The 115343-nt window shown below is 47.4% G+C and carries 92 protein-coding genes, 1 tRNA gene and 5 pseudogenes (1 of these 98 running past the window's edge); 54 read left to right on the top strand and 44 right to left on the bottom strand.

Annotation, left to right across the window (positions count from 1 at the left end):
- Window positions 1-325, top strand: the end of a protein-coding gene (gene yihG / locus J7438_RS09735) for a 1-acylglycerol-3-phosphate O-acyltransferase, YihG family (RefSeq protein WP_209276382.1). 599 nt of this gene lie to the left of the window's left edge; 325 of the gene's 924 nt are visible here — the last part of the coding sequence; the start codon falls outside the window, past its left edge; the stop codon is at window positions 323-325.
- A 448-nt stretch (window positions 326-773) separates the two neighbouring features.
- Window positions 774-1535, top strand: coding sequence for a DeoR/GlpR family DNA-binding transcription regulator (locus J7438_RS09730; protein ID WP_101748183.1), 762 nt, complete (start codon window positions 774-776; stop codon window positions 1533-1535).
- 160 nt (window positions 1536-1695) lie between these two features.
- On the opposite strand, the gene J7438_RS09725 is transcribed toward J7438_RS09730, so the two are convergent.
- The gene (locus tag J7438_RS09725; RefSeq protein WP_209276381.1) at window positions 1696-2400 is read right to left on the bottom strand and encodes a hypothetical protein; all 705 of its coding nucleotides are present in this window, start codon (window positions 2398-2400) and stop codon (window positions 1696-1698) included.
- 749 nt (window positions 2401-3149) lie between these two features.
- Window positions 3150-4277: a hypothetical protein gene (locus J7438_RS09720; protein ID WP_209276380.1), complete on the bottom strand. Its 1128-nt coding sequence runs from the start codon at window positions 4275-4277 to the stop codon at window positions 3150-3152.
- Window positions 4278-4511: 234 nt separating this feature from the next.
- Between J7438_RS09720 and J7438_RS09715 the strand changes: the two genes are divergently transcribed.
- The 3 genes from J7438_RS09715 to J7438_RS09705 all read left to right on the top strand — a co-directional run bounded on the left by J7438_RS09715 (window position 4512) and on the right by J7438_RS09705 (window position 13951).
- The gene (locus J7438_RS09715) at window positions 4512-7790 is read left to right on the top strand and encodes a DUF1601 domain-containing protein (RefSeq protein WP_209276379.1); all 3279 of its coding nucleotides are present in this window, start codon (window positions 4512-4514) and stop codon (window positions 7788-7790) included.
- Window positions 7791-8025: 235 nt separating this feature from the next.
- Entirely contained in the window at window positions 8026-11304 is a 3279-nt protein-coding gene (locus J7438_RS09710) for an RAP domain-containing protein (protein ID WP_209276378.1), read from the top strand.
- Window positions 11305-11455: 151 nt separating this feature from the next.
- Window positions 11456-13951 (top strand): DUF1601 domain-containing protein, encoded by a 2496-nt coding sequence (locus tag J7438_RS09705; RefSeq protein WP_209276377.1) that lies wholly within the window; start codon window positions 11456-11458, stop codon window positions 13949-13951.
- Between the two features lie 21 nt (window positions 13952-13972).
- Here J7438_RS09705 and J7438_RS09700 read toward each other — a convergent pair whose 3' ends face one another.
- From J7438_RS09700 to J7438_RS09690, 3 genes are all read right to left on the bottom strand, one after another.
- Window positions 13973-16759, bottom strand: a complete 2787-nt coding sequence (locus J7438_RS09700) for an RAP domain-containing protein (protein WP_209276376.1) — start codon at window positions 16757-16759, stop codon at window positions 13973-13975.
- 271 nt (window positions 16760-17030) lie between these two features.
- Window positions 17031-19817: an RAP domain-containing protein gene (locus tag J7438_RS09695; protein WP_209276375.1), complete on the bottom strand. Its 2787-nt coding sequence runs from the start codon at window positions 19815-19817 to the stop codon at window positions 17031-17033.
- Between the two features lie 76 nt (window positions 19818-19893).
- Window positions 19894-20409, bottom strand: coding sequence for an RAP domain-containing protein (locus J7438_RS09690; protein WP_209276374.1), 516 nt, complete (start codon window positions 20407-20409; stop codon window positions 19894-19896).
- A 167-nt stretch (window positions 20410-20576) separates the two neighbouring features.
- Between J7438_RS09690 and J7438_RS09685 the strand changes: the two genes are divergently transcribed.
- The 6 genes from J7438_RS09685 to pdxA all read left to right on the top strand — a co-directional run bounded on the left by J7438_RS09685 (window position 20577) and on the right by pdxA (window position 25951).
- On the top strand, window positions 20577-22001 hold the full coding sequence (locus J7438_RS09685) for a hypothetical protein (protein WP_209276373.1): 1425 nt from the start codon (window positions 20577-20579) through the stop codon (window positions 21999-22001).
- A gap of 11 nt (window positions 22002-22012) precedes the next feature.
- Window positions 22013-22414: a hypothetical protein gene (locus tag J7438_RS09680; protein ID WP_209276372.1), complete on the top strand. Its 402-nt coding sequence runs from the start codon at window positions 22013-22015 to the stop codon at window positions 22412-22414.
- A complete protein-coding gene (locus J7438_RS28645; protein WP_503003899.1) occupies window positions 22411-22890 on the top strand; it encodes a DUF1016 N-terminal domain-containing protein in 480 nt (159 codons plus the stop codon). Before J7438_RS09680 ends, J7438_RS28645 begins: the two co-directional genes overlap by 4 nt.
- The gene (locus tag J7438_RS28640) at window positions 22845-23450 is read left to right on the top strand and encodes a PDDEXK nuclease domain-containing protein (protein ID WP_503003897.1); all 606 of its coding nucleotides are present in this window, start codon (window positions 22845-22847) and stop codon (window positions 23448-23450) included. The genes J7438_RS28645 and J7438_RS28640 overlap by 46 nt, the downstream gene beginning before the upstream one ends.
- Window positions 23451-23544: 94 nt before the next feature.
- Window positions 23545-24675: an HsdM family class I SAM-dependent methyltransferase gene (locus tag J7438_RS09670; protein ID WP_286196499.1), complete on the top strand. Its 1131-nt coding sequence runs from the start codon at window positions 23545-23547 to the stop codon at window positions 24673-24675.
- A 298-nt stretch (window positions 24676-24973) separates the two neighbouring features.
- Window positions 24974-25951 (top strand): 4-hydroxythreonine-4-phosphate dehydrogenase PdxA, encoded by a 978-nt coding sequence (gene pdxA, locus J7438_RS09665; protein ID WP_209276371.1) that lies wholly within the window; start codon window positions 24974-24976, stop codon window positions 25949-25951.
- On the opposite strand, the gene hslR is transcribed toward pdxA, so the two are convergent.
- Together hslR and yrfG are read right to left on the bottom strand one after the other, a co-directional pair.
- Complete coding sequence (gene hslR, locus J7438_RS09660; RefSeq protein ID WP_209202199.1) at window positions 25945-26334, bottom strand: ribosome-associated heat shock protein Hsp15; 390 nt, start codon at window positions 26332-26334, stop codon at window positions 25945-25947. The two genes, pdxA and hslR, sit on opposite strands and share 7 nt — an antisense overlap.
- A 90-nt stretch (window positions 26335-26424) precedes the next feature.
- Complete coding sequence (gene yrfG, locus J7438_RS09655) at window positions 26425-27078, bottom strand: GMP/IMP nucleotidase (RefSeq protein ID WP_209202198.1); 654 nt, start codon at window positions 27076-27078, stop codon at window positions 26425-26427.
- A gap of 201 nt (window positions 27079-27279) precedes the next feature.
- Here yrfG and nudE point away from each other — a divergent pair, with 201 nt between their 5' ends.
- Window positions 27280-27858 carry an ADP compounds hydrolase NudE gene (gene nudE / locus J7438_RS09650; RefSeq protein ID WP_209276370.1) on the top strand — a complete coding sequence of 193 codons (579 nt, stop codon included), beginning with the start codon at window positions 27280-27282 and terminating at the stop codon, window positions 27856-27858.
- A 59-nt stretch (window positions 27859-27917) separates the two neighbouring features.
- Window positions 27918-28742 (top strand): 3'(2'),5'-bisphosphate nucleotidase CysQ, encoded by an 825-nt coding sequence (cysQ, locus tag J7438_RS09645; protein WP_209276369.1) that lies wholly within the window; start codon window positions 27918-27920, stop codon window positions 28740-28742.
- Between the two features lie 26 nt (window positions 28743-28768).
- Here the strand turns inward: cysQ and J7438_RS09640 are convergent, their stop codons facing one another.
- Window positions 28769-29146 carry a NirD/YgiW/YdeI family stress tolerance protein gene (locus tag J7438_RS09640; RefSeq protein WP_209202195.1) on the bottom strand — a complete coding sequence of 126 codons (378 nt, stop codon included), beginning with the start codon at window positions 29144-29146 and terminating at the stop codon, window positions 28769-28771.
- A gap of 402 nt (window positions 29147-29548) precedes the next feature.
- Complete coding sequence (locus tag J7438_RS09635) at window positions 29549-30985, bottom strand: hypothetical protein (protein WP_209276368.1); 1437 nt, start codon at window positions 30983-30985, stop codon at window positions 29549-29551.
- A 655-nt stretch (window positions 30986-31640) separates the two neighbouring features.
- On the opposite strand from J7438_RS09635, the gene J7438_RS09630 reads away from it, so the two are divergent.
- The 3 genes from J7438_RS09630 to J7438_RS09620 all read left to right on the top strand — a co-directional run bounded on the left by J7438_RS09630 (window position 31641) and on the right by J7438_RS09620 (window position 38935).
- Window positions 31641-32822: a metallophosphoesterase gene (locus J7438_RS09630; RefSeq protein ID WP_209276367.1), complete on the top strand. Its 1182-nt coding sequence runs from the start codon at window positions 31641-31643 to the stop codon at window positions 32820-32822.
- Window positions 32823-33077: 255 nt separating this feature from the next.
- The gene (locus tag J7438_RS09625; RefSeq protein ID WP_209276366.1) at window positions 33078-38018 is read left to right on the top strand and encodes a hypothetical protein; all 4941 of its coding nucleotides are present in this window, start codon (window positions 33078-33080) and stop codon (window positions 38016-38018) included.
- A gap of 272 nt (window positions 38019-38290) precedes the next feature.
- Window positions 38291-38935, top strand: a complete 645-nt coding sequence (locus tag J7438_RS09620; protein WP_101748170.1) for a TetR/AcrR family transcriptional regulator — start codon at window positions 38291-38293, stop codon at window positions 38933-38935.
- Between the two features lie 2 nt (window positions 38936-38937).
- On the opposite strand, the gene J7438_RS09615 is transcribed toward J7438_RS09620, so the two are convergent.
- On the bottom strand, window positions 38938-39273 hold the full coding sequence (locus J7438_RS09615; RefSeq protein ID WP_209276365.1) for a hypothetical protein: 336 nt from the start codon (window positions 39271-39273) through the stop codon (window positions 38938-38940).
- A 124-nt stretch (window positions 39274-39397) separates the two neighbouring features.
- Between J7438_RS09615 and J7438_RS09610 the strand changes: the two genes are divergently transcribed.
- The 3 genes from J7438_RS09610 (at window position 39398) to J7438_RS09600 (ending at window position 46585) form a co-directional block, all read left to right on the top strand.
- Window positions 39398-44170, top strand: a complete 4773-nt coding sequence (locus J7438_RS09610; protein WP_209276364.1) for a hypothetical protein — start codon at window positions 39398-39400, stop codon at window positions 44168-44170.
- Between the two features lie 130 nt (window positions 44171-44300).
- Window positions 44301-45860: a hypothetical protein gene (locus tag J7438_RS09605; protein ID WP_209276363.1), complete on the top strand. Its 1560-nt coding sequence runs from the start codon at window positions 44301-44303 to the stop codon at window positions 45858-45860.
- Window positions 45861-46207: 347 nt separating this feature from the next.
- The gene (locus J7438_RS09600) at window positions 46208-46585 is read left to right on the top strand and encodes a basic helix-loop-helix domain-containing protein (protein ID WP_209276362.1); all 378 of its coding nucleotides are present in this window, start codon (window positions 46208-46210) and stop codon (window positions 46583-46585) included.
- A 46-nt stretch (window positions 46586-46631) separates the two neighbouring features.
- Here the strand turns inward: J7438_RS09600 and J7438_RS09595 are convergent, their stop codons facing one another.
- From J7438_RS09595 to J7438_RS09565, 7 genes are all read right to left on the bottom strand, one after another.
- Window positions 46632-47372 (bottom strand): hypothetical protein, encoded by a 741-nt coding sequence (locus J7438_RS09595; protein WP_209276361.1) that lies wholly within the window; start codon window positions 47370-47372, stop codon window positions 46632-46634.
- A 262-nt stretch (window positions 47373-47634) separates the two neighbouring features.
- Window positions 47635-48495 (bottom strand): hypothetical protein, encoded by an 861-nt coding sequence (locus tag J7438_RS09590; RefSeq protein WP_209276360.1) that lies wholly within the window; start codon window positions 48493-48495, stop codon window positions 47635-47637.
- A gap of 498 nt (window positions 48496-48993) precedes the next feature.
- Complete coding sequence (locus tag J7438_RS09585; RefSeq protein WP_209276359.1) at window positions 48994-49761, bottom strand: hypothetical protein; 768 nt, start codon at window positions 49759-49761, stop codon at window positions 48994-48996.
- A gap of 351 nt (window positions 49762-50112) precedes the next feature.
- On the bottom strand, window positions 50113-50958 hold the full coding sequence (locus tag J7438_RS09580; protein ID WP_209276358.1) for a hypothetical protein: 846 nt from the start codon (window positions 50956-50958) through the stop codon (window positions 50113-50115).
- Window positions 50959-51087: 129 nt separating this feature from the next.
- Window positions 51088-51408, bottom strand: a complete 321-nt coding sequence (locus J7438_RS09575; RefSeq protein WP_209276357.1) for a hypothetical protein — start codon at window positions 51406-51408, stop codon at window positions 51088-51090.
- Window positions 51409-51891: 483 nt separating this feature from the next.
- Complete coding sequence (locus tag J7438_RS09570; protein ID WP_209276356.1) at window positions 51892-52158, bottom strand: hypothetical protein; 267 nt, start codon at window positions 52156-52158, stop codon at window positions 51892-51894.
- A gap of 384 nt (window positions 52159-52542) precedes the next feature.
- A complete protein-coding gene (locus tag J7438_RS09565) occupies window positions 52543-53475 on the bottom strand; it encodes a hypothetical protein (protein WP_209202181.1) in 933 nt (310 codons plus the stop codon).
- Between the two features lie 550 nt (window positions 53476-54025).
- Here J7438_RS09565 and J7438_RS09560 point away from each other — a divergent pair.
- The 20 genes and pseudogenes from J7438_RS09560 to J7438_RS09475 all read left to right on the top strand — a co-directional run bounded on the left by J7438_RS09560 (window position 54026) and on the right by J7438_RS09475 (window position 75005).
- Window positions 54026-54157, top strand: coding sequence for an N-6 DNA methylase (locus J7438_RS09560; protein WP_286196498.1), 132 nt, complete (start codon window positions 54026-54028; stop codon window positions 54155-54157).
- A 57-nt stretch (window positions 54158-54214) separates the two neighbouring features.
- Complete coding sequence (locus J7438_RS09555) at window positions 54215-54622, top strand: hypothetical protein (protein ID WP_209202180.1); 408 nt, start codon at window positions 54215-54217, stop codon at window positions 54620-54622.
- Window positions 54623-54678: 56 nt separating this feature from the next.
- Window positions 54679-55368: pseudogene (locus tag J7438_RS28635) on the top strand (DUF1186 domain-containing protein); the annotation flags it as partial.
- Between the two features lie 297 nt (window positions 55369-55665).
- A pseudogene (locus tag J7438_RS28630) lies at window positions 55666-55761 on the top strand (SEC-C metal-binding domain-containing protein); the annotation flags it as partial.
- An 88-nt stretch (window positions 55762-55849) separates the two neighbouring features.
- Window positions 55850-56206, top strand: coding sequence for a hypothetical protein (locus J7438_RS09545; RefSeq protein ID WP_209202179.1), 357 nt, complete (start codon window positions 55850-55852; stop codon window positions 56204-56206).
- Between the two features lie 13 nt (window positions 56207-56219).
- Entirely contained in the window at window positions 56220-58187 is a 1968-nt protein-coding gene (locus tag J7438_RS09540; protein WP_286196497.1) for a type I restriction-modification enzyme R subunit C-terminal domain-containing protein, read from the top strand.
- Between the two features lie 39 nt (window positions 58188-58226).
- Window positions 58227-59522 (top strand): annotated as a pseudogene (locus J7438_RS09535) (type I restriction-modification system subunit M); the annotation flags it as partial.
- Between the two features lie 78 nt (window positions 59523-59600).
- Window positions 59601-59939, top strand: coding sequence for a hypothetical protein (locus J7438_RS09530; RefSeq protein ID WP_209276353.1), 339 nt, complete (start codon window positions 59601-59603; stop codon window positions 59937-59939).
- Entirely contained in the window at window positions 59936-60643 is a 708-nt protein-coding gene (locus J7438_RS09525; RefSeq protein WP_209202175.1) for a restriction endonuclease subunit S, read from the top strand. The genes J7438_RS09530 and J7438_RS09525 overlap by 4 nt, the downstream gene beginning before the upstream one ends.
- Window positions 60637-61122: pseudogene (locus tag J7438_RS09520) on the top strand (N-6 DNA methylase); the annotation flags it as partial. The gene J7438_RS09525 and the pseudogene J7438_RS09520, both read left to right, overlap by 7 nt.
- Window position 61123: 1 nt before the next feature.
- On the top strand, window positions 61124-62122 hold the full coding sequence (locus J7438_RS09515; RefSeq protein ID WP_353620114.1) for a virulence RhuM family protein/type II toxin-antitoxin system death-on-curing family toxin: 999 nt from the start codon (window positions 61124-61126) through the stop codon (window positions 62120-62122).
- Window positions 62119-63243, top strand: a complete 1125-nt coding sequence (locus J7438_RS09510) for a restriction endonuclease subunit S (RefSeq protein ID WP_209276352.1) — start codon at window positions 62119-62121, stop codon at window positions 63241-63243. The genes J7438_RS09515 and J7438_RS09510 overlap by 4 nt, the downstream gene beginning before the upstream one ends.
- Window positions 63244-63322: 79 nt before the next feature.
- Complete coding sequence (locus tag J7438_RS27660; protein WP_286196506.1) at window positions 63323-63895, top strand: restriction endonuclease subunit S; 573 nt, start codon at window positions 63323-63325, stop codon at window positions 63893-63895.
- A complete protein-coding gene (locus J7438_RS09505; RefSeq protein WP_209202171.1) occupies window positions 63892-64806 on the top strand; it encodes a DUF1186 domain-containing protein in 915 nt (304 codons plus the stop codon). The genes J7438_RS27660 and J7438_RS09505 overlap by 4 nt, the downstream gene beginning before the upstream one ends.
- 47 nt (window positions 64807-64853) lie before the next feature.
- Window positions 64854-65540 (top strand): RNA ligase family protein, encoded by a 687-nt coding sequence (locus tag J7438_RS09500; RefSeq protein WP_209276351.1) that lies wholly within the window; start codon window positions 64854-64856, stop codon window positions 65538-65540.
- Window positions 65541-66206: 666 nt separating this feature from the next.
- The gene (locus tag J7438_RS09495; RefSeq protein WP_209276350.1) at window positions 66207-67613 is read left to right on the top strand and encodes a tyrosine-type recombinase/integrase; all 1407 of its coding nucleotides are present in this window, start codon (window positions 66207-66209) and stop codon (window positions 67611-67613) included.
- Between the two features lie 267 nt (window positions 67614-67880).
- Window positions 67881-69176 carry an AAA family ATPase gene (locus J7438_RS09490; RefSeq protein WP_209276349.1) on the top strand — a complete coding sequence of 432 codons (1296 nt, stop codon included), beginning with the start codon at window positions 67881-67883 and terminating at the stop codon, window positions 69174-69176.
- A gap of 2 nt (window positions 69177-69178) precedes the next feature.
- On the top strand, window positions 69179-69877 hold the full coding sequence (locus J7438_RS09485) for an RloB family protein (protein WP_209276348.1): 699 nt from the start codon (window positions 69179-69181) through the stop codon (window positions 69875-69877).
- 295 nt (window positions 69878-70172) lie between these two features.
- Window positions 70173-70643 carry a restriction endonuclease gene (locus J7438_RS09480; protein WP_209276347.1) on the top strand — a complete coding sequence of 157 codons (471 nt, stop codon included), beginning with the start codon at window positions 70173-70175 and terminating at the stop codon, window positions 70641-70643.
- A gap of 15 nt (window positions 70644-70658) precedes the next feature.
- Window positions 70659-75005 carry a type ISP restriction/modification enzyme gene (locus tag J7438_RS09475; protein ID WP_353620116.1) on the top strand — a complete coding sequence of 1449 codons (4347 nt, stop codon included), beginning with the start codon at window positions 70659-70661 and terminating at the stop codon, window positions 75003-75005.
- Between the two features lie 2 nt (window positions 75006-75007).
- On the opposite strand, the gene J7438_RS09470 is transcribed toward J7438_RS09475, so the two are convergent.
- Window positions 75008-75250, bottom strand: coding sequence for a hypothetical protein (locus J7438_RS09470; protein WP_209276345.1), 243 nt, complete (start codon window positions 75248-75250; stop codon window positions 75008-75010).
- A gap of 146 nt (window positions 75251-75396) precedes the next feature.
- Here J7438_RS09470 and J7438_RS09465 point away from each other — a divergent pair, with 146 nt between their 5' ends.
- The 5 genes from J7438_RS09465 (at window position 75397) to J7438_RS28235 (ending at window position 78492) form a co-directional block, all read left to right on the top strand.
- Window positions 75397-75984: a helicase-related protein gene (locus tag J7438_RS09465; RefSeq protein ID WP_209276344.1), complete on the top strand. Its 588-nt coding sequence runs from the start codon at window positions 75397-75399 to the stop codon at window positions 75982-75984.
- 20 nt (window positions 75985-76004) lie between these two features.
- Window positions 76005-76160, top strand: a complete 156-nt coding sequence (locus J7438_RS28240; RefSeq protein ID WP_353620113.1) for an SEC-C metal-binding domain-containing protein — start codon at window positions 76005-76007, stop codon at window positions 76158-76160.
- A 63-nt stretch (window positions 76161-76223) separates the two neighbouring features.
- A complete protein-coding gene (locus J7438_RS09455) occupies window positions 76224-77258 on the top strand; it encodes an Abi family protein (protein ID WP_286196496.1) in 1035 nt (344 codons plus the stop codon).
- A 393-nt stretch (window positions 77259-77651) separates the two neighbouring features.
- Window positions 77652-78209, top strand: coding sequence for a recombinase family protein (locus J7438_RS09450; protein ID WP_209276342.1), 558 nt, complete (start codon window positions 77652-77654; stop codon window positions 78207-78209).
- Between the two features lie 130 nt (window positions 78210-78339).
- Entirely contained in the window at window positions 78340-78492 is a 153-nt protein-coding gene (locus J7438_RS28235; RefSeq protein WP_353620112.1) for a DUF4124 domain-containing protein, read from the top strand.
- A 29-nt stretch (window positions 78493-78521) separates the two neighbouring features.
- On the opposite strand, the gene J7438_RS09440 is transcribed toward J7438_RS28235, so the two are convergent.
- The 10 genes from J7438_RS09440 to J7438_RS09395 form a co-directional block, all read right to left on the bottom strand.
- Window positions 78522-79118 carry a hypothetical protein gene (locus J7438_RS09440; protein ID WP_209276340.1) on the bottom strand — a complete coding sequence of 199 codons (597 nt, stop codon included), beginning with the start codon at window positions 79116-79118 and terminating at the stop codon, window positions 78522-78524.
- 161 nt (window positions 79119-79279) lie between these two features.
- Window positions 79280-80614 carry a helicase RepA family protein gene (locus tag J7438_RS09435; protein WP_209276339.1) on the bottom strand — a complete coding sequence of 445 codons (1335 nt, stop codon included), beginning with the start codon at window positions 80612-80614 and terminating at the stop codon, window positions 79280-79282.
- On the bottom strand, window positions 80607-80957 hold the full coding sequence (locus J7438_RS09430; RefSeq protein ID WP_209276338.1) for a hypothetical protein: 351 nt from the start codon (window positions 80955-80957) through the stop codon (window positions 80607-80609). Before J7438_RS09430 ends, J7438_RS09435 begins: the two co-directional genes overlap by 8 nt.
- A gap of 109 nt (window positions 80958-81066) precedes the next feature.
- A complete protein-coding gene (locus tag J7438_RS09425) occupies window positions 81067-81381 on the bottom strand; it encodes a helix-turn-helix transcriptional regulator (protein ID WP_286196495.1) in 315 nt (104 codons plus the stop codon).
- A gap of 649 nt (window positions 81382-82030) precedes the next feature.
- The gene (locus J7438_RS09420; protein WP_209276337.1) at window positions 82031-82756 is read right to left on the bottom strand and encodes a hypothetical protein; all 726 of its coding nucleotides are present in this window, start codon (window positions 82754-82756) and stop codon (window positions 82031-82033) included.
- Between the two features lie 25 nt (window positions 82757-82781).
- On the bottom strand, window positions 82782-82973 hold the full coding sequence (locus J7438_RS09415; protein ID WP_209276336.1) for a type II toxin-antitoxin system RelE family toxin: 192 nt from the start codon (window positions 82971-82973) through the stop codon (window positions 82782-82784).
- Between the two features lie 67 nt (window positions 82974-83040).
- On the bottom strand, window positions 83041-83235 hold the full coding sequence (locus J7438_RS09410; protein WP_209276335.1) for a RelB antitoxin-like protein: 195 nt from the start codon (window positions 83233-83235) through the stop codon (window positions 83041-83043).
- Between the two features lie 21 nt (window positions 83236-83256).
- Window positions 83257-83415 (bottom strand): hypothetical protein, encoded by a 159-nt coding sequence (locus tag J7438_RS09405; protein ID WP_209276334.1) that lies wholly within the window; start codon window positions 83413-83415, stop codon window positions 83257-83259.
- A gap of 573 nt (window positions 83416-83988) precedes the next feature.
- Window positions 83989-84064, bottom strand: a tRNA-Thr gene (locus J7438_RS09400).
- Between the two features lie 186 nt (window positions 84065-84250).
- On the bottom strand, window positions 84251-87142 hold the full coding sequence (locus J7438_RS09395) for an ankyrin repeat domain-containing protein (protein WP_209276333.1): 2892 nt from the start codon (window positions 87140-87142) through the stop codon (window positions 84251-84253).
- A 382-nt stretch (window positions 87143-87524) separates the two neighbouring features.
- Here J7438_RS09395 and J7438_RS09390 point away from each other — a divergent pair, with 382 nt between their 5' ends.
- A complete protein-coding gene (locus J7438_RS09390; protein WP_209276332.1) occupies window positions 87525-87698 on the top strand; it encodes a hypothetical protein in 174 nt (57 codons plus the stop codon).
- A gap of 105 nt (window positions 87699-87803) precedes the next feature.
- Here the strand turns inward: J7438_RS09390 and J7438_RS09385 are convergent, their stop codons facing one another.
- Entirely contained in the window at window positions 87804-88649 is an 846-nt protein-coding gene (locus tag J7438_RS09385) for a c-type cytochrome (protein ID WP_209276331.1), read from the bottom strand.
- The gene (locus tag J7438_RS09380) at window positions 88546-89211 is read right to left on the bottom strand and encodes a hypothetical protein (protein WP_209276330.1); all 666 of its coding nucleotides are present in this window, start codon (window positions 89209-89211) and stop codon (window positions 88546-88548) included. Before J7438_RS09380 ends, J7438_RS09385 begins: the two co-directional genes overlap by 104 nt.
- Before the next feature lie 354 nt (window positions 89212-89565).
- On the opposite strand from J7438_RS09380, the gene J7438_RS09375 reads away from it, so the two are divergent.
- Window positions 89566-90714: a hypothetical protein gene (locus J7438_RS09375; protein WP_209276329.1), complete on the top strand. Its 1149-nt coding sequence runs from the start codon at window positions 89566-89568 to the stop codon at window positions 90712-90714.
- Window positions 90715-91643: 929 nt separating this feature from the next.
- On the opposite strand, the gene J7438_RS09370 is transcribed toward J7438_RS09375, so the two are convergent.
- From J7438_RS09370 to J7438_RS09355, 4 genes are all read right to left on the bottom strand, one after another.
- Entirely contained in the window at window positions 91644-93716 is a 2073-nt protein-coding gene (locus J7438_RS09370) for an ankyrin repeat domain-containing protein (protein ID WP_209276328.1), read from the bottom strand.
- A 170-nt stretch (window positions 93717-93886) separates the two neighbouring features.
- Window positions 93887-95617, bottom strand: coding sequence for an ankyrin repeat domain-containing protein (locus J7438_RS09365; RefSeq protein WP_209276327.1), 1731 nt, complete (start codon window positions 95615-95617; stop codon window positions 93887-93889).
- 405 nt (window positions 95618-96022) lie between these two features.
- Entirely contained in the window at window positions 96023-96289 is a 267-nt protein-coding gene (locus J7438_RS09360) for a hypothetical protein (RefSeq protein ID WP_209276326.1), read from the bottom strand.
- Between the two features lie 433 nt (window positions 96290-96722).
- Window positions 96723-98492 carry a TNF receptor-associated factor family protein gene (locus J7438_RS09355; protein WP_209276325.1) on the bottom strand — a complete coding sequence of 590 codons (1770 nt, stop codon included), beginning with the start codon at window positions 98490-98492 and terminating at the stop codon, window positions 96723-96725.
- A gap of 219 nt (window positions 98493-98711) precedes the next feature.
- Here J7438_RS09355 and J7438_RS09350 point away from each other — a divergent pair, with 219 nt between their 5' ends.
- Window positions 98712-99773 carry a transposase gene (locus J7438_RS09350; protein WP_209276324.1) on the top strand — a complete coding sequence of 354 codons (1062 nt, stop codon included), beginning with the start codon at window positions 98712-98714 and terminating at the stop codon, window positions 99771-99773.
- Window positions 99774-100146: 373 nt separating this feature from the next.
- Here J7438_RS09350 and J7438_RS09345 read toward each other — a convergent pair whose 3' ends face one another.
- Entirely contained in the window at window positions 100147-101502 is a 1356-nt protein-coding gene (locus J7438_RS09345) for a protein kinase family protein (RefSeq protein ID WP_209276323.1), read from the bottom strand.
- Window positions 101503-101707: 205 nt separating this feature from the next.
- On the opposite strand from J7438_RS09345, the gene J7438_RS09340 reads away from it, so the two are divergent.
- Complete coding sequence (locus J7438_RS09340; RefSeq protein ID WP_209202146.1) at window positions 101708-101941, top strand: phage integrase N-terminal SAM-like domain-containing protein; 234 nt, start codon at window positions 101708-101710, stop codon at window positions 101939-101941.
- Window positions 101938-102036, top strand: a pseudogene (locus J7438_RS09335) (transposase); the annotation flags it as partial. The gene J7438_RS09340 and the pseudogene J7438_RS09335, both read left to right, overlap by 4 nt.
- 68 nt (window positions 102037-102104) lie before the next feature.
- Here the strand turns inward: J7438_RS09335 and J7438_RS09330 are convergent.
- The 6 genes from J7438_RS09330 to vapB form a co-directional block, all read right to left on the bottom strand.
- Window positions 102105-102314, bottom strand: coding sequence for a hypothetical protein (locus tag J7438_RS09330; protein WP_209276321.1), 210 nt, complete (start codon window positions 102312-102314; stop codon window positions 102105-102107).
- Between the two features lie 153 nt (window positions 102315-102467).
- Window positions 102468-103574, bottom strand: a complete 1107-nt coding sequence (locus J7438_RS09325) for a protein kinase family protein (RefSeq protein WP_209276320.1) — start codon at window positions 103572-103574, stop codon at window positions 102468-102470.
- A 51-nt stretch (window positions 103575-103625) separates the two neighbouring features.
- On the bottom strand, window positions 103626-104393 hold the full coding sequence (locus J7438_RS09320; RefSeq protein WP_209276319.1) for a hypothetical protein: 768 nt from the start codon (window positions 104391-104393) through the stop codon (window positions 103626-103628).
- A gap of 285 nt (window positions 104394-104678) precedes the next feature.
- Window positions 104679-105080 carry an NINE protein gene (locus tag J7438_RS09315; RefSeq protein WP_286196494.1) on the bottom strand — a complete coding sequence of 134 codons (402 nt, stop codon included), beginning with the start codon at window positions 105078-105080 and terminating at the stop codon, window positions 104679-104681.
- A 198-nt stretch (window positions 105081-105278) separates the two neighbouring features.
- The gene (locus tag J7438_RS09310; RefSeq protein ID WP_209276318.1) at window positions 105279-105680 is read right to left on the bottom strand and encodes a PIN domain-containing protein; all 402 of its coding nucleotides are present in this window, start codon (window positions 105678-105680) and stop codon (window positions 105279-105281) included.
- On the bottom strand, window positions 105680-105901 hold the full coding sequence (gene vapB / locus J7438_RS09305; RefSeq protein WP_209276317.1) for a type II toxin-antitoxin system VapB family antitoxin: 222 nt from the start codon (window positions 105899-105901) through the stop codon (window positions 105680-105682). The genes J7438_RS09310 and vapB overlap by 1 nt, the downstream gene beginning before the upstream one ends.
- 675 nt (window positions 105902-106576) lie before the next feature.
- Here vapB and J7438_RS09300 point away from each other — a divergent pair.
- Entirely contained in the window at window positions 106577-107557 is a 981-nt protein-coding gene (locus J7438_RS09300; protein ID WP_209276316.1) for a transposase, read from the top strand.
- A gap of 187 nt (window positions 107558-107744) precedes the next feature.
- Here J7438_RS09300 and J7438_RS09295 read toward each other — a convergent pair whose 3' ends face one another.
- The gene (locus J7438_RS09295; RefSeq protein WP_209276315.1) at window positions 107745-108848 is read right to left on the bottom strand and encodes a hypothetical protein; all 1104 of its coding nucleotides are present in this window, start codon (window positions 108846-108848) and stop codon (window positions 107745-107747) included.
- Between the two features lie 1298 nt (window positions 108849-110146).
- Between J7438_RS09295 and J7438_RS09290 the strand changes: the two genes are divergently transcribed.
- Window positions 110147-111343 carry an IS1096 element passenger TnpR family protein gene (locus J7438_RS09290; protein ID WP_209276314.1) on the top strand — a complete coding sequence of 399 codons (1197 nt, stop codon included), beginning with the start codon at window positions 110147-110149 and terminating at the stop codon, window positions 111341-111343.
- 660 nt (window positions 111344-112003) lie between these two features.
- Here J7438_RS09290 and J7438_RS09285 read toward each other — a convergent pair.
- Both J7438_RS09285 and J7438_RS09280 read right to left on the bottom strand, forming a co-directional pair.
- Window positions 112004-112384 (bottom strand): hypothetical protein, encoded by a 381-nt coding sequence (locus J7438_RS09285; protein WP_209276313.1) that lies wholly within the window; start codon window positions 112382-112384, stop codon window positions 112004-112006.
- A 216-nt stretch (window positions 112385-112600) separates the two neighbouring features.
- Window positions 112601-113236: an FMN-binding negative transcriptional regulator gene (locus J7438_RS09280; RefSeq protein ID WP_209204697.1), complete on the bottom strand. Its 636-nt coding sequence runs from the start codon at window positions 113234-113236 to the stop codon at window positions 112601-112603.
- 933 nt (window positions 113237-114169) lie between these two features.
- Here J7438_RS09280 and J7438_RS09275 point away from each other — a divergent pair.
- Genes J7438_RS09275 through J7438_RS28230 form a run of 3 tightly spaced genes read left to right on the top strand, consistent with a single transcriptional unit; the run spans window position 114170 to window position 115149 of the window.
- Complete coding sequence (locus tag J7438_RS09275) at window positions 114170-114517, top strand: reverse transcriptase domain-containing protein (protein ID WP_209276312.1); 348 nt, start codon at window positions 114170-114172, stop codon at window positions 114515-114517.
- A 13-nt stretch (window positions 114518-114530) separates the two neighbouring features.
- A complete protein-coding gene (locus J7438_RS09270) occupies window positions 114531-114863 on the top strand; it encodes a reverse transcriptase domain-containing protein (RefSeq protein ID WP_209276311.1) in 333 nt (110 codons plus the stop codon).
- Window positions 114864-114873: 10 nt separating this feature from the next.
- Window positions 114874-115149, top strand: a complete 276-nt coding sequence (locus tag J7438_RS28230; protein WP_209276310.1) for a group II intron maturase-specific domain-containing protein — start codon at window positions 114874-114876, stop codon at window positions 115147-115149.
- Window positions 115150-115343 lie beyond the last annotated feature (194 nt).

Raw genomic sequence — 115343 nt, 5'->3', positions numbered from 1 at the left:
TCTGCTGAAACCACGGGCCGGCGGTGTTGGTTTTGTGCTTGGAGCCATGGATCAACAGCTGCGCACTTTGATTAATATCACCATTGTTTACCAGGACGGAGTGCCATCGTTCTGGGATTTCCTCTGCGGCCGGGGCGGTGCCATCAACGTCAGGGTTGAAAAACAGACAATTTCTGACGCTTATCTTGGTCGGGATTACAGTAATGATGAGGTATTTCGGGAACAGTGTCAGAACTGGGTGAATGAACTGTGGACTGAAAAGGACCAGCTGATTCTGTCAGTCAAGGAAAACCACGCCAGAGCAGTGGCTGTTGAGCATGAGTAAGGAATGGTCCTTAATTAACTTCCCGGTTTATACGTTGAACAAGTTATAAAAGCCTTGAACCACAAAGACACGAAAGCACAAAGGAAGCTTTTTTTGTTTGCTGAGCGTAGCTCAGGCAAGCCCGGAAAAAACCTTCGTGTCTTTGTGCCTTTGTAGTGCCCTTCTGTTAAGGCCTTTCACACTCCCCGGGACTGCGCGAGTCCATGAAAAATTAGCAATAGTTCATCATTCTGGTGATATAATCCCGCGCCAAATGCCCATTGATCGGTCTTCTGCATTCGAGTGCCATCAGTTCATTACCGCACGGTAACGCCCTTCTTACGGGACATTACTTTTCTGAATACTCATCGGAAGCAAGCATCATTACCGTTGGTCGAGTCCTGCGAACCTGATGTGCCAGTTGATCAACAGGGCAAACTGATCATGCTCCATTTAATGAGGAACAACTATGCTTCCGGTTGAACGTCGCGAACATATTCTTGCTTTTGTTGAAGAAAAAGGCTGTGCCAACATCGAAGAAATGGCCGAACGTTTTGATGTCTCCCAAATGACCATCCGTCGTGATATTCGTACCCTGGAGCAAGAAGACAAGCTGCGCGTGACCTATGGCGGAGCTGTGTCCAAAAGCTTCCTGATGGAAGATATCCCTTACGAGAAGAAAAACGCGGTGAATATCGAAGAGAAAAAATCCATCGCCCATGAAGCCCTGAAGCAGATTCGTGAAGGGCAGATCGTTCTGCTGGACTCTGGTACCAGTACAATGGCGCTGGCCAAACTGATGATGCGCATGAAGGTCACCGTAATCACCACTGACCTGAAAATTGCCCTGCAGCTGTCAGACTCTTCAACGGTTAAGGTGTTCACCACCGGTGGTAATGTCAGCGCCATCACCAAGGCGCACACGGATGTTGCTGCCCTGTCATTCCTGGACAGCATTAATGCGGATATCGCCTTCCTGGCCACCAACAGCTGGAGCCTGAACAATGGCGTGACCACGGCATCCAACGATCATTACTACATTCGTCGTAAAATGATGGAACGGGCCAATAAAACTGTTCTGCTGGCGGATTCCAGTAAATTTGGTGCCTCCAGCATGAAAACCATTGCCCGTCTGGAAGAGCTGGATTGCATTATCACCGACAGCAAGTTTGATGAAGAGAATCTGGCCGCGATCCGCGAAGCCGGTGGCAATATCATTCTGCCGTCCTGACCAGAGATCATCTTCCGGGAGCCCTGTGGCTCCCTTTATCCTCAATTTTCTACCATCCTCGCTACGGGCGCTATTCTCGGTCAGCCTCCTGGTGCAGGACAGCGCTAATACCCATTCTGCCATGAATTCCTTAATGTCTACCCTGAGAGCACTCCCTTATTCACCCTGCTTTAGCGGGGTCTTTGCGAGACTCTCTAAGGCGGCGCTTTCTTTGGTATTCCCTATGGTAATCCCTTTTGTGTTCAACGTAGGCTGGATCTTTGCGAAGTTCCCTTTGGCGCTCCCTTTCGCGCTCCCTTTCATAGTGTACGTAAGCAGGGTCTTTACGACGCGCCTTGATTTTTTCCCTTCGGCGCTCCTTTTCGCGCTTGGCGTAAGCGGGATCATTATGGTAGCGCGCCCTTTGACGAGCCTTGATACGTTCTGCGTAAGCGGGATCATTCTTGTAGCGCTCCCTTTGGCGATCCTTTTCACGTTGTCTGTAAGCAGGGTCTTTGCGAAGCGCCTTTTTGTTCTTCCTTGAGCGCTCCCTTTCGCGCTGTGCGAAAGCGGGATCATTCTGGTAGCGCTCCCTTTGACGACTCTTTTTGCGTTCTGCGTAAGCGGGATTATTCTTATGGTGTTCCCTCTGGTACGCCCTTGGGTGTTCACCGTTTGCGGGATCTTTGCGAAGCTCTTTTTTGCGCTCCCTTTCGCGCTGTGCGTATACGGGATCATCCTGGTAGCACTTCCCTTGACGTGGCCTTTGGCGTTTTACGTAAACGGGGTCATTCTGGTACCGATTACTTTGACGTTCAATTAGTAATGAGCAACTTTCGTCAGGCTTCTTACCACTTAACCCGGCTATATTGTCTGATGGCTCCATTTCATACTCTGCGGTGGTCTGAGTTTGGTTTTCGTTATGATGAAAAGAGTGCGCCGATAAGCCTGGCAGGGATGATTGACCTAAACCTAAAATTGACTGGATCGAAAAACGTTCATTATCCGGAATATATCCAGGAGCAGGTGTATCATTCTGGGCGTCTGTCCTGGCTGGTAAGTGAACCGGATGATCTTTTGTAGCATGGCTGACAACGATTACTACCGACCTTTTTTTAAAATGGGGATTAAGAAATGGATTATGAAAAGGCACCGTTGGCGGCTGAAAGTGATTTTCAGTCATCTCATCAGTACACATGGGACATAGAAAAGAGTCTGCTTCTGCAACACCACGGAAGAAGGCATGCCCTGATGCAGCAGATTCAGAAAAAGTGACATCCCGGACAGAAGAAAATCGATCAGAATCTGCCTGTAATTGAACATAAGAAATAGGACTATGCATTAAATTATTGAATTTGGGTAATTGACCTTTAGCTTAAGATCAATTCCTCTTGTAAAAGTTCCTCCTTTAACGCAACCCATTCAATATTTTGTGTAATCTGACCACTGTACACGACAATTCTCAGTCTATTCCTCAATCTCTGCCATATTGAGTCGAACCTGAAGTAACCTGCTTCTAGAATACTACCTGCCGGCAGACAGGTTGTACTAAAACCCTTATTGTTAACAACTTGCATAAAATCCAGACAAAAAGAAGCCGCAGCTTCTTCAGAACCATTCGTAAGGGTGAAAGTCTCATACTGACAAGTACCATGGATCTACTTTATTAGGAAATGGGAAGACATGGGCCTTGATGACTTTATCAATTCCGCCAGTTTCTTCTTTCAGAATATGCCGGTACGTTTTGAACTTCTCTTTAGCCTTTGGACTATTTTCACCGTACGACAGATCAAAGGCTTTCTTCAGGTGCTCTGCCGCATGGTAAAAGTCGATAATTTCATGACCTTCAGGTAAATCGCTGGAGAGATATGTCCAGTTGTCTTTGGCTCCATCTGCGACTTTCACCAATGTCAGACCCGGCTTTTGTTCAAGGACCTTATTCAGGTGATTCTTGATGGACTGTTTCAATGTCTCCTTTTTGCTCTCGGGCATTCGCCCCATCCTTATGGTGGATAGACGATTACCCAGATCATCATAAAACGACAGCGTCCCACAACTGGCTTCCTGACAACCCGCAGGGCCTCTGATACGCTTGCCTTCAGCTGCTCCCTTGTCCCGTTTTTCCTGACGCTTTCCGTCCTTCATAGGCAGCATTACACCATCAAGAGAGGCCGCTACCGTCACAGCATTGGCTGGAACCGGAAAGTTGTCTGCCAGAATATACTCAAAAGGTTCAAGATACTGTTCCCACCGTTCACTGAGTTTTGCAGGAAGACGAGCCAAAGTACTGGCCGACGGTTTCATATTTCCCAGCAACTCAAGAAGGCTTGCAACTTCGGTTGGTGGCAACTGAGCTACCATCCATGCCGCTTGCTTTGCCGCCCTGGGTAACCAGAACCCTTCAACAATCCCTGCCTGGAGTTCCAGGGGGACTATACATTTGCTTCCTGAGCCGGATCGATACAGGGTTCGCTTTACTCGGACAGGGCCAGCAGCAGATTGGTATGTCTGATGATTTTGAGCCACCCTGCGATAAACGGTGCCCTTGACCTCAATAGAAGGTTCATTGACGTCCAGTTTTTGGAGGTCTTCAGAGAGAATCTCCTGTTCTGCAAGAGCCATGAGGTTATGCAGTTCATTTTCGTAATCCTCCCAGTGGAGCTCATGGCATGACTGGCGAAGAAGAGATAACCGATGTTGCAGCATCTCGATTGCAGGGCAGTGATTACTAGCGGGAATGGTCAGTGGGTGACATACTTTCATGGAGGGCGGCCTCTCGCAGATGATTCTTTTGTCACATGAAAATCATAGCTGCGTTTGGTCGCCTTTCTTGTTCGGGTATTTTGGCTCTGGGACGTAAATTCTATGCTCCAGGGTCTGTAGTTGTGTTCAGTATGAGACTTTCACCCTTACATTTATCAACATTCCACCGAAATGAACTTCTGAACAGAACAGCAGTCTGCTTTTTATATTCTCATGAATTAATGAAATATAATTATGGATAGAAGCTCTGCTGGTATTAGTGGTCAATACGCAAGATCAGGCAATGATGACAACCAACCGGATTACCAGGCCACTTCTTCACGGCGTGGACGATATAGATATACCACAGTCAGACAATGGGATACCCCCTCCCGCACTGCCCCGGGGCGTCATGAGTTTTACCATGCTTCTTTCAAACGCTCTTCTCAACATCTAAAGAACCGTTCAGTAAACCCTGCTCAGGATTTTAATGCTCTCACCAGACAGAAAATAATGGATCGCCTGGTGAATAAATCTTATCGTTTTGGTGATCGCTATAATGGGAGACATCACGGTCAATATGCCAGCTTAATTAAAAAATACACGTCAGCTGCTAAAAGACCGTTGAATCGTGCGGAACAAAGCCAGCTGATGCGTTTGTTGGAAAATTTTACCGCAACACGGAGCTGGAATTGGCTAAGCCTGACGACAACATTTCATTCATTGACTTCAGCGGGTGTTTTTACCCCTCATAACCCCATGGATGGGCGTGTTAAGCGCACTCAAGCTGCCTTAATGACAACGCTACTGGATGCAATCATATTCAAGTGCAACCAAAAACCTGAAGCCGTGGATATTGATGCCCAGGGAATCGCCAACCTGCTGTGGGCCATGGCAAAACTGGTAGACAGCGGGCAGGAGCGAACACCAGGGCTCAACGAGGCTGTGACCGCACTGTTGCCCCACATGAACGCACAGAAAAACCAATTTATTCCTCAGCATATTGCCAACCTGCTGTGGGCCATGGCGAAACTGGTGGACAACGGGCAGGAACAGACGCCAGAACTCAATGAGGCCGTGGCCAGTTTATTGGCCGATGTGAACGAACATAAAGCTAACTTTAATCCACAGGAAATCGCCAACCTGCTGTGGGCCATGGCGAAACTGGTGAACAATGGGCAGAAGCGAATACTAGAATTCAACGAGGCCATGGCATCCTTGTTGCCCCTCGTGAACGCACAGAAAGACCAATTTATTCCTCAACATATCGCCAACCTGCTATGGGCCATGGCGAAACTGGTGGACAACGGGCCAAAGCAGACACCAGGGTTCAAAGGGGCCGTAGCCACGCTGTTGCCCCTCGTGAACGCACAGAAAGACCAATTTAATGCCCAGGGCATTGCCAACCTACTGTGGGCCATGGCAAAACTGGTGGACAACGGGTACGAACAGACACCAGATCTCAACAAGGCCGTGGCCGCGTTGTTGTCCCACGTGAAAGCACAGAAAGACCAATTTAATAGCCAGGGCATTACCAACCTGCTGTGGGCCATGGCGAAACTGGAGGACAACGGGTACGAACAGACACCAGATCTCAACAAGGCCGTGGCCGCGCTGTTGCCCCACGTGAACGCAAAAAAAACGCAATTTATTCCTCAGCATATCGCCAACCTGCTGTGGGCCATGGCAAAACTGGTGGACCACGGGCAGGAGCGCACACCAGGGCTCAACAAGGCCGTGGCCATGTTGCTGCCCTACGTGAACGCACAGAAAGCTAACTTTAAACGACAGGAAATCGCCAACATGCTGTGGGCTATGGCGAAACTGGTGGACAACAGGCAAAAGCGAACACCAGGGCTCAACGAGGCGGTGGCCGCTCTATTGCCTCACTTGAACGCACAGAAAGGTAACTTTAAACCACAGGATATCGCCAACCTGCTGTGGGCCATGGCAAAACTGGTGGACAAGGGGCAGGAGCAAACACCAGTGCTCAAAGAGGCTGTGGCCACACTGTTGCCCCACGTGAACGCAAAAAAAAACCAATTTATTCCTCAGCATATCGCCAACCTGCTGTGGGCCATGGCAAAACTGGTGAGCAAGGGGCAAGAGCGAACACGAGGGCTCAACAAGGCCGTGGCCGCGCTGTTGCCCTACGTAAACGCACATAAAGACCAGTTTACTCCTCCGCATATCGCCAACCTGCTGTGGGCGATGGCGAAATTGCTGGACAACGGGCAAGATAGGACTCCAGAGCTTACAGAGGCCGTGGCCGCACTGTTGCCCCACGTGAACGCACAGAAAGATAACTTTAAACCACAGGGTATCGCCAACCTGCTGTGTGCCATGGCGAAACTGGTGAATAGCGGGCAGGAGCGGACATCAGACTTTAACGAAGCCGTGGCTGCGCTGTTGCCTCACCTGAACGCAGGGAAGCACCAATTTAATGCCCAGGGAATCGCCATCCTGCTGTGGGCCATGGCGAAGCTGGTGGACAAAGGGCAGGAGCGAACACCAGAGCTTAACGGGGCCGTAGCCGCGCTGTTGCCACAGGTCAACAAAGAGAAAGCTAACTTTAAACCACAGGAAATCGCCAACCTGCTGTGGGCCATGGCGAAACTGGTGGACAGCGGGGAGTGGACATCGGCGCTCAACGAGGCCGTGGCCGCACTATTGCGCCACGTGAACACACAGAAAGCTGACTTTAAGCCAAAGGAAATCGCCAATCTGCTGTGGGCCCCGGCGAAACTGGGTGAGTTCGTTGAGCTGAACGTGGTGACCTCTACGTTTGCATCGCTTGTTTACCGAATCAGTGAAAACCCTCAGCTCTCACAGCAAGACCTATTGATTTCTCTCTGGGGAGTCATGGTTTGCTGTGCCAGGTTGTCTCTGAACTCTAAAAACAATAACTGGCTTGAAAAGCACATGGATGACCTGTTTACTCGTGTGGAAAATACATTCCTGCACAATGAAGAGGATCAACGCATCATTGCCATGGCCGCCAGTTGGCTTGGGAGAGCGTGCCCGGTCGTCCCCCGTTACCCGACTGCCAGGTCAAAACCTCAATCCGAGGTCCGCCATCTACTCCAATCATACTTTCCCTCTTTGCGGATTGAAGAAGAAAAGAGTCTGAATTCATTACCTCCGGTTGACCTGCTCTTGCCAGATCACAACATAGTAATTGAAGTTCAGGGACCGTCCCATTACGTGGGTGGTGATTTCAACACCAGGAATGGTTCGACGCTGCTGAAAATCGCACTGTTGCAAAAAGCAGGATTTGAGGTCATTGACATTCCGGTTAACAGGCTTTTGAATCAGGATTTAATGAAACCATACATTGATCAAATAAAAACCAGGACAGGGATCCCGCCACAGGGGCATGGCTCTGTATCACTTAAAAGAAGGTGGGCAGATTCGGCATACGTTACTGCTGATAAAGGCAGGCAGCCGACAGATCACGGTTACATAACCGCCGAAAAACAGTTAGAAGAACCAACCGGCAAACCAGCCAAGAGGAAGAGAAAAAACAACCAGTAATTCCCTCCTTCTGACGACCCGGGAACAGTTTTCTTATTCCAGGAAAGTTCTACCAGCGTTGAAGACCTGTTACCCCTGAATTTTGCCCCGGATGTTTTGAAGATAACGAATTGGTGGCATCAGGAGCAGATGCGTTTCTCCAACTGCTTACATTTATCAACATTCCAACAAAATGAACTTCTGAACAGAACAGCAGTCTGCTTTTTATATTCTCATGAATTAATGAAATATAGTCATGGATAGAAGCTCTGCCGGTATCAGTGGTCAATACGCAAGATCAGGCAATGATGACAACCAACCGGATTACCAGGCCGCTTCTTCACGGCGTGGACGTTATAGATATGCCATAGTCAGACAATGGGATAACCCCCACCCTACTGCTTCGGTGCGTCATGAATTTTACCATTCTTCTGTCACACGCTCTTCTCAACATCTACAGTACCGTTCAGTAAACCCTGCTCAAGATTTTAATGCGCTCATCAAACAGGAAATAATGGATGATCTGGTGAGTAAATCTTATCGTTTCGGTCATCGCTATGATGGGAGGCATCATGGTCGATATGCCAGTTCAATTAAAAAATACACGTCATCTGCTAAAAGACCGTTAAATCGAGCGGAACAAAGCCAGCTGATGCGTTTGCTGCAAAATTTCACAGCAACGCGGAACTGGAATTGGCGAAGCCTGACGACAACACTTCATTCATTGACTTCAGCGGGTGTTTTTACCCCTCTTAAACCCTTGGATGATCGTGCCAAACTTACTCAAACTGCCTTATTGTCAACACTGCTTGATGCAATAATATTCAAGTGCAACCAAAAACCTGAAGCCAGGGATATTGATGCCTTGGGAATCGCCAACCTGCTGTGGGCCATGGCAAAACTGGTAGACAGCGGGCAGGAGCGAACACCAGGGCTCAACGAGGCTGTGGCCGCACTGTTGCCCCACATAAACGCACAAAAGGACCAATTTACTCCTCAGCATATTGCCAACCTGCTGTGGGCCATGGCGAAACTGGTGGACAACGGGCGGAAGCAGACACCAGGGCTCAAAGGGGCCGTAGCCGTGCTGTTGCCCCTCGTGAACGCACAGAAAGACCAATTTAATGCCCAGGGTATTACCAATCTGCTGTGGGCCATGGCAAAACTGGTGGACAACAGACAGGAGCGGACACCAGGGCTCAAAGAGGCCGTGGCTGAGCTGTTGCCTCACGTGAACGCAGGGAAGGACCAATTTAATGCCCAGGGAATCGTCAACCTGCTGTGGGCCATGGCCAAACTGGTAGACAATGGGCAGGAGCGAACACCAGAGTTCAATGAGGCCGTGGCCGCGCTTTTGCCCCACGTGATCGCACAGAAAGCTAACTGTAAACCACAGGAAATCGCCAACCTTCTGTGGGCCATGGCAAAACTGGTGGACAACGGGCAGGAACAAACACCAGAACTCAACGAGGCCGTGGCCGCGCTGTTGCCCCGCGTGAACGCACAGAAAGCTAACTTTAAACCACAGGAAATCGCCAACTTGCTCTGGGCCACAGCGAAACTGGTGGAAAAAGGGAAGGAGTGGACACCACAGCTCAAAGAGGCCGTGGCCACGCTGTTGCCGTTCGTGAACGCACAGAAAGCTAACTTTAAACCACAGGAAATCGCCAACTTGCTCTGGGCCACAGCGAAACTGGTGGAAAAAGGGAAGGAGTGGACACCGCAGCTCAAAGAGGCCGTGGCCGTGCTGTTGCCACAAGTGAACCCGGAGAAAGCTAACTTTAAACCACAGGAAATCGCCAACCTGCTGTGGGCCATGGCGAAACTACTGGACAACGGGCAGGTTAGGACACCAGAGCTTAAAGAGGCCGTGGCCGCGCTGTTGCCACACGTGAACGCACAGAAAGATAACTTTACACCACAGGCTATCGCCAACCTGCTGTGGGCCATGGCGAAACTGGTGGATAGCGGGCAGGAGCGGACACCAGAGTTTAACGAGGCCGTGGCTGCGCTGCTGCAACATGTGAACGTACAGAAAGACCTGTTTAATGCCCAGCATATCGCCAACCTGCTGTGGGCCATGGCGAAACTGGTGGACAACGGGCAGGAGCGGACACCAGAGTTTAACGAGTCCGTGGCTGCGCTGTTGCCTCAGGTTAACGCAGCGAAGGACCAATTTAATGCCCAGGGAGTCGCCAACCTGCTGTGGGCCATGGCGAAACTGGTGGACAACGGTGAGCGGACATCAGAGCTCAACGAGGCCGTGACCGCGCTATTGCGCCACGTGAACACACAGAAAGCTAACTTTAAACCTCAGGGTATCACCAACCTGCTGTGGGCCATGGCAAAACTGCTGGACAATGGCGAGGAGCGGACAACAGAGTTCAATGAGGCCGTGGCCGAGCTGTTACCCCACGTGAACGCACAGAAAGCTAATTTTACAACACAGGGTATCGCCAACCTGCTGTGGTCCATGGGAAAACTGGTGGACAACGGGCAAGAGCGGACAACAGAGTTCAATGAGGCCGTGGTCGGGCTGCTGCCCTACGTGAACCCACAGAAAGCTAACTTTAAACCACAGGAAATCGTCAATCTGCTCTGGGCCATGGCAAAACTGGTGGACAGCGGGCAGGAGCAGACACCAGAACTCAATGAGGCCGTGGCCGCACTGTTACCCCACGTGAACGCACAGAAAGCTAACTTTAAACCACAGGAAATCGGCAATCTGCTGTGGGCCACTGCGAAACTGGGTGAGTTCGTTGAGCTGAACGTGATGACCCCTATGTTCGAATCGCTTGTTTACCGAATCAGTAAAAACCCTCAGCTCTCACAGCAAGAAATATTGATGTCTCTCTGGGGAGTAATGGTTTGCTGTGCCAGATTGTCTCTGGACTCCAATAACAATAACTGGCTTGAAAAGCACATGGATGACCTGTTTACTCGCCTGGAAAATCCATTCCCAAACAATGAAGAGGAACAATCCGTTATTACCATGGCCGCAAGTTGGCTTGGGAGATCATGCCCGTTCGTCCCCCATTACCAGACAGTCAGGTCAAAATCTCAAGCCGACTTCCGCGATCAACTCCAATTATGCTTTCCCTCTTTGCGGATTGAAGAAGAAAAGAGTCTGAATTCATTACCTCCGGTTGACCTGCTCCTGCCAGATCACAACATAGTGATTGAAGTTCAGGGACCGTCTCATTACGTGGGTGGTGATTTCAACACCAGGAATGGTTCGACTCTGCTGAAAATCGCACTGTTGCAAAAAGCAGGTTTTGAGGTCATTGAAATCCCAATTAACATGCTTTGGAACCGGAATTCAATGAAACGATGTATTGATCAAATAAAGGCCAGGGTAGACATCTCGTCACAACGTCATGGCTCTGTATCACTTAAAAGAAGGTGGGCAGATGAGGCATACGTTACAGCTGATAAAGGCAGGCAACCCTCAGATCATGGTTACTTAACCGCCGAAGAACATTCAAAAGAGCAAACCGGCAAACCAGGAAAGAGGAAGAAAACAACCAGCCAGTAATCCTCTCCCTTCGACCCAGGAACCGTTTTCACATTCCAGGAAAGTTCTACCAATGTTGAAGACCTGTTGTCCCTGAATTTAGCCCCAAATGAACTTCTGAACAGAACAGCAGTCTGCTTTTTATATTATCATGAATTAATGAAATATAGTTATGGATAGAAGCTCTGCTGGTATCAGTGGTCAATACGCAAGATCAGGCAATAATTACAACCAATCGAATGGCCAGGCCACTTCTTCACGGCGTGGACGATATAGATATGCCACAGTCAGACAATGGGATAGCCCATCCCGCACTGCCCCCGGGTGTAATGAATTTCACCATTCTTCTTTCACACGCTCTTCTCAACATTTACAGTACCGTTCAGTAAACCCTGCTCAAGATTTTAATGCTCTCATCAAACAGGAAATAATGGATGGTCTGGTGAGTAAATCTTATCGTTTCGGTCATCGCTATGATGGGAGAGATCACGGCGTGTATGCCAGTTCAATTAAAAAATACACGTCAGCGTCTAAAAGACCGTTAAATCGAGCGGAACAAAGCCAGCTGATGCGTTTGCTGCAAAATTTTACTGCAACACGGAGCTGGAATTGGCGAAGCCTGACGACCACACTTCACTCATTGACTTCAGCGGGTGTTTTTACCGCCCATAACCCCATAGATAAGCGTGTCAAGCATACTCAAGTTGCCTTATTGTCAACACTACTTGATGCAATAATATTCAAGTGCAACCAAAAACCTGAAGCCACCTATGTTAGAGCCCAGGAAATCGCCAACCTGCTGTGGGCCATGGCGAAACTGGTAGACAGCGGGCAGGAGCGGATACCAGGGCTCAACGAGGCTGTGGCCGCACTGTTGCCCCACATGAACACACAGAAGGACCAATTTATTCCTCAGCATATCGCCAACCTGTTGTGGGCCATGGCGAAACTGGTGGACAACGGGCAGGAACAGACGCCAGAACTCAATGAGGCCGTGGCCAGGTTATTGGCCAATGTGAACGCACAGAAAGGTAACTTTAAACCACAGGAAATTACCAACCTGCTCTGGGCCATGGCGAAACTGGTGGACAACGGGCAGGAGCAAACACCGATACTAAGCAGAGCCGAGGCCGTACTGTTGCCCCATGTGAGCGCACAGAAGGCTAACTTTATACCACAGGGTATCGCCAACCTGCTTTGGGCCATGGCGAAACTGGTGGACAACGGACCGGAGCGAACACCAGAGTTTAACGAGGCCGTGGCCAGCCTATTGCCCCACGTGAACGCACAGAAAGCGCACTTTAAACCACAGGAAATCGCCAACCTACTGTGGGCCATAGCGAAACTGGTGGACAATGGGCAGGAGCGGACACCAGAACTCAACGAAGCCGTGGCCGCGCTGTTACCCCACGTGAGTGCACAGAAAGATCAATTTATCCCTCAGCATATCGCCAACCTGCTGTGGGCCATGGCGAAACTGGTGGACAATGGGCAGGAGCGGACACCAGAACTCAACGAAGCCGTGGCCGCGCTGTTACCCCACGTGAGTGCACAGAAAGATCAATTTATTCCTCAGCATATCGCCAACCTGCTGTGGGCCATGGGGAAACTGGTGGACACCGGGCAGGAGCGGACAACAGAATTCAATGAGGCCGTGGTCGGGCTGCTGCCCCATGTGAACGCACAGAAAGCTAACTTTAAACCACAGGAAATCGTCAATCTGCTCTGGGCCATGGCAAAACTGGTGGACAGCGGGCAGGAGCAGACACCAGAACTCAACGAGGCCGTGGCCGCGCTGTTGCACCATGTGAACGCACAGAAAGACCAATTTAATTCCCAGGGCATCGCCAACCTGCTGTGGGCCATGGCGAAAATGGGGGAACTCATTGAGCTGAACGTGGTGACATCCACGTTCGAATCGCTTGTCTACCGAATCAGTAACAACCCTCAGCTCTCTCAACCAGACATATCGATGTCTCTCTGGGGAGTCATGGTATACTGTGCCAGATTGTCTCTGGCCTCCAATACCAACAACATTAACGTGCTTGAAAAGCACATGAATGACCTGTTTACTCGCCTGGAAAATACATTCCCGGACAATGAAGATGATCAATCCATCCTTGCCCAGGCCGCCGTTTGGCTTGGCAGAACGTGTACTGTCGTACCCCATTACCCGACAAACATTTCAAAAACCCAGGTCGACTTCCGCGATCTACTCCAATCATGCATTCCATCTTTGCGGATTGAAGAAGAAAAGAGTCTGAACTCATTACCTCCTGTTGACCTGCTTCTGCCAGATCACAAGCTGGTGATTGAAGTTCAGGGACCGTTTCATTACGTAGGTGGTGATTTCAAAACCAGGAGCGGTACGACTCTGCTTAAAATAGCACTGCTGCAAAAATCAGGATTTGAGGTCATTGAAATTCCGGTCAACAGGTTTTTGAATCAGGATTTAATGAAACCATACATTGATCAAATAAAGACCAGGACAGGCTTCCCGCCACAGGGTCATGGCTCTGTATCACTTAAAAGAAGGTGGCCAGATGCGGCATACGTTACTGCTGATAACGGCAGGCAACCCTCTGATCACGGTTACTTGACTGCCGAAGAACATTCAGGGGAGCAAACAGGCAAATCAGGTAGAAAAAGGAAAAAACACAACCAGTAAGCTCTTCCCTAACGTCATGACTCAAGCACCATTTTCACATTCAAGTAAAGTTCTACCAGCGTTGAAGACCTGTTGCCCCTGAATTTCGCCCGGATGATTTGAAGATAACGAATGGTTGGCATCAAGAGCAGATGCGTTTCTCCAACGGCTTACATTTCTAACGTTTGCCTCATATGCCCACCCGATTTTATAGGATACAGAACCATGGGCCTGTGGCGGGATGTCCAGCCTGGTCTTTATTTCATCAATACATCGTTTTATTGAATCCGGGTTCAAAAAGGTGTTAGTGGGGATTTCAATGACCTCAAATCCTGCTTTTTGCAGCAGTGCGATTTTCAGCAGAGTCGAACCATTCCTGGTTTTGAAATCACCACACACGTAATGAAAGGGTCCCTGAATTTCAATAATAATATTGTGGTCAGGCAGTAGCAGATCAACCGGAGGTAATGAGTTCAGACTCCTTTCTGCTTCAATTTTTAAAGAGGGAATAGATGATTGAAGTTGATCGCGGAAGTCGGTTTGATGTTTTGAAATGCTGGTCTGGTAATGGGGGACGATGGGACACGCCCTGCCAAGCCAGCTTGCGGCCATGGCAATGAGGGATTGTTCCTCTACATCGTTTGGGGATGCATTTTCGAGGCGAGTAAACAGGGCGTCCATGTGCTTTTCAAGCAAGCTGTTTTTATTGGTATTGGCATCTGGACAGAGCCTGGCACAGCATACCAATACTCCCCAGAGAGACATCGATATATCTTGCTTAGATAACTGAGGGCATTGACTGATTTGGTAGAGAAGAAGTTCAGACGTGGATTTAACCACGTTCAGCTCAACGAGCTCACCCAGTTTCGCCATGGCCCACAGCAGGCTGGCGATATCCCGGGCATTGAGTTGGTCTTTCTTTGCGTTCTCGTGGGGCAACAGCGCGGCCACGACCTCTTTGAGACCTGGTGCCTGCTCCTGCCCGTTGTCCACCAGTTTTGCCATGGCCCACAGCAGGTTGGCGATACCCTGAGGAATAAATTGGTCTTTTTGTGCGTTCACGTGGGGCAGCAATGCGGCCACAGCCTCTTTGAGTTCTGGTGTCTGCGCCTGCCCGTTGTCTACCAGTTTCGCCATGGCCCACAGCAGGTTGGCGATTTCCTGGGGTTTAAAGTTAGCTTTCAGTGCCTTCACATGGGACAGCAGCGTGGCTACGGCCGCTTTGAGCTCTGGTGTCTGCGCCTGCCCGTTGTCCACCAGTTTTGCCATGGCCCACAGCAGGTTGGCGATTTCCTGGGGGTTAAAGTTAGCTTGCAGTGCTTTCACGTGGGGCAGTAGCATGGCTATGGCCGCTTTGAGCCCTGGTGTCTGCTCCTGCCCGTTGTCCACCAGTTTCGCCATGGCCCACAGCAGGTTGACGATACCTTGTGGTATAAAGTTAGCGTTCTGTGTATTCACGTGGGGCAACAATGCGCCTGAGGCCTCTTTGAGCCCTGGTATCTGCTCCAGCCCGTTGTCCACCAGTTTCGCCATGGCCCACAGCAGGTTGGCGATATCCTGGGCATTAAATTGGACTTTCTGTGCGTTCATGTGGGGTAACAACACGGCTAAGGCCTCTTTGAGCCCTGGTGTCTGCTCCAGCCCGTTGTCCACCAGTTTCGCCATGGCCCACAGCAGGTTGGCAGTTTCCTGTGGCTTAAAGTTAGCTTTTTGTGTGTTCACAAGGGTCAACAGCACGGCCACGGCCTCTTTGAGGCCTGGTATCTGCTCCAGCCTGTTGTCCACCAGTTTCGCCATGGCCCATAGCATGTTGGCGATATGCTGGGCATCAAATTGGTCTTTCTTTGCGTTCACGTTGGGCAACAGCGCGACTAAGGCCTCTTTGAGCCCTGGTGTATGCTCCAGCCCGTTGTCCACCAGTTTTGCCATGGCCCACAGCAGGTTGGCATTTTCCTGTGGCTTAAAGTTAGCTTTCTGTGCGTTCAAGTGGGACAAAAGTATGGCCAAGGTCTCGTTGAGCTCTGGTGTCAGCTTCTGCCCGTTGACTACCAGTTTCGCCATGGCCCACAGCATGTTGGCGATCTGCTGAGGAATAAATTGGACTTTCTGTGCGTTCACGTGGGGCAACAGCGCGGCCACTGTCGCTTTGAACCCTGGTGTCCACTTCTGCCCGTTGTCTACCAGTTTCGCCATTGCCCACAGCTGGTTGGAGATTCCCCAGGCATCAATGTCCCTGGCTTGAGGTTTTTGGTTGCACTTGAATATGATGGCATCAAGTTGTGTTGACAATAAGTAAGCTTGAGTTAGCTTGACACGCTCATCCATGGGGTTATGAGGGGTAAAAAACCCCGCTGAAGTCAATGAATGGAGTGTTGTTGTAAGGCTTCGCCAGTCCCAACGCCGTGTTATGGTAAAATTTTGCAGCAAACATATCAGCTGGCTTTGTTCTGCTCGATTTAACGGTCTTTTAGCAGCTGATGTGTATCTTTTAATTGAATCAGCATACAGACCGTGATGTCTCCCATCATAGCGATCACCGAAACGATAAGATTTACTCACCAGATCAGCCATTATTTCTGGTTTGATGAGCGCCTTAAAATCTTGAGCAGGGTTAACTGAACGGCGCTGTAGATGTTGAGAAGGGCGTGCGTCAGAAGAACGGTAAAATGTAGTACGCCCCGGGTTTGTTCGTGGGGTATCATCCCACTGCCTGACCGTGGCCTGTCGGTATCGTCCACGCCTCGAAGCAGCAGCACGGCCACCCGGTCGGTTATGATTATTATCGGATCTTGCGTATTGACCACTGATACCGGCAGAGCTTCCGTCCATAATTATATTTCATTAATTCATGGAAACATAAAAAGCAGACTGCTGTGCGGTTCAGAAGTTCATTTTGCTGAAATGTTTATCACCGGAATATGAACACGGTTCCAGGAGGCTGACCGAGAATAGCGCCCGTAGCGAGGATGGCAGAAAATTGAGGATAAAAAGTCCGAAATTTTTAGTGAATAGTGGTTCTATTTGCTAAAAATTTCCGACTTTTTAGACCAATTTGCTGCCACCGCAGTAGGGCAGTCTATTCTCGGTCAGCCTCCTAGAGTCATGGTGAAAGGGCAGAGGTTATTGGCTTTTTTTTCCTCTTCCTTGTTCTTTTTTTGGGTTTGCCTGTTTGCTTTTCTGAATGCTCTTCGCCGGTTAAGTAACAGTGATGTGAGGATTGCCCTCCTTTATCGGCGGTAACGTTTGCCTTATCTGTCCACCCGATTTTATAGGATACAGAGCCATAGGCCTGTGGTGGGATGTCGATCCTGGTCTTTATTTGATCAATACATCGTTTTATTGAATCCGGGTTCAAAAAGGTGTTAGTCGGGATTTCAATGACCTCAAATCCTGCTTTTTGCAGCAGTGCGATTTTCAGCAGAGTCGAACCATTCCTGGTTTGGAAATCACCACTCACGTAATGAGAGGGTCCCTGAATTTCAATAATAATATTGTGGGCTGGCAGTAGCAGATCAACCGGAGGTAATGAGTTCAGACTCCTTTCTACTTCAATCTTTAAAGAGGGAATAGATGATTGAAGTTGATCGCGGAAGTCGGTTTGATGTTTTGAAATGCTGGTCTGGTAATGGGGGACGATCGGACACGCTCTGCCAAGCCAGCTTGCGGCCATGGCAATGATGGATTGTTCCTCTTCATTGTTAGGGAGTGCATTTTCCAGGCGAGTAAACAGGGCATCCATGTGCTTTTCAAGCAAGCTGTTTTTATTGGTATTGAATTCGGGAGACAGCCTGGCACAGCATACCAATACTCCCCAGAGAGACATCGATATATCTTGCTGAGATAACTGAGGGCATTGACTGATTTGGTAGACAAGAAGTTCAGACGTGGATTTAACCACATTCAGCTCAACGAGCTCCCCCAGTTTCGCCATGGCCCACAGCAGGTTGGTGATACCCTGGGCATTAAATGGGTCTTTCTGTGCGTTCACTTGGGGCAACAGCGCAGCCACGGCCTCTTTGAGCCCTGGTGTTCGCTCCTGCCCGTTGATCACCAGTTTCGCCATGGCCCACAGCAGGTTAACGATTTCCTGTGGTTTAAAGTTCGCTATTTGTGTGTTTACGTGGGGTAACAGCGCGGCCACAGCTTCGTTGAGCCCTTGTGTTCGCTCCTGCCCGTTGTCCACCAGTTTCGCCATGGCCCACAGCAGATTGGTGATACCCTGTGGTTTAAAGCTAGCTTTCTGTACGTTGACGCAGGACAACAGCGTGGCCAAGGCCTCGTTGAGCTCTGATGTCTGATCCTGCCCGTTGTCCACCAGTTTCGCCATGGCCCAAAGCAGGTTGGCGATATCCTGGGCATTGAATTGGTCTTTCTTTGCGTTCACGTGGGGCAACAGCGCGGCCACGGCCTCTTTGAGACCTGGTGTCTGCTCCTGCCCGTTGTCCACCAGTTTTGCCATGGCCCACAGAAGGTTGGCGTTACCTTGGGCATTAAATTGGTCTTTCTTAGCGTTCACGTGGGGCAACAGAGCGGCCACGGCCTCTTTGAGCCCTGGTGTCTGCTCCTGCCCGTTGTCCACCAGTTTTGCCATGGCCCACAGCAGGTTGACGATATGCTGAGGAATAAATTGGTCTTTCTGAGTGTCCACGTGGGGCAACAGCGCGGCCACGGCCTCGTTGAGCACTGGCATCTGCTCCAGCCCGTTGTCCACCAGTTTCGCCATGGCCCACAGCAGGTTGGCGATATGCTGAGGAATAAATTGGTCTTTCTGTGTGTTCACGTGGGGCAACAGCGCGACCACGGCCTCGTTGAACTCTGGTGTTTGCTCCTGGCCGTTGTCCACCAATTTCGCCATGGCCCACAGCAGGTTGGCGATTTCCTGGGCATTAAATTGGTCTTTCTGTGCGTTCACGTGGGGCAACAGCGCGGCCACAGCCTCTTTGAACTCTGGTATCCGCTCCTGGCCGTTGTCCACCAGTTTCGCCATGGCCCACAGCAGGTTGGTGATTTCCTGTGGTTTAAAGTTCGCTTTCTGAGTGTTCACGTTGGTCAATAACGTGGCCACGGCCTTGTTGAGCTCTGGTGTCTGCTCCTGCCCGTTGACCACCAGTTTCGCCATTGCCCACAGCAGGTTGGCGATATGCTGAGGAATAAATTGGTCTTTCTGTGCATTCACGTGGGGCATCAGCGCGGCCACTGTCGCTTTGAGCCCTGGTGTCCACTCCTGCTCGTTGTCTACCAGTTTCGCCATGGCCCACAGCAGGTTGGCGATTCCCCGTGCATCAATGTCCCAGGCTTGAGGTTTTTGGTTGCACTTGAATATGATTACATCAAGTAGCGTTGACAATAAGGCAGCTTGAGTGCTCTTAACACCCTCATCCACGGGTTTATGAGGGGTAAAAACACCCGCTGAAGTCAATGAATGAAGTGTGGCCGTAAGGCTTCGCCAGTCCCAACGCCGTGTTATGGTAAAATTTTGCATCAAACGCACCAGCTGGCTTTGTTCCGCTCGATTTAACGGTCGTTTAGCAGCTGATGTGTATTTTTTAATTGAACTGGCATACCAGCCGTGATTTCTCCCATTATAGCGACACCCGAAACGATTCGATTGACTCACCAGATCATCCATTATTTCCTGTTTGATGAGCGCATTAAAATCTTGAGGAGGGGTTACTGAACGGCGCTGTAGATGTTGAGAAGGGCGTTCGTCAGAAGAACGGTAAAATGTAGTACGCCCCGGATTATTGCGTGGGCTATCATCCCACTGCCTGACTGTGGCATGTCTGTATCGTCCACGCCTCGAAGCAGCAGCACGACCACCCGGTCGGTTATGATTATTATCGGATCTTGCGTATTGACTACTGATACCGACAGAGCTTCTGTCCATAATTATATTTCATTAATTCATGCAAATATAAAAAGCAGACTGCTGTGCAGTTCAGAAGTTCATTTTGCTGAAATAATTATATATAAGCAGTGCCGTATTTCTCATCGGCCGCCCCGCTTTTCAGTAATACAGAGCCATGACCCTGTGGCGGGATGTCTACCCTGGTCTTTATTTGATCAATATATAGTTTTATTGAATCCCGGCTCCTGAGCTGGTTAACCGGGATTTCAATGACCTCAAATCCTGCTTTTTGCAGCAGTGCGATTTTAAGTAGAGTCGAACCATTCCTGGTGTTGAAATCACCACTCACGTAATGAGACGGTCCCTGAATTTCAATCACCATGTTGTGGTCTGGCAGGAGCAGGTCAACCGGAGGTAATGAGTTCAGACTCTTTTCTTCTTCAATATTCAAAGAGGGAAGGCATGACTGGAGTTGATCGCGGAAGTCGGTTTGAGGTTTTGAAATGTTTGTCTGGTAATGGGGGATGACCGGACACGTTCTCCCAAGCCAACTTGCGGCCATGGAAATGATGTGTTGATCCTCTTCATTATCCGGGGATGTATTTTCCAGGCGAGTCAACAGGTCATCCATTTGTTTTTCAAGCAAATTATTGGGTGAAAGTCTCATACTGAGCACAACTACAGACCCTGGAGCATAGAATTTATGTCCCGGAGCCAAAATTCCCGAACAAGAAAGGCGACCAAACGCAGCTATGATTTTCATGTGACAAAAGAATCATCTGCGAGAGGCCGCCCCCCATGGAAGTATGTCAGCCACTGACCATTCCCGCTAGTAGTTACTGCCCTGCAATCGAGACGCTGCAACATCGGTTATCTCTTCTTCGCCAGTCATGCCAAGGGCTCCACTGGGAGGATTACGAAAATGAACTGCATAACCTCATGACTCTTGCAGAGCAGGAGATTCTCTCTGAAGACCTTCAAAAACTGGACGTCAATGAACCTTCTATTGAGGTCAAGGGCACCGTTTATCGCAGGGTGGCTCAAAATCATCAAACATACCAATCTGCCGCTGGCCCTGTCCGGGTAAAGCGAACCCTGTATCGATCCGGCTCAGGAAGCAAATGTATAGTCCCCCTGGAACTCCGGGCAGGGATTGTTGAAGGGTTCTGGTTACCCAGGGCGGCAAAACAAGCGGCGTGGATGGTGGCTCAGTTGCCACCAACCGAAGTTTCAAGCCTTCTTGAGTTGTTGGGAAATATGAAGCCGTCGGCCAGTACTTTGGCTCGTCTTCCTGCAAAACTCAGTGAACGGTGGGAGCAGTATCTTGAACCTTTTGAGTATATTCTGGCAGACAACTTTCAGGTTCCAGCCAATGCAGTAACGGTAGCGACCTCTCTTGATGGTGCAATGCTGCCTATGAAAGATGGAAAGCGTCAGGAAAAACGAGACAAGGGAGCTGCTGAAGGCAAGCGTACCCGAGGCCCTGCGGGTTGTCAGGAAGCCAGTTGTGGAACGCTGTCGTTTTATGATGATCTGGGTAATCGGCTATCCACCATAAGAATGGGGCGAATGCCCGAGAGCAAAAAGGAGACGTTGAAACAGACCATCAAGAATCACCTGAATAAGGTCCTTGAACAAAAGCCGGGTCTGACATTGGTGAAAGTCGCAGATGGAGCCAAAGACAACTGGACATATCTCTCCAGCGAGTTACCTGAAGGTCATGAAATTATCGACTTTTACCATGCGGCAGAGCACCTGAAGAAAGCCTTTGATCTGTCGTACGGTGAAAATAGTCCAAAGGCTAAAGAGACGTTCAAAACGTATCGGCATATTCTGAAAGAAGAAACTGGCGGAATTGATAAAGTCATCAAGGCCCTGGCTTACCAACACAAAAAACACCCGCGCCGATCCAAGCTTAAGACCGAACTGGAATACTTCAGAAAAAATAGCCCACGGATGAAGTACGCAGAGCATTTGTCAAAAAGTCTTCCCATCGGCTCCGGAGTGATTGAAGCGGCATGCAAAACACTGGTTACTCAGCGCATGAAGTGTTCGGGAATGCGGTGGAGAAATCCGGGAGGCCAAGGGATTCTAACACTCAGGTCTTTAATCCAGAGCGACTGGTTTGATAAGGGCTGGCGGCTTTTGTCGGTCACCTATCGAGCCAAGATCAGCGGTCATAATGACAATGTCATCCCATTTCCTAATAAAGTAGATCCATAGTACTTGTCAGTATGAGACTTTCACCCAATCCTTTCGGTAGAGATGATATGAGCCCTGTCTGGGAAATTAGTTTTCTCCCAGATGATGAAGAGGTTCAAACATGGAATCAAATTTTCTCCATCCGAGACCGGTTAACAAAAAGTGTGTTATCCCCAAGTTACGATTTAGTGCTTGGTGATCTTCTTGATTGGCTCGTTATCCAAGAAATCACCTACGATAGCTCTAATCACGATATTGTGCACTCCATAAACTCCTATGTTTCTTATAAGACCAGAAATAGAAGCGGAGGAATTAGCTTTTTAAATCACAAGATTTCTATGATGATTGCACATCATTTTAGCTCGGGTAATCAAACGATGATTGATTACATAAGGTCTGGCCTAGCTACTCAAAGGCAAGGTGAAGCAGCGTGAAAGAGCTTGACAACATCGAAAGCGGTTTGTTCAAAGAATTAAAGCAGCTCATCACCAACTCCCGCCAAAAAGCCTCAGCCGCCGTCAACGCCTCCCTGACCTTTATGTACTGGCAGATCGGCCATCGCATCAATCAGGAGGTTCTGGGCGGTGAACGAGCCAAGTACGGCAAGCAGATAGTGGTTTCCCTGGCCAAACAGCTCACTCAGGAATTTGGCCGAGGCTTCTCCGATAAACAGCTGCGCCGGATGATGCAATTTGCCGAGGTTTTCTCAGACCGGGAAATTGTCGTATCGCTGATGCGACAATTGAGCTGGACCCATTTTATCGCCCTGATTCCCATGAAAGACCCGCTGCAGCGGGAGTTCTACGCCCAGATGTGCCGTATCGAAGGCTGGAGCGTAGGGAACTGGGGGAGCGGATCGACTCCATGCTCTATCAACGCACGGCCCTTTCCAAAAAGCCGGAAGCCCTGATTCAGAAAGAGCTGCAGACCCTGGCCGAGAAAAACCGTCTGGAACCCAGCCTGATATTGAAAGACCCTTATGTCCTGGATTTCTTGCAGCTGAATGATCACTACCTTGAAAGAGATCTTGAAGACGCTATTCTGCGCGAGCTTGAGAACTTCCTGCTGGAGCTTGGCGCTGGTTTCTCATTTATTGCCCGCCAAAAGCGCATCCAGATCGATGGTGAAGATTTCTATATTGACCTGCTGTTCTACAACCGTCAGTTAAAGCAACTGGTCGCGGTGGATTTGAAGATTGGTCGCTTCAAGGCCCACTACAAAGGGCAAATGGAGCTTTACCTGCGCTGGCTGGATAAGCATGAACGCCAGCCAGGAGAAAAGCCGCCACTGGGCATTATTCTCTGTGCCGAAAACCGTAAAGAACAGATTGAACTGCTGCAGCTGGATGATGCCGGTATCCATGTCGCAGAATATTTAACCGTTTTACCTGAGCGTGAAGTGCTGCATCACCGTTTGCAGCGCGCTATTGATGAAGCACAAAAGAAGTATGTGCTTAAGGACTCTGATTAATGAACGCATCTTCACTGGTGCAAAAGGTCTGGAACTATTGCCATACACTGCGTGATGATGGTGTGGGCTATGGTGACTACCCCGTATTATTAAAATGATCGATGGTGAACAGTGGCTGGGTATGGACTCCGACACCAAAGGTGATCTGTACGAAGGCCTTCTCCAGAGAAACGCGGAAGACACCAAAAGCGGTGTCGGGCAATACTTTACGCCCCGGGCCATTATCGAAGCCATGGTTGAATGCGTACAGCCTAAACCCATGAAAACCATCGCCGACCCAGCCTGTGGAACCGGTGGTTTCTTTCTGAGTGCTTATCACTGGATTGCCAAGCAGCAGCTCAACCCTAAGCAGAAAAAGTTCCTGCGCGACGAGACCTTTTACGGGAATGAAATTGTTCCTTCTACCCGTCGTCTCTGTTTGATGAACCTGTTCCTGCACAATATTGGTGATATCGAAGGCGACCCCTGCGTTGCCCGTGCCGATGCTCTTACCCAGCCTCCAGCCCAGAAAGTGGACTATGTGCTGGCCAACCCTCCGTTTGGTAAAAAGAGCAGCCTCACCATTACCAACAAGCAAGGGGAAGAAGACAAAGACGCAATTACCTATGAGCGTCAGGATTTCTGGGCCACTATCACCAATAAACAGCTGAACTTCCTTCAGCATGTTGTTGCCATGCTCAAGTCTGATGGTCAGGCTGCGGTGGTACTGCCGGATAACGTACTGTTTGAAGGGGGCGTTGGGGAGCGTATCCGCAAGAAGTGGCTGCAAACCTGCGATGTACATACCATATTGCGTCTGCCCACGGGCATTTTCTACGCCAATGGTGTTAAAGCCAATGTGGTCTTTTTTGATAATGCCCCCAGAGATGGAAAGGTGCATACCAAAGGCATCTGGTTCTATGATTTACGGACGAACAAACACTTCACTCTGAAGCAGCGGCCATTAACGCTGAGTGACCTTCAGGAGTTTATTCAGTGTTACAACCCGACGGATCGGCTGAATCGTACTGAAACCGAACGTTTCAGGTTTTTCAAATATGATCAGTTGATCGCGCGGGATAAAGCCAGTCTGGATATTTTCTGGCTCAAAGATGACAGCCTGGATAATCTCGACAACCTGCCTCCTCCTGCCATTTTGCAGCAGGAGATTATTGATCATCTGGAAGCTGCTTTGGCCTTGTTCCGCGATGTGGCAGAAGGTTTGCCAGAGCCAGAACAGCTCTAACATCACTTTAACTTAACTCTCAACTCTCCGTGCCAGAGGAGAGCCGCTTAAGTGTATACCCTGAATGACTGCTAATACCGTTGTGGTACAGAAACTTGACGTAACATAGTTCACTCCACACGGTTGCTGCAGTCATGATAACCAAGAAACGGTTTGATTACCTCCACAACCCTATTTACTACTCAGAAATGAAGTCTTGTGGCACTCAACATTACTGCTAAGCTGATATGAGTCTCCAGCCTTGCAGGCGGTCCCGGTGTGACCGATAGCCGAAATGCCTCCCCTGATCTGTATCCCCATGGGTGACCCAGCCGGTATCGGCGCAGAAATCATTATCAAGTCACTATGTGCCCCGGAGCTTGCCAGCACCTGTCGGCCAGTGGTGATGGGGGATGTTCGATGGTTGGAACAGGCAGCCAGCCTGTGCAGGGAGAAGGTCAGCTTCCGTTTGATTCAACACACGACTCCTGACTTGCATCAGCCCGGACAAATCAGCCTGATTGACTGTCCAATCGTAAATATCGACAACATTATTTTCGGGAAAGTCTCTGCAGAAACCGGAACGGCAGCATACCAGTTTATTGAGCAGGCGGTTCACTATGTTCAACAGCAGAAAAAAAGCGCCATCGTTACCCCACCTATCAATAAGCTGTCGCTCAAAGCGGCAAAGATTCCTCATATCGGCCATACGGAAATACTGGCATCACTGACTCACACCCATGACCCTATTACGCTCTTCCAGGTTGCCGGGCTCAGGGTTTTCTTTCTTACCCGCCATCTGTCGCTCAGGCAGGCCTGTGATGCCATTATTGAAGAGCGGGTTTTCAAGGGCATTGTCAAGTCTTACCAGATTCTCAAGTCCCTGGGCATCCATTCGCCATCGCTGGCCGTGGCCGGTTTGAACCCCCACTGTGGCGAGAACGGACTGTTTGGCGATGAAGAAGTCTGCGCCATTGAGCCTGCGGTGATGCGGGCCAGGAAGGAAGGGTGGAATATCACTGGCCCCGTTCCCGCTGACTCCGTGTTTCATCAGGCGCTTAACGGCGCTTATGATGGGGTGCTGTCCATGTATCATGACCAGGGCCATATCGCCACCAAGATGGTGGACTTTCAACGTACGGTTTCCATTACCTGTGGCCTGCCATTTCTGAGAACCTCGGTGGATCACGGAACCGCCTATGATATCGCCGGTACCGGTCAGGCCAGCGAAGTCAGCCTGACGGAAGCGATCAAAGTCGCCATACAATATACCGATGGAACCAACCGAAATCAGTAATCCGCTTTATGCTTCAGGATCTCACGACGCTGCTTTTTATCCGGACGGTGATCGGGTCTGGGCATGGCACCTCGCAAGGCTTTTCGATTCGCGGCAGCCTCTTCCCGGGCCTGAAGGCTCTCAGGCGTTTCTTCATAAAGCTGCTGGGCCAGCTCAGCCTTCTGCCGCTTATCACTGAGCTGCTTAACGATAACAATGCGCTCATCCCAGCCAGCACGAAGTTTTATCACATCACCCACCCGGGGCTCTTTGCCTGGCTTGCACCGCTGACCATTCAAGTGCACTTTGCCACCGTCTATGGCTTCTTTGGCAATGCTGCGGGTCTTATAAAAGCGTGCTGCCCATAACCATTTATCAAGTCTGATCTTTTCACTATTACTCATTCGGTCCCCCTGACTGCTTTTTATCGTGAAAAGGCTGCGGCAGGTCGAGACTCACATCTCGGACGGACAGTCTTTTCAGGAAAAAATACGCTAAGAAATAAACAGTTCCCGGAAATCCTCAACAGCATTGTAGGTGCCAGTGTCCCAGGGCCCTTTTTGACTGTCGGGATAACGGATGGCCAGCAGCTCGGCAATACCATAGGTTTTTGCTGAATCAAGAATGCCGATATTGTCATCAATAAACAGTGCATGTTTCTTATCGAGGGCAATATCGTCTTCCAGTGCCCGCCAGAAACTCTGTTCCTCCTTGGGATAGCCATAGTCATGGGAACTGATTAACTTATCAAAGTAGTGCGCCATGGGCAGACGTTCCAGTTTCAGAGAGAGGCTGTCACGATGGGCATTGGTGATCATAATCACCTGCTTGCCATGATCCCGGATATTTTGCAGAAACCCATCGGCGTAAGGCCTGAACGAGATAAGATGGGTAATCTCATGTTTCATGGCGATAATGTCCAGATCCAGCTCCACGGCCCAGTAATCCAGACAGTACCACTGCAGCTTGCCATAGATTTGCTCAAACCGGGGATTAAGCTCCTCTTTTGCCTTGGCCAGAGAAATACCGTGTTTCTCTGCATATTTGTACGGCACGTACTCTTGCCAGAAATAGTTGTCAAAATGGAGGTCTAATAACGTGCCATCCATATCCAGCAACACTGTGCTGATCTTGGTCCAGTCAATCATAAGGGCATCTCAGCTAGTTGAGGAATTCAGGGGTTATCCGGCTACAGGTCATATCTGAACGTTTCCAGCCATTTTATCAGTGCCATAATGTGAATGAAATTCCGTGCTTTCAAGGCCAGAAGTGACCCGACATCAATGGCTACCAGGAGCCTGTACCCACTATAATGACCGGATATTTCCAGCCAGTACCATCAGGAAACCATGACGGAACACATTCCACAGAAAAATAAGCCAGAGATTCGCGCATGCCGGGAAATCGCCCGAACCCGCCTGTTCCGGGTCGAAGAGCTGGATATCCGGTTTTCAAACGGTGAAGAACGTATTTATGAACGTCTCGGTGAGTTTGAGACAGGACACCGGGGCGTGATGGTTGTACCACTGGTCGATCACCAGCATTTTATGATGATCAGGGAGTACGCTGCCGGAACGGAAGATTACCAGCTCACCCTCCCGAAAGGCCTTGCCGAACCCGGCGAAACCCTGCAAGAAGGGGGCAACAGAGAGCTGAAGGAAGAGATCGGTTTTGGCGCTCACCGCTGGCATCACCTGGCCGACTTCAGCCTTTCACCCAACTACATGAAACGCAGTATTCATATTATGGTGGCCCGGGACCTTTATGAAGAGACGCTGGAGGGCGATGAACCAGAACCCCTGGAAGTCGAGACGTTTTCATTTGATCAGTTAATGACGCTGTGTGCCCGGCCGGACTTTACGGAAGCAAGAGTGATCGCAGCCCTGTTTATGGTGCGCGAGCAACTTCAAGCCGGGTTACTGGGTTGATACTTAACCGGCCAGCTCAGGCCAACAGGGCCTGATCCACCTTTGCCAGAGTGCGAGATATGAGCAATCCTGAGTCTTTAATTCCTGAGTTAGTACACATTGCCCGAGAGGCAGGAAAAGGCATTCTCGCCGTCTATCAGCAGGATGATCTTGGGGTACAAACCAAGGCGGATACTACGCCTGTCACCAAGGCGGACCTGGCGGCCAATACAGTCATCGTTCATGGTCTGGAAGGTTTACCGGTAACATACCCTCTGCTTTCTGAGGAGTCGGATCATCCCTCTTGGCAGGAAAGAAAAAACTGGCAGCGTTACTGGCTGATTGACCCTCTGGATGGCACCAAAGAGTTTATTAACCGCAATGGTGAATTCTCCGTCAATATTGCCCTGATTGAGAATAACTATCCGCTCCTTGGCATCGTGCATCTGCCCGCGACGGATACCACTTACTGGGGAGGTAAAAGTCTGGGCGCGTGGAAACAGGTTAACGATGGTGTTGCTTATGAAATCCGGCCCCGAAAGTTCGCTCCGGAGAAGGAAGTCATCGTTCTTGGCAGCCGCAGTTATGGCACAGAACAGGCCAGTCACTACCTTAACACACTGAAAGCGGTGTATCCGGGCCTGATATCCAGAAAAGTTGGCAGTGCATTAAAAAGCTGCCTGATAGCTGAGGGTCAGGCTGATATCTATCCCAGACTTGGCCCTACATCGGAATGGGATACCGGGGCTGTTCAGGCGGTTGTTGAAGGGGCAGGCGGATTGTTTCTTAATGCGGATGGCCAGCGTTTCAGTTATAACCTGAAAGAAAGCCTGATTAATCCCGACTTTCTCGTACTGGCTGATAAAACGATTCAATGGAATAATTTCTGGCCGCCGCGTTCCTGAGGGACTGTATGAGCGGCAGATAGCTATCAAAAGACATAATGAATATCATCCACCTCAACCCTGGGGGCTCTGTCAGGTGGATTATCCACCTCACCTTTAATAATGCTGGGAGAGTTCAGCTTAACCTCCTGATCGGGCAGGGCTGAATCATCAATAAGCACGTTAATCTCACCGGTTTCACCACGAAACAGATATATTTTCCCTTTGATTTTCTTAACAATTTCACCGGAAATCCGAACCAGTTCTTCATCGTCTGAGGTGTTCAGAATTTCTTCAACACTTTGCTTGTGATACGTGGGCTTTTCTGACATATCGCTCTGGTCAAGATTAAAGCGTGTTTCCTGAGAGCAGGCCGAGGCAATAAAACCTGACAGAATTATTCCTGCTAACTTTCCTTTCGTCATAAGTCTTATCTCTATTCAATCCTTATATGATTATTCGGCAGTGCCGGATTATGATGCAATATCCATTTAACCCTGTTAAAAACGCTATTTATTTTCTTAGCTATTTATTTTTGTAGCTATTTTTTCTGTAGCTAATCATAAATAATATCCATGCTAATCAGGACCCAATTCAGAATAGCAAATGCTTTCCGGGTTTGTTCAAAGCCAACAATTATCTATCGAAACAGTTAACCAAACGAAGACGGGACCGTTCACGAAGAGCACAAAGAAAAGATTTCTTTTCTCCCTGCTCTTTTTGACCTTCGTGGTTATCCAATTCCAAAACCCATTAAAAATATTGGGGTACCATTACAGTAAATTCGATCCTTTTTTGTGCAGGTCTTTCTGAACGCAACGGGATAATTATGCTAACTTGGGGACCTTGTTGCTGAAAAAAGCATCAAGCACCTTTTGAGTTTCCTCCAGGGGACCTAAATTCCCCAGGTCTTTTGCAATGATGGGTTTCAGTAGCTGCCTGGTATCTGCATCGAAGTAGTCTCTGTCATTCCATTCGAAACTATTCGAAACCGAACGAGGACCACCCCTTAAATCCTCACGTGGCTGATTAATATAGTTGATAATATCTTGCAGAAAGTGCAAGGTTTTGATGGTCTTCGGAATAAACAGTGACTCTGCCCAATGACTGACCTTCATTTGCTGAACGGGACCCTCCGTCCATTGGTCATAACATCTCATTAGCTCGCTTTCCTCACTTGAAAGTTCAAGGCTGATCAACTGCTGGAAAATATCTTTATAGTTTTCCTCCCATTTATCAGGGGCCGTAGCCAGCTGAAAGGCTAAAACTAACAAATCCTCATATCCCAATTTATGAGCATGGGCGCTACTTAACTGGTCATCCAGAGAGTCGTGGTGTTTGGGTTTGGAACGATATTCAGACATTTTGTGTAAGACCTTCGTATACGACACCATCAAATGACTGACCCTTTCCATGGTTCCGGTATTATTAGTCGATAATGCGTCAAGCCAGATATCCTTGACCAGACGGAAAAAGACCGGATACTCCAGGAATGAACATTCATCGATTTTGGGAAAATCTGGCGGAGGGTTATTAACCAACTCCTGAACTTGTTGGGCAAACTCACCAAAACGGCGTTGATAGACCTCTGGAGAATAATTCTTATAGTACTTTGGATCAAAACTATGATAATGAAGATTTGCAAGACCAGGAAATATCCGCGGATGGGCACCCGGGTATGATTCACAGTAGTGAGTGCAGACTTCTGTGGCAGACCCGAAGTCACATAAGAACTGTTGATCATCACCAATAGCCAGAACTGGCCAGCCATAACGGATGTAGGTTGCCGACTCCTTGAGGAACTCTGGCCAATTGCTGACAATCTCGGCCACTTTTTGCTGCTCCGGCCACGCAGAGGTAAGGTGTTCGTCAATTTTTTTGTCCAGACTTTTTTTCAGCGACTCGGCAAACCTGGCGACATCTTTGACCATTTGAGATTGATTACGGAAGCCGAGAGTCTTGTCCATCGCCTCTTTGATGATGTGAAATGCGGAGGTTATATCAACGCGTTTGCCGGCAAGCTCCTGGATAATATCAGCCGGAGTTGGTTTAATTGCCCGTTCATATAGCGCCGTCTCCCCAGTAATAATATCCTTCTCAGAATACCCCAGCATCTTCAGTTGAAGGCGCTCAGATGAGGTGGTGGTGGTGTGCCGGGAATCAAACGTCCCGGCTACAGCAGGTGTAGTGCCGAACGATAATTGATCAGCACCGTCGACGGCAGTGCGCCGGATAGATGTTTGTGACTGGATGGAATTCGCCATGTAAACTCCAGAACGTAGAATGAAAACGAAATTCTTGTGATTGACCAGATTAAAAGCCGATATGTTGACTGACTGATCAGTTTTATGGACAACCGGATTAGAATTTTGTTCCCAAACTCGCCCGGTTGGCCAGCAGTTCAGTTATAACCTGAAAGAAAGCCTGATAAATCCAGACTTTCTCGTACTGGCTGATAAGTAGCTAACCATATGAAATCATATATTTCTGACTCCTTGTGCTGGCACTCTGCTTCGTTACAACTCCGGTCACATAGCTACGGCTATGCTCCCTCCGTTGTGCCTCGCATAGTACCAGCCCAAGTAGCCAGAAATATTCGATTCCATATGGCCAGCTACTTAAGACGATTCAATGGAATACTTTCTGGCCACCGCGTTCATGAAGGACTGTTTGACGGGCAGATGACCATCAAAAAACATAATGGATATCATCCACCTCACCTTTCTCTCTTCAATGTTTGTTCAAATCCAACCATCATCTGTCGATATATTTTTAACCTTTTCATAGTGTTAGTTAATTAAAATTGATTTGGACATCATAACGCAGTCACTTCGCAATAATATGAGGCCCATTATGCCCCACCTTACCATCCGGAATGCATCCAAGAGCCTAACCTCTCTCGTCCTGGGCATAGTGTTCATGAATCAATGCCTGGCTACAGAACAAGACTGCACGAATCTGCATGAACTCCAACACTACTCTGAACAGCTATTGCCTCTGTGTGAAGCCGATGATTCGGCCACACCCATCCAGCTGACCTCCGATCAGGCACTGGAGGTCTGTGATGAACCGGATGGAAGTGGCATTTGCAGAACCTATTTCAACGCTAGCGGCAATGTGGCAGAAGCGCTGGCAGACAATTTTTCCTATGCGCGGTTGATTCCGTTCAACCATCACGATTTTTATATGGCATTTATGTCAGACCCTCAGTACCCATGGTCATGTAAATCATCAAAGGAAAATTGTGATGACCAGGACAAAGCCTGGCAGGAAAATATGAATTATGTGCAAAGCCTGAATGCATTAATGGATGACCTGGGTAAAGAGCAACTGGCCGGCGTTGTCATCAATGGCGACCTGACCGCTTTTGGTTATGACTGGCAGTTCGATGCCTACTACCAGCTATACCATAACGAATTAAAAATGAACGTCTATCCGGGCCTGGGTAATCATGATATTTCCAACAATGTTGATGGCTGCTTTGTGAATAACTGTGCTTCCAGAATGATGCTGTATTTACGAGATCATGTGCGTACGTTGAATGTCCGCAGTTTTGACTATGACAGCACGGGGACTTATTTCGAGTTTCCATCACTGAAAAAAAAATTCAGTAAAAGCTTTGCTTATTCCTGGGATATTGGTGATATCCATTTCGTTCAACTCAATAATTACCCAACCTATACGGCACAATGGGATGGCTGGAACTTTGCCAAGACCCGAAGGGATTATTTTGATATCCAATCCGCCAGAGAGTGGCTGGTCAATGACCTGGAACAGGCCAGCAGTGAAGGCAAACATATTATCCTGAACTACCACATTTCCGGTTTTACCAATGAGATAAGAGATATCCTGCGTCGATATAAAATTTCTGCCATTTTTGCCGGTCACCTGCACTCTTTTGTAGGCCAGGTTGATTTTCACACCCTGTGGGATTTCTACGGACCAGGTGAGCACCTCCCTGTGTTTCTGGGAGGTGCAACGGTGTTCCAGAAATACATGCTGGTTCGATTTGAGGAAGATCAATTTGAGGTCAGTATTGTGAAAAGTGATCAGGGCGCAAGTTACGAGTTAGAGAGTGAGGGTGTATACCCTCTTTACTAGTACATCCTTTCGATGAGCCTGATGTGCAGGCCAAACCGGGCACAGGGAACTTTCTGCCATTTTGGAGTTCTAAGGTCTGGCGTAAACAAAGATAATTCGGTCTGCTCTTTTATAAATGCCATCATCGCTGATTAACACACCAAAAGCAGCAACCATCTAATTTAAGAAAGTTCTAAGCAAGTTAAGTGCAATCACTACATCTCTTATTTACACTAAGCGATGTACATGCAGTCATTCAGAGAAAAGCAGGGACTTATGGATATATCCGCAGCAAAGCAGGATTTTTTCACTCCACAAGCCTCTCAGAAAAAAAAGCCTGGGGGGCGACAGGGGGGAAAAAAAACCACAATGGGTTATGCACTAGAGTGCCATAATTCCACCAATCCAAGAAAACGTCACAACACCTCGCAGGGCTCAGATCAACTCCCCCACCGTGCAAAGATATTGAAAACACGTAAAATCACCCCGCCCATAACAATGCAGGCAAACAATCTCCATGACCAGATTTTTACAGATCTGACCGAAGACCCAAAAAAAGGCAGAGGAAAGAAAATTTTTGGAGATTTCTGGAATGCATTTAAAAGTATTCTGGATGCATTCTGTAACCAATACCATGGTGATGATATCCCCATAATTGAGGAAAATATACTGGCAGCATGGATGCCATGCAAAAATATAACCAGAGAAAAAGACAAGAAATTAGTCAAAATTACCTGGGGTGATTGTTATTGTAAAATAACAACAGTTAATTATTTTTGGGATCAGGCAAAGAACATAGTTTTACGAGGCCTCAAGGAAGGGGAAAATTACTTCTCTTATGAAACTGAATACAAAAATGGTAAAAAACCAATAACTGCATGGGAATGTCTGGACATATTTTTAACACAATACATAAGTCGGAAAGGATGGAAAGTATCAGCAGCATTGCTCAGAGAGAAACTGACCTCATCATTGAAAGACCCAAAGCCAACCGAATCAGACAAGAAAAAAATCAGCATTAAACACTGTGACCAATTTCTCAAACCTGAAGACATTGAAAGTAAGGGTCTGCAGCTGTTCGGTAAATCACAATGGCAAACAATCACTAAACTGATTGCAACATCCTACAATGGTTATAAACCATCCCTACAGGAAAACTGTACACCCGAGGTTCATGATATTTTCCACCAGGCATTAAAAGACTTTATTCAGATAATGCCAGAACTGCCCGGCATGGATGAAGTAGATGATCTTCATCCGGAAACCGGTGCACCCATAAGAAGGACAGTCGCAACGACTGAATTCAACATAAGTTCATCAGCTAATAAGCTTAATTCTGAACAAACATTTGCAACATTGATCTACCCATTTGTTCATGCTGAAAAATACGATCTGATGAGACAGGATATTGAGAAATATGAGTTCCTTTTAGCGGCGGTAATGAATTTAAAGCACTACTACTTTATCATGGTAGACCCAAAAAATACCCAAAAAGAAGAATTTAGAAATGAAGAATTATGGAAAAATGAGCATAAGTACCACAGTATTTTTCCTTTTCTACTTGCATTTAAATCAGGTGTTAGCTCTATACCCAGCGGTGAAGATCCTGAAATCGGAGAAGATATAAATTATGATGCTTTAAAAAATTGTTTTTCTTCAGAAAATGAATTATCCATAGTAAAAAATATAAATATGGAACTTGAATCGCGACTTACTGACTCTGAGAAAAATATATCAAATCTTACAAAAGAAAAAACACATCTGGAAGAAAAAATAGAATTACTATCTTCAGATAATACAGAGATAACAGATGAAAACAAAAAATTAACTGATCAACTAAAAAATTACAAGGACGAAATTTCTGAATATAGAAAAAAAATACAATCAACAGAAGAAAAACTGCAAGAAGCCAATCAATTATTGTTAAAAAAAGAAGAGGAAGTTAAAGAAAAAAACACATTAACTAAAGAAAATCACCACCTGGCAGAAGAGCTTAAACTGTCAAAAGAGTCAGCAATAGCGTTAGAGGGTGAAGTAAAATCACTGACAGATACCATAAGATCTCTAAAAGACAAACTAGGCAGACTTGAAGAAGAACATAAAAACATTGAAGAACAATGCAAGAAAAATATAAGTGAAATATGCCCACAAAAAAAAGAAACAAAAAAAAATAAATCAGGAGATAAAGAGCCGAACAACCCATTAAGATCAATGAAAAACATGGTAGAATCTATATGTTTGATAACAAGAGAAACACGGCAAGAGACTGCAAATCTGCAACAAAAATTAATGGAAGAAAAAATTACAAATCAAAAGTCAATCAAAGAGGCAGAATCATTCAGAGATACTATTTCTGACAAGGAAAAAAAGATTAAAAAACTGGAAAAGGAGATCCAATCAGCCAGAGAAGCATGCACAATTTCCAGAGACACATTACTTGAAAGTGGTGTAAAGATGGAAGAGTTGAAAACTCAATATCAAAATGAAATAAAAACAAAAACAAAAAAAATAGAAGAACTAAAAAAAAATCACATCAAAAAAATAAGCCGCCTGGAAGAAGAAATCGACAACCTTAAAAAGCAGAAAAAAACAAATCAGGACGAATTAAAAAGCCTCAAGCAGGATCTCAATAAAGCAAATTTGAAATTAAAAAACAATGATAGTTTGCACAAAAGCTTAAGCAATAGAATCACAGAGCTCTCAAAAAAGATTAAGGAAAAGGAAAAAGATATTAAAGAGAAAGATAAAGATATCAAAGAGAAAGATATAGGGTTAACATCCCTAAAAGACCAGATCACAGAATACAGAACAAACTCAGAACAATTAGCAGGTAAAGTTAACATCCTGGAAAACAATGTTAGAACTTTAGCAAAAGAGAGAGAACTTCTTTGCCAATTACTCAGAGAATCCAGCAACCAGGATGAAAAAATCAAGCTTGAATCTGAAATCACTCACCTTAAAAAAGAGCTACTAACTTCTAAGGAAAGCATCAAAGTGTATGAGAGTGATTTGAAAAAAATGAAAGACAAGCAAGAATCTCTGTTATCCGAATTAGAAAATATTAGATACGAACTAGACAGAAAAGAATCAAAAGAACGTGAACAACTAATAAAAAAAAAGACACTAGAAGACCAATTGAAATTGACTGAGGCAAATGTTTTAGAGTCACAAGCGGAAGTAAGTAGCCTGAAGAAAGAATATGAAAGACGTATTAAAGTGTATGAGAGCGATTTAAAGACATTAAAAGACAAACAAAACTCTCTTTTGTCTGAATTAGAAAGCACTAGATCTGAACTTGCCAACAAAGAAGCCAATGAACGTGAACAACTAATAGAAAAAAACAAACTGGAAGATAGTCTGAAAGAAACCAAAGCAAGGATGTTACAGTTGCAAACGGAAGTCAACAGGTTGAAAGAGCATGAAGAACGCATTAAAACTTATGAGAGTGATTTAAAAATAATGGAAGACAGGCAGCACTCTCTCACATCTGAATTAGAAAACATCAGATCTGAACTTGCCAACAAAGAAGCAAATGAACTCGAGCAATTAATAGTAAAAAACAAACTGGAAGACAGCCTGAAAGCAGGAAAAGCAAGCATGTTACAGTTGCAAACGGAAGTCAGCAGGCTGAAAGACTATAAAGAACTCGTTAAAAAATATGAGAATGATTTAAAAACGATGAATGACAAGGAAAGCTCTCTGTTATCTGAATTAGAAGATATTAAATCTGAGCTTGCCAATAAAGAATCAAATGAACGTGAACAGCTAATAGAGAAAAACAAGCTGATAGATAACCTGAAAGAGACTAAAGCAAGTATTTTACAACTGCAAACAGAAGTCACCTCCCTGAAAAAACATGAAGATTGTTTAAGTACAGAAAATAAAAACCTTAATACCAGGTTGACTGAGATCAGATCAGATCTTGAACAGTCAATATTGGAAAAAGAATCTGCTGGGGAAGACCTGAGTCGTGCCCAAGATGCACTGACCAAGCAAACAGAACTCATAAAAATAATACGTCAAGAGTCTAGTCATACACAGAATGAATTAAAAAGAACTCAGGACAATTTTGAAAAAATATCTGCCCAGGCTGAAAGCAGCCATGAAGAAATTTGCCAACTCCGGGATCAGGTGACTTCCTTAGAACGAGCGAAAGCCCGGTTAGAATATGATTTAAACCAATCACAAAAAAATATGACCAATTACAAAAAATCAATAATTCAGGTTAGTAACAGCCAATTTAAAAACCAAGAAAGATGTTTTATCGAGCAACAGACAGTACTGCTTAATGAAGACCAACAGTTAGAACAAGTGCAGAGAGAACTCATTTGCACAAAAACTCTGGCAGACGCGAAATGTCGGGAAGTCGAAGAATTAAAGAAAGAAATGAATAACCTGAAAACAAATGTTCCTGCGATCAATCATACTGTTAATCAGCAGCTCAATATACTCCAGATGACGCCTGATCAACTACTGGACTACCAAACGGGAATGGAAACACTCCTCTGGCAGAAAGATATTACCATTGATCTATTACATGAGATGTTGGCTGCAAATGCACAGACAGGAAAAATCCAACCCGGGCCTTCTCAACTGGCACCGTTAAATCCTGAGGCCGTTGTTCCTGTCGGGACCAGCACCAACCCAGCTCAGGTGAATAGCCCTACGGGCATTAGTAATGAAACTGGTATTGCATTTTCTGTCCTATGCCAACAATTATTGCAAGATGATAACCCGACATTTGAGCCTGACATTGTTCATCCAACATTGACCTCAACAGGTACGGAGTCAGCACGAGCAATGGCAACAGCCACACCTCAACAACTATCAATGTGTGGTCCGGGGACTTTCAATTCAGATTCACAGTGGCCCGTACCCGGAGGACAACTCTCAACTATATCGATGAGCACACCTGTGCAGGAGAGCTCCGGGTCAGCCCCAAATACCAACGAATCACAATACAGAAGGTCAACTTTAAATACCTCCAGATTACCATTCCCCGAAACCCCATCCCTGCGCACTCCAGATGCTGACGCACCATGGAACTTTGGATCTATTCCCTCCCTGCTTGGCATTACCACTGATTTAGACGATATGTCCTCTATAGAGTCTATATGTAACGCACCAGTCCCTATCCAACCCGCATTGCCAAAGCCCAGAGATAGTTGTCCTTTTAATAATAATTCCCGTGAGCCTGTCGGACTTAAGCATCTATAGTGAGGATTGCGAGAAATTGAGGCTAAAAATTTCTGATTCTGAGGAAAACACCCTAAGGGGCACAAGTAGCGGGGCTATTTGACGAAGAAGCAGGGATTTTAGACCAATTTCTCGCAACCGCACGACTGCACGGATGCACTAGGAGCAGTTGCCGCGCAGGACAGTCTTAAGTCCGACAGGACGCCTAACTCCTTGAGGGCCATGCCGGTATCAGGAATAATACTTCTCTCAATCACCTGAGGTTACCACCACGAACAGGGTTGAATGAGCATATGGACGCAGTTGCGAAAAAATACCGTCCCGGGAAAATCCGGGAAAATAATAAAAAAAGCATTCTGGCCGCTGCCGAACAGGAGTTTGTGACCCATGGCTTCAAAGGCACTACCATGCAGCGCATCGCGGAACGGGCAAACCTGCCCAAGGCCAACGTTCACTACTACTTCAGCAATAAGCTCTCGCTCTATGCTGCCGTTCTGTCGCATATCCTCAAGCTATGGGATCAGAGCTTTAACAGCCTCAGTCCTGAGGATGACCCGGAAGAGGCGCTGGCCGCCTACATTCATACCAAAATCATGTTCTCCCGGAAGAATCCCCTGGCCTCCAGACTCTTTGCCCAGGAAATCATCAATGGTGGTCCGCACCTGACAGAGTATTTTGGTGAGGACTATCAGATGTGGTTTCGGGGACGGGCACAGGTGTTCAAGGCATGGTCTGACCAGGGAAAAATGGATGCGGTGGATCCTGTGCACCTTATCTTTCTGCTCTGGTCATCCACACAGCATTATGCAGACTTCTCTTACCAGATAGCCCGGGCCATTGGAAAAGATACGCTTGAGCAGTCTGACTATGACCAGGCAACAGAGACATTAACCCGGATAGTCCTGAAAGGGCTGGGCATTACTCCAAACCAGCGTTAAACCTACTGGCAACACCGACCTTTCCTCGCCTGATTCCAGCGATGAAAGGTTGATATCATTGCCAGAGCTCCCCTTTCATCACGGATATGGGCAGGCAATTCAGGGTATTCCTGCCAGCGTCGGTAATGCTCTATCATCGCTTCCGGTGCCCGTTCACGATAAATATTCGGATGCTTACGACCGTATTCCCACTTCTGAAAAGCTGAACGAATTGAGTTCAAACCCATCTGCGTATGATGGCAATCCGTATCCTCTTTACCCGTAAGTGCGTGAACTGACTGGTTTAACAGTAGAAAGAAGACCGCGGCAATAGAAAAACGATAGCGAAATTGAACCACGAATAAACTCCTTAAATGTTTTACGTTCCTTAAAGAATAGGTCTTAATTTCGCCCTTACCTGAAAGTCAAAAGAGGAACCTAATAATCATTTTGAGGTCAAATGGCGGTATTTATAGTCCAAGTGTGCAGGGTTTTATTCTGAAAGCATCCCCATCAAGCCACCCCCATCGAAGGCCTGCTGGCCGGGTTAGCCATCAAGCCGGATCAAGTGGAATTCCAAACCGCTCAACAAGCACATTTAACGGTCAGAGAGTATCAAAACTGAAGTCCCATAGAGATACAGCCTCCACTAAGGATCATGGCAAAGAACTTGAAGACGACTTCTGGAATAACAAACCATTACAAGGACGCAAAATCACCCCGGCTGATGTGCTCAGAGCCTATGGAAATGACAAGACTTCTCTGAGACGTGGCTTCTTCCTGCAAAAGCTCTGCTTGCAGAACATTTTACAGGGCAATAGAAAAGTTACCCCGGAGCAGGTCATTCAGGAATTCAACCGGCAACCAGGCCAATACAATAAGCACAAATTACCAATAGCACGCTTTAAGGCGGAATGCTGCCTGAAGGGCCTGACGCTCAATGGCCATCGGGTCTCAACGGATGCGGTGGTCAAGAATTTTCAGGCACTCAAAACCCCCCTGGAGCTGGCGCGTTTTAAAGAACAATGTTGCCTGAGAGACCTGACAGTAAATGGCCAGCGGGTCACACCGGAGGCGGTAGTTCACGATTATCAGCTGGCCAACGCAACACTGGAACTGGTGCGATTTAAGGAAATGTGTTGCCTGAAGGGCCTGTTGTTGAATGGCCATCACGTCACACCGGAGGCGCTGGCCAGGGATTATCAGGCAATCAACGCAACACAGGCGTTGGCATACTTTAAGGCGCTGTGTTGCATGAAGGGCATAATGTTGAATGGCCAGCCGGTCACACCGGATGATGTGATTAAGGGGTTCATTGGTACCCCGGAAAGCAAACTGTCAATAGCACGCTTCAAAGCGGAATGTTGCCTGAATTGCCTGCCGTTGCGTGGCCAGCCGGTCACGCCGGAGGCGGTGGTTAAGGATTTTCAGGCAGCCGGCGTCCTCCTTGACCTGGCGCACTTTAAGGAACAATGCTGCCTGAAAGGCATGACATTGAATGGTCAGCTGGTTGCACCGGAAACAGTGGTTAAGGAGTTTCAGGCCGCCGGAGCAACCCTGGGGCTGGCGCGCTTTAAGGAACATTGCTGCCTGAAAGGCATAACATTGAATGGTCATCTGATCACACCGGAGGCGGTGCTTAAGGATTATCAGGCAGCTAACGCAACACTTGAGTCGGCGTGCTTTACCGAACTCTGTATGCAGACAGGCCTGCAGATACATGGCCAGCACGTCACAACGGAGGTGGTGGTTAAGAATTATCAGGAGGCCAACGCCACACTGGAGCTGGCCCGTTTTAAGGAGCAATGTTGCCTGAGGGACCTAATGTTGAATGGCCAGCGGGTCATTCCGGATGAGGTGGTTAGGGATTATCAGGTTGCCAATGCAACACTGGAGCTGACCCGGTTTAAGGAACAATGCTTCCTGAAGGGCCTGCAGTTATATGGCCGGTGGGTAACATCGGATGAGGTGGTGAATGACTATCAGGCAGCCAGGGCAACAACGGAGCTGGCGCGTTTTAAAGAGCGATGTTGCCTGAAGGGTCTGCCATTGAATGGCCAGCCAGTCATACCAGACACCGTGGTTAAGGATTTTCAGGCCGCCAGGGCAACACTGGAGCTGGCACGCTTTAAGGCAGAATGTTGCCTGACAGGCTTGTTGTTAAATGGGCGGCCGGTCACGCCAGAGGCGGTGGTTAAGGCCTTCCCGGCTACTCTCGATGGCAAACTGGGACTAGCGCACTTTAAGGAAAAATGTTGCCTGACAGGCTTGATGTTGAATGGCCAGCCAGTGAAACAGGATGCGGTGGTTAAGGATTTTCAGGCCGTCAGGGCACCACTGGCGCTGGCACGTTTCAAGGAACAATGTTACGTGATGGGCCTGGCATTAGCTGGTCGGCAGGTCACACCCGATGAGGTAGCAAGGGATTTTCAGGCAGCCAAAGCCACTCTGGAGCTGGCACGCTTTAAGGAACTATGCTGCCTCAGGAACCAGGCATTGAATGGCCAGCCGGTCACACCGGATGCAGTGGTTAAGGATTTTCAGGCCGCCAGGGCAACACTGGAGCTGGCACACTTCAAGGAACTGTGTTGCCTGAGGGGCCTGGCATTGAAGGGGCAGCAGGTCTCAGCGGATACGGTGGTTGAGGCGTATCCCGATAGTCCGGAGGGCAAACTGGGGAAAGCGCGCTTCAAAGCGGAATGTTGTTTGAAGGGCATGGCGTTGAATGGCCAGCCGGTCACACCGGATGCGGTGATTGAAGATCTTCAGGCCGCCAGGGCAACACTGGAGCTGGGTCGCTTTAAGGAAGAATGTTGCCTCAGGGGCATGTTGCTGAAGGACCAGCAGACCACACCGGATGCGGTGGTCAGGGGTTTCCCGGATAGTCCGGAAGGCAAGCTGGGGGTAGCGCGCTTTCAGGAGCTGTGTTGCCTGATGGGCCTGCTGTTGAATGGCCAGCCGGTCACACCGGATGCGGTGGTGAAGGGTTTTCCGGATAATACCGCAGGCAGACTGGGGATAGCGTGCTTTAAGGAAAAATGTTGTCTCAGGGGCCTGGCGTTGAATGGCCAGCCAGTGACACCGGATACGGTGGTTAAGGCCTATAAGGCAATCAGAGCAGCGCTGCAGCTGGCGCACTTTAAGGAAAAATGTTGCCTGAGGGGCTTGCTATTGAATGGCCAGCCAATCAAACCGGATACGGTGGTAAAGGCATTTCCGGAGAGTACGGAAGGCAAACTGGGGATCGCACGATTTAAGGAGAAATGTTACCTGAAAGGCCTCACTCTGCGTGGCTCACAGCTCACATCAGATGAGGTGGTCAGGCATTTCCCGAACAGTACGGAAGGCAAACTGGCGATAGCGCACTTCAAGGAACTGTGTTGCCTGAGAGGCCTGCTGTTGAATGGTCAGCAGGTCACAACGGACAGGGTGGTTAAGGATTTCCCGGACAGTCCGGAAGGAAAGCTGGGAATAGCGCACTTTAAGGAAAAATGTTGCCTGAGGGGCCTGGCGTTGAAAGGTCAGCCAGTCACACCGGATGAAGTGGTTAAGGGCTTCCCGGATAGCCCTGAAGGCCAGTTGGGGGTGGCGCGCTTCAAAGCGGAATGTTGTCTGAGGGGTTTGCTGTTAAATGGCCAGTTGGTGACGGCGGATGCGGTAGTCAAGGATTTTGAACGCATTGGCAGATTGCTGGAAATCGCTATTTTTTATTCTCAGCTGGCATTGAATGCAAAAAAACTGAATGGCCGTTATCTGGGTAACAAGGACGTATTGGAAGCATTTAATCAAGTCCCCGGGGATCAATCTGCAAGGCAAACCAGATACCTGATTGAAAGACTGAAACACTCTCAGTGGTGGGATGACAACAACGACGCTCAGGATTTGCTGCAAGAGGCCTGGCAAATCCTGAACAACACATCAGTCAAAGGGGATGAGCAACATCGACTGCAATGTATATTGAAATTCATGGCTATGCAGCATGAACTGTCCATTGATCAACAGAGCGTGTCTGCAGAGCAGGTATTGCAATCCATCATAACCCTGAGACACTCATTTCAGAAAGCACGGCTGCATTTCTTCTTCCTGGCCTACTGCTATTTCACCAGCCACGGGGTGAATGGACATCAAATCCAAAAGGATCAGGTTCTGGAGTGCCTTCAGAGTTTTACTGAAGTCAGCAAACTGCACCATGCTTTAGGCTGCTGGTTTGAGCAATGCCAATCCGAAGCCGATGTAATGGATAATCTACTGCTTCAAAAAGAAAATATTTTTACCCCGGGGAGTAACAGTGCGCAAGGATATGTGGCCACTCAGGCAACAAACGCCGGTGTAGCGCAAACCCTGCCGCAATGGTCAAATAGACCGGGTTTTTCGGACAAACAGGTTCCGCAGTTAACCGCACTCACACTTCAAGCACTGGATATTATTCAGGAAATCAATATTTCCTGTACCGATTCCCCCATTCTGATTACCGGTTCTTTCGCACGTTGTTTGCAGAATATGTGCTCAGTATTTAATGACATTGACATTATCTGCGCGACAGAAAAGTCGGCCAGAATACTCTGTGAAAAGCTGCGGGCACTGAACACAGACAGGGATTCAGACATTCCCAAAAGTATTGTCATCCGGGAAGTCCCCGGGTGTCAGGAGATCAAACTGCCAAATGGCTTCAATATTCATCTTGAAGATGGTGATTTCGGTATAAAAGCCATGGGGCTTCAGGTCAATGTTGATGCCAGAGTCATCCATGAAAATGCCGCACCATTGGCCGTTCACGTCCACGGTGTTCAGAGACCTGTACAGTGTTTGTCGTTTACTGAAGAAACCCGATTACTGAACGATACGCTGGAATACCTCACTGAGAGCCTTGATCCGCTCACCGAAAGGCTACAAAAAGGGGAGGTATTTAAAATACCACGAACCATTCTTTTTAATACCCCTCAAAACAGCGATGAGCGTATTTATGGCTTGCTGTCACGCTGCCTGTTTACTCTGAATAAAGCCAGGCAGTTTATCACTCTGCACTGTGCAGGCAATCCCGGGAAACCAGGCTGCCGCAGTCATCAGCTGCAAAAAGAACAACAACGGCTTGATGCACTGACTAAGAGTCTGCAAATGAAATTGACCAGCCATGTTTGCCGTCATGATTTTGAGCACAGGGTTAACAACTGGCTATCAACAACTCAGCCTGTTAATGATTGCCTGACCAATAAGAAAGCGTTTATCCGGACACTGCTTGCAATGATGCACGCTTGATAACTCAAATCGGTATTGTTATGACTGCCACGCACCTCACATCCCCCCAGTGCAGGCCCCATGAATGGAACTTAATGATCATTTTTCGGTCAAAAGGGATGTTTTTCGTCCAGGTGTGCAGGGTTATCTTATGAAACCAACTACCTCAACCTTTTCCCCCCCAGAGCCCGCTGTCTATGTTGACCAACAGGCCGGTTCAGACGCGATATCTGACCGATCCGCAAGCACCTTTAACGGTATGGAAATCTCAACCCGTCAGCCTTGCAGGCGAACAGCCACCAATGCCTATGAACGCATCAGTATGGAGGTTGCCTATTGGCAAAACAAACCATTACAAGGACGTCAAATTACCCCGGCTGCTGTACTTAACGCCTATGGAAATGATACAACCTCCCTCAGAAGTGGCGTCTTCCTGCAAAAACTCTGCCTGCGAAACATTCCCCACAACAATCGACAAGTTACCCCGGATCAGGTCGTTCAGGAGTTCAACCGACAGCCAGATCAAAACAATGAGTTCAAATTAGCCATCGCACGCTTCAAAGCGGAATGTTGCCTGAGGGGGCTGCCGTTGAATGGCCAGCCGGTGACACCGGATGAAGTGCTTAACGACTTCCTCGAGAGTCCGGCAGGCAGTGAGGAGATAACGCTCTTCAACTCAAAACTTTACCTGAATGGTCAGCCGCAGGCTGGTCGGCAGGTCGATCCGGGTGATGATCCTGAAGGATACGCAGCCTCTACCCATCAGCATCAGGCATCTGCTGCCGTTAGAAGAGAGCTCCCCTTATCAGACAATCAGGTTCCGCAGTTAAATGTGCTAACTCTGAGAACACTGGAGATTATCCAGAAAATCAATGAGTCTTATAACACTCCCCCCATTCTGATTACCGGTTCATACGCACGTTTTTTACAGAACCGCTGCACATCATTCAATGATATTGACATTATCTGCTCGACTGAAGACTCGGCCATGAAATTCTGTAAAGAGATACAAGCGCTTAACGAAGCACTTCTCGTTGACAGGGATTTAGGAGCCGACGACACCTTCTTCCTCTGGCCAGTCCCCGGATGTCCGGCGATTAAACTGCCAAATGCCTACAATATTCTTCCTAAAGACAGCAGTTCAGGCATCAAAGGTCCGGAGCTTATGGTCAGTATTGACGACAGAGTAATAAATGAACATGCAGCACGATTGGCCATTCGTGCTCCTGGCGTTGAGAGGCCGGTATGGTGTTTGTCGTTTGCTGAAGAAACCCGATTACTGAACGATACGCTGGAACACCTCATAGAGAACCTTAACCCGCTGACAGTTGAACTGAATCAAGGGCCAGCGTTTGCATTACCTCGAACCATTCTTTTTGGCTACCCAGACAACGGCAAGGAGCGTATTTATGGCTTGCTTATGCGCTCGCTGCTTACCCTGGATAAAGCCAGGCAGTTTATCTCTATAACCTCTGAAGAAGAGCCTGACGGCCAGCTGCAAGCGCAACGACAGCGCCTTCATGCACTTGCTGCGATTCTGCAGAGGAAATTGAGCAGGCATATTTGCCGCAGTGATTTTGAATGCAGAGTTTCCTGCTGGCTATCGACAGTTCCGCATGTGAGTAACTACGAGATCAAGAGGATGGAATTTATCACATCACTGTTGAAGATGATGCATCCTGAGCTGGATCGGATAGACTCAACTCATTGAACATTTGATCACCGGTAACTCACTCAGAATCTTTCAACCTTCTTTACTCAGGCCAGGTTATGTCAAACACTTTCCAGTTCTTGCAGTTTGGTTCCTGCGAAATATGTGGCCTTGCTCAATTACCGGAGCAACTGGCTTGTCTTATGGTTCCACTTGATCAGAACAAGATGCGTTTTTTCACCCTCTTTTATTGCGCCGATAACCCTCAATGCCACCTGAAAGCCATTGATAAGTTGTCAGAAAAAGAAGGTAAGCGATATTCAGGAATCCAATGCCGCTGACTATTTTGACTTTGCACATGTTGAACTCAAGGTTTCTTGTTCAAATTGCAGGAGGTATGACATCAGATGAACTTTAATATAACGCCGATGCAGTCTCGTACGCCATCGGATAATCCTTATGGCATGTGTCGAATCAATTCACCCACAGCATGCACTTTCAATCAGTTTAATGTCCAGCAAATTGACCCTAAATTCCAATACTCCATACCAGCCACAGAGGAAAGTACAAATCCCCCCCAACGTAGTTATGATGAACGGAAAAAGATCCGCGCCGATAATGAAAAAAGACGCAGAGAAACCATGAAGCAAGCCTACCAGGCACTTCGAAATGAAATTCCCGGAGCATCCAACCAACAATTAACAAAGGTAGAGACTTTGATACAAGCCACGGCATACATTCAACAACTGGAACAGCAACTTGGTATTAGTCCCGATTTCACTTGAGTTATTGGATTATGCCTTCTGAAATCTCGAAATCAAGGACTGAAAGTTAAGATATGGATCGGTCATTAGCATGCTGAGTTATTGATTCCTTTATCAAGTCAGTCGCTTTTCGACCAGCAATTTTTGCCTGTTCTCTGTCACCGGTATTCTTGAGAGCAAAATAGTAAGCCTTACTGTAAGCCCTTCGACAAGCCTGATGAATAGAATTCTGACACTTCCTCTGGTAAGCCTTTCGGGTAGCTCTCCCTTTCCGGGAGTCTTCCCAGGCGCGTTTGACAGCCTTCCCTCTCTCGGACATACGATAAGCCTTCTGGTATTCCTTTTTTTTATCTGACTGATCGTGAGTGACTGCGGGCCTGAGGGGTAGAGGTATAACAGAACGGAACGATTCAGGTGCTCTAAACTCAGTAATTCCCGTTGAAGCCTGCCCTTGTGTGTGTGTATTTAACGGGCCAACGATAGCAACTGATCGTGATGATGGCTTAGAAAAATCAGCTAATGAATTTTCTGAGGGTAATTCCCGGGCTATCTGTTGAGAATTTTTAAAAGTTAAATCTGTGGATGAAAAAGGATTATTAACAGGTTGACTGGAAAAATCACAAGATACTATTGCATCAAGCTCTTCTGGTGCAAGCCCAGAATGCTTGAATTGACCTTCAGTGGACGGTCGTTGGGAAATTGTAAAATCTTTAAGTGCACGTGAAATTGATGGTATCCCCTGATTGCTTACCTCCCGATTTGAATATCGGGAAAATGGATCAAGTGCCTGCACCGAATAACCAGCCATAGTTCGCGGTGAGCCGAAGGTATCAGGTGATAAAGCTGATCCTGAATAACCCTGCAAACAGGAAGAAACGGAATTTGCGTCTATGTTAAATCTGTACATTGAATTAGTAAAAATATTGAATTACAGCTTAGGACAGTGCCTTCATTATAAAAGTTCCTCTCTGCCCCATTCCATTCAACAATTATTTCAACCAGACCTGAAGATTTACTATGACTGTTAAGTAGTTAACCAATATCATACTGCTACTGACTTATCAGTCAGTTTAAAAAGCAGGCAGGACGGAAGAAACAGAACTTGATGCAAGCTCATTTTTTTTTGCCTTATCAGACTCTCTTATAAGAGCGCCAGCTTGCTGACCAGCGATTCTTGCCTGTTCCCTATCACCGGTACTCTTGAAAACTTTATAGTAAGCCTTATGGTAAGCATATCGGTAATACTTCAAGGCAGCAGCCTTCCCTTTCTCAGACTGTGCGTAAGCCTTGCGGCAAGCCTTCCCTTTCTCGGACTTTTCCCAGGCTCGTTTGGCAGCCTTCCCTCTCTCAGACTGTGCGTAAGCCTTGCGGCAAGCCTTCCCTCTCTCAGACTCACGGTAAGCCTTCCCTTTCTCGGACTTTTCCCAGGCTCGTTTGGCAGCCTTCCCTTTCTCAGACAGTGCGTAAACCTTGCGGCAAGCCTTCCCTCTCTCAGACTGTAACCAAGCCTTCCTGACAGCCCTTCCTCTCTCAGACTGTGCGTAAGCCTTCTGGCAAGCCTTCCCTTTCTCAGACTGTGCGTAAGCCTTCTGGCACGCCTTCTTTCTCTCAGACTGTGCGTAAGCCTTCTGGTACGCCTTCCTTCTCTCAGACTGTGACCAAGCCTTCCGGACAGCTTTCCCTCTCTCGGATTCACGGTAAGCCTTTGTGTAAGCTTTCCCTCTTTCCGACTCCGCCCGGGTTCGTTTGGAAGCCCTCCGTTTCTCAGGTTGCACGTAAGTCTTATCATGATCGATGATCAAAGATTCACCAGCTCCTGAAACAGAAGCTTCAACATCCAACTCATTTCCTGCTGTTTCTTTCAACGTTGAGATAAGTGGAGGATGATCATTACTTAAACCGTATGAGTGAGGGCTCACTTCATCGACCATACTCCAGACCTGCTCAATTCTTATTTCTGATTGATTGGATAGAATTCTGTTATTTTGTTCGGCCTCCTGATATTTCCCGGGTTTATGTGATATGTCTAGCAGCTTGATTTTTTCAGGTTCTTGCGAATAAATAATCCTGACGGGCATTTTTTTAAAACGGGAGTCATTGAAAGGGTTATGGAAGTTTTCACCATATGGAATCAAGGGGTTTATATAATTATTTGGTGCAGTTTGATCAACTCGCAGCCCGAATACCAAACCACTTTGCTGCGACCAGTCTTTAACAGTGAATCCACTGCCCGACATAACAGACTCATACGCTCTTCGGGATCCCGGATACAAAAAGTGTGAATTAAAATACGGAGTAGCCATTGAATTATTGAGTTATTGAATTAATGACTAGGACTATACTTTCTTATAAAAGTTCCTACCAGAAAGATACTTTTCCATTTTTATGTCAGCCAGGCATAGCTATTAATAATTGAGGTTGATTCAATCTCATTTATTTTTTGCTTTATTTGAATTTTTTATAAAGGCAGTAGCTTGCCTGCCGGCGATTCTTGCTTGCGCTTTATCACCGGTATGCTTGAAAACTTTATTGTAAGCCTTGGTGTAAAGCGTCCGGTAAGCCTTACCCCTCTCTGAATTTCTCCATATCAGTTTGGACTCCTTCCCTTTCTCGGAGTTTGCCCAGACCTGTCTGACAGCCTTCCCATGCACAGACTCACGGTAATTCTTCTGGTTAGCCTTCCCTTTCTCAGACACTGCGTAAGCCTTACGGGCAGCCATCCCTTTCTCGGACTGACGGTAAGCCTTCCGGACAGCCTTCCCTCTCTCAGACTGACGGTAAGATCTATAGTATGCCTTACCTTTCTCGGACTGAGACCAGGCTCGTTTGGCAGCCTTCCGTTTCTCGGTCTGTTCGTATGCATTCCGGGAAGTTTTTCGTATATCGCTCTGTTCATAAGCCTTAAGGAAAGCCTTCCCTTTCTCGGACTTCACGTAAGTCTTCTGGTAAGCCCTATAGTAATCCTTCCCTGCTTCAGACCGATCCCAGGTTCGTTTTTTCGGAGGCCTCCGTTTCCCGGTCTGTGCACAGGCCTTCGGGGAAGCATTTCCCTTTTCGGATTCATGGTGAACCTTCTCTTTCCCGGACTGTGTGCAAGCCTTATCAGGAGCTACGGCCAGAGATTCACCAGATTGCGCCTTGGGTTTAGGTGAGAAGTCTAACGGCTGGCATTGTTCAAACTCTTGAGAATAAATCACCCTGACCGGCATTGTTTTAAAACGGGAATCATTGAAAGGGTTATGGAAGTTTTCACTATATGGAATCAAGGGGTTTATATAATTATTTGGTGCAGTTTGATCAACTCGCAGTCCAAATATTAAACCACTTTGCTGCGGCCGGTCATGAAAAACCAATCCATTGCCCGTTATAACAGATTCATACGCTTTCTGAAATACTGAATACAAGGAGTGTGAGTTAAAATATGGAGTAGACATTGATTTGTTGAATTATTAGATTATTGAATTAATGATTAGGACTGTGCTTTCCTGTAAAAGTTCCTATCTGACAGACCAAACTTAATTTTTAACCAGGCTTAAGTCATTAAAGGTTTATTCAAGTGCATTATTTTTTATTTTATTCGACTCCCTTATCAATGCGGTAGCCTGCCTGCCAGCAATTCTTGCCTGCTCTCTATCCCCGGTTTTACTTAAAACTTCATAGTACGCCTTATGGTAGGCTATCTGGTTAGACTTACCTTTCACAGACTGTGCGTAAATCCTCTGGTAAGCCCTCCGGGTAGCCAGCCCTTTTTTGGACGCACGATAAGCCTTACGGACAGCTTTCCCCCTCTCAGATTTTGCGTAAGCCCTCTGGTAAGCCTTCACTTTTTCGGACCTCGCCGAGGCCCATTTAGCAGCCTTCCCCTTCTCGGACACATGGTAAGCCTTATCGGCAGCCCTACGTTTCTCAGACTTTTTGTAAACCTTACCATGAGAGAGAGTAAGAGGTTCAACAGAGCCAGAAGCAGAAGCTGCAACATCCAACTCATTTCCTGCTGCCAAGTTAGAACGTTCACCAGCCATACTCCAAACCCGATCAATTCTTATTTCTGGTTGACCGGTAACAATTCTGATATTTTGATCAGCCTCCTGATATGCCCCGGGTTTATGTGATAGCCCTAACGGTTCTCTTTGTTCAAATTCTTGAGAATAAATAACTCTGACTGGTATCTTTTTAAAGCGGGGATCATTTAATGGATTGTGGAAACCTCCACCGTATATACTCAAGGGGTTTACATAGTTACATGGTATAATTTGATCAACTTGCAGGCCGAATACCAAACCACTTTTCTGGGCGCAGTTTTCAGCAGCTAACCCACTGTTCGATATAACAGACTCATGCGCTTTCTGAAATCCAGAATATAAGGAGTGTAACTTGGAATATGGATTATTCATTGAATTATTGATTTATCTAATTAATGATTTATTGAATTAATGATTTTGACTTTTATTTATTATAAAAGTTCCGTCCTGAAAGATCCCATTCAAAATTTATGTAAGCCAGGCATCGAGGTTGATTCAAGCTTATTTTTTTGCTTTATATGACTCTCTTATAGGGATAGCAGCTTGCCTGCCAGCAAATCTTGCCTGTTCTAAATCATGGGTATCCCTGAAAGCTTTATAGTAAGCCTTATAGTAGGCATTCTGGTAAGCCCTCCGTATAGCCTTCCCCTTTTCGGATTTACGGTAAAGCTTCTGGTAGGCCTTTCGGGCAGCCTTCCGTTTCTCGTCCTGTTCATGAGTATTATCAATAATGATGGTTAGAGATTCGCCAGATTTTGCAGCAGAAGCTGTAAGATCCAACTTATTACCAGCAGGCAATGGATCAGAACTTTCACCAGCCATACTCCAAACCCAATCAGATCTTAATTCCGGCGGGCTGCCAGGCGTTCTGGTATTTCGATCAGCCCCCTGGTATGCCCCGGGTCTATATGACAAGCCTAACGGTGCACTTTGTTCATATTCTTGAGAATAAATAACCCTGACTGGTATTTTTTTAAAACGGGAGTCACTCAATGGGTTATGAAAGCTTTCACGACATGGAATAAAGAAATTCACATAATTACTTGGTGCAGTTCGACCAACTTTCAGCCCGAATACCGATCCATGTTTCTGTACCCTTGCTGTAAAAGCCGATCCCCTGTTCGACATAACAGACTCATACGCTTTCTGGAATTCCGAACACAAGGGATAAAAGTTAGAATACGGGTCAGACATTGAATTATTTAATTACACAATTATAGATTGTGACAACTCCTTCTTATAAAAGTTCCGGCCTGACACAATACATTTAATATTTATATTGCTGAGCGATTTGGCGAGCGTTTGTTATGGCTCAATCTGTCTGTAGCTGATTATTTTTTGCTTTTTCGATTCTGTTACAAAGTTGGAGGCTTGCTTACCAGAGATTTTTGCCTGTTCTTTATCACCGGTATCTTTGAGAACTTGATTGTAAGCCTTACGATAAGCCTTACGTTCCTCGGATTGATGGTAAGCTTTTTGGTAAGTTTTCCATTTCAAGGACTGACGGTAAACCTTCTGGTAAGCGCGCTGGTAAGACCTTCGTTCAAGTACTGACAGTAAATCTTCTCGCAATAAAGGCGGCTTTCAGTCGTATCATCAGCATGCATAGTACATAGAACAGTAGCTACTTCTGAAACTTGACGGGAGAAAGCCTGACATGATGCACAAGGTTCAAAATGAACAGTATTTTGAACATAAAAAAAGTGATCAGGGGCTTTATTTAAATAAGCAGAATAGTAAGGTCTATTCATTGAATTATAAAGTTATTGAAATATCAAATTACAGTTTGAGACTACTCGTTCTGGTAAAAGTTCCTCGCTAACACAATCCATTCAATATTTATAATAAATACAAAGTCCCTATGGTTCTAAAATAGCAATATAAACTGCCTAAAAGTCGGCAACTCACGGGTAAACAATAATTCATTTGTCGTGCAATGTTTTTCCTGGCTGACGATCAAGAACCTGTTTGCTCTCTAAGAGGCTCATTATTGTTTGCTTTATTAGCTTCTCTTATAAAGGCGGTAGCTTGCCTACCAGCGATTCTTGCCTGTTCAATATCACCGGTAACCCCTAAAACCTTATGGTAAGCTTTACGGTAAGCCTTCAGGTAAGCACGTCCTTGCGGAGACTCACGGTAAGCCTTTTGGTAAGCCCTCCCCTTCTCGGTCTGACGGTAATACCTCTGGTAAACCTTCTGATAAGCCTTCTGGGAAGCTTTCACTCTCTCGCACTGACTGTAAGCCTTTCGGTAAGCCTTCCGCTTCTCGGTCTGTTCGTAGGCTTTGAGGTAAGCCTTCCGTTTTTCCGACTGTTCGTAAGCCTTCCGCTTCTCGCTCTGTTCGTAGGCTTTGAGGTAAGCCTTCCGTTTTTCCGACTTTTCGTAAGCCTTCCCTTTGCTGGACTGACGATAAGCCTGATGGCTGGCTCTCTGTTTCCAGGACCGCACACAAGCCTTCCCTTTCTCAGACTGCGCCCATGCTCGTCTGCGAGCCTTCCCTTTTTCGGACTGACGGTAAGCCTTCTGGTAATCCCTCTGATAAGCCTTCATTCGCTCAGACTGTGCGTACGCCTTCCGGACAGCTTTCCATTTCTCGGACTCACAGTGATCCTCATGGGAGCTGGCCAGAGATTCATCTGAGCCGGAAGCCGTAGCTTTATCATCCAACTCATTTCCTGCAGGCGATGCATCTCGTTGCAGCTGTTCACTATCCAGTTGCGGATTAGCAACTAATGCGTTTTGTGAGGTTGATTGCTCTAATCCTAAAATAGACTGGATCGAAAAACGTTCATTACCAGGAATATATTTGGGAACATGATCATTATTCCGGGGTTGTATTCTGACAGGTAAGCAAAGCGGATGGTCTTCTTGAAGATGGCTACTATCCATTAGTATCGACCTTTTTTCAAGCCGGGGATCACCCGATGGATCATTAAAAAGTACCCTTGGCTGCTGGAGGCAGTGTTTAACAGTTCCATCAGCACGCATAGCGCACTGCAAATTTGCTACGCCCACAACTTCGCGGAAGAATGCCTGACAGGATGCGGCAGATTCCGAATAAGCACTATCTCGAAAATAAGAAAAGTGATCCGCAGCTATATTAAAATTAAAATCAGCAAAGTAGACAGGCATATTCATAGAATTATTGAATTATTGAGTTTCATCCTATGACCTCTATTTCATATAAAAGTTCAAACAGCTTTTAAGAAAAAACCATCTCCACCAGTTCCGTGATCAAATCCATCCAGGACATCATGCGCAAAGACGCCGGTGTTGTTGGTGATGCCCTGCGCATTGGCCAGATGCCCTGGCTGCTGTTCCTGAAAATCTTCGATGCCCGGTAAGAAGAACTGGAATTTAAACTGGACGACTACCGTTCACCAATCCCCCGTTCGACAGCACCGGGGAAGACGGGATTGAGAAAAACTTCCTGGCAGAAATGCAGACCCGGGAAACCGTCGACCTGTTCTTGCAGCTAATCATTGAGCTTTTAAAAGACGGTGGCCGTGCAGCCGTGGTACTGTCCGATGGAACCCTGTTTGATCAAAACAAGGACGGTCTTGGCTGCTGAACCGGAGTTGGCAGCCGGGGCGATGGTATTGATTTATCCCCCTGACAAGGTGTCGAAATGAAAGTAAAAAAACAACCGCCTCAAACCAATGAGCAATGGATTCAGGAAATTCGTGCCGCCTGGAAGGACGCCCGGGAGGTGATACCTTACGGACACATGATCGGACATAACATGACCGATCAGGAGCTGTTTCATATCGCTCACTGTGAATGCCTGAATTTTCGTGGTATCAAGCCCGGCAAAAAGGCCAGAAAAAAAGCCAGTGATGCCGCGCTCACCAGTTATGTTGCCAACCTGGACAACGAACCCTTACTGCAAGACCCTCTTATGGCCTTTGCGTTTTGCTATATCCTGAGCCATTACGGACTCGGGTTGATTGATGAACCCCGATCCCGGGAATTACTCGGTTATGTCGAAGAGCATCTGGAGCGGATAAAAGCGGGCCAGACATTGGTGACTTTTTGATTACTCGAATGACCGGCAAATAACGTAATTCACCCTAACAGCACTCTGTCGGTGCTATGGTTGAACCATCATTCACCAAACATTCAGAAACCCGGAGTACTGCTGTGTTTGCCGATCATCCGTTGCTCAAGCCCTTTCTCAACCTTGAGCCCGATACCTTCCCGGCGGAAGCTATCCGCCAGGTTATCGCCCATCAACAGGAAATGCCCCCTTTACTGCTGGCGGTACTGCGGGATTTTGCCGATGCCCCCGAAGGCTATAACGAACAGGAAGGTAACTGCCTTCACCTGGTGGCACTGATGGTGCTGGCGCAATTCCGGGAGTCTGCGGCATTCCCCGTGCTAGCGGATATTATCAATGACTTTGATCAGGGTGATGGTGACTGGGATTCCGGAGCCGCTTATGACTCACTGCTTTTTTCGATCGGTGAAAACGGGCTGGAAAGGATAACAGCCTCTATTATGGCCAACGATATCGCTCAGCTGAAAGGCGTTATTCTGGACAGAAACCATGGGCTTGAGCTTCGCGTTCTGGCCCTGGAAACCATGAAGTGTTTTTATTTTGAAGGAGACATAAGCCGCAGTGAACTGATCGACTTCTATTCTTCCCTGTTCAGGGCGTTTAAATCAGAACATCTGGAAGACGATTTTCTGCCCCTCTGGTTGACCCTGTACGATGAATGCGTGACGATTCATCCGAAAGAACTGATGGAAGACATTCGGGAAGCCTGCGAAAACGGTTTTCTTGGTGAAAAATATAATGGCCGGACCCTCGCCAAAGCCAGCGATTACTGTATCGGATCCCCTGAGCAGTGGTGGCAGACCAACCGGGAGCAACTGCTGACCGAGTTTGGTTATATTCATCACGCGGATAGAGAACTGGAAAGCTGGGGCATGAACCAGCATATCGAGCTTGAGGATTGGCTGGGTGGACTGGATTTCATGGATTTCAGCACTTCCCATATAGCCGAAAAAGCGAAGCAACGTGCAGACCTGAATGAACAGATCGGCAATACATACCGGGAGATATTCCACGAAACCACCAACACGCCCTTTGTCCGCGAGGACTCCAGAGTCGGACGTAATGACCCTTGCCCCTGTGGCAGCGGTAAAAAGTTCAAGAAGTGCTGTGGCCGATAGGCAGTAAACATCTACCCTTAACCGGAACCTGCAACAGGCATTCATCCATGGCCGATTTTTTCCGATTTCTACAGACACCCCATATTCAATGGCTCACCATGATGAGCTGTTTGCCCTTCCGGGCCTTCAACCAATAAAACCGCTTGCTACTGGCACCTTTTCGATGGGGCAGTTAGTGGGAATGCTGAGCACACCATCTTACTACGGTGCCATCAACATTGAAGGCAAGAAGAAAAGCAAGATCAGTGAGCCGGTCGGGGGCAAAGGCGAAGGGACGCTTGTCTATAAACAGCAAAAGAGCAATGTTGAGGCCTATTACCGATATCGGGATAACAACAAAGACACCTTGCTGTTTATTGGCCGATACAGCCGGTTGGGTAAAACCGGCCTGAAGCTGAATGAGATACGGGATAAAGCAAGGGAGGGAACGATCACTCTCCAATGAAGAGCTCCATCAAATGTGGCACCACCTTGAATCCGGCAAAGAAACATGGAGTCCGTTGTATGGCCTGCTGTTGCGGTTCTGTTTTGTTTGTTTTGATAATCGCCCTGGGCAGCTTAATGATATCAAGTGGTCTGATATTGATTTTTCCCAGCAAACACTCCGTTTTATCTATACCAAGGGCAAAAATGCCATCCCCAAAAAACGCATTGTTCTCCTAACAGACAGGGCATTGGCCATACTGGAGCAGGCGCAGCGGATATCAGGCAGCTTTGATGGCCCCTTTATTATCACCGGTGGATCACCCATCGATATTCGTAACCTTGGCCGCTTTGTGGGTGCTTATAACGACTGGTTGCAAAATAATGCAATGGCGAAAGGCAAGCAGCCTCCGGAACGCTTTACCGCAAAAGACCTGCGCCGCACAGCTACCCGCCTGTTCACCGACTGCCGTGTCCTGAAAGAACACCGCTACCTGCTGCAAAGCCGGGAAGATGGCAGTGTCGAGTCCAAACACTACGACCACGATGACCGCCTGCCAGACAAGCGCGATGTTGCCAAAATCTACGATAACTACCTGGATGTGGACCAGCAAGGCTGGCACCCAAAATCCGGCCAGAAGGATAAATACGGCAACCTGATCGAAGACCGCATCTACAACCAGAAAGATATGGACCGTGATATTGTCTTTGACGAGCGCACCCAACTGGTGGCCTTCAAAGTGACCGAATACCTGCAGAAAACCGGCGAATTCCAGAAGACCATCGTCTTTTGTACTGACATCGACCACGCAGAACGAATGCGCCAGGCACTGGTCAATCTGAATCCTGAACGGGTCAAAGAAAACCGCAAATACATCATGGGGATTACCGGTGACAATGACGAGGGCAAAGCCGAGCTGGATAATTTTATCGACCCGGAATCCCGTTATCCGACCATCGTTACCACCAGCCAATTGATGAGCACCGGTGTCGATGCCAAAACCTGCAAACTGATCGTGCTGGATAAAACCATCGGCTCACCCACCGAGTTCAAGCAGATCATTGGTCGGGGTACTCGCATCGATGAGGAGCACAACAAACACTGGTTCACCATCATGGACTTCAAAAAGGCAACCGAACGATTTGCCGACAAAGACTTCGATGGCGACCCGGTACAGATTTTCAAACCCAAAGAAGGCGACGATATTGTTCCGCCGGACGACAACCCGCCCGACGATACCGATACAACCCCAGACAACATTGACGACATCGGTGAAGACGACAGCATTGAAGATGGCGAAGAGTGGGGCAACGATGACACCGATGAGGAAGATACGCCCACACCACCGCCACCCGGCGAAGAAGGAGAGCCAGAACCCCGCATCAAATACCATGTTCAGGGTCAGGAATTCAAAATCTCCAGAGAACGGGTACAGCATCTGGATGCCAACGGCAAACTGGTCATCGAATCCATGCACGACCATACCAGAGAATGCGTCACCCGCCAGTACGCCAGCCTGGATGACTTCCTGCGCAAGTGGAGCAGTTCCGACAAGAAAAAGGCCGTGATCGACGAACTGGCTGAGCAGGGTGTCTTCTGGCCGGAATTGCAGGCCAACGTCAGCAAAGAACTGGGCACTGAGCTGGACCCTTTTGATCTGATCTGCCATGTCGCCTTTGATCAGCCACCGCTTACCCGAAGGGAACGGGCGGACAACATGAAAAAGCGCAACTACTTTACCCGCTATGAAGCGGCTGCCCGGCAGGTGCTGGAAACCCTGCTGGAGAAGTACGCCGATGTGGGCATTGAGCCGGTGGAAGAAATGACCATCCTCACCGATCAGGCCTTCAGCAAGATTGGTGCCCCCATGGAACTCGTCAGTGCCTTTGGTGGCAAATCCGGTTACCTGCAAGCGGTTCAGGAGCTGGAGGCCCTGCTGTATAGCAAGCCACAATCCGCCAGATTTTTACCCTCACCTCTTTTACAATGGCGGCCCGGATAATCCGGCGCTGCCTAATCTGTTTTTACATAAGGATTGCCCATGTCGATCAGTACCACCATCAAGTCTATCCAGGACCTTATGCGTCAGGATGTGGGCGTCGACGGCGATGCCCAGCGAATTGGCCAGTTGGTCTGGCTGCTGTTCCTGAAAATCTTTGATGACCGGGAACATGAGTGGGAGATGTTTAATGATGATTACGTATCCCCTATTCCCGAGCCACTGCGCTGGCGTAACTGGGCCTCTGACCCCGCCGGTACCACTGGGGACGCACTGAAAACCTTTATCGACAATGAGCTGTTCCCGGAGTTGCAAACACTTCATGCAAAAGAAGGCGATCAACGGGCAGTAGTGATTCGTAATGTATTCGCGGATGCTTACAACTACATGAAGTCCGGCCACCTGATCCGACAGGTGGTGAACAGAATTCAGGCAGATATCGACTTCAATAAGGCTCAGCAACGCCATGCCTTCGGGGATATGTACGAGCAGATTCTTAAAGACCTGCAAAGCGCTGGTAATGCCGGGGAGTTTTATACACCCAGAGCCGTCACCGAATTTATGGTGGCACAGGTTGACCCGAAGCTGGATGAAAAGGTCATGGACCCCGCCTGTGGTACCGGCGGCTTTCTGACCTGTACTATCGAGCATAAACGCAAGCATTACGTCAAACATACGCAAGCCGATGAAAAGCGACTGGAGGCGAGTATTTTTGGTGTTGAGAAGAAGCCGCTGCCACACCTGCTGGCCACCACCAATATGATTCTGCACGGCATTGAAGTACCCAGCCAGATTCGTCACGACAATACGCTGGCTCGTCCTCTGAAAGACTGGAGCAAAGAGGAACGGGTCGATGTTATCGTGGCCAATCCACCGTTTGGTGGTACTGAAGAGGCAGGCATTGAGAAGAACTTCCCCACCGATATCCGTACCCGGGAAACCGCTGATCTGTTTATGGCGCTGTTTATCCGCTTATTGAAATACAATGGCCGTGCAGCGGTGGTACTGCCCGATGGCTTTCTGTTTGGCGAAGGCACCAAATCCCGCCTGAAGGAAAAGCTGCTGACCGAGTGCAACCTGCACACCATTATCCGACTGCCCAATGGCGTTTTTAACCCCTAAACCGGCATCAAAACCAACCTGCTGTTCTTTACCAAGGGCAAGCCTACCGAAACCATCTGGTACTACGAGCACCCCTATCCGGAGGGCTATAAAAACTACAGCAAAACCCGCCCCATGAGGGTGGAAGAGTTTGCCACAGAACAAGCGTGGTGGGGCGATGAAGCGGACGGTTTTGCCCGTAGGGTAGAAAACGAACAAGCCTGGAAGGTGGACTTTAAGGCCATCAAAACCGCCACCGAATAACGCTGTCAGCCCCACTGGGATAACGAGACCCATTATAAGCAGCAGGCCAATGTGCTGGAAATGAGCGTCCGCCAATTGAAGGAAGACCTGAAGGCAACGAAAAATGCCGGTATCAAGGCCTCTCTGAACGAACAGATCATTCAGCAGGACAACGAGGCCAGGGCGTTAAAAGCCAAAGCCGATGCTGAGATAAAAGCGGCCGATGCCATTTACTGGCCCATCTTTAATTTGGATATCAAAAACCCCCATGTGGGCGAGCAGGAGAGCCACGATCCGAAGGTACTGCTGGCCCATTATCAGCAGCAGCAACAGTCCATGACCGACACCCGCCGTAAGATCAAGGCAATTCTGGATATCGCCCTGTCCGGCCAGGCGAAGGAGCAGGCATGATGTTGAACACCCTGACGGAGCACCTGGAACTGCTGACCACCACTCATACCCCCCGTTCCGCCAGTGGCCGGGGCAGTGGTAACAAGCTGGAGCTGACTGGTATTAAAAAACTGCGGGAGCTGATTCTGGAGCTGGCAGTGCGGGGCAAGCTGGTGCCGCAAAATCCGGAGGATGAGCCTGCTTCTAAACTGTTGGAACGGATTGAGGCAGAAAAAGCTGAATTGGTAACAGAAAAGAAAATAAAGAAGCCAAAAAAACTAGCAGTGATCAGTAATGACGACCAACCCTTTGAATCGCTACCAAAGCAATGGGAGTGGGTAAGGCTAAATGACCTTGGAGAGTGGGGGGCAGGAGCCACACCACGAAGAGGAAGCTCAGAACTATATGGTGGTGATATCCCTTGGTTTAAGTCAGGGGAACTTTCATCTGACTACATTTCCAAATCAGAAGAAACAGTTACTGAACTCGCTTTAAAACAAAGCTCATTACGTTACAACAATATTGGCGATGTGCTTGTTGCAATGTATGGTGCAACAATCGGAAAGACGGCCATCCTGGATGTTCGAGCAACAACAAACCAAGCCGTTTGTGCTTGCACTCCATTTACAGGTTTTCTAAACACCTACCTTTTACTTCTTCTGAAGGCGTTTAAAGGGCGGCTTATTGGAATGGGTTCAGGTGGAGCACAGCCAAAGACCACCTGAAAGACCAGGTGAAAACCGCTGCCGATCATCAAACCCTGCAACAGCAGATCCATGGCGTAGAGAAAAAGCAGCTCCCCCATCTGCTCTGCACCACCAATATTCTGTTCTTTACCAAAGGCCAGCCTACGAAGGAGATCTGGTTCTACGAGCATCCCTATCCGGAAGGTGTGAAAAACTACAGCAAAACCCGCCCCATGAAGTTTGAAGAATTTCAGCAGGAAATGGACTGGTGGGGCAATGAGGCGGACGGTTTTGCCGCACGGGTAGAAAATGAGCAAGCCTGGAAGGTCAGTATCGACGAGGTGACCGCCCGTAACTTCAACCTGGATATCAAGAATCCCCATGTGGGCGAAATCATCAGCCACGATCCGGATGAACTGCTGGCCAGTTATCAGCAACAACAGCAGGAGTTGGAAGGGTTACTGGGTCAGTTGCAAACTATCCTTGGCGAAGCACTGACCGACCGGAACGGGAGATAACGTGGCCGACACCGACCTTAACATTGCCATTTATGAAGCCAGCCAGGGGAATATTCAGGTACTGCTGGACCAGGAGACCATCTGGCTGTCCCAGCGGCAGCTGTCAGAGCTGCTGGAAACCAGTATTGATAACATCAGCCTGCACCTGAAAAACATCTACAAAGAGGGCGAGCTCACCGCCGGGGCAACTACCGAGGATTACTCGATAGTTCAGCAGGAAGGCCAGCGGCTGGTACGCCGGAAGGTCAAACATTACAACCTGGACGCCATTATCTCCGTGGCTTACCGGGTCAACTCCCGCAAAGGCACCCAGTTTCGCCAGTGGGCCACCAGCACCCTGAAAGAGCACCTGACCCGTGGCTACACCATTAACCAGCAGCGGTTCGAGCAGAATGCCCAGGAGCTGGAAGCGGCCCTGAAGCTGGTGCGCAACGCGGCGGCCTCCCCAGAATTGCAGACGGACACCGGTCGTGGGCTGGTGGAAATTATCAGCCGCTATACCCAGACCTTTCTCTGGCTGCAACGCTACGATGAAGGCAAGCTGAACGAGCCCCACGGCCAGCATGGCGGCACCCTGCCTACGGCGCAGCAGGCCAGCAACGATCTGGCGACCCTGAAACAGCAGCTAATGGCAAAAGGCGAAGCCTCTGACCTGTTTGCCCGCCCCCGGGGCGATGGCCTGGGCGCTCTGCTCGGTAACCTGGATCAGACCGCCTTTGGTGAACCCGCCTACCCGACCATCGAAAGCAAGGCGGCGCACCTGCTGTACTTTGTCGTTAAGAACCACCCATTTACCGATGGCAACAAGCGCAGCGAGGCTTTTCTGTTTGTGGACTTTCTGCACCGCAATGGTCGCCTGTTCAATCCAAACGGTGAGCCGGTGATTAACGACATTGGCCTTTCTGCCCTGACCCTGCTGGTGGCGGAGTCCGACCCCAAACACAAAGAAACCCTGATCCGCCTGATTATGAATATGCTGGCTCCGGAAGCTGAACAATGAATGCCCTGATTACCCAAAACCTCTCTACCCTGGCGCTGGCGGTGCAGAACAAATCCGCTTCTGGCCGGGGTTCCGGCAAGAAGATTGACCTTTATGGCGTTAAGAAACTGCGGGAGCTGATTCTGGAGCTGGCGGTGTGGGGTAAGTTGGTGGCGCAGAATCCGGAGGATGAACATGCTACCAAACTGCTTGAGAAGATATTCACCGAAAAAAAACGATTGATTAAGGAAGAAGGCCTTAAGACTAAGGCTAGTGAACATATATCGGACGAAGATCAATATTTGTCAGTACCTGATACTTGGGAGTATTGTCGCCTTGGCAATCTTGCAAAGTTTATTGATTACCGTGGGAAAACCCCAATAAAACTTCAAGCGGGAATCCGTCTGATAACAGCCAAGAACGTACGCTTTGGCTATATATCCTTGCAACCAGAAGAGTTTATTTCTGAGGATGAATACGATGCCTGGATGACAAGAGGTTTCCCCAAGATGGGAGATATTCTATTCACGCCAGAAGCGCCATTGGGAAATGTTGCAATCATAGATATTCAGGAAAAGTTTGCTCTTGCCCAACGAGCTATTTGCTTTCAGCTACATGATCCATCAACAGCCCCTTTTTTGAAAATTTTGCTAATGTCTCCAGCTTTTCAAAAGGAGCTAGAAAACAATGCAACAGGCATGACTGCAACCGGAATTAAAGCATCCAAGCTGAAAGAGATACCCATCCCGATTCCTCCACTGGCAGAGCAACACCGCATCGTCGCCAAAGTCGATGAACTGATGGCCCTGTGCGACCAGATTGAACAGCAGACCGAAGCCAGCCTGTCCGCCCATACGACACTGGTAGAAAACATGCTGGCAACCCTCACCAGCAGCGCCAATGCCGAAGAACTGAAACAGAACTGGCAGCGCATCGCCAGCCACTTCACCACGCTGTTCACCACAGAAGTGAGCATCGACCAGCCAGACCATCCTGCAACTGGCCGTGATGGGCAAGCTGGTACCCCAAGCCCCCAACGACGAACCCGCCGCCAAACTGCTGGAACGCATCGCCGCCGAAAAAGCCCAACTGGTCAAAGAAGGCAAAATCAAAAAGCAGAATCCGCTGCCGCCGATTGCTGAGGATGAGAAGCCATTTGAGCTGCCGGATGGGTGGGAGTGGTGCCAGTTTGGTAATGCTGTTTCTTCTCGACTTGGAAAAATGCTTGATAAAGCAAAGAACACAGGATCCTTGAAAAAGTATCTGAGGAATACGAATGTCCAATGGCAACGGCTAGACTTAGATGATTTGAAGGAGATGAAGTTTGAAGAAAATGAGCTTGAAGAATTCAGTTTAAAATTTGGAGACCTACTTATCTGCGAAGGAGGTGAGCCAGGCCGTTGTGCAATATGGCAGTCGCATGAAAAGGAAATTTATTTCCAGAAAGCACTGCACAGAGCCAGACCTTGGGCGGGGATTCTTCCCAAATACTTAGAAATCAGTCTCATGGTTGATACCAGAAACAACCGTCTTGCAGCTCTATTTACCGGAGCAACAATAAAGCATCTTCCGGGTGACAAGCTTGCTAAATACTTATTCTCTTTACCGCCTGTTGCAGAACAACACCGCATCGTCACCAAAGTCGACCAACTCATGACCCTCTGCGACCAAATTAAAACCCACCTGCAACACCAGCAGCAAACCCGCCTGCATCTGGCCGATGCCATTGTGGCACAGGCACTGAACCCCACCAACCCGAATTCACCAACCCAGCCAAAGGCAGCCAATCCGTGACCATTGACGAGATTCTGGAACAGCTTTCCAACAACCCTACAGGCTCCTTCCCACACGCCGCCATTAACGCCGCCGTTGAACAGCAAGAGGCCATCACGCCCCATCTGCTGGCCTACCTTCAGGAGCTTATAGACCTGGGCGAAGACATTGACGACGACTTCAACGACAGCCTGACCCTGTTTGCCATTTTCCTGCTCGGCCAGTTCCGGGAAGCCAGGGCGTACCCGCTGATTATCCATCTGCTGACCAGCTGGAAAGACAGTGCCGAGTTTTACTTTGGTGATGCCATTACCGGTGGCATGACCCGTATTCTGGCTTCCATCTGCCAAGGTGACATTGCCCCTCTCAAAGCATTGGTGGAAAACGAGGCGCTGGATGAGTTTGTCCGTGCTGTCGCCCTGGAAAGCCTGGTCACCCTGTTTACCGAGCAGGCATTAAGCCGGGAAGACCTGCTGTCGTATTTTACCTGGCTGTTCCGGGAGTACCCGGTGCGCAAGGACAGCTTTTTGTGGGACAGCCTGATCATATGCTGTGCCGCTTTCCGCTTTGCTGAACTGCTGCCCGATATCCGCAAGGCCTATGAGGACGGGCTGGCCGACCCCACCGTGGCATCCCTGAAAGGCATCGAAGACGAGATCGTGTCAGAGTACGACAATCTGGACGAACTCTGGCATCTCAAACACTACATCACCGACACCACCGCTGAACTGTCCAGCTGGGCATCGTTCCAGCCGGTAGAGCAACGGCGAACCATTCCAGAGCCCAAGGGGCCTGTTACTCCGGACAGAACGCCAAAGGGTACCGTATTACACGATAGTGGTACCTTCTTGAGAGCCGCCCCCAAAACAGGCCGCAATGACCCATGCCCCTGCGGCAGTGGCAAAAAGTTCAAGAAGTGCTGTGGCCGATAGGCAGTAAACATCTACCCTTAACCGGAACCTGCAACAGGCATTCATCCATGGCCGATTTTTTCCGGTTTCCACAGACACCCCATGTTCAATGGCTCAGTTCTGGTGAACCCCGTGGAGACAAGCTTTTATCAACCAGCAAGGCCAATGAGCTACTCCTGGCAGAGCTGACCGTGGAAGAAAAAGTCGATGGTGCCAATGTCGGTTTCTCAGTCGGCCCTGATGGGAAACTCAGGGCTCAGAACCGCGGTGCCTGGATTGGGATACCGGGTGGTCAATTCAAACACCTCTGGCGGTGGGCAGGCCGTTTTGAAGCGGATCTGATCAGCCTGCTGGGTGAACACCTGATCCTGTTTGGGGAGTGGTGTTATGCCCGTCACTCTCTGGCTTATCAGTCCCTGCCAGACTGGTTTGTCGGTTTTGATATTTACGACCGAAAGGCTGAAAAATTCTATTCCGTTCCTCACCGTAATGAGCTGTTTACCCTTCTGAGTCTTCAACCAATAAAACCGCTTGCTACTGGCAAATTTTCAATGGAGCAGTTAGTGGGAATGCTGAACACACCATCTCACTATGGTGCCATCAACATTGAAGGCATTTATCTGAGACAGGATCAAGGGGAATGGCTGAAGCAAAGAGCCAAGTTGGTCAGGGGCGATTTCACTCAAACGATTGGCGAGCACTGGACCAGAAAAGGCATTATTCCCAATGAGGTTTTCGGCCAGAGATGGCGGTAGTCTGTCGCTCGATTCCCTGTGATTTTTTGCCGCCAAAACGGTTCAAGCTACACCACTAAAAAAAGGGGGAGGTATAGCTTCATATCCGCACAACAAAATGCCTTCAGATAATGATTTTTTCCCCGGAATGGAGCTGAAGGTATACCACTAAAAAAAGGGAGGGAGAAATCTACTTAAGGTTTTTTGACGACTGAGCATGCACAAAGGAAAATTTATCCGGCCAGTCTTTGATTACTGAAGACCGTAAGAAGTATTTATTCATGAGTGACAGAAGGCTGCATTGCAGATCTGAGCCTGATACCGATTAGTACCGTTACAGCCCAATCGAAAGTGGGGGCAATAGTAGGGGCAAACCGTCAGACACAAAAAAGCCCGAAGTGCTTACTAACGCTTCGGACTTTGCTGTGTATGGTGCCGGCACCAAGAGTCGAACTCGGGACCCACTGATTACAAGGCATCTATAACTGCTTCCCACAGTCATCCGTAAAATCCCACCACCCTGCTCTACACCCCTTGATTCACGGGCTCTGTAGAAGATCGCATTCCCATAAGCTACCATAAGAACTTGCTTCATCCCACGCGAAACGGGGACTAAAACGGGGACTAAATTGAGCTTAGTCCCCACTTCCAAAAATCGAATAAATAGAACCATGGTTGGATTTATTAATGCCACAGTACTCACCCACCCAGATTGAGAACATGACCATTGATGGCAAGAAGAAAAGCAAGATCAGTGAGCCGGTCGGGGGGAAAGGTGAAGGGACGCTTGTGTATAAACAGCAAAAGAGCGAAGTTGAGGCTTATTACCGATACCGGGATAACAGCAAAGATACCTTGCTGTTTATTGGCCGCTACAGCCGGTTGGGTAAAACTGGCCTGAAGCTGAATGAGATACGCGACAAAGCAAGGGAGTATGCCCGCATAAGACGGGAAATAGCGCCGGTTGATCTTAAGGATCATCTCAAATTTGAAGAGGCCCGGCGGCTACAGGAAATGGAAGAACAAAAGCGTCAGGCCGCAATTGAAGCAAGCCACGGCACGCTGGAAGACCTCTGCGCCTTATATGCAGCCAGCCTACACCGCCGAAAGGCATCGTCGGCAAGGGACGTTGAGAACTCCCTGAAACGGAATGTAATAGTCCCTTTCCCCCATCTGGCAGCTCGCAAGGCCAATACAATTACGCCAGATGATTTAATACCTTTATTCCAGCGCGTATTGGAACGGGGAGTAACCCGAACCTACAACATGGTCAGAAGCAACCTTAAGGCGGCCTTCAATCTTGGTATGAAATCAGACCATGACCCCAGGCAGCAGCTTGAGCATGGCAAACGCTTCAGCATCCAGTTTAATCCGGTGGATGCCATTCCAAGGTACGCTGAGTTTGATCGGGTCAGGGAACGATCACTCTCCAATGAAGAACTCTATCAAATGTGGCACCACCTTGAGTCTGGCAAAGAAACATGGAGCCTGTTGTATGGCCTGCTGTTACGGTTCTGTTTTGTTTGTTTTGGCAATCGTCCTGAACAGCTTAATGATATCAAGTGGTCTGACATTGATTTTACCAAGCAAACATTAATGTTTGTTGATACCAAAGGTAAAAACGCAATCCCAAAGAAACGCGTTATCCCGCTGACAAACAGAGCAATGGCCATACTGGAGCAGGCTCAGCGGATATCAGGTTGCTTTGATGGTCCCTTTATTATCACCGGTGGATCACCCATTGATATTCGCAACCTTGGCCGCTTTGTGGGTGCCTATAACGACTGGCTGCAAGATAATGCAATGGCGGAAGGCAAGCAGCCTCCGGAACGCTTTACCGCAAAAGACCTGCGCCGCACAGCTACCCGCCTGTTTACCGACTGCCGTGTACTCAAAGAGCACCGCTACCTGCTGCAAAGCAGGGAAGATGGCAGTGTCGAGTCCAAACACTACGACCACGATGACAGGCTGCCGGAGAAGCGAGATGTCGCCAAAATCTATGACGATTACCTGAGCAGAATCATTGATGGCACTGCTGATGAGCAACCCGACAATGTCATTCAGTTAAAGCAAGCAGAACCTTCCATTGCATAAGACCTTTAACTGAAACCATCCACACACTGGAAATGGCACCATGTAATGAGGCATCGCCTTTGTGAAAAAGGCCTCCTCAGACTATATGTCTGCTTTTTTGTTATACCTCCCTAACTACATCAAACCAGCACACCAAAACCATTTTAACCAGCCAATCTGACAACACTTGCCAAAAACAGATATAAAACTGGATATAAATCCAGATAAATCTATAATTTGATCATAATATGCTGAATTTGCCTCACTAACCTGACAACAGAGGCCGTTATGTTAATTGAATTCTCGACTACAAACTTCCGCTCCTACCGTGAAAGGCAAACCCTGAGCATGGTCAGGGGAAAATTAAAAGATGATGATAAGCTGGATACCCACAGCTTTCCGTTCCCAGATAAGGCCGACATGGCCTTGCTCCGCTCTGCAGCTATTTATGGAGCCAATGCCTCCGGCAAGAGCAACCTGATCCGTGCCCTGAGAACCATGAAACGAGTCGTGGTTGGGTCCGCAGGCTGGCAGCGGGGAAAGGAGCTGCCAATGGAGCCTTACTTACTGTCCACGAAGGCAGCTCAGGAGCCATGCGAATTTGAAGTATCCTTTTATGTCAGCGGTGTCCGCTTTCAATATGGCTTCTCTGCGACCAGCGAGCGGGTTATGGAGGAATGGCTTTATGCCTACCCCAGTGGCCGGGCACAAAGCTGGATTGAACGCGCCTGGGACGAAGGCAGCCAATCCTACCAATGGGGCCGCATGGAGGCCTTGAAAGGCCAGAAGAAACTGTGGAAGGACAGCACTCGGGATAATGCTTTATTACTTTCCACTGCCGTACAGCTCAACTGTGAACAGCTTCAGCCGGTGTTTGACTGGTTTGAAAATACGTTGAAGGTTGTTGGCATCAATGGCTTTAATCCGGGCTTTTCTATCAAATCTTGTAAGAAGGGTGAACTGAAGCAAGAAATTATTGGTTTCCTCAAGTCAGCAGATCTGAACATCACGGACATCAAGGTCAAACCCAAAAAAATCAGCGCCAATGACTTACCCGACGACATGCCGGATGATATGAAGCAATCAATTCTTCAGCAATCGGAAGCCAAAGAGTTTGTTGATATCCAAATCATTCACGAAGGTGAAAATGGTGCTTCGGTTGCGCTCCCACTGCAAAATGAATCCGATGGCACCAGAAAGTTATTCGCCTATGCAGGCCCTTGGCTGGATGTACTAAAAGAAGGCAGCGTCCTCTTTATTGACGAGTTGCATGACAACCTCCACCCGCTAATCGTCCGGATGCTGGTCGGCCTGTTCCATAACCGGCAGACCAACCCGAAAAACGCCCAGCTTATGTTTACTACTCACGAAACCTCAATCCTCAGTCAGGAAGTGTTCCGTAGAGATCAGGTTTGGTTCGCGTCTCAAGAGGGAGCACAGGGCACACACTTAACCCCCCTTTCGGACTTCAAGGTACGCAAAGGCGCGGAGGATATTGAGCGTTACTATCTGGATGGCCGATACGGTGCCGTACCCTACCTGCCGCACTTTTATGCTGATGTCTCTGTGGCCATGGGGAATTGATTGTGGCAGACCAATTGTTCAAAAAGCGTAGAGCAAAAAAAGCAGCAGAGCTTTCCCGGCAGCAAGCTCAACGTGAATCTTACGACAAGGTTCTGATTGTCTGTGAAGGTACCAGGACCGAGCCCAACTACCTGAATGAAATCAAGGACGAACTAAAGCTATCAACCGCTAACGTATCCATCGCCCCTTCACCCGGTTCTGACCCGCTCAGCGTTGTTGAGCATGCAGAGGCTCTGGTCAATCAACAGTCCCGCCAGAAGCATCAGGACAACTACGACCGTGTCTTCTGCGTGTTCGATAAAGATGAACATGAGCAGCATGGCAATCGCTACAGCAAAGCCCTGAACAAAATCAGCCAGATCAATATTAAGGGTGTTACATTTTCTGCCATTACCTCTAACCCCTGCTTTGAAGTCTGGCCGGTTCTCCACTTCGAACCGCGAACAGCACCATTCTTGCCCACCAGCAAGAGAACCGCAGCCCAGGAAGTCGCTCATCACCTTAGCCAGTATCTCCCGGGCTATGAAAAAGGCAGGCAGGGCCTCTACAGCCAGATTAAAGGACAAACCAAACAGGCTACCACCTTTGCCAAGCGGCTTGAGCAACAAAACAAGAAAAGTGGCAGCGATAACCCCTCTACGCAGATGCATGTACTGGTCGATTACCTTTACGAACTGAAATGGGGTGAGATTGCCCGATAGCCGAAAGAAAAAAACTCCCGGGTCTTAATCAAGCACTTTCATACATGTCATAAAGGCTCGTTTTATAAACACTACCCGATGCTAATGTACGACTTTACTCTAGTAATAACTGCCATGATCACCTATTAAACAGCCCCTCAGCGTCAGATCACAGCCCGTGTGCTCGCATTGACAGAGCTTGTCTCTGTCGCATATAAACGACGATTACAACCATTAATATTTCCCGGCTTCTGCCAAGTAATCCATCTTTCTCCTGTTGAGATCAACCTCATAACCATTACCTCAAGGAATGCGAGTGACCACGTTACAGACTCTGCTTGACGAATTCACCGAAGCGACCCGCAACAACCGCGATAAAGGCACCCAGTTTGAAAAGCTGATTGCCAACTATCTGATGACTGACCCTCAGTACGCTGACCGGCTTTCGGATGTCTGGTTATGGGGAGAGTGGCCGCATCGCTGGGGAAGTGATGACGGTATTGATCTGGTCGCCCGCGAGCGTGGTACGGGGGAATACTGGGCGATTCAGTGTAAATTTTTCGATCCGGCAAACACGCTTGACAAGGGCGGCATTGACTCATTCCTGGCCGCCTCAGGAAAGCAATTCAGCACCACGGATGGTACATTCAGTTTCACAACACGACTGATCGTATCCACCACCGAGAAGTGGTCATCCAAGGCAAATAAAACCCTCGAAGCACAAACCGTCCCTGTAAGCCGCCTGTTCTTCAAAGACCTGGCCGACAGCCCGATCGACTGGAGTTAGTTCAGCCTCAGCAATATCAAGGACATCAAGCTCAAGAAAAAGCACGAACCCCGTGAGCACCAGCGTGAAGCCATCGATGCAGTGAAAAAAGGCTTTGAACAGCACAGCCGGGGCAAAATGATCATGGCGTGCGGTACCGGTAAAACCTTCACCGCCCTGCGCCTGATGGAAGAAGTTACACCAGAGACAGGCCGTATACTCTTTCTGGCTCCGTCCATCTCGCTGGTATCGCAGTCATTGCGGGAATGGACCGCCCAAGGTGTCAGTCCGATCAATGCCTTCGTCGTCTGTTCTGACTCAAAGGTGGGTAAAGATGAAGAAGACATCAGCCTGCATGACCTGGCCTATCCCGCCACCACCGATGCAAAGAAACTGGCCGCCGCAGCCAAAGTGGTCAGTAAAGACCGGCGCACCATTGTTTTCTCTACCTATCAGTCTATTCAGGTGGTCAGTGACGCCCAAAAACAGGGTCTTGGCGACTTTGACCTGATCATCTGCGATGAGGCGCATCGTACCACCGGCCTTACCTTGCAAGGTCAAGACTACTCCGAGTTCGTCAAAGTTCACCAGAATCATATCGTCAAGGCGGACAAGCGGGTTTATATGACCGCTACGCCTCGAATATACGCCGACAAATCGAAAAACAAAGCCAACGAAGCCGATGCCGTGCTGTTCTCAATGGACGATGAAGACCTCTACGGCCCGGAGCTTTATCGCCTCGGGTTCGGCAAAGCCGTTGAGAAAGACCTGCTGACCGAATACAAGGTGCTGATCGTCGCCGTCGAAGAAGACAAGATGGCGAATCTGGTCAACAACTACAACGCCTTCAAAGTCGCCGACGACAAAGCCATTGATATGAAGTTGGCCACCAAAATCATCGGAAGCTGGAAAGGTCTCTCGAAGCAGGGGCTGGTGATGGTCGACGAAGCAGGCGAGCAGGAAGACCTGACGGAAGACACTGCCCCCATGCGTCGAGCCGTGGCGTTCTCCCGCTCGATCAAAGATTCGAAGCAGACCACCGACATATTCGCAAAGCTGGTCGAGACTTACCAGAACTCCTACCGCAACGTCGATACGTCAATGGTCAATTGCGAACTCGACCATGTGGATGGCAGCATGAACGCCCATATGCGGCAGGAAAAACTCAGCTGGCTAAAAGATGATATATCAGAAGGCGACTGCCGTATTCTTTCCAACGCCCGATGCCTGTCAGAAGGCATCGATGTACCCTCCCTGGACTCGGTAATCTTCTTTGATACCCGCGAATCCATTGTCGATATCGTTCAATCGGTCGGACGTGTCATGCGTAAAGACCCTGCTGGCAAAAAACAGTACGGCTATATCATTCTGCCGGTCTGTATGCCATCTGAGCGGGTTAAGGATTACAACAGCTTCATTGACAGCGACCCGCAGTTCAAGAGCATCTGGAAGGTTATCAAGGCGCTGCGTGCCCATGATGAATCGCTGGTGGACGAAGCTGAGTTTCGTAAGAAAATACAGGTCATTGTTGGTGAGAAAGGTGGCGGCTCTGATGACGACGACGGGAGTGGTGGCACCCTCGACCTGCCGCTGGACATCCCGAACCTGCCCTTCGACGAAGTCAACGAAGCCGTTTATGCCGCCATTCCGAAAAAGCTGGGCGACCGTGAATACTGGAGCGAGTGGGCGAAAGACATCGGCAAAACCGCAGAGCGTTTGATTGCCCGTATCAAGTCGCTGATCAAAACCGATAAGACGCTGGCAAGTGAGTTCGACACCTTCCTGCAAGGTTTGAAAGACACCCTGAACCCTGCTGTTACCGCTGATGAAGCCATTGAGATGCTGGCGCAGCATGTTCTGACCCTGCCGGTCTTTCAGGCGCTATTCACGGGTAATGAGTTCCCCGAACAGAACGTGGTGGCGAAGGCGTTACAGAAAGTGGTGGACAGGCTTGATGAATCCGCCGTTGCCAGTGAAACCGATGACCTGCAAAAGTTCTACGACAATGTTCGTGAACGGATCAGCCTGGCCAAGAGCGACAAGTCCAAGCAGGACATTATTCGCAACCTGTACGACACCTTCTTCCATAATGCGTTTCCGCGCATGGCGGAGCGGCTCGGGATTGTCTACACGCCCATTGAGGTGGTGGACTTTATTCTGAACAGTGTGCAGGCAACACTGAGCAAGCATTTCGGCAACAAGCTGGGTGACAAGGGCATCCATATCGTCGACCCTTTCAGTGGCACTGGCACCTTTATAGTGCGGCTAATTCAGTCCGGGTTGATCAGTAACGATGACCTGCCTCACAAGTTCAGCCAGGAGCTGCACGCTAACGAGATCGTGCTGCTGGCGTATTACATCGCCACAGTCAATATCGAGACCGCCTTCCACGGGCAGACGGGGAGTTACCTGCCGTTTGACGGTATGGTGCTGACCGACACCTTCCAGATGACGGAGGACGATGATCTCGTTGACCAGGTAGTGTTGCCGGAGAACAATGCGCGGGCATCGAATCAGTTAGCTCAGCCGATTACAGTGATTGTGGGAAATCCACCGTACTCGGCACAACAGGGCAGTGAGAACGATAACAATAAGAACATGGCGTATCCGACGCTGGATGATCGTATTCGCAACACGTACGCTGACAGATCGAATGCGAAGCTGGTGAAAAACCTGTATGACTCTTATATTCGGGCAATTCGCTGGGCATCGGATCGTATTGGTGATCGAGGCATAGCCGCTTTTGTCACAAATGGTTCGTTCCTTGATGCGAACAATATGGATGGCCTGCGTAAATGCCTGGTTGATGACTACAGCCACCTTTATATCTTTAACCTGCGTGGTAATCAGCGTACGTCTGGTGAAGAATCCCGCCGAGAAGGTGGCAAAATTTTTGGTTCTGGGTCACGTACTCCTGTCACCATATCCATCATGGTCAAAGATCCTGGGCATGTCGGTGCTTGTGAACTGTTTTACCATGACATCGGTGACTATCTAAGCCGGGAAGAGAAGCTGGCAATAATCGAAGAATTTGCCAGTGTTGATGGTATAGAGTGGCAGAAAATCACGCCGAATGCAGAAGGTGACTGGATTAACCAACGTGACCCTGCGTTTGATAGGTTCATGCCGCTGGGGGATAAGGAAGCAAGCTCAGATGTACTGTTTGATATTTACTCTCTGGGTGTTACGACTAACCGTGATGCGTGGGCATATAACATGAGTCGTGATGGACTTGAGTCAAATATGCGCCGAATGATTGATGCTTTCAACGAGGATAGTTCGTATTATTCTGAATTATGCAAAGGTAAGGCAAAGCAAGACTACCCAAAAATTGAGAGCATTATTGAACTTGACCCTAAACACATAAGTTGGACTCATAATCTGAAGATGGATGCTATTCGCGGTAAGAGCTACGAGTTTGAAAAAGCCTCTGTAGTTCAAAGCATATATCGTCCATACACTAAACAATGGTTGTATTTCAATCGCCGTTTCAATGAGAGGGTCTACCAACAGCCGAAGTTATTCCCAACCCCAGATCATAAAAACATGATTATTTCTGCCTCCGGCATTGGGGCTAACAAACCATTCTCAGCTTTAGCATCAAACCTTATCCCATGCCTCGACTGCATTGAAAAAGGGCAAGCTTTCCCATTGTACTGGTATGAAAAACCCCAGAAGGAAGAACAAGCCAACCCTCAGAGTGATATGCTTTCTGGTGGCCAATCAACTAACGTCGATGAACATGGCTACATTCGCCATGACGCCATCAGCGACTGGGCACTCGATAGCTTCCGTGACCACTATGGCGATGACACCATCACCAAAGAAGATATCTTCTGGTACGTCTACGGTATCCTGCACTCTGCCGAGTACAGGCAACGTTTCGCCGCCGATCTGAAGAAGATGCTGCCACGCATTCCCTTTGCCGGTGATTTCCGGGCATTCAGCGACGCAGGCCGCAAGCTGGGTGAATGGCACCTGAACTATGAAACCGTTGAGCCATTCCCGCTGGACGAACACGGCGGTAAAAACCAGAGTCTGCTGATGATAGAAAACGACGATTACCGGGTATCAAAAATGGTGTTCGGTAAAAAAGGCAAGGACAAAGACAAGTCCGTCATCGTCTACAACAGCAAGGTGATACTCGAAGGCATCCCGCTGGAAGCCTACGAATACGTGGTCAACGGTAAACCGGCGATTGAATGGGTAATGGAGCGGTACCAGGTTACCGTCGATAAGAACAGCCACATCCAGAATGATCCGAACCAGTGGTCTGAAGATCCTCGCTACATCGTCGATCTGGTAAAACGGATTGTCCGTGTCAGCGTTGAGACCGTGAGAATCGTCAAGGCCCTGCCACCACTGAACGAGACCACGGTATAACCTCAGCCACTTTCATCATGTACTCTCAGGTCGGTATAGCCGACCTGATGGGTCAACTCATTGAGTATATGCTGGTACTCCTCTACGGTTGCCGGTGTCAGCTCATCCATCAGTGCCGGGCTGGCTGCACCATGCTGCCCCCGCTGCTGATAACTGGAGATATACCCCCGGTTATCGGTCACGTCATCAGGAAACAGGGCAATCACATCACCCTCCGAGAATTTTCTGAATACCACTTTAGTCATGATTTGAACCGGCATTGTTAATGATCAGGAATCCTGCCAAACAATGTAGACCAGTTTCAGCCATTGGGGGCGTCGCCACGAAGTACAGGTTGACGATGTGGATATCCATCCAGACCCGGACCTTGCCTCGGAGGTGAATCGCTTTCATGCCCTCAGAACAGGCCGTTGGACTTTATGCCGGTGCCAACCGCAGCAAGCTCTACCGGGAAGGTGAAGCCGTCAGTATTCGCCGGGAAACCCTTAAAGAGATGGAAGCAGACCATGAGATCAAGATTATGGTGGCGACCGATGCTGCCTGTGAGGAACTGAACCTGCAGACGCTGGGTACCCTGATCAATATCGACCTGCCCTGGAACCCCACCAAACTGGAACAGCGCATTGGCCGGATCAAACGGTTTGGCCAGGTGCATGACCGGGTGGATATGCTCAACCTGGTCAATGAGCAGTCGGTGGATGAAAGGGTCTATGAGCGCCTGTCAGAGCGGATGCGTAACCGCTTTGACCTGTTCGGCTCACTGCCGGATACCATTAAGAATGAATGGATTGAAGATATCGAATTGCTGGGGGAAAAGATGGACCAGTACATTCAGGACCATCGGCGGGCGACCGGCTTTGATCTGCGCTTCTTGCTGAGACACGGAGAAATTAACAGGGGAGAGAAAAGCCCCAGTCTTATGGCGACTGAGGCGCTGCCACGATCCAGAGCCTTGGGCAAAGGATCAACTGGCTGTTAAGCCTGATTGAGTAGTAGTTCATGGTATCGGCTTTGACAAGCTCCCTCTTTAGCAGCCCGGTTAGCGATTCTAACTACCAGAAATATCCACGGTTTCAAACTGGACGGGGTATAGGTCGAAATGAGCCTTGCCCGTGCGGCAGTGGCAAGAAGTTCAAGAAATGCTGTGATGGATAACGGGCTCCCCTTACACTACCTTGTGAAAGCGGAGTCAACCGGGCTGGCATAAAGCCCGGCACAATGGACTGCCCTGCGCCCCATGACAACACCAACAACCCGATACGAGAGACAATGGTTTACCAACGCCCCTGGAAGTCTTTTCAAACGCAGCTTGATATCCTGCAATCGAGAAACCTTAAGGTGACGGATGAAGCAACAGCCATCAACCATTTGCAGCGTATCGGGTATTACCGCCTCAGTGCCTACCTATACCCGTTCCGCGTGTTCAAACTGGCACAGGACACGGAAACCGGAGCAATCAAGACGGTTCGGGAAGACCGGTTTGTCGATCACACGCATTTTGCTGATGCGGTTAATCTGTACGTGTTTGACAAAAAGCTGAGGCTGTTATTGCTCGATGCCCTGGAACGGATTGAAGTCGCCCTGCGGGTGGATATCGCTTACCTGCTGGGTGAGCGAGACACGTTTGCCTATCGGCATATCGAGAACTTTCATCCCACATTTGCCAAACGAAACAGCCAACATCAGAAATGGCTGCAAAAGTATGAGAGCCTTTTGAAGCGTTCAAAAGAGGACTTTGTTAAACACTACGAGCAGGTTCATGGGGCAGAGCTACCCATCTGGGTCGCCATTGAGGTCTGGGATTTTGGTGCGCTTTCCCAACTGTTTGCCATGATGCGAGTGCCGGACCAGACAGTGATTGCCCAAAAATATGGCGTGGCAAACTTCAACGTCTTTAGAAGCTGGTTGCGCTCCCTTAACTACCTGAGAAACCTGTGTGCCCATCACAGTCGTCTGTGGAACCGAAATATCATTGACCAGCCACAACTGCCTAAAAAAGGTGAAATTGACTGGTGTGATGCCTATATCGGAAAAGCTGACCTGATCTCGAAACCTTTTCTACTGATTCATATTGTGGCGCACCTGATACAGATTGTTTGTCCTTCGACACGCTGGCAAAAAAGGTTGACCGCGTTGCTAAATCAGTTTCCGGAGATTCAATCGGTAAGAAAGGTGACAGTTCAGGACATGGGGTTACCTGAAAACTGGGAAGCGCTACTAGGCAAAAGGGATAATAAAAACGGCGGGAAATAAGAACCCCCGCGTAGGTTGCAAGCAACTAAGAGGCGGGGGCCGTGTTACCCGTAATATTAGCTTAACAATGGGTTAAGTCAACATCCGGTTTTACTGTGGAATGGTTTATTAAGGATTCCAACAGCTTTTTTCTGGTTCGGGATGCGCCATTCTTTTTTTCCGCCCGTGCGCAGCAGGCAGACTGCCATCAAAGGGCCGGTGGAGTCCCATGTCCGGCATCAGAGTCATCGAAGACTCGTGTCTAACAGAGTGTACTTGCTGGACACGTTTTTGGTGGTTGGCAAGTGGTTGATCTGCCGTGTCTAACAAACTCCGTGTTGGTCAATTGGACAATATGTAAATCAGAGTCTAGTTTTTCCTTTACTCAAACAAGATGTAAAAGGAAGCAGTAACGTGAAAGGCCAGAACGTCGGATACATCCGGGTCAGCAGCATTGATCAGAACACCAGCCGCCAGCTTGATGGTATTGAGCTGGACGCCACTTTTGAAGACCACTGTAGCGGCAAAGATACCAACCGGCCTCAATTAAAAGCCTGCTTACGACACTTACGAGCTGGTGACCGGTTGCATGTCCACTCTATAGATCGCCTTGCCCGTAGCCTGAAAGACCTTCAGTCATTGGTAGAAGACCTTACCGAACAGGGCATCAGTATCCAGTTCCATAAAGAAAATCTGGTCTTTACCGGCGACAGTAACCCCATGCATAAACTGATGTTTCAAATGATGGGGGCTTTTGCGGAGTTTGAGCGGAGTATGATCCGGGAACGGCAGCGGGAGGGGATTGCAGCAGCCAGAAAGCAGGGCAAGCAGATCGGGGCAAAACCCAAGCTGACGGCTGAACAGGTAGAGGAACTGGCCAGGCGCGTGGCTGCCGGTGAGCAGAAAAAGGCGCTGGCTCAGGAGTTCTGTATTAGCAGGCAGACACTTTATAACTTGCTCGACCATACTTGAATAAATGGTGAGCAATTATTATGAAATAGTCCGGTCGACAAGGTATATTAATCAAGAAATGTTGGTAGCAGTTTTTAGGCTCATTTCTCTGCCAATAGAGAGTGCTGGATAATAATTATAAGGTGATTCTATGGTTTATCGGGGCATGCTTCTCATTTCAATGCTGCTAACACCCATTGCCTCACAGGCTCAGATATACAAATGCATTAACAATGGTAACACCGTATTTTCGGATCAACCTGAAAAGCAAAGATGCCGATTAGCTGGGGGGCTTTACAGATAAAAAAGCAGAACCCCATGCTCATGTATTCGTTACCAGCCACAACCTCCCATACGTGCAACAGCAGGCCAAGAAGACCGGCGGTGCTTCCTGAGGTATTTCCGGTAAGTCTTTTGATGCATCCCTTTTGGCCTGTCAGGTGGATCGGTAGCCAACTCGGTTGCTGCACTCCCCAGCTTGTCCCTGATTGCACTGCAAGTATGTATGGCACGATCAAAATGCCCCAGCGTCTGAGTGTAATACATCGGCCCATACCAACGCCGATGGGCAAAGCCATTCCTCCCCATCAACAGCTTGCCAGCACGAATTTCCAGCATAGGGCAGTAGATGTAGGGTCTGCGGGTTTTGCCTTTGAGCGTACTGACCCATTCAAAACCGATGACCTGCTCCCTGGTCTCAATTTTTCCGGCATCATTCCAAACCGGATACTCGACATGCAGGCACTGCTCCCAGCCCCAGAATCGGGTCTTGCATCGCATCCTGATGGCAAACGACTTTCCAAACCGGATCACCGTTTTTCTTCCGGGTTCCAGTAATCCATTCCGGTAAAGCCAGCAAATGTCCAGGGTATAGTAATCCTCAACATTTTTTCCGCCGCTGGCCTTTCTGCCGCTGTTGTAACCTCCCATGGTTACCTCCCTGTAGAACCTAAATCCCTATCGAAAAATGCACTTTGCAGTGAAACTGTTACAACATAAAGATCCCACCAAAAGCACTATTTATTGCTCGTCTTATTACTCGTCGTCTCGTCATTTATATATATAAGCGACGAGAGATGACGAACAAGCACTCAGCCCTTATTGACAGGTATCAATGTATCTTCATCAAAACGTATCAGCCCTTTTGAAACCAGTGCTTCAAGCCATTTGGAAAAATTAGAGATGGCCAATCCCTGTGCCTTAAGATCATCCCGAATAACAGCCACTGTCGTGGGCTCCCCTGAAGCAGTTCTTGATCTGACAGCCTGATACAAAGCTTCCTGATTTTTCGACAGGGTCAGGGGCTTATCATCAGCCTCACATCCTTCAGGAGGCTCACGGCCATTCAAACTGGCGACCAGAGTCGTGACTTCATCCTGATCAGAGTCGTACCTCAGAAATCGGGGCGTCATATCAAAGGCTTGGGTTGGCATAGGTTCCGAGTCTTTTGACTTGGTACATTTCAGCAAGTAGTACATGCCCTTATCGGGCCGATCAATGCAGTATTCAAAGTCGCAGGCAGCCCGCAAAGCCGATGATCCTCTTGCATCACGCTCTTTATTCTTGCCAGTGTGGTGGATAACAATGATGGTTGCGCCAGTTTCGGCTTTTATTTTATCGCAGCCTGAGACAAACAAGTTCATATCGGCCGTCTTATTCTCATCAGCGCCGCCAAAACACCTGGCCAGGGTATCAATGAAGACTACGGATATTTTCTTTTCCATCTGGTTATTCAGATCCATGATCGTATTGATCAGTTCATTCACCGTCTTTGGACTGCCAATGAAAACCGGCATTTTGATGGAGTGCAGCAATGCCAGGGACTCACCATTGTTATTCGTCATTTTCCAACCATGGGCCCGCTTGGCGGCACCGAAGCCGCCTTCGGCCGCAATATACAAGACTGGTGACTGCTGGCAGTGAACATGGTTCCATGGCTTGCCACTGGCTATGCAGGCAGCCCAGCTTACCGCATGAAATGACTTAAAGGACTCTGAGGGGCCGTAGATCACGCCAAATGAGTTTTGGGGAATATAACCCTTAATCACCCAATCCTCTTCTTTGTCATAACCAGTTTCCAGTAGCTCGGTTGGAAACTTTCTGGTACTCCCACCATAGAAAGGGCTACCAACACCCTCGGGAGGAACTTCAGAATCGACATCGGTATGATCATCGCTCTGGTAGTTCTGGCTTTCAGCCTGAAGTCTTTCCACATTAGTAAGGTTCGGGGTCATTTGTTCCCGCCTTTCAAGATCGGTTTCGGGTATGGCTTCACTGATGCTTGAGAGTATGTTTTTCAGTGCATCATTACCCTTCTCTTTGGAAGAAGCATCTTCAGAGGTCAAGCTGCTAATGGCGTTATCCTTATCAATCTGAATGACTGCCACTTCAAGACCATGCTCAGCATTTACATTTTTATCAGGCATAGCTGCCCCCTTTCTCTGGACGCTGATACCGAATGGTTTGGGGTTTATTGATCTGCTTAACGTCAACCGACCTGGCTCCGGACTGAAGCAGTACACTGATCAAGATGCCTATATCGGTAAGTGCTGAATCATTAAAATCAATCACCACAACCGGGCAATCATTCACGGGCCAATGATATTTTTTGGCATCAGTGATCAACGGCAAAACAAGATGGTTTTGTTGAGCGAGCTGTTTGGAATTATTAGCTGCCTGCCAGCATTGAGGGCTGCCAACGTACAGCATGACTAATCGTATAGGGCGGGGGATTACTAGCTGCCTGCCGTTTGGGGGTAGTACTTTCATTCGTTAAAAGACTCCATCCAATGGACCTGATCAAGGTGTTTTTTTAGAGGTTCACTTTTTGCGGATTGATCCACCATCCGGATTTGAGCGGTGGATGGTGGGTACCCATTTAGGCCCGTTGTGACTCCCAGGTTTCCAGTTCCGATTGCAGCCAGCGGACGCAGCGTGGTCCAAAGTGATGTGGTTTCGGGAAGCCGGTCTGTTCATCTTTAATCCAGCGGTACAGCGTGGAATTGCCGATCTGATAGCGATTACGCACTTGCTGGTTGGTGAGGTAGACGACGCCCTGTGGCAGTTTTTTTTGCGGCTCAGGCATCGGTAGCGGTGTGCTGGTGTCTCTGCTTTGGCTGACAGCAGGTTTCTGGTCAGCAGCAGTAACCGGGCAGGTTTTGCTTTTTTTGAAAGGGGTTTTGCTGGTGGTCATATCCCTGACTCCCATTAGCAACCTTGGGACTTTCAGGAAATCAAAGGAATAGTAAGGTTTGTAGATACGTCTACTTGACTAAAAGTAGACGTATCTCATTTGCTTAAGCAGGCGTGTACGGCTTCTCAAGCAACCGTATTAAAGGGCATTTTTTTTGCACAAATTGGGCAGTGCTTCCTATGTTCACGAAGCCAATCTTTAAAGGTTCTCTCGATATTTGTTGGGGCTAAATGGATCTTGAGATTTTTTTTGTCACAAAATGCCTTAGCAGGTTTAACGGCTTTTCGTGCAACCTGAGCCAAGTTAGTTGTATTGCTTTTATGGTAGAATTCGATCACAAACTCCTTCAATGGTGCATACTTTCCTGCCTTGGCCTTTCCTCCTTTTCTGGCTATATCTTTTCTTTCTCTGGTTTTCTTTTGCTTTTTTTTCTTGCTGGCTCTGGGTAAAAACAGAATTCAGATTATGGGCCTTTAATAGATACTCTTAGGGTGGACATTAAGCTTACCCCTCCATTTTCAATGGCTTTTGAATGGAACCACGAAGGACACAAAGAGCACGAAGGAAAAGAAAATCTCTTCTTTGTGCTCTTCGTGTCCTTCGTGGTTCCATCTTTAACTTCCCGAAGAGGGGAGTAGACGCTTAATGTCTACCCTAAGAATAGATACTGGGCAGCCATCAAGGCATTTGACATTGCTAATTCCGTGCCTTCGAGTTGCTGCTTATGACTCGCTTGATAAAATGGAATACCTTGATCAGCAGACCACCAGTGATCCAGGCATGGAGTTTTCAAATAAGTGATTACAGTAGCTATTGAATTCAGAGCCAGGCACGCCATTAACTGCTGAGCAGTGTAACCAATAAGGGACTCTGACCTTGTCCAGCCCCAGTAGGGATCTTTATCGTTGGTAGCTATAAATTCACAAAGCTCATACTGGCTGATCATGTCACTTAAAAAAACGTCATTCACTATCTCGGAATCGGGCCAGCGTATGAACTTGTCAACGACCACAAACTCAATAGTTTCGCCATCGCAATTGTACTCATCCATAATTTCACATGGAGTACAGGCGTCAGCAGTACCTATGACCAGGCATCTTACTTCTTCTGCTTCTTTTATCACCAAGCGAATATATCTGTCCGCTTCATCAAATAGCAGCCATGTCACATCATTAATTTTTTTATCCGACCAGCCGGGGATGAGCTTGCGAGCTTCATGAACGATAAAATCTATTTGTTCGCTGTTACTCGTGTAAACCATACCCGTAGCAGGTTGAAAATCATCAAATCCAATCCACTCGTACATATTGGTCCCAAGAAATCCCTGTTTACCAGAACCAGTCCAAACAGCCGGGAAACCTGTCCTTTCGGGCACAACCCTATACTGGCCAAAGAAAAAATCAGCGGTAAACCGCCTTACGGTGACCGACTTTGATCACTTCGATAAGTAACTGTCCGTTGTCAATCTGGTACACCAGACGATAGTTGCCTGTTCTGACCCGCCAGGTATGTTCTGTGCCGGACAGCTTGCGACAGCCATCGGGAAACGGCTCATCCACCAACGACTCCGCCAGTGCCACCAGCTTGCCCACCGTGGTCCTGGGTAGCTTTTCTCCAGCTCCTTCAGGGCGGAACGCTTCCAGCGCAACGTATAACGGCTCATAGCTTGCCGCTGGCCTTCAGGTGCTTAAGCACATCATCGTGGGAAATGGATTCCTCATCCCGGCGCTCGGCAACGGCGGCCAGGTCTTCAAGGTCGTCCAGTAGTTCCTGGTAGTCGTCCACTGGTAAGACAACAGATATCCGGTTGCCCTGATCGTCGGTGATGTACTGGGGGCTGCTGTCTGGTTTCATGGCAGTGTTCCCTTTAGTTGATTATGAAAAACTGAGTTCCTTTTGCTGGCGGTAGGTATCCATATCCACCAGGGCGGTCTCTTCCCCTTTCAGGATTTTATCCAGCAGGGCATCGTATCGGCGGATGCTTTCCCGCGTCTCCAGCAGATGCTCATGCCTATCATAATGCTTTACGTCCAACCCGTTCTGGGCATGAGACTGAAGCAGGTTTCTCTACTTCCGGTTAACCCCGGCATCAATCATCAGGTTTTTAACCATACTGCATATACCGGTCCAGTAAGAGCCTTGTTATAGCAGATAGACCGTGCTTCAGGGATTTCAGGGTAAGCGATCCCAACTCCCACTTATTGGCTCCGCAACGATCCAAGCCCTGAACAAAAGAGCCATGGGTATTATGAACCGGCCATTTTTCTTAAGGTTTGCAAGATGGCCATTGCCCTAACTGCCACGGGTATAGCGTACATCTTTACCATCCCCTGTCGTCCCTTTGGATCTTACCAGGGTAACGCAGTTTCGCTGAAAGTCGTAGCCTTCATATCCGATCAGGGCATTGGATCAGTCATACCTTTCAGCGGTAATCAAAACATTTTGCTTTCATCGTGGTAAAAGTATTTCCTGCAACAAGCTGGAAACAAGAATAGGCAGGTGAGATGAAATTTTCATCGTATACGAAACGGGGACTAGAACGGGGACTAAACCTTCAGATAGCAAAAAGCCCGAAGTGCTTACTAACGCTACGGGCTTTGCTGTGTATGGTGCCGGCACCAAGAGTCGAACTCGGGACCCACTGATTACAAGTCAGTTGCTCTACCAACTGAGCTATACCGGCAAGGAACGAGGTGAATAATATTTATGCCGGATGTGTTTGTCAACTTCCATATGCACTCTGATCTTCATTTTGTCGCCAAGCCCAAAGCCACTATTTTGCTTGGTGTTCGAAGGAGGAGCCCGGGAGCTGTTACCAGCTGTGAACGATGCCGGTTCATGTCTAATCCATCCATTCAGTGGAATTTTCTCAGGCCAGCAGTTTTTTATAGCGTCCAAACTGGAGCAGCGCTGCCACCACCTTATTGTTAAAAGGCTTATTAACATGCATTTGCTGCAACCTGAAGTGATGGGTTGTGATTGAGTCCTTATCCAGGCAGCTGTGGATATAATCGGCGAAAGCTTTATCGGAAGGGTCAAGCGCTTCGAGTAGCGCTTTTTTTTCAATGCTGCCCAGTTTGGCTCCTTTCTGTAACAGGCTCATAATGGTGACTGGTCGTAGTTGCAAAGGTGAGGGTTGAGGATCATTCCAGACAAAGCCCAAAGGTCCACTTTCAAAGTCTTTTGTCTTTATCTTGTCAATATAAGAGAGTGCCTCTGTATAGTCGCCTTTCCTTGCAAGGTCTGACAATTTTTTCAGGACTTCAATCTCCGCTCCTTTCTTTTCTATCTGCAACTTGCAGGAAAAGGCCATGGCCTTTAAAGCCTCCAGCGGTACTCCCATGTCCTGGGCCACCGGCGTATCTCCGTGGGGAAGGAGAGAAAGATGGGGTTGGCCATTTTGCAACAGGGTCGTGGTCAGGTTGGCACCTTCACTTAACACCGGGAACCGGGAGCTTTGCACCAGTTTGTTGAAACCCTGCCTTGGCAAACTGGGCATAAGACACAGAAACAATTGGCCCTTGCCTGCCGCCATCAGAGAGGCCCGGTCTTGCTGGTCCCGAAAGTCAATCAGTGTGAAACCTGTGGTTCTCGCGATTTCGCTTAACACACTCTTGCCATTTTCTTCCCTGTCTTCATCTCTGAAAGCGCTGAGGGTGGTGGTCACCACCACCGGGTGAGCATCCGTTACCTTACCCTGGTTTAGTTTAATAGCGCTGAGCCAATTGGTTAATATCGTTTTTTTCAAGTGGTGCAGTACATTATGATGCAAACCATAAACTACAGCGGTTTGTAGTTTCCCTTTAGCGGATAAATCACAAAGATGGTTAATAGCAGAGACTAATGTTCCTTGATGGCTATCGAAGGCTTCGGTCGATATTTCAGCTTCCTTTGATTGTAGATCACCACTGGGGATAATGGAGTTTACCGGTAGATGCAAAGGGTGGATATTACAGTCGGGCATTGAACTGTTGTCGTTATTGATATAAGTGAAAATGGACATGAAAGAGTTGTAAAGCAGTGACCACAGGAGGTGACCGTTATTGTTATTATTCGTTGTAACTGATGTATCGGTATCCAGATACATCGCTTCATGTTCAGAGTAAAAACGATAGGGTTTTAAACTAATATAGGACTCTTGCACATACCCTAATTGCTGGCACATTGCTTCGGCTTCGAGAAATGAGAGGGTAACGGCAGCATTGATTTTATTCTCACTTCGCAGATTACAGCTGGAAATGATAACCTTGGTGTCGTCTATATAAATTTCTTGAATACCCGGTCTAATCTTTATTCCCGGCAGTAAGTAAGCCAGCTTGGATAACGCTATACGCTGCTTCTTGACATATCTTATCTGCTCTTCACTATTAAATTTTTGTCGTTTAATAAGGTCACTATCATCCGGCGGTGACAGTTGTACATGGATCGTTTTTGCGCCCAAAGCAACAAGGGCCTTAATCAGTTCGACAGATGCCGTGGCATCACCCATGGCCCAGAATCGACCTTGTTCTTCATTTTTATCTTCATACACGGGGCAACGTACATAAACCCCTATTTCCGGCAACGCGCTTATTAAAGCTTTGGCCCGTGACAGATATTGGGTGGATGATGTACTCCCGGACAGGCTGTCATCCAGGTGATCAAATAATGGATGCGAATACTGTCGTGAGGCTTGCTTTTCTACCATGGTATTTTTATTGGCAATCTTATTTTTTTCCCGCTGCCAGGTTTGCTGGAATAGTGTTTTATCAAAATTCTTTACCGGACGAAAAGGTTGCTTCACTTTCTCACGGGCATCTCTGATCAGTTTTGCACAGACACCCTTCTCTTTAGTGCTAAATTCAGCAGCATATTCCATTTTCGTCAGTCGTTTGATAAAGAACGGCTGCTCAAGAAGGTATTGTAAAATTTCATCATAACCATGTTTTACAGCTAACTGGGTTAGAGAACTTAAGCCTTTTAAATCAGGATCTTTAGGGGTGAAAGAGTCTGGATAGTTTTGTACAAGCCATTTGACACAATCCAACCGGCCACACTCAACAGCATAGCGAAGAACGCAGTATGTTTGATAAAAAACACCAGCAGTATGTAAATAGCGGAGAATGACTGCCACGCACTCTATGCGCCCATTTTTTATCGCGCCCCAAATAGGGGAATCAGCCTTGGTCAACAAATACTTGCCAATTCCATAATCAAGCATGGTCTTTAAACCGGCTTTATTTCCGTATTTCGCCGCCAGGTGTACCGGTGTTAGTCCTGATTTGTCAGGAAACAGCAGTTCATTTTCCAGTAATAAGAAGCTGGGGCAGTTATTCAGTAAAAAGTTCAAACAATTGTTTTGTTTTGTTCTGGCTGCAATATGCAGAGGTCGTTCACCGTTATTATTGGTTACCTGCAACAGGTACTGAGCCCGATCAACCAACAGTCGGCATAGGTTTTCATGCCCGTGCAACACGGCCAGATGCAGGACTGAGTTACCCTCTGCATCTTCAATGGCTAAGGAAAAGGGGTTATTGGTAATGCATTCTTTTACTTTTTCTGTATCCCCCTGTTTTATCAGGTTTATCAGGGCTGTGGATGAATTATACAGATGGGTGTGCTGACACGATGAAGTCTCCTTCGAAAGAAATGGCAGGTCTAGTATATCCATCACCATTTGAGGTGTCGGCAGTTGATCAGATGGTTCCAACAATGCTTCCTCATCACAGGATTTGGCAGAAGGGTGACCAAGAATGGGGCGAACCTGGTTTAGTTTTACCATCCTTTTGGTGTGTAAACTTTCTGGTGGTGTTGTGCTTTCTGCAGGCTGTAATGACAAGCTCTGGACAAAGGGTATTCTAATTTCTACGCCTGTTGGGGGATTATCCTTTTCAACTTGAACTCTGGTAGTTTTATCAATTCCCCCCGGGGGATTAGGTAATATCGGTGTTATTCCCCCTGCTGGCTGCATTGCTCTGACTCTCCTCTTATGGTAGACATTAAGTTCAAGAAAGGTTCATTTCCAGCAGCAGAACTCACCTTGAACAGCCACAATAAAGCTTCCAAATCATTATCAAGGCTGAACAAGATGAGTACTGCAAATAGTAGATTAGTTGAAAAAAACTGTTGACCTGTTTTGTTTCGATCGGTCAGAACTCCTGAGCATGGCGGGACAGCCTGGTTTTACTATACGACAGCGAGATATCCGTCCTTTGGATTTTATCCTCTCACTGATCGATGCCCTCGCTGGTGATGGAAACTGCGATACCCAGGCGGATCTACACCGTAAATTTAACGAGTTGACGGGGCTGAATGTCTACCTTAAGAAGGCCTATTAACCACTTGGAAAGTTCGCATTTAAAAAAAAGAGCACCCATCTATCTTACGGCAATTTTCAGGGCAAGAAACCGGGAGGCTGACCCGTTTTATCATTTCAGCAGACGCTATTGCTCAAGCTGATAATACCGTTTGGGTTTTGGCATGCCATTTTTCATGGTCGGTCCGCTTAATGACTTCAGAAACTCCACCACGGCATAAATCTCGTCATTGTCCAGAATGGCGCTAAACCAGTCATGCCCCTGATTGGATCGACCCATTCCGGATGTGTTGTACCATCTTCTGAATTCCCTGGCTTCCTCACTCCGGGGGTTGTCTTTGGCAGCGGCTTTCCAACGGGCATAGTTTTCCGGGGAGATATCTTTTTCCTGGTAAAGCAGGCCTACTTTTTCCAGATCGTAGGCAAAGGGGTCTGTATTGGTACGACTCCAGATGGCAGGTCGCTCATCGGCTTTCAGGACATGGTACAGTGTGGGCACAGAGCCATTGTGAAAATAGGGTGCTGAAGCCCATACACCATCCAATGGCGGTGCTATGTAGCCTGCTTTTTCAGGCAAGAAGGCCTCAGGCATCAGTTCCGGGTCATCAAAGAACTGGGCTAACAAGCCACCCTTTTTGTTCAGGGGGGTGAAGGATAGCAGCAACCTGGCGTATTCAGGGTCAGTTCCGACATTTTTCAATCTACGGTCCGGATCCAAATCATCGTAGTAAACGGTGTAACCCCCGGGTGTATCAAAATCGGTTTCTTTCTGGTAACGGCCGTGGCAGGAAAAGCAATCCAGCCTGTGACCGGATCTGGACGTTGTTTCACTGTGAAATAACTGTTTACCCAATTTGACTTTTTCTGCATCAAGCTTGCCGGGATAGGCCGGGGATGTTGTGTTGTCCGCATAGACCAGAATCTCGGAAATATCGGCAACATAAGGTAAGGTGCCTTTCCAGTAATTTGGCAAAACTGATCAGGAAAGTCAGCTCAGCAGCATAGCCTGGTTGGTCGATATGGGCATTGGGTTGACCGGCACTGACAATACCGGCACTCACGCCACTGTGGCAGAAAAAACAGTTACTGTTTTTATAAAACCCCTCATTTCTTTTGATAATACTGGTGGTTAAGTCGGGTTTTGCCAATGGCTGGCCTTCATCATTGTACACCGGCGGGCGGTTTGCCGGGGATGGGAGCCTGCCGTAGAGTTGGAATCGTTTCACATCGGAGTTAAACAGGCGAAAAGGTTTTCGCTGTTGCCACGTTGCAGAGAAAATAGAATCCGATATCCCGGCGGATAAAGATGTGATTTTGTCGTTTAACTGTTTAGCCGACTCAATAGCTGATACAGATTCCAAAGGAAAGGCCAGGCGAAAACCTTTACCAGTAAAAATATTTTCCAGGCCTTTTTGCCGCATGGCCATCCGCACAGGATCATCATCGACAATATCAAAGCCATGATATTCCAGCCCGATATAATTTCCCTCAGCGGTGACACCTTGATAGGGTGGAGGTGCAGCATGTGAGAACACAGACCAAATTATGCCAGACAGTAATATGGAAAGTATTGATACCCTCAATAGTTTAAGAAATTCTCGTTCCGTCAAGCAGGGCCTTGCGAACCATCAAAGCATTGAAGGCCGTTAGTATTGCTAACCACTTTGTTATTTGTAACCTTACATTTACTCGTTATGGTTTAGTAGCAGGCAGACTATTCAAAAAAAAGGACATAAGGCTAATCCAGATTGTGATGGAATCAGCCAAGGAGTGTTCAAATCTATTTGATGGATCCAAAGTTGAAACAGCCATGATTGAAAATACCGTTCTTTCAAAGCGCATAAACATGGCCACATGGCTTGATGCATTTTTAGTCCATCAACAAGGAGGTGGAAGTGAACATTGCTCAACACTTTTTTATACCAAATACTGATAACTACCCCGACCTTAAAGATACTGCTAATCAGGAAATCCTTACATTTATCGACAAACATGTTCAGGCAGTCGATTCCGTCAAGATCATAACGCCTGATGACCCGTGTGAAATCTTCCCTGTATTGAAGATAATGGCTCGTCAGGCACAGCACACCCTATGTAATCAGTTGCTGCGTGAGGATGGCCTGGTACAAGACAACCCTTATCTGAAATTCAGATCCTTTCCTAACAGGCTTTATACATTCGATGAATCCATTCAGGGATCATTTGAAAATAACAAAGGGCAGAGTCACCCGCGAAAGCCCTGTGCATTATGCAATAACGATTCCAGGCTACTGAAAATCCGCACCGAGGGCATGACCATCATTTCCAATTTCCGGCCTTACAGTTCCGAATGCTGGTTGATAAAACCCACAGAACATCTTGATCAAAGTAACATGTTTGTTAAAAGTTCAGAGCTCTTTGATTTGGCAAAAGCCATGGGACCGGCCTATACATTTGCCCATAGTGGCTACAGGGGAAACTCACAGCCGCATCTTCATATCCATGCAATGAAGGAGAATTTGCCCCTGCGCAAAGCGTTGGATAACGGACAACTCTTTTTGGAGGCTGACCTGCCGGTAATACAGCATGGGAAAACCACGATTCGTTGGATGACCGGTGATCAAGCCCATAACACGGCACATTTTTCAGGAATACATATCGCGGGGGAGAATCCTGCTGAATTTGAGCAAGTCTTTAATAATACTCTGAAATACTTAAGCAAAAGCGATGTCTGCGGTGCTGGCGGCTACAACGTGGTCTATTGGGTAGACGATAATAACTCCTTGCACTCTTTCATTTTTCCCAGAAATCAAAATGCCAATGTTAATCCTCAATATGTGCCTGAAAAGCAGAGATATGGCTGTCTTGAAATGAGTGGATTGTTAATCATGGCTCCGGTGAATGACAAAAAAGTGGGTGAACCGGCCGCAGAGGAACTTGCCTCAATGCGAGATAAGCCCTACGGGGATTTTGTCGCCAGGGCCAGAAATGAGCTTACCCGACTTACCCCGGAGCAATGGCAAGCACTGGCCATGCGTTCTGGAACAGTAGTAAATTAACTTCCCGGCTTAGAACTTGATCTACCCTGAAGCGGAGTCGAAGAATACCAGGCACAAACAAAAACAGATCCATCCCGGATCTGTTTTTTTACCTATGGACTCTTGTCCAATTGGTTAGGCATCCTGCCCTACTAAAGTCCCTGCCCAGCCTTCATCCTGAAAATCCGGACATCCTGTCCACTGGCTCCCTGCCATGTCACATCCCTGATTTGTCAGCCATCCACCTTCCTGGCTGCTTTGACTTCCTGTCTCAACTGACGGCTTCCATTCTGAGGCTTTTACTTATCATTTACAGTCAGGGAATCACCATACTCCGTGTAAGACATTTGCCACTGGTAACCGCTCCTTCTTTTATATAGGCCCTTAAACCAAACAACCCGGTATTTCAGACGCTGTGCATAAGTACACTCGAAAACCGGAACCAATCAAAATGACTGACAAAAGTAATCAACTACCAGCAGGGCTATCGATAAAACGGGTTAATTTGATTTGTGGCAGCTGTTCCTGCGTTGGCGTATCATCCTGTTCGCCTGAATACGGGTACTGCAAGTACCCGTATCACATAATAAAAAACCTTGCCAGGGACAAGGCTGCAAGTGCTGAACCATCAGCTGTTTGCGTTTTTTATTATTATTGAGGTGGTATTTATTCTTAGACAGAGAGTGAGTATTTGGTGTTCTTATTACCAGGCACCGAAACAATCGTTACCGACTTCGGCAAACACTCAATGATTAAGCCTATGCTACGTATTTACCGAAGCGAAAGAATTGATCTACATCAATAAATACCTACTAATAATGCACAGATGATCGACCAGTTACTGCTGAGACCCGGTTCAGGGTTGACCAGCTTTTGACCAAACAGAAAATAAGCAGGTCTTTAATCGTGCATTAATAACAATACAATAGCCTGAAAATATTAAATCTTAGTTAATATTTACCCATCGAACCTGTTTCCAGCAGCAATTGATCGAGCTTTTCCTGATTATCATCCGATAATTCACCTGCAAGACTGAGTTTATGTTTACAGATAGCTTTATGAAGTCCTTTATCGCACGAAAGCAGTTGGTGTAATGCTTCAAACCGATGCTCAAACAGCCAGTCATATAATCTAATGTCTGAATGGTCAATAGCGTCGTCGTCTTCAGAGTCCTCTGTCTCATGGCAATTGGATTCGCCCCAATCATGACTGTCCCGTACGACAGAATCACCCGACTCTGGATCTAACCCAACCCTGGCAAAATCACTTCTCGGTGCGTTATAGGTAGCTTCCATCTGGCTTATGAAGGAATCTTTGCATGAGTGGGCAAAAGGCTCACGAGGCAGGTAGACGAAAGGGTAAAGACGTATATCCGGGCTGTGCATATCTCTGGCTTTTGCCAGCAACGCTGCCAGTGTCATTTTATTTTGCGCACTCAAATTGTCGGCAATGACGTCAGAGGTGTTATCAATCAGATAAAAAACGTCCGCATTACTGGTTAACAGTTTTCCAATATCATCTGCCCGGGTTTCTATTAACGTATCTGAAATAGCGCCTTTCAGAGTGTCGATATTTCCCGGAAAATTGTATTTATACGCGGCTTTCAGGACATAAGAACACAATTCCAGCTTGCGAAAATAGTCACCATGATCTTCAAAAACACTGAAACATGTGGCAAGCAGGGACTGGCCATTATGATCAAGGCGGTTCAGATGCAACCCGGATTTTATCAAATAGAGAAGCGTGTCAGAAACACGATAGAAGTAATAGGTGTTAATGTTCCGGACCAGTTCATTGAAAGGGAGTTTTCCATCGCTGGTGTGCTTATTGATATCTAACCCATGGTGGGTCAGCAAATTGATTTTTTCACTGTCGAGAAACCGACTCGCCATCATTGCATGAAGCGGACTGTTTTCGTAACGATTGTCAGCGTTGTCGATACTGGCTCCAGCCCGCAACAGAAGCACAGCAAGACCGACCAATGACGTTAAGCTCAACGTTTCAGACAGCGCTGTCCTCCCGCTGCTGTTAACGGCATCAAGGATTTCCTGACGGCCACCGGCCTTTTCCAGCAACCTGTCCATAAGCGCCAGGGAGGCACCAGTTTGACAGGCAACGTGTAATGGCGTGTTACCAAAGCGATCAGCAACCAGTTCGGCACCACGGCTCAACAGCAATTCCACCACGGTATCAGGATTCACTTGATACATCTGTCCGCCACTGCGTGAATGAAGGCAGCTCGCTCGACAAAACTGGTGCAGTAAGGTTTGCCCCGCCTGATTGATGGGCTGATTGATATCAACACCCTCTTTACTCAAGTACCATTGCAGGTGATCCAGTATATTGGGGTCAGCTGTTCGCGGTGGAGAATTCCAATACACGGTATCATCGGGCCCATACTCCGAAGTCTGGGTTATGTGCTGAACTTTTTTCGCACGAATATCAATACCCCTGCTCTCTAATAGCGTATCCAGTTCCTGAATGTCAGCATTGCCTCGAAACAGAGTATTGCATTGGCAATCAGGGCTACGGATTAACCGTGTATCCGGGGTTTCGCACACTATCAACTGACGTCCATTAAATACCTCTGCAGTCTTAGTCTCCAGTGACAGGTGGTGACAGACCACAACGGGTAATGCAATGGGCTTGAATGCCTTGAGATCGTCAGGGGTGACTGAATGCATAATTGGTCCTCCAAAGCGGCTGTAACTATTAGCTCCCGACTTCTTGTCGTTGATAAATTCACAGTAATGATCACCGTTGTCTGGAAATGGTGAATCATCCCTGATATTTATCTCAACATGGTCGCACTCATCCCCTGGCCTGTATTTATCATCAGAAAAATCACACCGTTCAGAGCGGGCCGACATATGCAGGTTTTGTATGGCTTGCCCAAAAACAACCCGCCCCGAAAACAATTTGTTACCGGCTTCATTTCGAAGTGAGTTGGCAGCCATTGCTGAAAATTGGCTGTTGGTGAGTTGTCTTGTGTGTTTGAGAACGTTTAAAGCCTGTGTGTACATTGAATACCTCCGGAAATTTTTTACGATATTCATTGATCTCCAACCGTTATGGAGAGACTTCTGCAAATCACCCTGAAAACATTCATTCAAGTACATGACCATTTCAGACAACTCTCAAAACCTGCACTGACTGAGGCCAAAACAGTGGAGAATTTTAATGGGTCATATCGTTAACTCTCACCAACCAAAGTAGTCTCCCTGAGTAATTGATCAAGTTTCTCTTTATTGTCAATGGATAACTCACCCACAAGCTTGTTTTTATATTGACTGATAGTCTTATGAATTTCTTTATGTGACACAAGCAGTTGACGTAATGCTGCAAATTGATAGTCAAAAAGCCAGTCATATAAATGAATATCTGAATATCGTACTGAATGATTGCCCTGATGGTCTTCAGTATCATCACAATCAGAATCCTCATTAATCTCTGTTATTTCAGAGCGATCCAGATCTGATTCCAGTAGCCCAACCCGGGCAAAATCGGGGGTTACCGCATTATAAACAGCGTCCATGTGACGCATAAAAGAATTTTTGCAAGAGTGCGCAAACGGTTCACAGGGCTGGTAGACAAAAGGGCGAAGGTTCCAATCCGGAGGATACCTGTCTCTGGCTTGTTTCAACCACCCTTCCAATTTCTTTTTATTTTGCGCATTCAAGTCGCTGGCAATGATTTCGATGGTGTTATCAATGAGATAAAAAACATCCGAAAAGCGTGTTAACAGTGTCCAGATATCCTTGGCATGTTTTTCTATTAACGCATCCGAAACAGCGCCTTTCAGTGCATCAATATTTCCTGGAAAATGGTATTTATAAGCAGCTTTCAAGACAAAAGAACACAATTCAAGCTTTCGATAATAATCGATATTTCCGGCAAAAACATTGAAACACATGGAAAGCAGGGACTGACCATAACAATCAAGGCGGTTCAGGGCCAACCCTGCCTTTAACAGATAAAGAAGTACATCGGAATCAAAGTAGAAGTTACAGTAATACATATCCCTGACAAACTCGTTGAAAGGGAGTATGCCTTCACTGAAGCAGTTATTGATATCTAACCCGTAGCGAGTAAGGAAGTACAGTTTTTCACTGGTAAGTTGTTGATTTTCTATCATTGCATGAAGCGGACTGTAATGATATCTGTTGTCGGCGTCACCGATACTGGCTCCGGAGCGCAACAGAAGCACCGCTATACCAACCCATGATGAAGAACTGAGCGCCTCGGACAGGGCTGTTTTCCTGTCGTTGTTGACTGCGTCAAGGATTTCCGGGCGGCCATTGACCTTTGTCAGCAATATTTCCATAAGCTCCGGGCTAGCTCCAACATTGCAGGCAAGGTGTAATGGTGTGTTACCAGCGCAATCGGGAAGCAGCGACGCCCCATGGCTCAAAAGTAATTTCACCACTGTATCAGGATGCACAGAGTGCAGCGTTTCCGGCTCCCGGTGATAGAGACAGCTCGCTTTACAGAACTGATGCAACAAGGTTTGCTGCGTCTGGTTGATGGGCTGATTGATATCAACCCCCTCTTTACTCAGGTACCATTGCAGTTGCTCCAGTATATTTGGGTTAAGTTCTCTCAGTGGAGAGCGCCAATACACCATTTCTCGGGGCCCATACGCTGAAGCCCGGATTGTATACCGGGCTTTTTTCGCATGAATATCAATAGCCCGGTTTTGTAACAGCGTATCTAATTCCTGAATGTCAGCATCATCACGAAACAGCGTATCGCATTGACAATCAGAGGAACGGATGAGTCGAGTATCGGGGTTTTCGCACACGACCAACTGACGACCATTGAATAACTCGTCACTGCGAGGCTGCATGGACAGGTGGTGACAGACCAGAACGGGTGACGCAGTGGGCGTGAATGACTTGAGATGTTCAGGAGTTACGGAAATCATGGTAAATATTTCAAAGTGTTTTTTTTGTACATTTCATTTAAAAAATGTTCATTCAAAAGAATCCGTTAAAAAATACTGGCTGTCTCCCGAATATGGCCAGAAGTCGAGTCTGGTATAAAAACGGAAATAATCAAGTCTTTCCTGTTTACTGACTCATTCTGATTTTTCCTGTTAAACAAGTTTCTGCTGCATGTCGGACGTTGCTTCTGCCGTTGTGGTTTAAGCAGATGTTGCGGTTTGGCTGGATATCAGGGTTTGAACGGAAGCTGTTATTGCTTTTGGCGTTTTGGCAGTAAAATAGATGTTTTTCGAATACTTGCCGCAGCGAAAATATTTGATATCGTTAAAGCTGAGCACGCAACGAAGCGTCAACAGGCCCTGACAGCGCCAAATTTTTATCTTCAATTAGTCTCTGTTTATGCGTTGTATGGTTGGCATATGCAGACTAATGGTTCTGTTGCTGTATCCTATTCCCCCTGTATTTATCCGATAAGGTTCGCTCAGAGAATCTCCATATAATTTGGCCAGGGTTGCACCTATGATACACCCTTCAACCGCATGCCCTGCACAGCAACCAATAACACCACCAGCAGCAGCGCCAGCCACTTCGGGCTTGTCAACACCTGGATAGACAATATCCAAACTGTAAACGTTATTATTTTGAGGTTGCATATCAACGGACTCTTTGATTGGGTTCCTGGAGGTTTACAGTTTCTCTATAAAGTAAACAACAAAGCGGAGTAGTCATTTTCCTGAACCTGACTGCAGGATAATAATACGCTGTAGGTTTCCGTGTTTTACCATCCTCCAGCAGTCGACGAGAGACTGCGTTGATAATATTGACCGTTGAATTATTAAATGGTTCAATCTTTGCTCTGATACCAATCGTGAAGTTTACTACGGATATTAGCCTCTTCAGTCACCAAATTACTGTGTAATTTTCTACGTTTCAAAATCTGGCAGATACAGAATCTGGTCAGCCTCTTCTGCATTGTTTACCAGCGTTGACAACCTGCCTTTTTTAAACTCGACATCTTAACTCTTTGCAAGCTTGGAAATATAACTTTCAAAGACACTCGGCCGTTTGGTCACAGGACTATCCAATTCAAAACGGAATAAACTCGGCCCTAATGACAATCTCATCATTAAATTTATAAATAGGTTGGCCAAGATCCTTTTGGTCCGATTGAAGTGGCATTAAACGAAAGAAATCTATAGTATCAGTTCGTGCTTGATGTTCGTCATAACAGGATTTAACTTGTACCACTCTATTTTTCGAGTTCACTGGTATAACAGTTGATATGTCCTCTTTTTGATGGTTTTCGATGGTATGTCTTCTATCCAGTAGTGAAACTTTTATTCCTCCGGATACCGGCCAGGTCAGTTTTTCGTCATGCTTGCCTGGCATAACCTGTGCGCAGATTACCGCCCTGGTTTTATTTGATCGGTAGGTACCTTCAAGATTCAGGATGAGTTTGAAGCAGTATCCTTCATATGACGTATAAAAAACCGGGCTCTCTAATACATGATCACTGTATCGGTTACCGTTAACTTTTTGTGAGTAATTTCGGATGGGCCAGCTGATCAGGCCGATACCTTCAATCACGTCGTATGGTGAATTTAAAAAATTGGGTTTGATCTGAGCGGCTGACAGCACATCTATCGTTGTCTTGCTATCGGAATCCAAATAGCAGCGTTGATAATCCCCTTTCGGGGGTTGTAAAGTGGACAGTCTGCAAAATTCTTTAAAGCCTACGAGAGGATGAGGGGCCTTACCCGGGGAGCTTCGGCACTCGCCCGGAGCTCGTGATAGATGAATCGTCCTTATAATGTCTGTCTTATGTTTGCTGTGATCTTTCATAATAAATTTCATGGATTCACTGCAGGGCCACTCGGCTTTGCCATCATTGTCTCCGTTGATCACACGAACGTACAAAGAAAGGTATTCATGACTTTGTTTTACTAATAACAACTGAAAAGTATGGTTATTGATTTGGAATGGCTCACTGTTCTGTATTATCCCAGCCGTTTTATTTAAGTTTTCAGCATGATCAAATTGCCATGAATAGATAATATTCCCTGCTCCTGCAGATGCAGATGTTTGAGTGACAGTTGCTGGTGGAACCACCTTTGATACATTATCCATTTTGACCTTCGGGGTTCCGGCTTTCGTTTCGATGTTGGGCGTATGGCTGTTATATCCGGAACGTACGGACAATTGTTGATCATTAACAATTGTACTTATGACGGTTGACAATGAGCAATTCTCAGATTTAGCTGCTTCCAATTCCCCATCAAGTAATTTGATTTTCTGGTTTTGTGACTGGACTTGCTCTGTCAGCCTCTTATTTTCCTGAATCGTATTCTCCAGTTCTTCTTTTAAGGCGTCTGAATCAGTGTTACTTTCAGGCTGTATTTGTATGTTGTGTTCATATCGCTTTTTTAAGTATTTTATTTCTTCTATCATATACCGTGGTGATCCACTACAGTTATAGACATGAACTTGCTTATAATTTTTAAACTCTCCTTTCCAGCTGCATTTTGGTTCCAGGCACTCGACAACAAGACCATTGATGTCTCTCGCATGAGCTGCATCGACAAAAATATCTTTTATATTTATGCGGCTGTTACATTCAGCCAAGGGGCAGGTTATCTCTCTGTCTTTAATATTTTTTTCTATGCATGGCTTACAAATAATGTGTCCGCATGGCAGCTGATAAGGATCGGAGAGAATATGTGGCCTTGGCTCTGTATATAAACAGGCAAACTTTTTTTGCTTGGAAGGATCCGGAATCAAAGCCAGTGGATGCGGATAGACAAACTCAAATTCAGGCATTGGTGTATCAAGTTTCAGTGTTCCTGATAATGTGTTCATATTGAAATACCTGAGTTCAATGTCAACGTGTCTGTTTGACCTGTTTTCTGCAACCGAGTTCCCCGTATTTTTATTAGGTTTGCCGGTTTTCTCTTTTGCCCCCTATCAGCAATTCCCGCTAAATTGATTATGGTCAATAATACCAAGTCTTGTAGACAGATCCGGCAGTTCTGAAATCGCAGACTATCGGGTAAAATATCCTGCATTACATGACTATTGTTGTTTACTGTGCCTACATCTAATCGAAAAACAGTTGCCGAAAAACTGATCAGCATCGTTTCTAAAGAAGCTGCAAAAATACCGGATTTCCGTCCAGGGAAGAGCCAGGATGCAATCTCGCTTCATGATGCGATCATGAGCGGCCTTGCCGTCATGCATTTGAAGTATCCGTCATTACTGCAGTTTGACCGGGATTGTGTCAAAAAACCGGATAGCAAAAATCCCCAGTACTATCATCAGCTACTGGCTTGCTGCCTGGTCAAACCGGGTAAGAAGGAAGTGCTGCCTCTGATGCCGGAGCCCATCATTCAGCAGGTGAATGCCTCAAAGAATGACTGTGAAAAAACGGCGCTTAAGCGACTATTATCGAACATATCCAGAGAGCACCCGCACCTCAAACTGGTGCTGAACGGTGATGACCTTTACTCTGACGGCCCCACCATCAACCTGGTGAAATCCTACGGATACAGCTTCATTATGGTGGCAAAGGACACCTCTCATCCTTCACTTTATGAATCAGTCGATGAACTGGATAAGGCGGATAAAGTGGTGCGCTATCAGTATACCGATGAGAAGGGATACCGACACTGGTTCCGGTTCGTGAACGATGTTCCTATTAACAAGTCCCATAAAGAGACGCTGGTCAACTATCTCGAATACGTAGAAATTGATCCGAAGGGTAACAAGAAGTACGTCAATACCTGGATTACCGATATCAAACTCACCCTGGAGAACGTGGCGAAAGTCATGCGAGGAGGACGCGCCAGATGGAAAATTGAGAACGAGACGTTTAACACACTGAAAACACAGGGCTACCATCTCGAACACAATTACGGGCACGGAGAGCAGCACCTGGCCACCAACCTAGCCTGCCTGACTTTCACCGCCTTTCTCATTAACCAGATAGAGCAACTGGCTTGCAAGTTCTTCCTGCAAGCTCTTGAAGCAAAGAAGTCCAAAAAGCGCTATGGCTTGGGATACGAGGCTTATTTGACTGGTTTTTCATCGATAACTGGGAAGATGTGTACACAGCGATTATTGGTGGCAGGAGTGTCAGCTTAAAACACCTAGGAGGCTGTCCGAGAATAGCGCCCGTAGCGAGGATGGCAGAAAATTGAGGATAAAAATTCCGTTTTGTTCGGTGAATAGCGGGGCTATTTACCGAACAAAACGGAATTTTTAGACCAATTTGCTGCCACCGCAGTAGGGCAGTCTATTCTCGGACAGCCTGCTGGTTGTTGACACCACATGAGATAACGCCGGTAGCCCTGTGTATCCTGTGTTCTGAACTTGCTGATATGTTGGCTGTAAAGTAGCCAGGGTTCGTTCAACCTTGAAAAATAGTCACCTGGATAATCTATTTATGCGGCTACAGAGATATGGTCAGCGGGAATTGCTGACCCACCGTTAGCTGCTGACTTGCAGGATGTGTTACTTATAGCACTCTACAGAGCAATTCAATAAACTCCTTTTTATCTGAACTTCTAATGCCCATATTTCTTCTTCCCCATTCTTCTATGTAGTTTGACTTGAAGGTTTCTTTGTATTCAGATGGAATATCTTGCATAAGTTGTTTCAACTCAGTTTTCAGACAAGGAGAAGGTGTTGTTTTTACGTAATCTGTATATTGATCCCAATCTATTAGATATAATTGATGGCTATCTGTATTAATTAACCAGTTGTCAGAATGTGGATGGTTATGCATATGTGGAACACTTACATCTATACATTTTCCAAATGAATCTCTTAATACTTGAGTTTGATATGAACTAGTATGAAGGCGAGCCAAATATAGAGCCATTCTCTTATATATAGAGTTGAACTCCTCTGATTTAAATGCATTTTTTACTTTTGCCTGATGTAATGTCAAGCCTTCAACAAACGGCACCATTTTAAAAAATGCCAGTTCGCCATAACTGAGACCATGCACTGGAACACAGGCGAACTTGTATGTACTTACGACGGGAGTGACACTGATGTCTGACCCAACTTCACTAAGCAACCCTTTGTTTAGTGACGCTTGTCTGACACTAGTTAATGCAGTAAAAGTTTCAGGGTAGTTTTGTTTAAACTCGGTCATTCGTCCCCACATATGTTTTAATACATATCGTTCTCCATTTTTATTTTCAACTAATATGACACTATTGTTGTCGGCGTTACTCAAGAATTTAATAAAATGAAAATCAATAGTTTCGCCATGCTGGATTAAATATAGGTTTTTTGCAATACCGGGGGAATTCAAGATTAACTGATCTTCACCAATACATTCTAGTTCTTCAGAAGTTAAATAATCTACAGGCTTTTGCCTGATTCTAAAGGAATACTCACTCAGATACGCGATACAATAACCACTTAACTGTTTTGGCAAGCCTTCATTTTGGGATACCAAATCAAACTCTGACGCTTGCTCATCTTTCATGCTAAAAAAATCGTAGTGCTTTTTTAAGCGGTCATATTGATCTGGAAATAAAGTAGCAGATACCTCTACTGAAATACCTGCATGGGCTTTTCTGTTATTTTCTGGAAAATAAGAAGAGGGTACTCTTCCTTTCTGTTCTTCAAACCTCATAGCGTAGTTACTTTGGCAGGAGTCAAAATCTACAACCTTAACACCTTCAAATATATCAGGTCTGGTGTTAAATACTTTCCCGTCAACCTCAATAATAACTCTGTTAGCAGTGGTTCTGCGACACTCTCGTGAAAATGCTATGAACCTGTCATCTGTCAGGACAGAAACAGCTTGAAACAAGTGAGGCGACTCGGTTTCCACGATTTTGGGAATTGCTTCCATAATATTTTTCCTGCTTACTACAACCAAATTAAAGCCATCGGACAATATTTACTATAAGTAGTTCCTTGTATTATCAGAGTATGATTAAGCAGCTAACCTCTTGCAAAACCGGCGCAGCCCGGTTTATTCATTCCAGCCACCCCACCATTTCCAATACTTCCTGATATCCGTACCACTCCGGCGCGGCTTAGTATAAGGAAGCAACATGGAACGTTCTGAGCAAATTCGATTTGACAAACTGTACCAAAAACACCTCACCACCCTGAAACTCCGGGGCAAAAGCCAATCCACCATTGATCTCTACAGCAGACCACTGCGACGGGTGGCAGCCTTCTTTGATCGTTGCCCCGACACACTCAAACCCGATGACCCGAAAACCTGCTTTACGTCACTGATAGAATCCCACTCATGGAGCACGGTCAAAAACGAAGAAAGGTGACCTTCTCTTACCTCAATAGTGAAACCGGCAAAAAAGAGAAGCGAACCCTGCCAGGGGAAGACTTCCTGTGGCTGGTACTGAAACATGTATTACCCGGGCGATTTCCCCTCAATGCCTTTGACCCGGCGTAAGGAATTTCAGTCCGCTGTACCTATGCTCTTCGTTATACCGCTGGGAAGCAACTTTTCTTTTCGCTAGAGCGACCAAAGACCATATGTTTCATGTGACTGAGCTGAGAATTGCGTTCTTTGTTTTGCGCTTTGAGTTGCTCGACTTCAGCCTTATGTTCTTTTTTCATCAAGGCAATGGCAGCTGTCAATTCGCGCTCACGATCTCGTTCCCACAGAGTGATTGACCTGCCATTTGAGATCAATGTATTCCTGCTTGGTCAAGCTGACTTGAACAAGACTGAAGGGAGTGCCGAGTTGACCCGAAGAGCATTCAGGTTCAGGGGAGATATCAATCATCTACCAAGGATAGTTGAATACATGACTTTTGATGCCTGAATTATGGTTTTAGCGAAGAGTTACCTCCCTTGTTCGAGAAGACGGATAAGCTGATCAATACTCACGGTATTTTGCTCCACACCAACCAGCTGAGCTGAAAGCTCGGACATTTCAGATCTTGCCTTATCAGTTATGCACCAATTATTATTAGAGAACTGTTCTCTATACTTTTCATAGGCAATCAAAGCTTTTAGACACAACAGATCCTCAGAAGAGGTTATCGCTGTTTTTTTCCAGCCAGCTACTGCATTGTCCGAGAACCAACCACGGAAGTAGTCTGCATTTTGAGAGATCAGCGTGCTGCCGCTCACTTTATCAAACTCCGCCATTAACGCAGGCATAGCTGACATAATGTCTGCGATAGCACCTAAGTTTGCTAAGCGACGGATATCGTATTTATTAAAAACACCAGAGTCAAAAATATTATTTTCACAAGAAAGAAACCGAGCGACCTCATTGATTAAAGATTGTTTATCGTCATACCCGGTAGGCCCAAAATCCTCTACAATAAAATTAACAAGCCCCTTCAGATTCCTGAGGCTAAACTCACTCCCTCCAACATCCCTCCGATACATTTGGTAGAGACGATCCCGGAAACCCTCAAGCGCTCTTACAAAATACGCTTTAAACCGCTCTGCGTTAATCTGATCACAAAGTACAAGAGCTGCAGATTGTATATCCTGATCGCTTCCTGAACGCCCAAAACTATAGCCCTTGGTACCATAAAAAGTTTGCTCATGACCAACATCGATTAGAACCAATTGGGCCTTCCCATCCTTATTGCGAGCCATGATATTTTTTGGAGAGATATCACCATGAATAACACCTTTCAATTTCATGGCTTTTAATTCCAAGAAAAAGTCTCGCAACAAAGATCTATAATATTCCTCTCCAAACTGATGGAGATTCACCTCTTCAAGTTTTTCAGTGGTTATATAAAGAGTGCAACCATCAGGAGAAAAACTAAAACCATTCAGATGTACATAATTATCAAATTGAGCCAATGCCAGCATTTTACGCAACCTTTTCCTGGCAACCCCCGGAATTTTCCTGAGTACACTCGTCTCATTAATTTGAGCATTTATATCAAGCTCGGGATCAGACTTTACCAAATGATGACAATCCACAGCGCAGAGCACCTGCCCATTTCCCTTATCATAAACAACAGCCTCAGCACCCTAGCCAATCTTCGTCATGAAAGAAGAATTACATTCATGATCAATGGGAATGATTAAATCAGCCCGACTACTCAAAATATCTTCAATATCTGAAACTAAAACCAGAACACCATTTGGGCCACTACTTACTGTCTGGAAGAAGAGACCTTTACTGGAAGAGTTACGAACAACAATAGAACCAACTGAATCAAGGCCATACTGAGTAGCCACCCCTGAGCCAAGAAGCACCAGTCTCTGCTCCTGCCCCCTTAACAACACATCATCTAAACTAGCAGCCGAGTAAATGTTGGTCGACTCATCAATACCAGACTCTTTGAGCGCAACCGTAAATGTTTTTGCTACATCTGGCGAAACTATCGGCATTGGAGTATCGACAAACGTACATTGATCAGTGCTGGAAGGGGGGGCATTTGTCACATTGAGGCTTTGAATTGAGCTCGCTGGTGATTGTCTGGGAGCCGGAGTTTTTGAACCACTCCCTGATACCTGGTTCGAGATCAGAGTTTGTGAACCACTTGACAACATGTGATTCTGAACCGGTGTTTGGGGCTTCGTGATTTTTCTGTGATGTAGCCTCTTGGCAGCATAACCAAGATCGACCGCTAGAGAAGGGATAAAGGTAATAACTGACACCAAGGTGGCAACAGCATACCCAAAAAAACGATATGTTTTACTGGCAACAGCATCGGAGATTTTGTTAAACCAGCTGACACAAGTCCATTCACTCTTATGAGTATTCAGTACCATCATTGCTGGGCTTACATCCATATCTAGTCCCTGCATGGTAAGTTCCTTTTTTTTGTTTGAATATATTTTTTATATAATGAGTAGATTTTATAATTTGAACTAACGTATTAGAGCAGCAAAGCTGCCAGTTAGTTCCCGGGAGATTATAATTTTTCGTAAATCAACAGGTTAGGAAGGGTTTTCCGGAAAACCGGGGTCCGAAACCGGGGTCGAAAACCGAGGTCGGGTCTTGAATCTTGAACACATCGAAGATTAAAAACTGCCTTTCAATTCTTGCCCTAAAATTTTCAAACCATTTTTTCAGTTTTATGATACAGAACTATTTCTACTATTTTTAATCGAAATCTGGTCGTTTAACGTCCAAAAATCATAAATAACACCAAGACCAACAAAGCCAATGGTAAACAGATACAAAATTCCGGATATCCATTTCCCCAGGTACATGCGGTGAACACCGAATACACCAAGGAATGCCAGCAAGATCCATGTAACAGAGTAATCATACAGACCACTATGGAAACGAAAATCCGCTTCCCGATCCATGGCCGGGATAAGGAAAAGATCGATCAGCCAGCCAATGCCAAAGACACCAAGGGTGAACAACCAGATAGTCCCTGTTACCGGTTTCCCATAATAAAAGCGATGAGCACCAAGAAAACCAAAAATCCAAAGTACATAACCGATAACTTTACTATGGGTGTCGTTCATTTTTATCACCTGAAACATTGGGAAAACGATGGGGTCTTGGTTTTTGCACACTACATTTTCTCGACCAGAAAAAGTCGGCTTTATGCTTGTCCTACCCGATTCCTTAAATCAAAAAATATTGAAATATTTTCCTGAGGCGCACCGAAGCTACCACCCATCCAGCCATTTTCTGGAATAGTCAGGTCACTACACTCTTTTTCAGCCCAGCCAATCGGCAAGTTGCAATCCGGAAACTCTGGAAAATTCCCGCTGATTATGAGTAACCATCACCATCCCCCGGCTTCTGGCATGGCCTGCCAGCAAGGTATCATAAGCACCAATTTGTTGCCCCCTTCTCAATTCCTCTCTGACTTTTGCCGACTCCCGGGCGGCTGCCCCGTCAAAGTCGATCACGTTCACCCCCTCTAAAAAGAACGACAGCTTACTTTCCTTGGCCTGCCTGTGTTCAGGGTCGCCTTTTTCAATGCCGAACTGCAACTCGTAACAGGAAATGGATGAAACATAGACCTTCCCCTGATGCTCAATAAACTTATCAATGACCGGGCGATTATGTTTTAAAACCGCAATACAAATGTCGGTATCAACCATGTATTCCGCCATTAAAAGTCCTCCCGATCCTGGCAGGCCGGTTGTTCCCGCTCTGGAAAATCATCAATGGGTTCCATCGCCAGAAACTCTTCCCAGTAGTCTTCGATCGGCGTCAGGATGATGGCTTTTCCTTCTTTACGCACCATAACTCGCTTAACCGTATCCGGAAAGGCAAGCTCTTTCGGAATTCTGACAGCCTGCGTTTTATTGTTAAAAAATACGCTGGTCTCCATAATTCACCCCAATGTATATACAATATGTATATAACATAGGTCGGAAGTGAAAAGCCTGCAAGTTAATACTCAAAATGAATGACGCCCCCCTGATCCAGCAGGTGCTGAGCTTCATCTTCCGCCTAGTTAACCCACTCATCGCAAACCGTATGACAGGCTTTTTCCAACGGAATACCGTCCGCTCACTCCGTCCCTTGATCTCAATCCCTACACGGCCTTTTTTCCCCTCAAAATGGTAGCCTCCTAGGAGGCTGACCGGTAACCAGACCATTTCCTTTTCCATCCTGATGCTCGCCCCGCTTACCGGAATGTCAGGTGGCCTGATCATGCATCGGTATCGCCACTGCGGTACTCAAACCATTTCCCTGAGCCTGTAACGTCATGGCTACGGTTTCGGAATGAACCGGATCGCCCTTCGGATTGAAGGCAATGGTCGGATGGTTATGAGCTAATAAAGGACAAGCTAATAAGAAGCTAATAAAGAGCTAATAAAAGAGCTAATAAAAGAGCTAATAAAGGACATCCAAGCTAATAAAGGGGAGCTAATAAAGGAAGAGCTAAAGAGCTAATAAAGGACATCCAAAAATTTGACTATTCGGCCATGCCGTCTATTTTTCTTCTGGAGCCTCTTAAGTGCATTTTAAGCACATATACCCATTAATTAAAAAAAATGACATGACGACCGCCCGAAAAAACCTCATAGATCCAGCCAGTACGCCCTACTACCACTGCATGGCACGCTGCGTTCGCAGGGCTTTCCTGTTCGGCAAAGACAATTTCTCAGGCAAAAACTATGAGCATCGCAGGCAGTGGGTGGTTGAGCGGTTGAAAGCGCTTTCTGGTATTTTTGCTCTGGAAGTCTGTGCTTATGCGGTTATGTCGAATCATTATCATGTGGTGCTCCATATCAATAGTCAGCAAGCCAAAAAATGGGACACCAAAGAAGTCTTACAACGCTGGACGCAGCTGTTTTCTGGCCCACACCTGGTTCAGCGTTATCTTGTCGGCGATCAGCTGGGCAAAACAGAGCTGCTGCGGGTCGAAGAATATGCCCAGGAGTACCGAGGTCGTTTAATGGATATCAGCTGGTTCATGCGCTGTCTCAACGAATACTTAGCCCGGCTGGCCAATAAAGAGGATGAGTGTAAAGGGCGCTTTTGGGAAGGTCGTTACAAAAGTCAGGCCCTGTTAGATGAGGCAGCATTGCTGACTTGCATGGCCTATGTCGACTTAAACCCTATCCGGGCAAAAATTGCCGCAACGCTGGAAACCTCAGAACATACCTCTATTAAAGAGCGCATTGAGTCATACGACAGCGCAAACGGAAAAAAACAAAAGGCGCACTTGAAGCCGTTAAAAGCTCAGGGTCAAAACCCTGAACAGGCGATTCCATACCCACTCAGTAGCTACTTTGAACTGGTTGACTGGTCTGGTCGAATTGTCTGCAAAGGCAAGCGTGGTCGTATAACTGACGATGTACCACCTATCCTGGAGCGCTTGGGTATTGACCCAAATGCATGGCTGGAGACTATGTGCTGGAATAATCGTTTTCACCTCGCAGTCGGCAAGCTGTCTTCACTGAAGGCTTATGCAGAAAGCACCGGAAAATACTGGGTTCATGGGATGTCTGTGAGCGGTGCTCTTTACCCTACCTGATAAATGCATTTTCATTTACTTTAATGTGGCCAGCGTTTTCTGAGTGCTCTTTCTTATATTGTCTCGATAGTGTCTTCTATCTGGTTGTTGCTGAGTACTTTTTATACCCTTCCTGTTTGATATGAATGAGAATTTCTTACAATGATCAATACTATCATTTAAAAAATGACTAAATGACGTACTCTCTTCAGTTTTTAAAATATGGGTGTCCTTTTCCTTTTTTTCTTTTCCTTTTTTGTATCCTTTTTCTTTCTTTTCCTTTTTCTTTATTTAAAATATGGGTGTCCTTTTTCCTTTTTCTTTTTTTTGGGTGTCCTTTTTCTTTTTTGGGTGTCCTTTTTCTTTTTTCCTTTTTCTTTCCCTTTCCCGACCTGCCTTGTCCTGCACCATTGACCACGACAGTGGCACCATCGGCCGCCACGACGGTAGCAGGCAGGGAAACCGCCAGGGCATCCACAGCACCCCCCATACTTGTTTCAGAACCGGCTTCTTCTGCAACATTGTCCACAGAGATGGTACCGTCAACCACCATACCTGTTTCAGAACCGGCTTCTTCTGCAACATTGTCCACAGAGATGGTACCGTCAACCACCATACCTGTTTCCGAAACGGCTTCTTCTGCAACATTCTCCGCAGAGATGGTACCGTCAACCGCCACACCTGTTTCCGAAACGGATCCTTCTGCAACACTGTCCGCAGCGATGACACCGTCAACCATCATACCTTTTTCCGAAACGGCTTCTTCTGCAACATTGTCCGCAGCGATGACACCGTCAACCGCCACACCTGCTTCCGGCCCGGCTTCTTCTGCGACACTGTCCACAGGTATGGTACTGTCAACCGCCACACCTGTTTCCGAAACGGCTTCTTCTGCAACATTGTCCGCAGAGATGGTACCGTCAACCGCCACACCTGTTTCCGAAACGGCTTCTTCTGCGACATTGTCCACAGAGATGGTACCGTCAACCGCCACACCTGCTTCCGACCAGACTTCTTCTGCGACATTGTTCACAGCGATAGCGCCGTCAGCCATCATGCCGGCATCGGTCAAGGAAACCGTGATCAGGGTATCAGGGAAAACCATAACCTTGGCCGGTCCGCCTTTTGAACCATTTACGACGGCACAGCCAACCGTTACCACGCCACCGTTCTGGGAAACCGTGCCCACAATACCAGGAACCACCATGACCTCTTCCAGAGCACCTGCTTCTGCGCCAATGACCACGGCAGTAGCGCTGTCGACCGCCACGGTGGCACCGCTGGCATCTTCCCTGAGTGCTGGTGCCATCACCGGTATCGCCGTGGGAGCCGGCCTGGTGCTGGTATGTTTTGGGGGTGCGTGCATTTACCGCTATTACCAACGCTGGTCAGGCACATACCGGCTTATGGATTGCAATGGGTTGCCAGGGCATCGATCTGTACTACCGTCGCCGTCTGAGCCGGTGGCGGATACCTATGAACTGGAGGCCATTACAGCGAGTAGGCAACGAAGTCAGAAAGCACCTGCCCATGGAAACAGGAGCAAGCACTCGGAGGTATAAACGCAACGCATGTGGTTCCATTAACCGCTTTTTGATCTGGCGCAACCTTACTTGCGTGGCAATGCATAACGGGCCCGCATCAGATAATGGTTAAGAGTGGAGTCTGCTGATAGGCAGTGTATGCATTCCCACGGAGGAACATGTAACAGAGGTGCGTCAGTAAAACAGGTGAAATGGTATCAAACCTTACTGGACTGTTTGCTACCGGCACTCCCCATTAACGGGAAGACCACACAATAAAGAGAATGCCCAATTGCCGGATAGCATTTACCGAAGCAAAGGGCGTTTCATCTATAAGCCTTATCGGGCGGGTCGGCAAAAAGAATGTATTCGGTACCGAAATTGTACCTGTACCAGAGACCATGGCCATGTTGAGTGGTTCCAACGGATATCTGTAGATATAGCATCACCAGCTGCCGACCGTTTGGCCAAGAACTTTAATCGTCCACCAATTTCGCAACAGCCTGTGGAATAGTCAGGAAAATAGCGGGAAATACCGGCTTAAAACAGATAGTTATTTTTTAATCAGTAGTGAATAACTGATCAAAACAAAAACCCCGCATAAAGCGAGGACCGTAGAGAACGAACAGTGTCGTTGGGGTTTCCTGTGCATCCTGCCTGGTTGTTCGAGGCTTCCATTGGTTCACGTCACTGTGATACCTGAACACCTCTTCCCTGATGCAGTGCTTCACTCAACTCAAGGCCCAGGCCTGTTGGTTGAGGCTATTATTTTACGGACAGTGACGTATCATCCTATAAGCCTGAATACGGGATACACTGCTGACTCTCCCGTAGGTAACAATAAACAACCTCGCCAAAAGCAAGGCTGCCAGTGCTGATCCATCAGCCGTAAGCCGTTTTTATTATTATTTGGGTGGTATTTATTCTTCGACAGAGAGTGAGTATTTGGTGTTCTTATTACCGGGCCCCGAAACAATCGTTACCGACTTCGGCAATCACTCAATGGATGAGTACAGTTTACGTATTTACCGCAATCGAATAATTGATCTACATCAACAAAACCGAGTTAGCAATAAGAGTGAAGCCAATGTTATTTGAACCAAAAACGGTAGAAGCCATAGCAGCATTTACCCTGTCGGATCATCACCAGATATTCCTCCGGGATGTTGATGTGTTTCTGGATTACCTGGTGAAAAATCCGGTTCCGGTTTCGAAAAGCAAGAACCTGCCACCGGTTAAATGGGCTGAGCCACTGAACAATCTGCTCTCCAGCCCCGAAGTGCTGACCTTAAAACGACCAATGACCACTAATTATGCCCGGGTCATGGGTCTGTTACTGATGGGCCGCAGTTCAGGGCTGGCCGCCCTTCGGCCAGATAGCAGGGGAAATACCGTACTTCATATCAACGAGGCGCTTTACCAGCAATGGCAGGGCATGAATGGTACTGAACGGTATTTTTCCCTGCTGGAAGCATGGATTAATCGGGGTTATGCCATCAGTGTCGGGGAGCGAATCAGCTCGATTGATGATCGCTTTCTGCCCGGCTTTATGATGATGTACGGCGAGAGCGATCTATTGCAAGGCAAAGCGGCCAGGGATCCGGGCTTCTGGTTACGCAGGGGTAAGTCGTTCAACCTGACCATTCTCAAAATGGCCGGGATGGCTGAATTCCAGCTTGAGGATAGTAACCGGAAAATCCATTTCCTGAAATTAACGCTTTGGGGGCAGTTGTTTTTAAACGCCTGTCGGCAAGGGTTTATCGACTCACTGAAAGACGATGAGTATGAAGACGACTATGAACAAATCAATCTGCTGCCCGCGATAAAAGCAATTCGGCCAGATGTTCACAAAACCCTGGAACTTCCGGAGCCGATGATTGCTGCCAGTTATGTCCTGTCCGTTACTTTGGGGAGTCAGTGCACCCGCACACTGAAAGTATCCGCTGACCTCCTGCTTGAAAACCTGGCTGAAGCCATCCTTGACGCCTTTGATTTTGATTGTGACCACCTTTATCACTTTCAGTATCTGAGCCCATTTGGTGCCGACCGGATGATTGGTGATCCAGCGGTGGATTTCTGCGATGCCTTCGTGACTGAAACCCGGCTGCGTCAACTTGAGCCAGTTCCCGGAATGAAGATCACCTTTGTCTTTGATTATGGTGATAACTGGGAGTTTGACATCGTGGTCATGCACAGCAGTGAAGAGAGTACGTCTGATACCCAGGTGATCGAACGTAAAGGTGAAGCGCCGGAGCAGTATCCGGATTATGAGGATATTTATTGATCAATATTTAACCAATTATTCGTACCCCGCCTGCCTGAAAGGCTGCCTGCCTTTATCCCCTAACGGTTTATCCACAATCTTTTCCACACAAATTCCGGATAACTGAAACAGGGGATAATAATTCTACAGGCAGGTACTGCAACGGGTTATAACGAACTACTGACAGTATAAACACAACCTGCCAACAACTTACCCACAGACTTATTCTGGAAAAAGTGAGGGCGTGTGTTTATTCTTGGGCTCATTCAAAGAGGAAGCCTGACTCTCAAACATCCGTTGAAATCATTTTGCCAGGGTATGACCCGATGCCCGATATCCAGTGGACAGCACCAGGTGACACCCTGAGCCATAAGAACGCAGCGAAGGAATTTGGCCTGACTGAGGAGGAGATTATTCGGGCGATTAAAATAAGGGACGATTCACTACCAAATCGCTCACGCCCACGGTAATCCGTATTACCCTGTGGTCAGTGATATTTCTATGCTGGGTGAAGCCGAGTTCTTCCTCAAGTTCTTTTCAACGCACATATTTTTGATTTCTAATGCTTCGAAATTGTCTGGAAAACATCCATGAGCACAAGATCAGAAAAATACCGATCAGACAAAAAAGCAGAATAACAATACCTAATGAATTTTCATTTATATTATTTAGCAGTTGGTTTTAATATTGGCCTTTTCTCCATCTCTTGGCCGTAATCTTCTCGAGCTTTCTTCGGTACTTCTTGAGACAAAACTCACTTTTTGTATCCTTCAACATATCAAAAATATCTTCCACAATGATTGCACTTATCGCATGAAGTGCCTCATGCCTTGATAGCCCCTGCCTAACCAATTTAGTTACCGTTTCAGAGACGAGATCAACATTTTTGGCGATCTGATTTTCAACAACCACATGCATATAAGAGTGCATTGTTAATGCACCATCATCTTGAAATTCTTCTATGGACTCATGAAAGTTAGAGACGAGTATTTTTCTTTGTTCATCATCAAGAACGAGCCATTCACTTACATTTAATGGCTTATCGGGGTTGTAATATTTCATTTACAATACCTTTGAGTCCTCTGATCGATTATTGGAAGTATAAATTGTTTTTTATTTGGTAGAAACACCTGACAGTAAACACTGGGGCCAGGTATTTTTCTTGACGTATAAATCAGATAAACCGAAGCTGGGTTAGATCCTTTTTTGAATGGGTTCAAGATTAAAGACCTTACCCTGTTTTTTTGATTGCGGCTGGGTGCAATCTATCCTTATTCGTTAGCTGCGTGTTGATTGTTGCATTTGATTGGCAACCGAGTTGTCTGAATTTTTCTCTGAACTCACCAAACCATTTACAACACCGGAATAATCTGTTTCAGTTTTATTTTGGCTCAATTTAAAATTACCGACTATATCATCAATGACAACGTCTAAACCAACAACAGCATTTAGCATTTTTTCAGTAAACTTCGCTGGAGCATCAGAAACTGACCACGGAAGTTTTTGGTTGAGTTCATGAAAGTCAGAAATCTGGTTGAGGAGCTGCAAAATCCAGTTACTTTCATGCTTGAAAAAAACTTTTCCTCTAACGTGAACTACAGAGTAATTCCAGGTTGGTACGGTTTTACCTGTTTCTTTCTTCGATGGATAAAAGTTCGGGCTGATATATGCGTTTGGCCCATGAAATATGAGAAGAACTTCCTGACCATCAGCAACCTTTTTCCATAAAGGGTTTGCTTTGGCAATATGACTTTGAAGTTTTACTTCATTCTCACGCTTCTGAAGATAAAACGGAATATGATCTGCATCCAAAGTATTTTCAGCTGAAACTATCAGAGTACCAAGTGGATATTCTTGAATAAATCCATGCAATTTATCCAAGTTTTCTTCTTTGAATTTTGATGGGATATGCATAATTTTACACTTAGCAGCTAACGCCTCAATAAGGGGCGCCGAAGGCGTCCCTTTGATTGACTTGGTACGCCCGGCATGGGCATGAACTGATGGGGTGAAAGTCCCCTGTGGGAGAACCTACATTTGACTGGCGGTAAAGACGCCTGCTGATGACAACCACTAGCTTAAGGCAAGTGCAGTCTCGCGAGAGGCTGTGCGGAGGCAGTCTGAGTGCAAAGGTGCGAGCCGACGTAGACTGGGCGTCCCCCAGAAATCGCATATAAGGCTGAGTCTCTGGGCGAGTGAGCCAAAGATTACGAAGCCCTCAGGTTCGTGAGACACGGTAAATGCGGCGGTTGTGCACTGAAAGTTCATGTTCCCTCTTATTTATAAAGAGTGGGGAGATCTGTCCAACGTGCGATTGGTAATTCCCAGTTCTCAGCCACTGGTTACAACAGGCTCGGCGAGCAGGCCTCATCACCCTGCTCGAACAAACCCGATGGCAACCAATAGCGCCAGCAGAGGCAACTCCGCGAGGTGATTGGACAGAAAACCGAAAATTGCTCCTGCATTTTCAGCATACAGGCCATCCATGGCCTTATCAGCAGAGGCTATAGTAACTGTACGACAGAAGTCATTAACGGACGGGAAGTCGTCAGCGAAGGGCCGAACATCGATGACAAAGAGGAGACTGATTCCCTCAGGGCGATGCAGCCGTCCGGCGACTCACCGTACCTGGCGACAGAATCTTTAACCAGCTTTGAACCATGATCTACTAAATTGCGTACTTGAACCGGCTAATCTGGCAAGTGCATGCGACTGCATGGATGCAGGAGGTAGTGCGAAGCAGGAGCCAGAGCCGGGAAACAGGTCAAAAGCAACAAGGGTGCCCCGGGTATCGATGGAGTCACTATTGAAGCTTATCCCGACTTTGCCAAACAGCATTGGCCTTCAGTGCGTCAAGCTTTATTGGACGGAACCTTCCAGCCGTCACCAGTACGCCGGCATGTTATAGAAGAGCCGGATGGTGGTGAACGCTTACTGGGAATCCCAACCGTGATGGACAGGGTCATACAGCAGGCCATTGTGCAGGTGCTGCCCCCTGTCTTTGATCCGGGATTCTCTCCAAACAGCTTTGGCTACCGACCGGGACGATCAGCACACGACGGAGTCCGTCAGGTTAAGCTGTTGATCAACAGGGGGCTGCATTACGCCGTTGACGTTGATCTGAGTAAATTCTTTGGCTGGTTTTTGCTCCTGCAAAACCAGACTTCCCACCTTCCATGGTGGTCATACGGTTAATCACGACGTTTTGATGTCGAGGGTCTCCCGTAAGGTCCACGACAAACGCCTTCTGAAACTGATTGGTCGCTACCTGCGCTCCGGTGTCATGATTGATGGTAATGTCTACCCGACCAGGGTTGGCATGCCACAGGGTGGGCCTTTATCACCCTTGCTGTCTAATGTGGTCCTCGACGAACTCGACAAGGAGCTTGAATATCGGGGTCATTGCTTTGCAAGATACTGTGACGACTTCGTTATTCTCGTCAAGAGTCAGCGTGCAGGTGACCGGGTGATGCACAGCATTACCCAATTCATCGAACGCAGACTGAAACTGAAGATTAACTCCCGGAAAAGCTCTTTATGATGAGAAGGTTGTGAAAGCAACAGAAAGCGAATTCCTGAGTTTCACCTTCACAGGGAAGAAAGTGCGCTGGGCTCAGAAGTGTCTGGACCGATTCAAGTACAGGATACTCAAGTTGACCAGTCGTCGCTGGGGTGTCTCAATGCAACATCGGTTACGCAAATTGGCGCAATATATCCGGGGTTGGATGGGTTATTTCCGGTTATCGGAATATTACCGACCATTTCCCCTGCTGGATCAATGGATACGTCGGCGAAGGGAAATAAAGGACACCCAAAAATTTGACTAATCGGCCACACTGTCTATTTTTCTTCTGGAGCCTCTTAAGGGCATTAAGGAAATCTACCCAGCAACCAAAAAAAATGACATGACGACCGCCCGAAAAAACCTCATAGATCCAGCCAGTACGCCCTACTACCACTGCATGGCACGCTGTGTTCGCAGGGCCTTCCTATGCGGCAAAGACAATTTCTCAGGCAAAAA

Origin of the sequence: Thalassotalea sp. G20_0 (assembly GCF_017744175.1) — a bacterium.
GTDB lineage: Bacteria > Pseudomonadota > Gammaproteobacteria > Pseudomonadales > Endozoicomonadaceae > Endozoicomonas.
The sequence above is the reverse complement of the archived record's forward strand: the minus strand, read 5'-3'. Positions and strand labels throughout refer to the sequence as shown.

Bases quoted from the DNA above. Each gene is read 5' to 3' on its own strand.
- J7438_RS09310 (WP_209276318.1), bottom strand. From the start codon at position 105,680: ATGGCGGAATACATGGTTGATACCGACATTTGTATTGCGGTTTTAAAA.
- J7438_RS09340 (WP_209202146.1), top strand. From the start codon at position 101,708: ATGGAACGTTCTGAGCAAATTCGATTTGACAAACTGTACCAAAAACAC.
- J7438_RS09395 (WP_209276333.1), bottom strand. From the start codon at position 87,142: ATGGTAAAACTAAACCAGGTTCGCCCCATTCTTGGTCACCCTTCTGCC.
- J7438_RS09605 (WP_209276363.1), top strand. From the start codon at position 44,301: ATGAAACCAACTACCTCAACCTTTTCCCCCCCAGAGCCCGCTGTCTAT.
- hslR (WP_209202199.1), bottom strand. From the start codon at position 26,334: ATGAGTAATAGTGAAAAGATCAGACTTGATAAATGGTTATGGGCAGCA.
- J7438_RS09635 (WP_209276368.1), bottom strand. From the start codon at position 30,985: ATGGCGAATTCCATCCAGTCACAAACATCTATCCGGCGCACTGCCGTC.
- J7438_RS09430 (WP_209276338.1), bottom strand. From the start codon at position 80,957: ATGAAAGTACTACCCCCAAACGGCAGGCAGCTAGTAATCCCCCGCCCT.
- J7438_RS09565 (WP_209202181.1), bottom strand. From the start codon at position 53,475: ATGGATAGTAGCCATCTTCAAGAAGACCATCCGCTTTGCTTACCTGTC.
- J7438_RS09685 (WP_209276373.1), top strand. From the start codon at position 20,577: ATGGAAGTATGTCAGCCACTGACCATTCCCGCTAGTAGTTACTGCCCT.
- J7438_RS09455 (WP_286196496.1), top strand. From the start codon at position 76,224: ATGGACTGCCCTGCGCCCCATGACAACACCAACAACCCGATACGAGAG.
- J7438_RS09355 (WP_209276325.1), bottom strand. From the start codon at position 98,492: ATGAACACATTATCAGGAACACTGAAACTTGATACACCAATGCCTGAA.
- J7438_RS09365 (WP_209276327.1), bottom strand. From the start codon at position 95,617: ATGATTTCCGTAACTCCTGAACATCTCAAGTCATTCACGCCCACTGCG.
- J7438_RS09360 (WP_209276326.1), bottom strand. From the start codon at position 96,289: ATGCAACCTCAAAATAATAACGTTTACAGTTTGGATATTGTCTATCCA.
- J7438_RS09435 (WP_209276339.1), bottom strand. From the start codon at position 80,614: ATGCCTGATAAAAATGTAAATGCTGAGCATGGTCTTGAAGTGGCAGTC.
- J7438_RS09600 (WP_209276362.1), top strand. From the start codon at position 46,208: ATGAACTTTAATATAACGCCGATGCAGTCTCGTACGCCATCGGATAAT.
- J7438_RS09560 (WP_286196498.1), top strand. From the start codon at position 54,026: ATGCAGACCCGGGAAACCGTCGACCTGTTCTTGCAGCTAATCATTGAG.
- J7438_RS09345 (WP_209276323.1), bottom strand. From the start codon at position 101,502: ATGGAAGCAATTCCCAAAATCGTGGAAACCGAGTCGCCTCACTTGTTT.
- J7438_RS09695 (WP_209276375.1), bottom strand. From the start codon at position 19,817: ATGGACAGAAGCTCTGTCGGTATCAGTAGTCAATACGCAAGATCCGAT.
- J7438_RS09300 (WP_209276316.1), top strand. From the start codon at position 106,577: ATGACGACCGCCCGAAAAAACCTCATAGATCCAGCCAGTACGCCCTAC.
- J7438_RS28235 (WP_353620112.1), top strand. From the start codon at position 78,340: ATGGTTTATCGGGGCATGCTTCTCATTTCAATGCTGCTAACACCCATT.
- J7438_RS09720 (WP_209276380.1), bottom strand. From the start codon at position 4,277: ATGAAAGTATGTCACCCACTGACCATTCCCGCTAGTAATCACTGCCCT.
- J7438_RS28640 (WP_503003897.1), top strand. From the start codon at position 22,845: ATGCTCTATCAACGCACGGCCCTTTCCAAAAAGCCGGAAGCCCTGATT.
- J7438_RS09705 (WP_209276377.1), top strand. From the start codon at position 11,456: ATGGATAGAAGCTCTGCTGGTATCAGTGGTCAATACGCAAGATCAGGC.
- J7438_RS28240 (WP_353620113.1), top strand. From the start codon at position 76,005: ATGGTATCGGCTTTGACAAGCTCCCTCTTTAGCAGCCCGGTTAGCGAT.
- vapB (WP_209276317.1), bottom strand. From the start codon at position 105,901: ATGGAGACCAGCGTATTTTTTAACAATAAAACGCAGGCTGTCAGAATT.
- J7438_RS09715 (WP_209276379.1), top strand. From the start codon at position 4,512: ATGGATAGAAGCTCTGCTGGTATTAGTGGTCAATACGCAAGATCAGGC.
- J7438_RS09670 (WP_286196499.1), top strand. From the start codon at position 23,545: ATGATCGATGGTGAACAGTGGCTGGGTATGGACTCCGACACCAAAGGT.
- J7438_RS09700 (WP_209276376.1), bottom strand. From the start codon at position 16,759: ATGGACGGAAGCTCTGCCGGTATCAGTGGTCAATACGCAAGATCCGAT.
- J7438_RS09470 (WP_209276345.1), bottom strand. From the start codon at position 75,250: ATGACTAAAGTGGTATTCAGAAAATTCTCGGAGGGTGATGTGATTGCC.
- J7438_RS09595 (WP_209276361.1), bottom strand. From the start codon at position 47,372: ATGGCTGGTTATTCGGTGCAGGCACTTGATCCATTTTCCCGATATTCA.
- J7438_RS09640 (WP_209202195.1), bottom strand. From the start codon at position 29,146: ATGACGAAAGGAAAGTTAGCAGGAATAATTCTGTCAGGTTTTATTGCC.
- J7438_RS09465 (WP_209276344.1), top strand. From the start codon at position 75,397: ATGCCCTCAGAACAGGCCGTTGGACTTTATGCCGGTGCCAACCGCAGC.
- J7438_RS09525 (WP_209202175.1), top strand. From the start codon at position 59,936: ATGATGTTGAACACCCTGACGGAGCACCTGGAACTGCTGACCACCACT.
- J7438_RS09540 (WP_286196497.1), top strand. From the start codon at position 56,220: ATGTGGCACCACCTTGAATCCGGCAAAGAAACATGGAGTCCGTTGTAT.
- J7438_RS09730 (WP_101748183.1), top strand. From the start codon at position 774: ATGCTTCCGGTTGAACGTCGCGAACATATTCTTGCTTTTGTTGAAGAA.
- J7438_RS09680 (WP_209276372.1), top strand. From the start codon at position 22,013: ATGAGACTTTCACCCAATCCTTTCGGTAGAGATGATATGAGCCCTGTC.
- J7438_RS09370 (WP_209276328.1), bottom strand. From the start codon at position 93,716: ATGTACACACAGGCTTTAAACGTTCTCAAACACACAAGACAACTCACC.
- pdxA (WP_209276371.1), top strand. From the start codon at position 24,974: ATGGGTGACCCAGCCGGTATCGGCGCAGAAATCATTATCAAGTCACTA.
- nudE (WP_209276370.1), top strand. From the start codon at position 27,280: ATGACGGAACACATTCCACAGAAAAATAAGCCAGAGATTCGCGCATGC.
- J7438_RS09620 (WP_101748170.1), top strand. From the start codon at position 38,291: ATGGACGCAGTTGCGAAAAAATACCGTCCCGGGAAAATCCGGGAAAAT.
- J7438_RS09490 (WP_209276349.1), top strand. From the start codon at position 67,881: ATGTTAATTGAATTCTCGACTACAAACTTCCGCTCCTACCGTGAAAGG.
- J7438_RS09290 (WP_209276314.1), top strand. From the start codon at position 110,147: ATGTTATTTGAACCAAAAACGGTAGAAGCCATAGCAGCATTTACCCTG.
- J7438_RS09270 (WP_209276311.1), top strand. From the start codon at position 114,531: ATGTCGAGGGTCTCCCGTAAGGTCCACGACAAACGCCTTCTGAAACTG.
- J7438_RS09410 (WP_209276335.1), bottom strand. From the start codon at position 83,235: ATGAAACCAGACAGCAGCCCCCAGTACATCACCGACGATCAGGGCAAC.
- J7438_RS09510 (WP_209276352.1), top strand. From the start codon at position 62,119: ATGAATGCCCTGATTACCCAAAACCTCTCTACCCTGGCGCTGGCGGTG.
- J7438_RS27660 (WP_286196506.1), top strand. From the start codon at position 63,323: ATGCTTGATAAAGCAAAGAACACAGGATCCTTGAAAAAGTATCTGAGG.
- J7438_RS09580 (WP_209276358.1), bottom strand. From the start codon at position 50,958: ATGAATAATCCATATTCCAAGTTACACTCCTTATATTCTGGATTTCAG.
- cysQ (WP_209276369.1), top strand. From the start codon at position 27,918: ATGAGCAATCCTGAGTCTTTAATTCCTGAGTTAGTACACATTGCCCGA.
- J7438_RS09320 (WP_209276319.1), bottom strand. From the start codon at position 104,393: ATGGATGTAAGCCCAGCAATGATGGTACTGAATACTCATAAGAGTGAA.
- J7438_RS09315 (WP_286196494.1), bottom strand. From the start codon at position 105,080: ATGAACGACACCCATAGTAAAGTTATCGGTTATGTACTTTGGATTTTT.
- yrfG (WP_209202198.1), bottom strand. From the start codon at position 27,078: ATGATTGACTGGACCAAGATCAGCACAGTGTTGCTGGATATGGATGGC.
- J7438_RS09555 (WP_209202180.1), top strand. From the start codon at position 54,215: ATGAAAGTAAAAAAACAACCGCCTCAAACCAATGAGCAATGGATTCAG.
- J7438_RS09390 (WP_209276332.1), top strand. From the start codon at position 87,525: ATGGCGGGACAGCCTGGTTTTACTATACGACAGCGAGATATCCGTCCT.
- J7438_RS09690 (WP_209276374.1), bottom strand. From the start codon at position 20,409: ATGGATGACCTGTTGACTCGCCTGGAAAATACATCCCCGGATAATGAA.
- J7438_RS09495 (WP_209276350.1), top strand. From the start codon at position 66,207: ATGCCACAGTACTCACCCACCCAGATTGAGAACATGACCATTGATGGC.
- J7438_RS09625 (WP_209276366.1), top strand. From the start codon at position 33,078: ATGGATATATCCGCAGCAAAGCAGGATTTTTTCACTCCACAAGCCTCT.
- J7438_RS09500 (WP_209276351.1), top strand. From the start codon at position 64,854: ATGGCCGATTTTTTCCGGTTTCCACAGACACCCCATGTTCAATGGCTC.
- J7438_RS09280 (WP_209204697.1), bottom strand. From the start codon at position 113,236: ATGCATATCCCATCAAAATTCAAAGAAGAAAACTTGGATAAATTGCAT.
- J7438_RS09575 (WP_209276357.1), bottom strand. From the start codon at position 51,408: ATGGCTGGTGAAAGTTCTGATCCATTGCCTGCTGGTAATAAGTTGGAT.
- J7438_RS09425 (WP_286196495.1), bottom strand. From the start codon at position 81,381: ATGACCACCAGCAAAACCCCTTTCAAAAAAAGCAAAACCTGCCCGGTT.
- J7438_RS09630 (WP_209276367.1), top strand. From the start codon at position 31,641: ATGAATCAATGCCTGGCTACAGAACAAGACTGCACGAATCTGCATGAA.
- J7438_RS09545 (WP_209202179.1), top strand. From the start codon at position 55,850: ATGGCTCACCATGATGAGCTGTTTGCCCTTCCGGGCCTTCAACCAATA.
- J7438_RS09590 (WP_209276360.1), bottom strand. From the start codon at position 48,495: ATGGTCGATGAAGTGAGCCCTCACTCATACGGTTTAAGTAATGATCAT.
- J7438_RS09725 (WP_209276381.1), bottom strand. From the start codon at position 2,400: ATGGAGCCATCAGACAATATAGCCGGGTTAAGTGGTAAGAAGCCTGAC.
- J7438_RS09440 (WP_209276340.1), bottom strand. From the start codon at position 79,118: ATGGGAGGTTACAACAGCGGCAGAAAGGCCAGCGGCGGAAAAAATGTT.
- J7438_RS09710 (WP_209276378.1), top strand. From the start codon at position 8,026: ATGGATAGAAGCTCTGCCGGTATCAGTGGTCAATACGCAAGATCAGGC.
- J7438_RS09285 (WP_209276313.1), bottom strand. From the start codon at position 112,384: ATGAAATATTACAACCCCGATAAGCCATTAAATGTAAGTGAATGGCTC.